The sequence below is a fragment of the Pseudomonas sp. CBS genome, assembly GCF_024734645.1.
In the GTDB taxonomy this organism is placed as follows: Bacteria; Pseudomonadota; Gammaproteobacteria; order Pseudomonadales; family Pseudomonadaceae; genus Aquipseudomonas.
Window position 1 is genome coordinate 6,278,903 of record NZ_CP102929.1, and the last position, 114,524, is coordinate 6,393,426.

At 59.3% G+C, this 114,524-nt stretch carries 103 protein-coding genes (2 of these 103 running past the window's edge); 63 read left to right on the plus strand and 40 right to left on the minus strand.

The window, feature by feature from the left end:
* From fadB to NVB75_RS28660, 6 genes are all read left to right on the plus strand, one after another.
* Positions 1-1,415 carry the 3' portion of a fatty acid oxidation complex subunit alpha FadB gene (gene fadB / locus NVB75_RS28635; RefSeq protein ID WP_258344403.1) on the plus strand. It extends 733 nt beyond the left edge of the window, so the window shows 1,415 of its 2,148 coding nt (coding positions 734-2,148); the start codon falls outside the window, past its left edge; it ends in the stop codon at positions 1,413-1,415.
* Positions 1,416-1,444: 29 nt separating this feature from the next.
* Positions 1,445-2,620: an acetyl-CoA C-acyltransferase FadA gene (gene fadA, locus NVB75_RS28640; protein WP_010176360.1), complete on the plus strand. Its 1,176-nt coding sequence runs from the start codon at positions 1,445-1,447 to the stop codon at positions 2,618-2,620.
* A 97-nt stretch (positions 2,621-2,717) separates the two neighbouring features.
* Positions 2,718-2,954 carry a DUF1653 domain-containing protein gene (locus NVB75_RS28645; protein ID WP_178964995.1) on the plus strand — a complete coding sequence of 79 codons (237 nt, stop codon included), beginning with the start codon at positions 2,718-2,720 and terminating at the stop codon, positions 2,952-2,954.
* Positions 2,955-3,068: 114 nt separating this feature from the next.
* A complete protein-coding gene (topA, locus tag NVB75_RS28650; RefSeq protein WP_017477200.1) occupies positions 3,069-5,690 on the plus strand; it encodes a type I DNA topoisomerase in 2,622 nt (873 codons plus the stop codon).
* 165 nt (positions 5,691-5,855) lie between these two features.
* Positions 5,856-6,377, plus strand: a complete 522-nt coding sequence (locus NVB75_RS28655; RefSeq protein WP_258344404.1) for a DUF6586 family protein — start codon at positions 5,856-5,858, stop codon at positions 6,375-6,377.
* Positions 6,378-6,485: 108 nt separating this feature from the next.
* The gene (locus tag NVB75_RS28660; protein ID WP_177084693.1) at positions 6,486-6,719 is read left to right on the plus strand and encodes a hypothetical protein; all 234 of its coding nucleotides are present in this window, start codon (positions 6,486-6,488) and stop codon (positions 6,717-6,719) included.
* Between the two features lie 111 nt (positions 6,720-6,830).
* Here the strand turns inward: NVB75_RS28660 and sulA are convergent, their stop codons facing one another.
* Positions 6,831-7,304, minus strand: a complete 474-nt coding sequence (gene sulA, locus NVB75_RS28665; protein WP_258344405.1) for an SOS-induced cell division inhibitor SulA — start codon at positions 7,302-7,304, stop codon at positions 6,831-6,833.
* Between the two features lie 10 nt (positions 7,305-7,314).
* Complete coding sequence (lexA, locus tag NVB75_RS28670; protein ID WP_003172575.1) at positions 7,315-7,923, minus strand: transcriptional repressor LexA; 609 nt, start codon at positions 7,921-7,923, stop codon at positions 7,315-7,317.
* Between the two features lie 262 nt (positions 7,924-8,185).
* Between lexA and psrA the strand changes: the two genes are divergently transcribed.
* Both psrA and nagZ read left to right on the plus strand, forming a co-directional pair.
* Positions 8,186-8,893: a transcriptional regulator PsrA gene (gene psrA / locus NVB75_RS28675; RefSeq protein ID WP_258344408.1), complete on the plus strand. Its 708-nt coding sequence runs from the start codon at positions 8,186-8,188 to the stop codon at positions 8,891-8,893.
* Between the two features lie 170 nt (positions 8,894-9,063).
* The gene (gene nagZ / locus NVB75_RS28680) at positions 9,064-10,074 is read left to right on the plus strand and encodes a beta-N-acetylhexosaminidase (protein ID WP_003218962.1); all 1,011 of its coding nucleotides are present in this window, start codon (positions 9,064-9,066) and stop codon (positions 10,072-10,074) included.
* A gap of 112 nt (positions 10,075-10,186) precedes the next feature.
* On the opposite strand, the gene NVB75_RS28685 is transcribed toward nagZ, so the two are convergent.
* From NVB75_RS28685 to mfd, 3 genes are read right to left on the minus strand one after another with little or no spacing between them, the layout of a single operon-like run.
* Positions 10,187-12,877, minus strand: a complete 2,691-nt coding sequence (locus tag NVB75_RS28685) for a DEAD/DEAH box helicase (protein ID WP_258344410.1) — start codon at positions 12,875-12,877, stop codon at positions 10,187-10,189.
* Positions 12,878-12,886: 9 nt separating this feature from the next.
* Positions 12,887-13,456, minus strand: a complete 570-nt coding sequence (locus NVB75_RS28690) for a peptidoglycan binding protein CsiV (RefSeq protein WP_258344412.1) — start codon at positions 13,454-13,456, stop codon at positions 12,887-12,889.
* Between the two features lie 11 nt (positions 13,457-13,467).
* Positions 13,468-16,917, minus strand: a complete 3,450-nt coding sequence (gene mfd / locus NVB75_RS28695) for a transcription-repair coupling factor (protein WP_017477206.1) — start codon at positions 16,915-16,917, stop codon at positions 13,468-13,470.
* 339 nt (positions 16,918-17,256) lie between these two features.
* On the opposite strand from mfd, the gene NVB75_RS28700 reads away from it, so the two are divergent.
* Positions 17,257-18,720, plus strand: a complete 1,464-nt coding sequence (locus tag NVB75_RS28700; protein WP_023659083.1) for a glyceraldehyde-3-phosphate dehydrogenase — start codon at positions 17,257-17,259, stop codon at positions 18,718-18,720.
* 188 nt (positions 18,721-18,908) lie between these two features.
* Here NVB75_RS28700 and NVB75_RS28705 read toward each other — a convergent pair whose 3' ends face one another.
* Positions 18,909-20,207: an MFS transporter gene (locus NVB75_RS28705; RefSeq protein WP_201122311.1), complete on the minus strand. Its 1,299-nt coding sequence runs from the start codon at positions 20,205-20,207 to the stop codon at positions 18,909-18,911.
* Positions 20,208-20,493: 286 nt separating this feature from the next.
* Complete coding sequence (locus NVB75_RS28710) at positions 20,494-21,036, minus strand: chalcone isomerase family protein (protein WP_258344415.1); 543 nt, start codon at positions 21,034-21,036, stop codon at positions 20,494-20,496.
* A gap of 235 nt (positions 21,037-21,271) precedes the next feature.
* Here NVB75_RS28710 and sthA point away from each other — a divergent pair, with 235 nt between their 5' ends.
* Positions 21,272-22,666: a Si-specific NAD(P)(+) transhydrogenase gene (sthA, locus tag NVB75_RS28715; protein ID WP_076017245.1), complete on the plus strand. Its 1,395-nt coding sequence runs from the start codon at positions 21,272-21,274 to the stop codon at positions 22,664-22,666.
* Positions 22,667-22,708: 42 nt separating this feature from the next.
* Here sthA and NVB75_RS28720 read toward each other — a convergent pair whose 3' ends face one another.
* Both NVB75_RS28720 and NVB75_RS28725 read right to left on the minus strand, forming a co-directional pair.
* Positions 22,709-23,431, minus strand: a complete 723-nt coding sequence (locus NVB75_RS28720) for a glycerophosphodiester phosphodiesterase family protein (protein WP_003218946.1) — start codon at positions 23,429-23,431, stop codon at positions 22,709-22,711.
* Positions 23,432-23,497: 66 nt separating this feature from the next.
* Complete coding sequence (locus NVB75_RS28725) at positions 23,498-24,082, minus strand: PilZ domain-containing protein (RefSeq protein ID WP_258344417.1); 585 nt, start codon at positions 24,080-24,082, stop codon at positions 23,498-23,500.
* A gap of 94 nt (positions 24,083-24,176) precedes the next feature.
* Here NVB75_RS28725 and NVB75_RS28730 point away from each other — a divergent pair, with 94 nt between their 5' ends.
* The 3 genes from NVB75_RS28730 to NVB75_RS28740 are packed head-to-tail and all read left to right on the plus strand — an operon-like array spanning position 24,177 to position 27,421.
* Complete coding sequence (locus NVB75_RS28730; protein ID WP_017477212.1) at positions 24,177-25,427, plus strand: lipoprotein-releasing ABC transporter permease subunit; 1,251 nt, start codon at positions 24,177-24,179, stop codon at positions 25,425-25,427.
* A 7-nt stretch (positions 25,428-25,434) separates the two neighbouring features.
* The gene (gene lolD, locus NVB75_RS28735) at positions 25,435-26,118 is read left to right on the plus strand and encodes a lipoprotein-releasing ABC transporter ATP-binding protein LolD (RefSeq protein ID WP_258344418.1); all 684 of its coding nucleotides are present in this window, start codon (positions 25,435-25,437) and stop codon (positions 26,116-26,118) included.
* A 58-nt stretch (positions 26,119-26,176) separates the two neighbouring features.
* The gene (locus NVB75_RS28740) at positions 26,177-27,421 is read left to right on the plus strand and encodes a lipoprotein-releasing ABC transporter permease subunit (protein WP_258344419.1); all 1,245 of its coding nucleotides are present in this window, start codon (positions 26,177-26,179) and stop codon (positions 27,419-27,421) included.
* Between the two features lie 118 nt (positions 27,422-27,539).
* Here the strand turns inward: NVB75_RS28740 and NVB75_RS28745 are convergent, their stop codons facing one another.
* Complete coding sequence (locus NVB75_RS28745) at positions 27,540-28,892, minus strand: heavy metal sensor histidine kinase (RefSeq protein WP_275709278.1); 1,353 nt, start codon at positions 28,890-28,892, stop codon at positions 27,540-27,542.
* Positions 28,892-29,572: a heavy metal response regulator transcription factor gene (locus NVB75_RS28750; protein WP_076017250.1), complete on the minus strand. Its 681-nt coding sequence runs from the start codon at positions 29,570-29,572 to the stop codon at positions 28,892-28,894. The genes NVB75_RS28745 and NVB75_RS28750 overlap by 1 nt, the downstream gene beginning before the upstream one ends.
* A gap of 156 nt (positions 29,573-29,728) precedes the next feature.
* Here NVB75_RS28750 and NVB75_RS28755 point away from each other — a divergent pair, with 156 nt between their 5' ends.
* Entirely contained in the window at positions 29,729-30,253 is a 525-nt protein-coding gene (locus tag NVB75_RS28755) for a cupredoxin family protein (RefSeq protein WP_258344421.1), read from the plus strand.
* A gap of 57 nt (positions 30,254-30,310) precedes the next feature.
* Positions 30,311-31,141, plus strand: a complete 831-nt coding sequence (queF, locus tag NVB75_RS28760) for an NADPH-dependent 7-cyano-7-deazaguanine reductase QueF (protein ID WP_258344422.1) — start codon at positions 30,311-30,313, stop codon at positions 31,139-31,141.
* A gap of 126 nt (positions 31,142-31,267) precedes the next feature.
* Here queF and NVB75_RS28765 read toward each other — a convergent pair whose 3' ends face one another.
* Complete coding sequence (locus tag NVB75_RS28765; protein WP_258344423.1) at positions 31,268-31,534, minus strand: DUF4404 family protein; 267 nt, start codon at positions 31,532-31,534, stop codon at positions 31,268-31,270.
* A 110-nt stretch (positions 31,535-31,644) separates the two neighbouring features.
* Positions 31,645-32,256, minus strand: a complete 612-nt coding sequence (locus NVB75_RS28770) for an HAD family phosphatase (protein WP_258344424.1) — start codon at positions 32,254-32,256, stop codon at positions 31,645-31,647.
* Between the two features lie 195 nt (positions 32,257-32,451).
* On the opposite strand from NVB75_RS28770, the gene NVB75_RS28775 reads away from it, so the two are divergent.
* The 3 genes from NVB75_RS28775 (at position 32,452) to rssC (ending at position 35,151) form a co-directional block, all read left to right on the plus strand.
* Positions 32,452-33,141, plus strand: a complete 690-nt coding sequence (locus NVB75_RS28775; protein ID WP_258344425.1) for a VacJ family lipoprotein — start codon at positions 32,452-32,454, stop codon at positions 33,139-33,141.
* A 346-nt stretch (positions 33,142-33,487) separates the two neighbouring features.
* Positions 33,488-34,669: a two-component system response regulator RssB gene (rssB, locus tag NVB75_RS28780; RefSeq protein ID WP_017477221.1), complete on the plus strand. Its 1,182-nt coding sequence runs from the start codon at positions 33,488-33,490 to the stop codon at positions 34,667-34,669.
* Positions 34,669-35,151 carry an anti-sigma factor antagonist RssC gene (gene rssC, locus NVB75_RS28785; protein ID WP_068587814.1) on the plus strand — a complete coding sequence of 161 codons (483 nt, stop codon included), beginning with the start codon at positions 34,669-34,671 and terminating at the stop codon, positions 35,149-35,151. The genes rssB and rssC overlap by 1 nt, the downstream gene beginning before the upstream one ends.
* A gap of 198 nt (positions 35,152-35,349) precedes the next feature.
* Here rssC and tal read toward each other — a convergent pair whose 3' ends face one another.
* From tal to NVB75_RS28800, 3 genes are all read right to left on the minus strand, one after another.
* A complete protein-coding gene (gene tal / locus NVB75_RS28790) occupies positions 35,350-36,276 on the minus strand; it encodes a transaldolase (protein ID WP_258344428.1) in 927 nt (308 codons plus the stop codon).
* Between the two features lie 315 nt (positions 36,277-36,591).
* Positions 36,592-37,593 (minus strand): tRNA dihydrouridine(20/20a) synthase DusA, encoded by a 1,002-nt coding sequence (gene dusA, locus NVB75_RS28795; RefSeq protein ID WP_258344430.1) that lies wholly within the window; start codon positions 37,591-37,593, stop codon positions 36,592-36,594.
* Positions 37,594-37,732: 139 nt separating this feature from the next.
* Positions 37,733-38,797: a carotenoid 1,2-hydratase gene (locus NVB75_RS28800; protein WP_258344432.1), complete on the minus strand. Its 1,065-nt coding sequence runs from the start codon at positions 38,795-38,797 to the stop codon at positions 37,733-37,735.
* Between the two features lie 555 nt (positions 38,798-39,352).
* On the opposite strand from NVB75_RS28800, the gene NVB75_RS28805 reads away from it, so the two are divergent.
* A complete protein-coding gene (locus NVB75_RS28805; protein ID WP_258344433.1) occupies positions 39,353-41,125 on the plus strand; it encodes a multicopper oxidase family protein in 1,773 nt (590 codons plus the stop codon).
* A 115-nt stretch (positions 41,126-41,240) separates the two neighbouring features.
* Here NVB75_RS28805 and NVB75_RS28810 read toward each other — a convergent pair whose 3' ends face one another.
* A complete protein-coding gene (locus NVB75_RS28810; protein ID WP_176438721.1) occupies positions 41,241-41,378 on the minus strand; it encodes a hypothetical protein in 138 nt (45 codons plus the stop codon).
* Positions 41,379-41,603: 225 nt separating this feature from the next.
* Between NVB75_RS28810 and NVB75_RS28815 the strand changes: the two genes are divergently transcribed.
* Complete coding sequence (locus NVB75_RS28815; protein WP_258344435.1) at positions 41,604-41,825, plus strand: hypothetical protein; 222 nt, start codon at positions 41,604-41,606, stop codon at positions 41,823-41,825.
* An 87-nt stretch (positions 41,826-41,912) separates the two neighbouring features.
* Here NVB75_RS28815 and NVB75_RS28820 read toward each other — a convergent pair whose 3' ends face one another.
* Positions 41,913-43,100 (minus strand): MFS transporter, encoded by a 1,188-nt coding sequence (locus NVB75_RS28820; protein ID WP_087693663.1) that lies wholly within the window; start codon positions 43,098-43,100, stop codon positions 41,913-41,915.
* Between the two features lie 170 nt (positions 43,101-43,270).
* Between NVB75_RS28820 and NVB75_RS28825 the strand changes: the two genes are divergently transcribed.
* From NVB75_RS28825 to NVB75_RS28840, 4 genes are all read left to right on the plus strand, one after another.
* Positions 43,271-46,078 (plus strand): ATP-binding protein, encoded by a 2,808-nt coding sequence (locus NVB75_RS28825; RefSeq protein ID WP_017477278.1) that lies wholly within the window; start codon positions 43,271-43,273, stop codon positions 46,076-46,078.
* Positions 46,075-47,274, plus strand: coding sequence for an EAL domain-containing protein (locus tag NVB75_RS28830; protein WP_258344436.1), 1,200 nt, complete (start codon positions 46,075-46,077; stop codon positions 47,272-47,274). Before NVB75_RS28825 ends, NVB75_RS28830 begins: the two co-directional genes overlap by 4 nt.
* A 124-nt stretch (positions 47,275-47,398) precedes the next feature.
* The gene (locus NVB75_RS28835; RefSeq protein WP_258344437.1) at positions 47,399-50,296 is read left to right on the plus strand and encodes an ATP-binding protein; all 2,898 of its coding nucleotides are present in this window, start codon (positions 47,399-47,401) and stop codon (positions 50,294-50,296) included.
* A gap of 28 nt (positions 50,297-50,324) precedes the next feature.
* Entirely contained in the window at positions 50,325-50,972 is a 648-nt protein-coding gene (locus NVB75_RS28840; protein ID WP_258344438.1) for a response regulator, read from the plus strand.
* On the opposite strand, the gene NVB75_RS28845 is transcribed toward NVB75_RS28840, so the two are convergent.
* The 6 genes from NVB75_RS28845 to NVB75_RS28870 all read right to left on the minus strand — a co-directional run bounded on the left by NVB75_RS28845 (position 50,973) and on the right by NVB75_RS28870 (position 56,813).
* Complete coding sequence (locus NVB75_RS28845; protein ID WP_258344439.1) at positions 50,973-51,467, minus strand: fimbrial protein; 495 nt, start codon at positions 51,465-51,467, stop codon at positions 50,973-50,975.
* Positions 51,464-51,931 carry a fimbrial protein gene (locus tag NVB75_RS28850; RefSeq protein WP_258344440.1) on the minus strand — a complete coding sequence of 156 codons (468 nt, stop codon included), beginning with the start codon at positions 51,929-51,931 and terminating at the stop codon, positions 51,464-51,466. The genes NVB75_RS28845 and NVB75_RS28850 overlap by 4 nt, the downstream gene beginning before the upstream one ends.
* A gap of 10 nt (positions 51,932-51,941) precedes the next feature.
* On the minus strand, positions 51,942-52,853 hold the full coding sequence (locus tag NVB75_RS28855; protein ID WP_258344441.1) for a fimbrial protein: 912 nt from the start codon (positions 52,851-52,853) through the stop codon (positions 51,942-51,944).
* Position 52,854: 1 nt separating this feature from the next.
* Complete coding sequence (locus NVB75_RS28860; RefSeq protein ID WP_258344442.1) at positions 52,855-55,431, minus strand: fimbria/pilus outer membrane usher protein; 2,577 nt, start codon at positions 55,429-55,431, stop codon at positions 52,855-52,857.
* Positions 55,432-55,472: 41 nt separating this feature from the next.
* Positions 55,473-56,168 (minus strand): molecular chaperone, encoded by a 696-nt coding sequence (locus NVB75_RS28865; protein WP_258344444.1) that lies wholly within the window; start codon positions 56,166-56,168, stop codon positions 55,473-55,475.
* 66 nt (positions 56,169-56,234) lie between these two features.
* On the minus strand, positions 56,235-56,813 hold the full coding sequence (locus tag NVB75_RS28870; RefSeq protein ID WP_003218890.1) for a fimbrial protein: 579 nt from the start codon (positions 56,811-56,813) through the stop codon (positions 56,235-56,237).
* A 436-nt stretch (positions 56,814-57,249) separates the two neighbouring features.
* Between NVB75_RS28870 and mqo the strand changes: the two genes are divergently transcribed.
* Positions 57,250-58,896 carry a malate dehydrogenase (quinone) gene (mqo, locus tag NVB75_RS28875; RefSeq protein ID WP_017477287.1) on the plus strand — a complete coding sequence of 549 codons (1,647 nt, stop codon included), beginning with the start codon at positions 57,250-57,252 and terminating at the stop codon, positions 58,894-58,896.
* An 86-nt stretch (positions 58,897-58,982) separates the two neighbouring features.
* Here the strand turns inward: mqo and NVB75_RS28880 are convergent, their stop codons facing one another.
* Complete coding sequence (locus NVB75_RS28880; RefSeq protein WP_017477288.1) at positions 58,983-59,636, minus strand: NADPH-dependent F420 reductase; 654 nt, start codon at positions 59,634-59,636, stop codon at positions 58,983-58,985.
* 97 nt (positions 59,637-59,733) lie between these two features.
* Here NVB75_RS28880 and NVB75_RS28885 point away from each other — a divergent pair, with 97 nt between their 5' ends.
* A complete protein-coding gene (locus NVB75_RS28885) occupies positions 59,734-60,630 on the plus strand; it encodes a LysR family transcriptional regulator (RefSeq protein ID WP_258344449.1) in 897 nt (298 codons plus the stop codon).
* Here the strand turns inward: NVB75_RS28885 and NVB75_RS28890 are convergent.
* Positions 60,627-61,475: a LysR family transcriptional regulator gene (locus NVB75_RS28890; protein ID WP_258344451.1), complete on the minus strand. Its 849-nt coding sequence runs from the start codon at positions 61,473-61,475 to the stop codon at positions 60,627-60,629. The genes NVB75_RS28885 and NVB75_RS28890 overlap by 4 nt on opposite strands.
* 97 nt (positions 61,476-61,572) lie before the next feature.
* Here NVB75_RS28890 and NVB75_RS28895 point away from each other — a divergent pair, with 97 nt between their 5' ends.
* Both NVB75_RS28895 and NVB75_RS28900 read left to right on the plus strand, forming a co-directional pair.
* Entirely contained in the window at positions 61,573-62,472 is a 900-nt protein-coding gene (locus NVB75_RS28895) for a DMT family transporter (protein ID WP_258344452.1), read from the plus strand.
* Positions 62,473-62,628: 156 nt separating this feature from the next.
* A complete protein-coding gene (locus tag NVB75_RS28900; RefSeq protein WP_219272469.1) occupies positions 62,629-62,958 on the plus strand; it encodes a YXWGXW repeat-containing protein in 330 nt (109 codons plus the stop codon).
* 14 nt (positions 62,959-62,972) lie between these two features.
* Here the strand turns inward: NVB75_RS28900 and NVB75_RS28905 are convergent, their stop codons facing one another.
* Entirely contained in the window at positions 62,973-63,314 is a 342-nt protein-coding gene (locus NVB75_RS28905) for a hypothetical protein (RefSeq protein ID WP_063034030.1), read from the minus strand.
* Between the two features lie 32 nt (positions 63,315-63,346).
* Positions 63,347-63,688, minus strand: coding sequence for a hypothetical protein (locus tag NVB75_RS28910; RefSeq protein WP_258344454.1), 342 nt, complete (start codon positions 63,686-63,688; stop codon positions 63,347-63,349).
* On the opposite strand from NVB75_RS28910, the gene NVB75_RS28915 reads away from it, so the two are divergent.
* The gene (locus tag NVB75_RS28915) at positions 63,689-64,081 is read left to right on the plus strand and encodes a RidA family protein (protein WP_258344456.1); all 393 of its coding nucleotides are present in this window, start codon (positions 63,689-63,691) and stop codon (positions 64,079-64,081) included.
* A 1-nt stretch (position 64,082) separates the two neighbouring features.
* On the opposite strand, the gene ppnN is transcribed toward NVB75_RS28915, so the two are convergent.
* Positions 64,083-65,456 carry a nucleotide 5'-monophosphate nucleosidase PpnN gene (gene ppnN, locus NVB75_RS28920; protein ID WP_003218868.1) on the minus strand — a complete coding sequence of 458 codons (1,374 nt, stop codon included), beginning with the start codon at positions 65,454-65,456 and terminating at the stop codon, positions 64,083-64,085.
* A gap of 147 nt (positions 65,457-65,603) precedes the next feature.
* On the minus strand, positions 65,604-66,428 hold the full coding sequence (locus NVB75_RS28925; RefSeq protein ID WP_258344457.1) for an aspartyl/asparaginyl beta-hydroxylase domain-containing protein: 825 nt from the start codon (positions 66,426-66,428) through the stop codon (positions 65,604-65,606).
* A gap of 385 nt (positions 66,429-66,813) precedes the next feature.
* On the opposite strand from NVB75_RS28925, the gene fabV reads away from it, so the two are divergent.
* Both fabV and NVB75_RS28935 read left to right on the plus strand, forming a co-directional pair.
* The gene (gene fabV, locus NVB75_RS28930; RefSeq protein ID WP_258344459.1) at positions 66,814-68,007 is read left to right on the plus strand and encodes an enoyl-ACP reductase FabV; all 1,194 of its coding nucleotides are present in this window, start codon (positions 66,814-66,816) and stop codon (positions 68,005-68,007) included.
* 100 nt (positions 68,008-68,107) lie between these two features.
* A complete protein-coding gene (locus NVB75_RS28935) occupies positions 68,108-68,731 on the plus strand; it encodes an HAD family phosphatase (protein WP_258344460.1) in 624 nt (207 codons plus the stop codon).
* On the opposite strand, the gene NVB75_RS28940 is transcribed toward NVB75_RS28935, so the two are convergent.
* Positions 68,728-69,633, minus strand: a complete 906-nt coding sequence (locus NVB75_RS28940) for a LysR family transcriptional regulator (RefSeq protein WP_258344462.1) — start codon at positions 69,631-69,633, stop codon at positions 68,728-68,730. The two genes, NVB75_RS28935 and NVB75_RS28940, sit on opposite strands and share 4 nt — an antisense overlap.
* 103 nt (positions 69,634-69,736) lie before the next feature.
* On the opposite strand from NVB75_RS28940, the gene NVB75_RS28945 reads away from it, so the two are divergent.
* Positions 69,737-70,906, plus strand: coding sequence for an aspartate aminotransferase family protein (locus tag NVB75_RS28945; protein WP_258344464.1), 1,170 nt, complete (start codon positions 69,737-69,739; stop codon positions 70,904-70,906).
* Positions 70,907-71,560: 654 nt separating this feature from the next.
* Here the strand turns inward: NVB75_RS28945 and punR are convergent.
* Positions 71,561-72,487 (minus strand): DNA-binding transcriptional activator PunR, encoded by a 927-nt coding sequence (punR, locus tag NVB75_RS28950; protein WP_258344465.1) that lies wholly within the window; start codon positions 72,485-72,487, stop codon positions 71,561-71,563.
* 122 nt (positions 72,488-72,609) lie between these two features.
* On the opposite strand from punR, the gene punC reads away from it, so the two are divergent.
* Entirely contained in the window at positions 72,610-73,803 is a 1,194-nt protein-coding gene (punC, locus tag NVB75_RS28955; protein ID WP_258344466.1) for a purine nucleoside transporter PunC, read from the plus strand.
* On the opposite strand, the gene NVB75_RS28960 is transcribed toward punC, so the two are convergent.
* Positions 73,800-74,633, minus strand: a complete 834-nt coding sequence (locus NVB75_RS28960) for a nucleoside-binding protein (protein ID WP_258344467.1) — start codon at positions 74,631-74,633, stop codon at positions 73,800-73,802. The two genes, punC and NVB75_RS28960, sit on opposite strands and share 4 nt — an antisense overlap.
* A gap of 144 nt (positions 74,634-74,777) precedes the next feature.
* A complete protein-coding gene (locus NVB75_RS28965; RefSeq protein ID WP_258344468.1) occupies positions 74,778-75,728 on the minus strand; it encodes a LysR family transcriptional regulator in 951 nt (316 codons plus the stop codon).
* Between the two features lie 172 nt (positions 75,729-75,900).
* Here NVB75_RS28965 and NVB75_RS28970 point away from each other — a divergent pair, with 172 nt between their 5' ends.
* A complete protein-coding gene (locus tag NVB75_RS28970; protein WP_258344469.1) occupies positions 75,901-77,412 on the plus strand; it encodes a nucleobase:cation symporter-2 family protein in 1,512 nt (503 codons plus the stop codon).
* A gap of 116 nt (positions 77,413-77,528) precedes the next feature.
* Here the strand turns inward: NVB75_RS28970 and NVB75_RS28975 are convergent, their stop codons facing one another.
* Together NVB75_RS28975 and NVB75_RS28980 are read right to left on the minus strand one after the other, a co-directional pair.
* Positions 77,529-78,461, minus strand: a complete 933-nt coding sequence (locus NVB75_RS28975) for a proline iminopeptidase-family hydrolase (protein ID WP_063032186.1) — start codon at positions 78,459-78,461, stop codon at positions 77,529-77,531.
* Between the two features lie 94 nt (positions 78,462-78,555).
* The gene (locus tag NVB75_RS28980) at positions 78,556-79,320 is read right to left on the minus strand and encodes a LuxR family transcriptional regulator (RefSeq protein WP_063032184.1); all 765 of its coding nucleotides are present in this window, start codon (positions 79,318-79,320) and stop codon (positions 78,556-78,558) included.
* A gap of 182 nt (positions 79,321-79,502) precedes the next feature.
* Between NVB75_RS28980 and NVB75_RS28985 the strand changes: the two genes are divergently transcribed.
* Genes NVB75_RS28985 through NVB75_RS29010 form a run of 6 tightly spaced genes read left to right on the plus strand, consistent with a single transcriptional unit; the run spans position 79,503 to position 85,682 of the window.
* On the plus strand, positions 79,503-80,390 hold the full coding sequence (locus NVB75_RS28985; RefSeq protein ID WP_017477306.1) for a proline iminopeptidase-family hydrolase: 888 nt from the start codon (positions 79,503-79,505) through the stop codon (positions 80,388-80,390).
* Between the two features lie 3 nt (positions 80,391-80,393).
* Positions 80,394-81,341 (plus strand): ABC transporter permease, encoded by a 948-nt coding sequence (locus NVB75_RS28990; RefSeq protein WP_076017283.1) that lies wholly within the window; start codon positions 80,394-80,396, stop codon positions 81,339-81,341.
* Entirely contained in the window at positions 81,338-82,195 is an 858-nt protein-coding gene (locus NVB75_RS28995) for an ABC transporter permease (protein ID WP_258344470.1), read from the plus strand. The genes NVB75_RS28990 and NVB75_RS28995 overlap by 4 nt, the downstream gene beginning before the upstream one ends.
* Positions 82,192-83,148 carry an ABC transporter ATP-binding protein gene (locus tag NVB75_RS29000; RefSeq protein WP_258344471.1) on the plus strand — a complete coding sequence of 319 codons (957 nt, stop codon included), beginning with the start codon at positions 82,192-82,194 and terminating at the stop codon, positions 83,146-83,148. The genes NVB75_RS28995 and NVB75_RS29000 overlap by 4 nt, the downstream gene beginning before the upstream one ends.
* Complete coding sequence (locus NVB75_RS29005) at positions 83,145-84,116, plus strand: ABC transporter ATP-binding protein (protein ID WP_258344473.1); 972 nt, start codon at positions 83,145-83,147, stop codon at positions 84,114-84,116. Before NVB75_RS29000 ends, NVB75_RS29005 begins: the two co-directional genes overlap by 4 nt.
* Before the next feature lie 51 nt (positions 84,117-84,167).
* Complete coding sequence (locus tag NVB75_RS29010) at positions 84,168-85,682, plus strand: ABC transporter substrate-binding protein (protein WP_219272480.1); 1,515 nt, start codon at positions 84,168-84,170, stop codon at positions 85,680-85,682.
* A 140-nt stretch (positions 85,683-85,822) separates the two neighbouring features.
* Here the strand turns inward: NVB75_RS29010 and NVB75_RS29015 are convergent, their stop codons facing one another.
* From NVB75_RS29015 to NVB75_RS29030, 4 genes are all read right to left on the minus strand, one after another.
* On the minus strand, positions 85,823-86,563 hold the full coding sequence (locus NVB75_RS29015) for a YciK family oxidoreductase (protein ID WP_003218829.1): 741 nt from the start codon (positions 86,561-86,563) through the stop codon (positions 85,823-85,825).
* Between the two features lie 188 nt (positions 86,564-86,751).
* Positions 86,752-87,423 (minus strand): N-acetylmuramic acid 6-phosphate phosphatase MupP, encoded by a 672-nt coding sequence (gene mupP, locus NVB75_RS29020; protein ID WP_063032175.1) that lies wholly within the window; start codon positions 87,421-87,423, stop codon positions 86,752-86,754.
* A 4-nt stretch (positions 87,424-87,427) separates the two neighbouring features.
* A complete protein-coding gene (gene ubiG / locus NVB75_RS29025; RefSeq protein ID WP_017477312.1) occupies positions 87,428-88,126 on the minus strand; it encodes a bifunctional 2-polyprenyl-6-hydroxyphenol methylase/3-demethylubiquinol 3-O-methyltransferase UbiG in 699 nt (232 codons plus the stop codon).
* A gap of 63 nt (positions 88,127-88,189) precedes the next feature.
* The gene (locus NVB75_RS29030) at positions 88,190-89,521 is read right to left on the minus strand and encodes a TRZ/ATZ family hydrolase (protein ID WP_258344475.1); all 1,332 of its coding nucleotides are present in this window, start codon (positions 89,519-89,521) and stop codon (positions 88,190-88,192) included.
* A gap of 108 nt (positions 89,522-89,629) precedes the next feature.
* On the opposite strand from NVB75_RS29030, the gene mtnA reads away from it, so the two are divergent.
* The 23 genes from mtnA to NVB75_RS29145 form a co-directional block, all read left to right on the plus strand.
* A complete protein-coding gene (mtnA, locus tag NVB75_RS29035) occupies positions 89,630-90,706 on the plus strand; it encodes an S-methyl-5-thioribose-1-phosphate isomerase (RefSeq protein WP_258344476.1) in 1,077 nt (358 codons plus the stop codon).
* A gap of 302 nt (positions 90,707-91,008) precedes the next feature.
* On the plus strand, positions 91,009-93,672 hold the full coding sequence (gene gyrA / locus NVB75_RS29040) for a DNA gyrase subunit A (RefSeq protein ID WP_017477315.1): 2,664 nt from the start codon (positions 91,009-91,011) through the stop codon (positions 93,670-93,672).
* Positions 93,673-93,783: 111 nt separating this feature from the next.
* The gene (serC, locus tag NVB75_RS29045) at positions 93,784-94,869 is read left to right on the plus strand and encodes a 3-phosphoserine/phosphohydroxythreonine transaminase (protein ID WP_093200255.1); all 1,086 of its coding nucleotides are present in this window, start codon (positions 93,784-93,786) and stop codon (positions 94,867-94,869) included.
* The gene (gene pheA, locus NVB75_RS29050) at positions 94,869-95,963 is read left to right on the plus strand and encodes a prephenate dehydratase (protein ID WP_017477317.1); all 1,095 of its coding nucleotides are present in this window, start codon (positions 94,869-94,871) and stop codon (positions 95,961-95,963) included. The genes serC and pheA overlap by 1 nt, the downstream gene beginning before the upstream one ends.
* 9 nt (positions 95,964-95,972) lie before the next feature.
* Entirely contained in the window at positions 95,973-97,085 is a 1,113-nt protein-coding gene (gene hisC / locus NVB75_RS29055) for a histidinol-phosphate transaminase (protein ID WP_258344479.1), read from the plus strand.
* 28 nt (positions 97,086-97,113) lie between these two features.
* Positions 97,114-99,318 (plus strand): bifunctional prephenate dehydrogenase/3-phosphoshikimate 1-carboxyvinyltransferase, encoded by a 2,205-nt coding sequence (locus NVB75_RS29060; protein ID WP_258348773.1) that lies wholly within the window; start codon positions 97,114-97,116, stop codon positions 99,316-99,318.
* A 2-nt stretch (positions 99,319-99,320) separates the two neighbouring features.
* Positions 99,321-100,010, plus strand: a complete 690-nt coding sequence (cmk, locus tag NVB75_RS29065; RefSeq protein ID WP_003172653.1) for a (d)CMP kinase — start codon at positions 99,321-99,323, stop codon at positions 100,008-100,010.
* 119 nt (positions 100,011-100,129) lie between these two features.
* A complete protein-coding gene (gene rpsA, locus NVB75_RS29070) occupies positions 100,130-101,824 on the plus strand; it encodes a 30S ribosomal protein S1 (RefSeq protein ID WP_003218806.1) in 1,695 nt (564 codons plus the stop codon).
* Positions 101,825-102,163: 339 nt separating this feature from the next.
* Positions 102,164-102,460: an integration host factor subunit beta gene (gene ihfB, locus NVB75_RS29075; protein WP_003218804.1), complete on the plus strand. Its 297-nt coding sequence runs from the start codon at positions 102,164-102,166 to the stop codon at positions 102,458-102,460.
* 24 nt (positions 102,461-102,484) lie between these two features.
* Positions 102,485-102,727: a LapA family protein gene (locus NVB75_RS29080; protein WP_258344480.1), complete on the plus strand. Its 243-nt coding sequence runs from the start codon at positions 102,485-102,487 to the stop codon at positions 102,725-102,727.
* A gap of 418 nt (positions 102,728-103,145) precedes the next feature.
* Positions 103,146-104,459: a Wzz/FepE/Etk N-terminal domain-containing protein gene (locus tag NVB75_RS29085; RefSeq protein WP_258344481.1), complete on the plus strand. Its 1,314-nt coding sequence runs from the start codon at positions 103,146-103,148 to the stop codon at positions 104,457-104,459.
* Positions 104,460-104,870: 411 nt separating this feature from the next.
* Positions 104,871-105,569: a hypothetical protein gene (locus NVB75_RS29090; RefSeq protein ID WP_258344482.1), complete on the plus strand. Its 699-nt coding sequence runs from the start codon at positions 104,871-104,873 to the stop codon at positions 105,567-105,569.
* 3 nt (positions 105,570-105,572) lie between these two features.
* Positions 105,573-106,625, plus strand: coding sequence for a hypothetical protein (locus tag NVB75_RS29095; protein ID WP_258344484.1), 1,053 nt, complete (start codon positions 105,573-105,575; stop codon positions 106,623-106,625).
* Positions 106,622-107,524 carry a glycosyltransferase gene (locus tag NVB75_RS29100; RefSeq protein WP_258344485.1) on the plus strand — a complete coding sequence of 301 codons (903 nt, stop codon included), beginning with the start codon at positions 106,622-106,624 and terminating at the stop codon, positions 107,522-107,524. Before NVB75_RS29095 ends, NVB75_RS29100 begins: the two co-directional genes overlap by 4 nt.
* Position 107,525: 1 nt before the next feature.
* Positions 107,526-108,146: a sugar transferase gene (locus NVB75_RS29105; protein WP_275712527.1), complete on the plus strand. Its 621-nt coding sequence runs from the start codon at positions 107,526-107,528 to the stop codon at positions 108,144-108,146.
* Positions 108,143-108,355: an acyl carrier protein gene (locus tag NVB75_RS29110; RefSeq protein ID WP_258344487.1), complete on the plus strand. Its 213-nt coding sequence runs from the start codon at positions 108,143-108,145 to the stop codon at positions 108,353-108,355. The genes NVB75_RS29105 and NVB75_RS29110 overlap by 4 nt, the downstream gene beginning before the upstream one ends.
* Positions 108,356-108,484: 129 nt before the next feature.
* Entirely contained in the window at positions 108,485-109,519 is a 1,035-nt protein-coding gene (locus NVB75_RS29115; protein ID WP_258344488.1) for a Rieske 2Fe-2S domain-containing protein, read from the plus strand.
* A 64-nt stretch (positions 109,520-109,583) separates the two neighbouring features.
* Positions 109,584-110,666: a 3-oxoacyl-ACP synthase III family protein gene (locus tag NVB75_RS29120; protein WP_201142719.1), complete on the plus strand. Its 1,083-nt coding sequence runs from the start codon at positions 109,584-109,586 to the stop codon at positions 110,664-110,666.
* A 2-nt stretch (positions 110,667-110,668) separates the two neighbouring features.
* The gene (locus tag NVB75_RS29125; RefSeq protein ID WP_258348774.1) at positions 110,669-111,424 is read left to right on the plus strand and encodes an SDR family NAD(P)-dependent oxidoreductase; all 756 of its coding nucleotides are present in this window, start codon (positions 110,669-110,671) and stop codon (positions 111,422-111,424) included.
* A complete protein-coding gene (locus NVB75_RS29130) occupies positions 111,421-112,071 on the plus strand; it encodes an acetyltransferase (RefSeq protein WP_258344489.1) in 651 nt (216 codons plus the stop codon). The genes NVB75_RS29125 and NVB75_RS29130 overlap by 4 nt, the downstream gene beginning before the upstream one ends.
* A 4-nt stretch (positions 112,072-112,075) precedes the next feature.
* On the plus strand, positions 112,076-113,089 hold the full coding sequence (locus NVB75_RS29135) for a ketoacyl-ACP synthase III (RefSeq protein ID WP_258344490.1): 1,014 nt from the start codon (positions 112,076-112,078) through the stop codon (positions 113,087-113,089).
* A 48-nt stretch (positions 113,090-113,137) separates the two neighbouring features.
* Positions 113,138-114,319 (plus strand): DegT/DnrJ/EryC1/StrS aminotransferase family protein, encoded by a 1,182-nt coding sequence (locus tag NVB75_RS29140; RefSeq protein ID WP_258344491.1) that lies wholly within the window; start codon positions 113,138-113,140, stop codon positions 114,317-114,319.
* A 73-nt stretch (positions 114,320-114,392) separates the two neighbouring features.
* Positions 114,393-114,524, plus strand: the beginning of a protein-coding gene (locus tag NVB75_RS29145; RefSeq protein WP_258344492.1) for a nucleoside-diphosphate sugar epimerase/dehydratase. The gene runs 1,863 nt beyond the window's last position; the window shows 132 of its 1,995 coding nt (coding positions 1-132); the start codon lies at positions 114,393-114,395; the stop codon falls past the right edge of the window.

The window sequence follows — 114,524 nt, forward strand, 5'->3', positions numbered from 1 at the left end:
CCGGCCCGAACTACCCGGCGCCGGTTGAAGCGATCAAGACCATCCAGAAGGCCGCGAACTTCGGTCGCGACAAGGCCCTGGAAATCGAAGCCGCTGGTTTCGTCAAACTGGCCAAGACTTCTGCGGCGCAGAGCTTGATCGGTCTGTTCCTGAACGACCAGGAACTGAAGAAAAAGGCCAAGGCCTACGACGAAATCGCCCGCGACGTGAAGCAGGCTGCCGTACTCGGCGCCGGTATCATGGGCGGCGGTATCGCCTATCAGTCGGCGTCCAAAGGCACGCCGATCCTGATGAAAGACATCAACGAGCACGGTATCGAGCAGGGTCTGGCAGAAGCCGCGAAACTGTTAGTTGGCCGCGTTGATAAAGGCCGCATGACGGCAGCGAAAATGGCTGAAGTGCTTAACGGCATTCGTCCTACGCTGTCCTACGGCGATTTCGGCCACGTCGACCTGGTGGTCGAAGCGGTTGTCGAGAACCCGAAGGTCAAGCAGGCGGTACTGGCTGAAGTTGAAGCCCAGGTTAAAGAAGACACCATCCTGGCTTCCAACACCTCGACCATTTCCATCACCTTGCTGGCCAAGGCCCTCAAGCGTCCGGAAAACTTCGTCGGCATGCACTTCTTCAACCCGGTGCACATGATGCCGCTGGTGGAAGTGATCCGTGGCGAGAAGTCCAGCGAACTGGCCGTTGCCACCACCGTTGCCTACGCCAAGAAAATGGGTAAGAACCCGATCGTCGTCAACGACTGCCCGGGCTTCCTGGTCAACCGCGTGCTGTTCCCGTACTTCGGCGGCTTCGCCAAGCTGGTCAGCGCCGGTGTGGACTTCGTGCGCATCGACAAAATCATGGAAAAATTCGGCTGGCCAATGGGCCCGGCGTACCTGATGGACGTGGTCGGCATCGACACCGGCCACCACGGTCGTGACGTGATGGCTGAAGGCTTCCCGGATCGTATGAAAGATGACCGCCGCTCGGCGATCGACGCGCTCTACGAAGCCAAGCGCCTGGGCCAGAAGAACGGCAAGGGTTTCTACGCTTACGAGACCGACAAGAAGGGCAAGCAGAAGAAAGTGGCCGACCCATCGGTTCACGAAGTACTCGCGCCGGTCATCTACGAACAGCGTGAAGTGTCCGACGAGGACATCGTCAACTGGATGATGATCGCCCTGTGCCTGGAAACCGTACGCTGCCTGGAAGACGGCATCGTTGAAACCGCAGCCGAGGCCGACATGGGCCTGGTCTACGGTATTGGTTTCCCTCCATTCCGTGGTGGTGCGCTGCGTTACATCGATTCCATCGGTGTGGCCGAGTTCGTTGCCCTGGCTGATCAATACGCTGATCTGGGCCCGCTGTACCACCCGACTGCGAAGCTGCGTGAGATGGCCAAGAACGGCCAGAGCTTCTTCGGTTAAGTGCCCAGACGACTAGAGCGAGAATATTTATGAGCTTGAATCCAAGAGACGTCGTGATTGTCGACTTCGGTCGTACGCCGATGGGCCGCTCCAAGGGCGGCATGCACCGCAACACCCGCGCTGAAGACATGTCGGCGCACCTGATCAGCAAATTGCTGGAACGCAACGTCAAGGTCGACCCCAACGAAGTCGAAGACGTGATCTGGGGCTGCGTCAACCAGACCCTGGAGCAGGGCTGGAACATCGCCCGCATGGCTTCCTTGATGACGCAGATCCCGCACACCGCTGCCGGCCAGACCGTCAGCCGCCTGTGTGGCTCGTCCATGAGCGCGCTGCACACCGCTGCCCAAGCGATCATGACCGGTAACGGTGATGTGTTCGTGGTCGGCGGCGTGGAGCACATGGGCCACGTCAGCATGATGCACGGTGTCGATCCGAACCCGCACATGTCCCTGTACGCGGCGAAAGCCTCGGGCATGATGGGCCTCACCGCTGAAATGCTCGGCAAAATGCACGGCATTACTCGCGAAGCCCAGGATGCATTCGGCCTGCGTTCCCACCAGTTGGCCCACAAGGCCACCCTGGAAGGCAAGTTCAAGGATGAAATCATCCCGATGAACGGCTACGACGAGAACGGTTTCCTGAAACTGTTCGACTACGACGAAACCATTCGTCCGGACACCACCCTGGAAAGCCTGGCGGCCTTGAAGCCGGCCTTCAATCCAAAGGGCGGCACCGTGACTGCCGGTACTTCGTCGCAGATCACTGACGGGGCTTCGTGCATGATCGTGATGTCGGCCCAGCGTGCCCAGGACCTGGGCATCCAGCCGATGGCCGTGATCCGTTCGATGGCAGTCGCAGGTGTGGACCCGGCAATCATGGGCTATGGTCCAGTACCGGCCACACAAAAAGCATTGAAGCGCGCAGGCCTGACTATCTCCGACATCGACTTCTTCGAGCTCAACGAAGCTTTCGCCGCACAGGCCCTGCCAGTGCTGAAAGATTTGAAAGTGCTCGACAAGATGAACGAGAAGGTTAACCTGCACGGCGGCGCGATTGCCTTGGGTCACCCGTTTGGGTGTTCCGGCGCTCGTATCTCCGGCACGTTGCTGAACGTGATGAAGCAAAATGGCGGCAACCTTGGCGTTGCGACCATGTGCATTGGCCTCGGCCAAGGCATCTCCACCGTCTTCGAACGTATCTAAACGTTTCGTTGACGGAAGCCGGGGCCCAGTGCCCCGGTTTTTGTTTTTTGGAATTTTTTATATTTTTTTTTAACAAATTTTGTAAGAGGGCCAGAGCATGAAAGTCGAACCAGGGCTCTACCAGCATTATAAAGGTCCGCAGTACCGCGTTTTTAATGTGGCGCGGCATTCCGAGACCGAAGAGGAAGTGGTGTTTTACCAAGCACTGTATGGCGATTACGGCTTTTGGGTGCGTCCCTTGAGCATGTTCCTGGAGACCGTCGAAGTTGACGGCGAACAGGTCCCGCGCTTTGCTTTGATCCAGGCCGAAGCCAGCCTTTTTTCCGCGCAATAAAGGCAGGCCGCGCAGAATGCTGCGCTTGACCTCACCTTGTTGCCACTATATATAGCGTTGCCGCGTCAGGCGCCAACCGCCTTTCACTTCTCGAATTCAGGAATTTTCCGATCCATGGGCAAATCGCTGGTCATTGTGGAATCCCCGGCTAAGGCCAAGACCATCAACAAGTACTTGGGTAACGAGTACGTGGTGAAGTCGAGTATCGGCCATATCCGAGACCTGCCCACCAGCGGTTCGGCTAGCGCCAGCAAGGAGCCTGCCGCCAAGCGCGGCAAGGCGGCTGCGGGCGAAGGTCCGGTGCTCACGCCTAAAGAGAAAGCGCGCAAGCAGCTGGTCTCGCGCATGGGTGTCGATCCCGATCATGGCTGGAAAGCCAAGTACGAGATCCTCCCAGGCAAGGAAAAGGTCATCGAAGAGCTGCGCCGGCTCGCCAAAGATGCTGACACCATCTATCTCGCAACCGACTTGGACCGCGAAGGGGAGGCTATTGCCTGGCACCTGCGGGAAGCCATCGGTGGTGACGACAGCCGCTACAAGCGCGTGGTGTTCAACGAAATTACCAAGAAGGCGATCCAGGAAGCCTTCTCCAAACCGGGCGAACTGGACATTGACCGCGTCAATGCCCAGCAGGCCCGTCGCTTCCTCGACCGCGTCGTGGGTTACATGGTCTCGCCGCTGCTGTGGGCGAAGATCGCCCGTGGCCTGTCCGCCGGCCGTGTGCAATCGGTTGCGGTAAAGCTGGTGGTGGAGCGTGAACGCGAGATTCGTGCGTTCAACCCCGAAGAATACTGGGAAGTGCACGCTGACCTGGGCACCGCCAAGGGCAACAACGTGCGCTTTGAGGTGGCCCGCGAGAAAGGCGAGGCCTTCAAGCCGCTCAACGAAGCCCAGGCCATGGCCGCGCTGGAGAAGCTCAAGGCTTCCAGCTACAGCATCGTCAAGCGTGAAGACAAGCCCACCAGCAGCAAGCCGTCGGCGCCGTTCATCACGTCCACCCTGCAACAGGCTGCGAGCAACCGCCTGGGCTTCGGGGTGAAGAAAACCATGATGATGGCCCAGCGTCTGTATGAAGCGGGCTACATCACATATATGCGTACCGACTCCACCAACCTGTCGCAAGACGCGGTGGCAATGGCGCGCACTTATATTGAAAGCGAGTTCGGCAAGAAGTACCTGCCGGAGAAGCCGAACGTCTATAGCAGCAAGGAAGGCGCACAAGAGGCTCACGAAGCGATTCGTCCCTCCGACGCCAACACCGAGCCAAGCAAGCTGAGCGGCATGGAGCGCGACGCTGAGCGCCTCTATGAGCTGATCTGGCGCCAGTTCCTGGCCTGCCAGATGCTGCCGGCGCAATACCTGTCGACGACTGTCAGCGTGGGTGCTGGTGACTTCGAGCTGCGTGCCAAGGGCCGTATCCTCAAGTTCGACGGTTACACCCGCGTGATGCCGCAAATCGCCAAGCCGGGCGACGACGACGTTCTGCCGGATATGGCTCAGGGCGATGTGTTGAAGCTGATCAAGCTCGACCCGTCCCAGCACTTCACCAAGCCGCCGGCGCGTTATTCGGAAGCCAGCCTGGTCAAGGAGATGGAAAAGCGCGGTATCGGTCGTCCTTCGACCTATGCGGCGATCATTTCCACCATCCAGGACCGCGGCTACGTCGCCTTGCACAACCGTCGTTTCTACTCGGAAAAGATGGGCGACATCGTCACCGAGCGCCTGTCCGAGAGCTTCTCCAACCTGATGGACTACGGCTTCACCGCCGGCATGGAAGAGAACCTCGATGACGTGGCCCAGGGCGAACGCGACTGGAAAAACGTGCTCGACGAGTTCTACGGCGACTTCAAGAAGAAACTCGAAGTGGCTGAAAGTGCCGAGAACGGCATGCGTGCCAACCAGCCGGTGATGACGGACATTCCGTGCCTCACCTGCGGTCGCCCGATGCAGATTCGTACGGCGTCCACCGGTGTGTTCCTCGGTTGCTCGGGTTACAGCCTGCCGCCGAAAGAGCGCTGCAAGGCCACCGTCAACCTGGTGCCAGGCGATGAAATCGCTGCCGATGACGAGGGTGAATCCGAGTCGCTGGTACTGCGTGGCAAGCACCGTTGCCCGATCTGCAGCACGGCGATGGACGCCTACCTGCTGGACGAGAAGCACAAGCTGCACATCTGCGGTAACAATCCGGATTGCAACGGCTATGAGATCGAAGAAGGCACTTACCGCATCAAGGGCTACGAAGGTCCGAGCCTGGAATGCGACAAGTGCGGCAGCGAGATGCAGCTCAAGACCGGCCGTTTCGGCAAGTTCTTCGGTTGCACCAACCCGACGTGCAAGAACACCCGCAAACTGCTGAAAAGCGGTGACGCGGCGCCGCCGAAGATGGACCCGGTGAAGATGCCTGAACTCAAGTGCGAGAAGGTCAACGACACCTACATCCTGCGTGATGGCGCTTCGGGGCTGTTCCTGGCTGCCAGCCAGTTCCCGAAAAACCGCGAAACCCGTGCTCCGCTGGTGATCGAGATCGTGCCCCACAAGGACGAGATCGATCCGAAGTACCACTTCCTCTGTGAAGCGCCGAAGAAGGACCCGGACGGTCGCCCGTCCGTAATCCGCTACAGCCGCAAGACCAAGGAGCAGTACGTGCAGACCGAAGTGGAAGGCAAGCCTACCGGCTGGAAAGCGTTCTACGACGGTGGCAAGTGGAAGGTCGAGGACAAGCGCCAGGGCGCTTGATTCGCCTGTGAAGGCTATGGCTCTATGTAGGAGCGAGCTCGCTCGCGATGGTCGTTAACGATAACGCGGGAAACCTGACACCCCACGGTGCTCTCAGGTTTTTCGCGAGCAAGCTCGCTCCTACACAGCCAGCATCACGCCTTATTCGTTGTGGAGACTGCCTTCATGGCCAACGAACTCTATACCCGTACCAACCAGAAAATTTACTTCGCGGGTTTGTCCCTGGAAGCCCTTGGCCGTGCCGAAGAAGGAAAGGAGATGAACGCTATCGCGCTGGTACAGGCCGGGCGTGAAGCGGCGCTGTTCCACCTGTATGGCGCCTTGCTTGGCTTGTGCCATGAGATCGCCGGGTTCTATCGCTTGCCTCAGGCCGGCTCACCGCGTGCAGAGATGATCATCAACCGTGACGTGCTGGAGACCATGGCCATCCCGGAGTTGGCCGAGTTGGTGGAGATGGCGCAGAGCCCGGACAGCTGGCTGGCCCGATTGCTGGTAGCACACGCCGATATGTTTCAGCCTCCACGGGTGAAACACACTCCCAAAGGCGATGTGACCCAGCCGCTGATCGTGGCCGTGAGCCTGGACGAAGAAGGGCCTGAGCCATTAAGCCGAGAGGAGCTGGAAAGCTGGAGGCAGGAGTTGAAGAAACTGGCCATTCGGTTTCGGGATGGATTGAACGAGTGCTGAGTTAAGCCGGGCACCATTCATCAAGCCGTAAAGAAAGCTGTCCAGATCCTGAGCGAGGCCGCGCTGATGACTGATATAATGCCGGCCTTTCGTGGAGAACAGACTTTTATGCCAACGTCCTTTCTGGAAATTGTTGAATTGCCCGACGGCCGAATCGAGCTGCGCCGGGCTGAGGACGAGGGTTCTCTGGTTATTTTGGATTTTTCCGAAGACGCAAAAGCGTTCCTGCAAGGCCAGCACGTGGAAGTGGCGAAAGCCATGTTGAGCGTCGGTGTGCAGATGGCAGGGCGCCTGGCTGAAGGCGAGCCGGAGAAAGAAGACGGTTCGCGGATTCTTCACTGAGTCCGTCTGTCGGCTTTTTGTAAGGTTCAATCGTGCAGATCGGCTTCTCAATCCTGAAGAAGCCTTGCGTCATGGCGGACACTGATAACCGTCAGTTATCCGCGCATCGTTTTATCCCAACCGAATGTTCAAGCTCTGTGCATCGCCCGTACGTGCGGCGCTGATCAGTTGTTGCCTGGCCGCTGTGGTCAGTGGGTTCAGCCAGCTGACCACCGTATGGCTACGGCCCAGGCGCAAGGCTTCGCAGGTCAGCTGCTGGGCACTTTGGGCTCCGCGGGGTTGCAGCAACAGAATGCGTTCGCGGTTCAGGCCTGCGTCCCGCAGCCAGGCCTGAGTCAGGCTGGACGGTGGGGCGATCAGCGTCAGCCAGCGTGCATCCTGTTCCTCGCTCAATTCGCGAAGGATCGGCGCCAGCAGGCTCAGGCAGCTCCCGGCAGCACCGCGCAACGACAGTTCACTGAACGCCTCGGGTTCGGCGCTCCAGGGCGCTTCGACCGTTTCCTTGAGGATGGGCGCAAGGGGCTGGGCCATAAAGGCCTCAAACAGCGACAGCTGAGTGTGTTGTGGGGTCTGTAGGAACTGCATGATGCCTCCGTTAGCGGCGAATAACGCCGACGCTCAAGCCTTCAATCACCAGGTCCTGATCCTTCAGGTTCACTTCAATCGGCGCAAACTCAGGGTTCTCGGCCAGTAGCCAGACCTTGCTGCCTTCGCGCTTGAAGCGTTTGACCGTCACTTCATCGCCAATACGGGCGACGACGATCTGGCCATTGCGGGCTTCACGTGTGGTATGGACGGCCAGCAGATCGCCGTCGAAAATACCCACGTCCTTCATGCTCATGCCGTGGACTCGCAACAGGTAGTCGGCACGGGGATGGAAGAACGTCGGGTTGATATTGCAGGATTCCTCGACGTGCTGTTGCGCCAGGATCGGCGCACCGGCTGCGACCCGCCCGATAATCGGCAGTGTCGACTCGTCGGCCTTGGCTTCGAAGCCAGGGATACGAATGCCCCGTGAGGCACCCGGGGTCATCTCGATCGCACCTTTGCGGGCGAGGGCCTTGAGGTGTTCTTCAGCGGCGTTGGGCGACTTGAATCCCAGTTCCAGCGCAATTTCCGCTCGGGTCGGCGGGTAGCCGTTGTCATCGAGGCAGCGCTTGATAAAAGCCAGAATCTCAGCTTGGCGTGGCGTCAGTTTTAGCATGTTGATCGCTCTGTCTTTTTATACAGTGACTGGGATTATATACAGTGGACTGCGCTTGGCAATCACCGTTTTCAGTCACTCCGCTGGACGGTCGTTTGTCATACGTCCTACAGGCTGAAAACAGCACTGCCTACAGACCTTGGCGAATGTGATTAAATGGCCATGAAATCGGTGACCGACCAGCCGCAAAGCGACCTGCAGGCTTGACAAGACACAGCTTGAAACGTATGTTTCAAACAAGTGTTTGTCAGGCGGAGTAGCCATGGCCCAGTCGGAAACCGTTGAACGCATTCTCGATGCTGCCGAGCAGTTGTTCGCGGAAAAAGGATTTGCTGAAACCTCATTGCGGCTGATCACCAGCAAGGCCGGGGTCAACCTGGCAGCAGTGAACTACCACTTCGGCTCCAAGAAGGCGCTGATCCAGGCCGTGTTCTCTCGGTTCCTGGGGCCTTTCTGTATCAGCCTCGACCGTGAGCTGGAGCGTCGCCAGGCCAAGCCTGAAAACAAGCCAAGCCTGGAAGACCTGCTGGAAATCCTCGTAGAACAAGCCTTGGTGGTCCAGCCTCGCAGCGGCAACGACCTGTCGATCTTCATGCGCCTGTTGGGCCTGGCATTCAGCCAGAGCCAGGGTCACCTGCGTCGCTACCTGGAAGACATGTACGGCAAGGTGTTCCGCCGCTATATGTTGCTGGTCAACGAAGCCGCACCGCGTATTCCGCCGATCGAGCTGTTCTGGCGCGTGCACTTCATGCTCGGTGCCGCGGCGTTCAGCATGTCCGGGATCAAGGCCCTGCGTGCGATTGCCGAGACCGACTTTGGCGTCAACACCTCCATCGAGCAGGTGATGCGCCTGATGGTGCCGTTTCTCGCTGCCGGCATGCGTGCCGAAACCGGCGTTACCGACCAGGCCATGGCCGCCGCCCAGTTGCGTCCCCGCAGCAAGTCGGTACCGGTACCGACCAAGGTTTAACCCCGTCCGGGTGTGCGCGGCCGCTTGCATCCGCTAAGCTAGCCGCCCATGCCGATTTCAGCTATTTACCCACAGCCCGTTGCTCCCGCTGAGCGTCCGTTTCCAGGTTCAATCCTGGCGATGCGATCTCGTGAGGGCTCCGGGCTGCGCGCGTTATTTAAGGAAGCTTTATGACCCAAGCCCTGCAAGGCTCTTTGATGGTGGACGTCGCCGGTACCTGGCTGACGGCTGAAGATCGCCACTTGTTGCGCCAGCCCGAGGTGGGCGGCCTGATCATTTTTGCGCGCAACATCGAGCACCCGCGCCAGGTGCGTGAGTTGAGCGCCGCGATTCGCGCCGTGCGCCCGGACCTGCTGCTGGCGGTCGATCAGGAAGGCGGCCGCGTTCAGCGCTTGCGCCAGGGCTTTGTCCGCCTGCCGGCGATGCGCGCCTTGGCCGACAACCCGAATGCCGAGCAACTGGCCGAGCAGTGCGGCTGGATCATGGCGACAGAAGTGCTGGCAGTCGGCCTGGACCTGAGCTTCGCGCCGGTGCTGGACCTCGATTACCAGCGCAGCGCAGTCGTGGGCACGCGCGCATTCGAAGGCGACCCCGAGCGCGCCGCCGTGCTTGCCGGTGCCTTCATCCGCGGGATGAACAGCGCCGGCATGGCGGCCACCGGCAAACACTTCCCCGGCCACGGCTGGGCTGAAGCCGATTCCCACGTCGCCATTCCCAATGACGAGCGCAGCCTGGAGCAGATTCGCGCCAATGACCTGGTGCCTTTCGCACGCCTGAGCAAGCAGTTGGCGGCCGTCATGCCGGCCCACGTGATTTATCCACAGGTCGACGCGCAACCAGCCGGCTTTTCCCGGCGCTGGCTGCAGGACATCCTGCGCGGTGAGTTGCAGTTCGACGGGGTGATCTTCAGTGACGACCTGTCGATGGCGGGTGCCCATGTGGTCGGTGATGCTGCGAGCCGTATCGAGGCTGCGTTGACTGCCGGTTGCGACATGGGGTTGGTGTGCAACGACCGCGCGGCCGCTGAATTGGCCCTGAGTGCTGCCCAGCGCATGAAGGTCACGCCATCGGCGCGTATCGCGCGGATGCGGGGCCAGGCGGTGGCTTCGACCGAGTACAAGCAGGATCCGCGTTGGCTGGCGGCGTTGGGTGCGCTGCGAGATGCTCAGTTAATCGACTGACAACTGTGGTGCGCCCTTCGCGAGCAAGCCCGCTCCCACATCCGACCGCATTCCTCCAGGGTATATGCGGTCAAGTGTGGGAGCGGGCTTGCTCGCGAAGGCGATCTAACAGTCAGCGCTTTTCCTGCTTGTGCGGCAACGGCGCAAACAACGCCTCGATATCCTCATTCCCCAGCTTCCAATCCCCCGTCGTCCGCCCATCCAGAACGCCCGCCGCCAGATCAGACTTTTCCTTCTGCAAATGCTGGATTTTCTCTTCCACGGTGCCCCGGGCAATCATCTTGTAGACGAACACCGGCTTCTCCTGGCCAATACGATACGCACGGTCGGTCGCCTGGTTTTCCGTGGCCGGGTTCCACCACGGGTCGTAGTGAATCACCGTGTCGGCTTCCGTCAGGTTAAGCCCGACGCCACCGGCCTTCAGGCTGATCAGAAAGATCTGCAGCTTGCCGCTCTGGAAATCCTTCACCGGCGTGCGTCGGTCCCGGGTCTGCCCGGTCAACAGCGCATAGGCAACGCCACGTTTTTTCAGCTCTGCTTCGATCAGGCTCAGCATCGAGGTGAACTGGGAAAACAGCAAAATCCTGCGGCCTTCGGCAAACAACTCTTCGAGCATCTCCATCAAGCTGTCGAGCTTGCCCGAGCTGCTGCCCTTCGCCGGCAACGTCGCATCATTGACCAGACGCAAATCACAGCACACCTGGCGCAACTTGAGCAGCGCTTCGAGGATGATGATCTGGCTGCGGGCCACGCCTTTGCGGGTAATCTCGTCGCGGACTTTCTTGTCCATCGCCAGGCGCATGGTCTCGTACACGTCGCGCTGGGCTTCGTTGAGGTCGACCCAATGAATGATCTCGGTCTTGGGCGGCAACTCCGTCGCCACCTGCTCCTTGGTACGGCGCAGCAGGAACGGCTTGATCCGACCATTAAGGTGCTGCAATCGCACATCGCTGCCGCGTTTTTCGATTGGCACGCGGTAATCGCGGTTGAAGCTCTTCACATCTCCCAACCAGCCTGGCAGCAGGAAGTGGAACAGCGACCACAGCTCGCCCAAGTGGTTTTCCAGCGGTGTACCGCTGAGGCACAGGCGCTGGCGGGCGTTCAGCTCGCGGGCAGCCTGGGCGGCCTTGCTGTTGGGGTTCTTGATGTACTGCGCTTCGTCGAGGATCAGCACGTGCAAGGGCAGGGCGGCCAGTTGCTCGATGTCCTTGGGCAGCAGGGCGTAGGTGGTCAGCAGCAGGTCGTAGTCCTGCAGCTGAGGGAAATGTTTCTTACGCCCGGCGCCATACAGCGCCAATACTTTGAGCTGCGGCGTGAAGTGCGCGGCTTCGTCGAGCCAGTTCGGGATCAGGCTGGTGGGCATCACCACCATGCACGGCCGGTCGAGGCGTCCGGCGATTTTCTCGCTGAGAATATGCGCCAGGGTTTGCAGGGTTTTGCCCAGGCCCATGTCGTCCGCAAGAATCCCGCCGACGTCGAGCTGGCGCAGCGACTGCATCCAGCTCAGGCCTTCCAGTTGGTAAGGGCGCAACGTCGCGTTCAAGCCTTCAGGCGCTTCGCAGCTGAAATCCTTGATGTCCCGCAATCGCTGGGCGAAGTTGCGGATCTTTTCGCCGCCTTCCCATTGCAGCGGCAAGTCTTCCAGCGGGTTCAGGCGAATGGCGTCGGCCTTGGCCAGGCGCAGTGCGGTGGTGCCGGGCTCTTGCAGATAGAACTCGCCCAGGGTCGCCAGCACCGGTTTCAGCCGGCCATAGGGCAGCGCCACCTGCAGCGGGCCGTGGCCGTTGGGCAGGCCGGGAATGTTCACCAGGATCAGTTCGTCATCGCGGCGCCGGGCGAGTTTTTCCGGGTTGAGGATCTCGGTGTGGGAGCGCATCAGGTTCAACAGGATCGGCAGCAGACTCAGGCGTTCGCCGTTGACGATGATCCCCAGCTCCAAGTCGAACCAGTCGCGCTCCGGCATCTCGTCGACGCTGGCGTACCAGTCGTCGACGGCGCTCAGGTCGAAGCCGAAATCTTCATCGATCTGTAGTTCCCAGCCCTGGGCGCGCAGGTTCGGCGAGGCATTCAGGGTGAAGTTCAGCCACGCGCTGTCGTTGACCATCTCGAACAGCTCGCCAGCACTTTCCGGCAGGGCCTTGCTCTGGCGGGTGGCGATCTTGAAGCCCAGCAGGCGTAGTTGTTCGCGGAACTGCTGCTCTACCTCGGGGTGGCGCTTGATCCGCAGGCTCTGCTGTTCCTGGCGCACGATAATATCGGCGTTCTTCTGGCCGCTGACGTAGTTGCCCAAATAGTTGAAGGACAACGCTGCGCGGTGCTGGATATAACGCTGCATCTTGCCGTTGCGCGGTTCGAAGGCGCTGAATTCGATACTCGCCAGCCATAGGCGCGGCACCGGTTGTACGTCTTCTATCACCACTTGCGGCAATACCACGCGGTTATCCAGCACCGCCTGGAGCTTCTCCAGCAACTCGGCATCCTGGGCCGCCGCCGGGTAGGCCAGGGTTTCCTGGACCTTGAGCAGCACCGCCGCGATGTGTTTGCAGTTGGTGTGCACGGGGCAGGTGCAGCGGCTGTCCACCAGGATCAACGTGCCCTTGGCGGATTCGCGCAGCGAAATGGTCTGGCGGTAGACGTTGCCGCCCGAGCCTTCGCAACTGGCAATGATGGTGCTGTCGCCGGACTCGACGATGCGCACACGGTTTTCCAGGGCGTAGCGTCGGCCACGCTCAAGGCTTTGCTCTTTAAAGCGATTGGCCCACGAAGGGGCCAGGGGTTTGGTCAACGACGACGTCAGGGGCATGGTGCTGGATCAGTCCTGGACGTCGGGCGGTGGTGCGCTGGGCGGCTTGGCGGTCAGCGAAGTGATCTTGATCAGCAGGGCGAGGTGGCCGCCGTCCAGGTAGTTGAGCTGGTTGTTCTTGGTGCGCACGTCTTGCTGGCTGAGGTGTTCGCTGGCAATGACACTGCCGTTGGCGTCGAACTGGTTGACCCAGATGTCGGCGTCGATATCGGTAAAGCGCCCGAGCTGCAGGCTCAGGGTACCTTCGATGGGGAACTGGCCGAACTGTTCCTGGCCGTCGCTGATGGCCAGCTTCACCGGTTGTTCACCGAGGTTCTGATCCCAGGCCCGGTGCAGCAACACGGTGTAGTTATTGTCGGCACTGAGCTTGTCGACGATATTGCCCAGCCGCGGCGGGCTCATTTTGTCGGCCGGCAGGCGAGGGGCGCCCGCGTCCCAGTCTTCCGGCGCCGCACGACTGTTGATCACCGGCTCGGCGTTCTGGCGCACCAGAATCATTTCCACCAGGTACGGGCTGTCGGCGAACGCCGAAGGCGCAACGACCACCAACAACAAGCTCAAAATGCGGAACAGGCGCATTGGGGCGTCCTTCAAGCAGATTTCGGGATGAGGCGCTCAAACAGCGCCTCCAGTGTATTAAAGCGTTCTTCGGCGCGTTCCATCGGCACCATGAACTTGAACAGCGTAGCCCCTTCGAACTTGTAGCGATTGGGCTGGCCCTGAATCAGCTTGATCAGCACCAGTGGGTCCACCGGCGTCTGCGCTTCGAACTCGATACGCCCGCCCTGCGGCCCGGCGTCGACCTTCTTGATACCCAGTTGCTCGGCCTGCAATTTGAGCAGGGTCAGGCGTACCAGGTTCTTGGTCGGTTCCGGCAGCAGGCCGAAGCGGTCGATCATCTCCACTTGCAGGTCCTTGAGACCGTCTTCGTCGGTGGCCGAGGCGATGCGCTTGTACAGGATCAGCCGCGCATGCACATCCGGCAGGTAGTCTTCGGGAATCAATGCCGGCAAGCGCAGGTTGATTTCCGGGCCGCCACCCAGCGGTTGGTCGAGGTTCGGTTGCTCGCCCTTGCGGATGGCTTTTACTGCCCGTTCGAGCATTTCCATATAAAGGGTGAAACCCACGGCCTGGATCTGGCCGCTCTGGCCATCGCCCAGCAGTTCGCCGGCACCACGGATTTCCAGGTCGTTGGTGGCCAGCACAAAGCCGGCGCCGAGGTCCTGGGTATTGGCGATCGCTTCCAGGCGCTTCTCGGCGTCGGAAGTGATCTGCTGGCGCGGCGGCGTCAGCAAATAGGCGTACGCCTGGTGGTGACTGCGCCCGACCCGGCCGCGCAGCTGGTGCAGCTGGGCCAGGCCGAACTTGTCGGCGCGCTCGATGATGATGGTGTTGGCGCTCGGCACGTCGATGCCGGTCTCGATGATGGTCGAGGCGATCAGCACGTTGAAGCGCTTGTGGTAGAAATCGCTCATCACCTGTTCGAGTTCGCGTTCGCGCATCTGCCCGTGGCCGATGGCGATCCGCGCTTCTGGTACCAGTTCGGCGAGGTCGGCGGCGCATTTCTCGATGGTTTTCACATCGTTGTGCAGGTAGTACACCTGGCCGCCACGCAGCAACTCACGCAGCAGGGCTTCCTTGACTGTGCTTTTGTTCTGCTCCATGACGAAGGTGCGCACCGACAACCGCCGCGCCGGCGGCGTGGCGATGATCGACAGGTCACGCATGCCCGACACCGCCATGTTCAGCGTGCGCGGGATCGGTGTGGCGGTGAGGGTCAGGATGTCGACTTCACTGCGCAGGGCCTTGAGCTGTTCCTTCTGACGGACACCGAAGCGGTGCTCTTCGTCGATGATCACCAGCCCGAGGTTTTTGATCTTCACGTCATCCGACAGCAGCTTGTGAGTGCCGATGACAATGTCGATCTTGCCTTCCGCCAGGTCAGCGATGGCTGCGTTCACTTCCTTGGCCGACTTGAAGCGGCTCATCACTTCCACGGTCACCGGCCAGTCGGCAAAGCGGTCGCGGAAGCTGTTGTAGTGCTGCTGCGCGAGCAGGGTGGTCGGCACGAGGATCGCCACTTGGCGGCCACCATGCACCGCGATAAAGGCCGCGCGCATCGCCACTTCGGTCTTGCCGAAGCCCACGTCGCCGCACACCAGGCGGTCCATCGGCTTGGGCGCCAGCATGTCGGCGCGCACGGCGTCGATGGTGGTTTGCTGGTCCGGGGTTTCTTCGAAGGCAAAGCCCGCGCTGAAGGTGGCGTAGTCGGCTTTCGGGTCGGCAAAGGCATAACCTTCACGGGCGGCGCGGCGGGCATAGATGTCGAGCAACTCGGCAGCCACGTCGCGTACCTGTTCGGCGGCCTTGCGCTTGGCTTTCTGCCAGGTCTCGGAGCCGAGGCGGTGCAACGGCGCGAGGGCGTCGTCGCTGCCGGTGTAGCGGGCGATCAGGTGCAGGTTGGCCACGGGCACGTAGAGCTTGGCGCCCTCGGCGTATTCCATGGTGAGGAATTCAGCCACCTGGTTATCGATCTCCAGGGTCTGCAGGCCCAGGTAACGGCCCACACCGTGGTCGATATGCACCACCGGCGCGCCTTCGCGCAGTTCGGTGAGGTTCTTGATCACCGCATCGTTGTTGGCGTCGGCGCGTTTTTCGCGGCGGCGGCGCTGCATCACCCGCTGACCGAACAGCGGGCTTTCGGCAATCAGTGCCAGGGCCGGGTCGTCCAGCAGCAAGCCTTCGTCCAGCGGTGCGATGGTGATCGCCAGGCGATCCTTGCTCGCGACAAAGTCCGGCCAGCTGTCGACGGTTTTCGGCCGCAGCTTCAGGCGTTCCAGCAACTCCAGCAGCACCTCGCGGCGCCCGGCGGACTCGGCGGTAAACAGCACGCGGCCGGGGAAGTCACCGAGGAAATTCGACAGCGCTTCCAGCGGCTGGTTGGCCTTGGCTTCAATCGCCAGGTTCGGCAGTGCTTGTGCCGGGAAGCGCTCGCGGCCGGCGCCGGCGTCCACGTCCTGTTGGCTGGCGACTACGCGCGGCCAGTTTTTCAGGCGGGCAAAGCAGTCTTCCACCGGCAGGAACAGCTCGGCCGGTGGCAATAAAGGACGGGACGGATCAACGCGGCGTTCTTCATAACGGTTGCGCACGTCATTCCAGAAGTTCTCCGCCGCCTGTTCGATGCCCGGCAGCGAGAACACTTGGGTGTCCTGGGGCAGGTAATCGAAGAGGGTCGAGGTTTCGTCGAAGAACAGCGGCAGGTAGTACTCGATACCGGCGGGGGTAATCCCGCTGCTCAAATCCTGGAAGATCGGGCAGCGGCGGAAGTCCACGTCAAAGCGCTCGCGGAAACGTGCCTTGAAGCGCGTGACCGCGTCTTTTTGCAGCGGAAACTCCCGGGCCGGCAGCAGCTTGACCGAGTCGACCTTGTCGATGGAACGCTGGTTTTCCGGATCGAAGGTACGCAGGGTTTCGATTTCGTCGTCGAACAGGTCGATCCGGTAAGGCAGTTTGCTGCCCATCGGGAACAGGTCGATCAGCGCGCCACGCACCGCGAACTCACCGTGCTCGTACACCGTGTCGACGCAGCGATAACCACTGGCCTCAAGCCGGGTGCGCATCTGTTCCACGTCGAGCTTCTGGCCGATATCCAGCACCAGGCTGCTGCCCAGCAGGAACTTGGTCGGCGCCAGGCGATGCAGGGCCGTGGTGATTGGCACCACCAACACGCCGTGGGCCAGTTCCGGCAAGCGGTACAGGCTGGCGATGCGCTGGGAAATAATGTCCTGGTGCGGCGAGAACAGATCGTAGGGCAGGGTTTCCCAGTCCGGAAAATGCAGCACCGGCAAATCGGGGGCGAAGAAACTCAGCTCCTGTTCCAGCCGCTCGGCACTTTGGCTGTCGGCGGTGAGCAGCAGGGTAAAGCGCTTGGCAGCGCTGGCAGCCTCGGCAATGGCCAGGCTGAGGGCGGCACCGGGCAGATTGCCCCAGTGCTGTTTACCTGCCGCGGCAGGGAGAAGCGGTAGACGCAGAACGGGCACGGAAGGTTGAGCTCCAAGCGTTGCGACAAAGTCGGTAATTGTAACGGCCCGGAGTGCCGCCTGTCAGTTGCTGACTGAGCCTATTACGGTTTGTAGGAAATGTAGTGGCTAAGACAAACAAAGGCGCCTTTTGACTCATTATGTAGTGCCGAAATCGGTGTATGTTTCGGAGGGTTACGGACACTTTGTCACAATGGCTCAGAAGGGGGTGCGCTGGAAGCCACGTATTTACTGGGCTCCAGCGGGGCGATATTTTTTTGCAAGGGGTTTTGTTGCGGGTCGCGCATTGCTCCGAGGGCAGTCGAGCGGCATAATGTAGCCCCTTTTTTCTGCCCCTACATGTGGAAGGTTCCCGTGACTCAGAAGCCCGACCAGTGTCTTGGTGAATGGATCGACCGTGAAGCACTCGCTGAAGCGATGATTCCGCTTATCGGTCAGCTCTACCGCAATAACAACGTGGTGAGCTCGATCTATGGCCGCAGCCTGATCAACCAATCAGTCATCGCGATTCTCAAGGCTCATCGCTTTGCTCGCCATCGTTCCGCCGACGACAGCGAACTCTCCGTCCACGAAACATTCCCCCTGCTTAAAGCCATGAGCGAGCTCAAGCTCGGCGCGGCCTCGGTAGACCTGGGCAAGCTGGCCTACAAATTCCGCAAAGAAGGCGCTGGCCGTACCGCCGAGCAGTTCGTGCGTGAAGAAATGGCCGACGTGGTTGGCCAGCAAAACGCTGCTGCCCGCAAAGGCACCGACGTTGTGCTGTACGGCTTCGGTCGTATCGGCCGCCTGCTGGCGCGCATCCTGATCGAAAAAACCGGTGGCGGCGACGGTCTGCGCCTGCGTGCCATCGTGGTGCGTAAAGGTGCAGAAAACGACCTGACCAAACGCGCCAGCCTGCTGCGTCGCGACTCGGTACACGGTCCGTTCAACGGCACCATCGTCATCGACGAAGAAAACAACACCATCACCGCCAACGGTAACCTGATCCAGGTGATCTACGCGAAGAACCCGTCTGAGGTGGATTACACCCAGTACGGCATCAAGGACGCACTGCTGGTGGACAACACCGGTGTATGGCGTGATGCCGAGGGCCTGGGCCAACACCTGGCGTGCCCGGGTATCGACCGCGTTGTCCTGACGGCGCCTGGCAAGGGCAAGCTGAAGAACATCGTGCACGGTATCAACCACGGTGAAATCACCGCTGACGACAAGATCGTGTCCGCCGCTTCCTGCACCACCAACGCCATCGTGCCGGTGCTGAAAGCTGTGAATGACAAGTTCGGCATCGTTAACGGTCACGTTGAAACGGTTCACTCGTACACCAACGACCAGAACCTGATCGACAACTTCCACAAGGGCGATCGCCGTGGCCGTAGCGCCGCGCTGAACATGGTAATCACCGAGACCGGTGCTGCCACCGCTGCTGCCAAGGCCCTGCCTGAGCTGGCCGGCAAGCTGACCGGTAACGCGATCCGTGTGCCGACGCCGAACGTGTCGATGGCCATTCTCAACCTGAACCTTGAGAAAGCCGCCACCCGTGAAGAGATGAACGAGTACCTGCGCTACATGGCGCTGCACTCCGATCTGCATAAGCAAATCGACTTCGTCAACTCGCAGGAAGTGGTGTCCACCGACTTCGTTGGCTCGCGCCACGCCGGTGTGGTGGACGCTGAAGCGACCATTACCCAGGATAACCGCGTTGTTCTGTACGTCTGGTACGACAACGAGTTCGGTTACAGCTGCCAGGTGGTTCGCGTGATGGAAGACATGGCCGGGGTTAACCCGCCAGCATTCCCGCGCTAAGCATCAGCGGTAAATGAAAAAGCCCCGACTGGTTCGGGGCTTTTTTATGTCTGTGGGTTTTGTAGTGGTTGGCTGGGCCTCTTCGCGAGCAAGTCGAATCGTCGCACCGCCGCTCCCACATTCGACCGCATCTCTTCAGGTGATACGCGGGTAAATGTGGGAGCGGGCTTGCTCGCGAAAGCGACCTATCAAGCGCCGCCGACTATCGAAGCCTGCGCGGTACGCAGTTCATGCCGATTGCCCTTGAACAGGATCAGCGTGGCGATCAAGCCCAGCACTGCCGCGCCGCTCAGCCAGATGCCCGGTGCCGCCTTGTTGTCCAGCACGTGGATCAGGTAGGTGCAGGCCGCCGGAGTAAAGCCGCCAAAGGTCGCCGTCGCCAGGCTGTAGGCCAGGGAGAAACCGGTGGTGCGCACTTCTACCGGCATGATTTCGGTCAGTGCTACAACCATCGCGCCGTTGTACGAGCCATACAGGAACGACAGCCAGAGCAGCACGATCAACAGATGGCTGAAGCTTGGATTGGCCACCAACCAGGACAGCGCCGGATACGCGGTGAGGATCGCCAGAATCGTCGCCCCCAGCAGCAGGGGTTTACGCCCGATCTTGTCGGACACCGCACCCATCACCGGCAGCCAGATGAAGTTGGAGATGCCGACGCACACGGTTACCAGCAACGCGTCGAAGTCCGACAGGTGCAATTCGGCCTTGCCGAAGGTCGGGGTGTAGGCGGTGATCAGGTAGAACGACACGGTGGTCATCACCACCAGCGCCATGCCGGCGATCACGATGCCGAAGTTCTGGCCGATCGAACGGACGATTTCCTGCAGGGTAGGGCGGTGTTTACGTGCCTGGAATTCCGGGGTTTCTTCCAGGGAGCGACGAATCACGAAGATCACCGGCACGATCAGGCAGCCGATCAGGAACGGCACGCGCCAGCCCCAGTCACCCATTTCTTCCGGGCTGAGCCAGTGGTTCAGGCCCACACCCAACAGACCGGCGAATACCACGGCGGCTTGCTGGCTGGCGGACTGCCAGCTGACGAAGAAGCCTTTGCGGCCTGGAGTGGCGATTTCCGCCAGGTACACCGATACGCCGCCCAGTTCGACACCGGCGGAGAAACCTTGCAACAAGCGGCCGAACAGCACCAGCAACGGCGCCGCGACGCCCAGGGTGGCGTACCCGGGAACGCAGGCAATCAGGATGGTGCCGGCGGCCATCAGCGCCAGGGTGATGACCAGGCCCTTTTTACGGCCGTGACGGTCAATGTAGGCGCCGAGGAAAATCGCGCCCAGCGGACGCATCAGGAAACCGGCACCAAAGGTCGCCAGGGACAGCATCAGGGACGCGAAAGCGCTGTCGGTGGGGAAAAATGTCTTGGCAATGGCCGTGGCGTAAAAGCCGTAGACCATGAAGTCGAACATCTCAAGGAAGTTACCGCTGACAACGCGAAAGATCGCCTTGCCCTTGCCCGTTGTAGTGGACATGTCATGCACTCATTTTGGCTATCTTGTTAGTAATCCCTGGTCGCAACCGTCCTTGCTGTTGAAGCTCTGGCACGAGGCTGGCGCTGAACAGTTTTGTAACGATATGTGTATAAGCCACCACAGGCAACAAAAAACCGATAGCAAGCTGGCAAATTGCCGCAGGCCTCCGGGTGATGAAAATCCAATCTGGGAGCGGGCTTGCTCGCGAAAACGGTGTGTCAGTCAGCTGATGAGCCACTGATACACCGCATTCGCGAGCAGGCCCGTTCCCACAGGGTTTTTGCGATCAGTTGAGGAGGGTGTTTCGCAGGCTGTCGGACAAGCCTTTTGGTGCCAGCCAGATTCCCAGGTAAGCCTTGGCCAATTCGTCATTGCGACTGCTGAATACCACGCTGCCGTTGATTTCCAGGTTCAGGCCGCGCTGAGGCTGGAAGTCCAGCGCATAACGGTCGCCGCTGCGGATGTCGCGAAAGCTTTTGTGCAATTGCTCCAGTTCAGGTTTCAGGCGGGCGAGAGCGGCGGGTGTTTGCTGGCGTTGCAGGGTGGCGGTGGCGGCCTTGATGACATCGTTGCGATCGATATCGCGAAAGTAATACAGCTCCAGGCGCAGGTCTTTTTGCCGGTCCAGGGCCTGTTTGGCGCTCAGGTCAGCTTGGGCGAAGAGTGCTGCTGCATACACATCTGCCCACAGATAGGTCAGGACGGCCTGGTTTTTCAGCACCAGTTGATGAGATTGCGCCGGAAAATCAGCTTGTTTGAGGCGCTCAGCTTCATTCGCCAGCACGGGGACCGAAAACATCAGCAATAAACAAACAATCACATGTCGCATAATGGCCCGTCCTGAAAGGTGCGTGCCTACAGGTTAATTCAATAACGAACGCTGTGTAGTAAAGGCAAAACTGGCCTACGACGCGACCAAGGGTTAATGTGCGCGGCGTTGAGCCTTCTATAGACTGTGCCCCGGCTCACACACTTGAGCCACATTGATCCTTCATGACCGCTGGCCGCGGCATGATTTAGCCAGGCGCCCAACCGTGCGCCCTGGCCTGTTCTGAGGAGTACGCATGGCTGTCTACAACTACGACGTAGTGGTACTGGGTTCCGGCCCAGCTGGAGAAGGTGCGGCGATGAACGCCGCCAAAGCAGGGCGCAAGGTGGCGATGGTCGATAGCCGTCGCCAGGTCGGCGGTAACTGCACCCACCTGGGTACCATCCCGTCCAAGGCCTTGCGTCACTCGGTGCGCCAGATCATGCAGTTCAACACCAACCCGATGTTCCGGGCCATTGGTGAGCCGCGCTGGTTCTCGTTCCCGGACGTGCTCAAGAGCGCTGAAAAAGTGATTTCCAAGCAGGTTGCATCGCGTACCGGCTTCTATGCCCGTAACCGCGTCGACCTGTTCTTCGGCACCGGCAGCTTCGCCGACGAGCAAACCGTCGAAGTGGTCTGCGCCAACGGCGTGGTCGAGAAGCTGGTAGCCAAGCACATCATCATTGCCACCGGCTCGCGTCCGTATCGCCCGGCGGATATCGATTTCCACCACCCGCGTATCTACGATAGCGACACCATCCTCAGCCTGGGCCACACCCCGCGCAAACTGATCATCTACGGCGCCGGCGTGATCGGCTGTGAATACGCCTCGATCTTCAGCGGCCTGGGTGTATTGGTCGAGCTGGTGGATAACCGCGACCAGTTGCTGAGCTTCCTCGACTCGGAAATTTCCCAGGCGTTGAGTTACCACTTCAGCAACAACAACATCACTGTGCGCCACAACGAAGAGTACGAGCGGGTCGAAGGCCTGGACAACGGTGTGATCCTGCACCTGAAATCCGGCAAGAAGATCAAGGCCGACGCCTTGCTGTGGTGCAACGGCCGTACCGGCAACACCGACAAGCTGGGCATGGAAAATATCGGTGTGAAGGTCAACAGCCGTGGCCAGATCGAGGTGGACGAGAACTACCGCACCTGCGTGACCAACATCTACGGTGCCGGTGACGTGATCGGCTGGCCAAGCCTGGCCAGTGCCGCCCACGATCAGGGCCGCTCCGCCGCTGGCAGCATCGTCGACAACGGCAGCTGGCGCTACGTCAACGACGTGCCGACCGGGATCTACACGATTCCCGAGATCAGCTCCATCGGCAAGAACGAGCACGAACTGACCAAGGCCAAGGTGCCTTATGAAGTCGGCAAGGCCTTCTTCAAGAGCATGGCGCGTGCGCAGATCGCCGGTGAGCCCCAGGGCATGCTGAAGATTCTGTTCCACCGCGAGACGCTGGAAGTGCTCGGCGTGCATTGCTTCGGCTATCAAGCGTCGGAGATCGTGCACATCGGCCAGGCGATCATGAACCAGCCGGGTGAGCAAAATACCCTCAAGTATTTCGTCAACACCACGTTCAACTACCCGACCATGGCTGAAGCCTATCGGGTAGCGGCCTACGACGGCCTCAACCGGCTTTTTTGAGCGGCTCCGGCCGGTGGCCTGAGCCGGCCGGGGAGACCGATTTCAGTAATTCCCGAGGGTGGCAGTGGCCAAACCGGGAAAGTCTGTAATCAGGCTATCTACGCCGAAGTCGGCGAGCCTGCGCATCAGCGCGGGTTCGTTGACCGTCCACACGGACACGTGCAAACCCTGGCGCTGGGCTTTTTCCAGACGTTCAGGGGTGCACAACGTCCAGTTCAACGCCAGAATCTCACAGCCATAGTTGGCCGCGACCTTCAACGGGTCGAGCCAGGCGTATTCGGCTACCAGTCCGCGGGACAGGTCCGGAGTGAGGTCCAGCGCTGCTTTCAGCACTTCCCGCGAGCTTGAGGTCACGGTGACCTTGTCCATCAGCCCGAAACGCTGAGCCATTTCCCGGATCGCCAGCACGGTGGTTGCCGCGCGGGTGCGCGATGCGCTTTTGACTTCCAGTTGCCAGTGATCGAAGTCGCACTGTTCGAACAGCTCTTCCAGGCGTGGGATCGGGCAGGGGTTGACCCAGCCCGGGCCGCCTTTGCGCGCGTCCATCTTCACCAGGTCGGCGGCCGAATACTCGACGACCTTGCCGCGCCGGTCGGTGGTGCGCTTGAGCGTCGGGTCGTGAATGACCATCAGCTCGCCGTCCATGGACAGGTGCAAATCCAGTTCGCAGCGGCGCACGCCGTGCTTGAGGCATTCCTGGAAGCTGGTCAGGGTGTTTTCCGGTGCTTCGCCTTTGGCACCGCGGTGGCCATAAATCAGGGTCACAGTTGCTCCTTTACGCCAGGATTGCTGGCTGGATGGATGACGCGACGCGCCATTCAGTGTTCGTATTCAGGTGTCGGATTCGTCGCTTTTTTCCCGCGCCAGACGCCGTTCCTGGGCCTGTTTCTGCAGGATATAGCGCGCCAGCAACTGGCGTTGGGCATCGGTCATGGCTTCGAATTCCGTGCCGATTTCAAAGCCGCCGGTCTTGGCGTCGCAATGGGTCACCTTGGCCCTCAGCAACAGGCCGAGGGCTTGTGGCATCAGCACTAGCTTGACCGCCAGGTGGCTGTCGGGCTGGATCGCCGTGTGGTTCAGGAACTCGATGCCGCCTTCGGAGATGACCACGGGTTGCGGCGTACCGATCTCGCCCAGCAGGCTTTGCGCCATGATCTGGCTGAGCAAATCCATGCGTTTGTTCTGCACTTTGAGGAAGGCGGCCAGGGTTCGGTCCCGTTCGCCGATCTGGCGCAGCAGGTGCTGGGATTCGAATTCACTCAGGTGCAACTCGCTGAGTAGATTGAACAGCGGCGAATCATCCAGCAACACTTCCTTGCTCAGCGCTTCCGGGCCCGACAGCGGGGTAATTTCCAGTGCGATCATGTCCTCGATACGGTAGTATTCGCGGCGATCTTCTTCATCTAATGTCGACATGGCGAACCCAAAGCAGCGGTGATGGTCTGAGTGTAAAGCTGCTTACCTGACCCCGCCACAAGGACGTCTTCTTTTCCTCCGAACAAGCCCCGACATGTTCAGACCTCTCTTCGTATTTATTGGCACGCGTTATACCCGTGCAAAACGTCGCAATCATTTTGTGTCGTTCATTTCCTTGACCTCGATGATCGGGCTCGCCCTTGGCGTTGTCGTGATGATCGTGGTGCTGTCGGTGATGAACGGCTTCGATCATGAGATGCGCACCCGCGTGCTGGGCATGGTGCCCCACGCGACCATCGAGTCGGGTGAGCCCATCAGCGACTGGCAAAGCCTGGCCGCCAAGGTCAAGCAGAACCCCAAAGTGCTGGCGGTTGCGCCCTTCACCCAGATGCAGGGCCTGTTGACCAACGACGGCAAGGTGCAGAAAGTCCTGCTCAATGCCATCGACCCGGCGCAGGAACGCAACGTCTCGATCATCGATAACTTCATGCAACAGGGCAAACTGGACGACTTGTCGCCCGGCAGCTTTGGCATTGCTATCGGCGACAAAGCCGCGGCCAAGCTCGGCGTGGGCATCGGCGACAAGCTGACCTTCGTCGCGCCGGAAGTCACCGTGACCCCGGCCGGCATGTTCCCGCGTATGAAGCGCTTTACCGTGGTCGGCATCTTCCATGTCGGCGCCGGTGAGATCGACGGCTACCTGGGCCTCACCAACCTGACCGACCTGGCCCGCCTGCATCGCTGGAAGCCGGATCAAGTACAGGGCCTGCGCCTCAAGTTCAACGACCTGTTCGACGCGCCGCGCACCTCGTGGGAAATCGCCCAGCACCTGGGTGAAAACCAGTACTACGCCCGCGACTGGACCCGCACCCACGGCAACCTGTACCAGGCCATCCGCATGGAAAAAGCCATGATCGGCCTGCTGTTGCTGCTGATCGTCGCCGTCGCCGCCTTCAACATCATTTCCACGCTGGTGATGGTGGTGAATGACAAGAAGGGCGATATCGCCATCCTGCGCACCCTTGGCGCCACGCCGGGGCAGATCATGGCGATCTTCATGGTCCAGGGCACGGTGATCGGCGTAGTCGGCACCTTGATCGGCACTGTGGTGGGGATTCTCGCCGCGCTGAACGTGAGTGCCGCCATCGCCGGGCTGGAAGTGTTGATCGGCCACAAATTTTTGAACTCCGACGTTTACTTCATCGACTACTTGCCGTCCCAGGTGCAGAGCCAGGACGTGTTGATGGTCGGCGCCGCTGCGTTGGTCCTGAGTTTCCTTGCCACCCTGTATCCAGCCTGGCGCGCGGCACGTACCCAGCCGGCGCAGGCTTTACGTTATGAGTGAATCGGGCATGATTGAAAAAGCAATCCTGAGCTGCCGCAACCTGGGCAAATCCTACGAGGAAGGCCCGGAATCCGTGGTGGTGCTGTCCAACCTGCAACTGGAACTGCACCCGGGCGAGCGCGTGGCGATCGTCGGCAGTTCCGGTTCCGGTAAAAGTACCTTGCTGAACCTGTTGGGCGGCCTTGATACGCCGTCCCAGGGCAGCGTCTGGCTGGCCGGCGAAGAACTGTCGGCCCTGGGCGAGAGGGCCCGTGGCCAGCTGCGCAACCGTTCGCTGGGTTTTGTGTACCAGTTCCACCACTTGCTGCCTGAGTTCACCGCCCTGGAAAACGTCTGCATGCCGCTGTTGATCGGCAAGACCGCGATTCCCGAGGCGCGCCAGCGTGCCAAGGCGTTGCTGGAGCGGGTCGGCCTGGGCCATCGCCTGGAGCACAAACCGGCTGAGTTGTCCGGCGGCGAGCGCCAGCGTGTGGCGATTGCCCGTGCCCTGGTCAACAACCCGGGCCTGGTGATGCTCGACGAGCCCACCGGCAACCTCGACTCCCACACCGCCCAGGGCATCAAGGACTTGATGTTGGAGCTGAGCACCCAGATGCGCACCGCGTTCCTGGTGGTGACCCATGACATGAGCATGGCCCGCCAGATGGACCGTGTGCTGCACCTGCAGGAAGGTCATCTGGTCGCCATCTGACCTGTTTCAAGCCCGGCGCCCGGCGCCGGGTTTTCTATTTTTTCAACGGTGCCCGCGAATGTTCAGACCGTTATCGATTTTCATCGGCACGCGCTATACCCGCGCCAAGCGCCGCAACCGTTTTGTTTCGTTTATCTCGATGACCTCGATGATCGGCCTCGCCCTGGGCGTGCTGGCGATGATCGTTGTGTTGTCGGTAATGAACGGTTTCCAGCGGGAAATGAGTTCACGCATCCTCGGCATGGTGCCCCACGCGACCATCGTTGGCGTGAAGCCGATCAGCGACTGGAAGCCGGTGGCGGATGCCGCGATGAAGAATCCTGAAGTCACGGCTGCGGTACCGTTCACGCAGATGGACGGCATGCTTTCCTACAAAGGCGCGATGCAGCCGATCGAGATCAGTGGTGTTGATCCAGCCCAGGAAGGCAAGGTGTCGATTGTGGCCCAGCATATCGTCCAGGGTCATCTTGAAGACCTTAAACCGGGCGAGTTCGGTGTGGTCATCGGTGAGATCACCGCCCGGCGTTTCCGCCTGAACGTCGGCGACAAGCTGACCCTGATCGTGCCGGAAATCAGCAGTGCGCCCGGTGGCATCACCCCGCGCATGCAGCGGTTGAACGTGGTCGGTGTGTTCAAGGTAGGCGCTGAGCTGGATGGCTCCATGGCCTTGATCCACATGGCCGACGCCGCCGAGATTCAGCATTGGGAGCCGAACCAGGTGCAAAGCGTGCGCCTGGCGGTGAAAGACTTGTATGCCGCGCCCAAGGTCTCGGCGGATATCGCCGCCAGCCTCGGCGCCGACTACAAGGCCGACGACTGGACCCACACCCAAGGCAGCCTGTTCAGCGCAATGAAGATGGAAAAAACCATGATCGGCCTGCTGTTGCTGATGATCGTCGCGGTGGCCGCGTTCAACATCATCGCGACCTTGATCATGGTGGTGAACGACAAGGGCGCCGACATTGCGATCCTGCGCACCATCGGCGCCACGCCACGGCAGATCATGGCGATCTTCATGGTGCAGGGCACGGTAATCGGGATCGTCGGTACCTTGATCGGCGGCATCCTGGGCGTGATTGCCGCGCTGAACGTCAGTGAACTGGTGGGGTGGCTGGAGCGGGTCACCGGGCAGCACATCTTCAGTTCGGACGTGTATTTTGTCAGCAACCTGCCTTCGGAATTGCAGGGCGGAGATGTGTTGCTGATTTGCTCGGCAGGGTTTGTGTTGAGCTTTTTGGCGACGATTTATCCGGCGTATCGGGCGGCGAAGATTGAGCCGGCGCATGCCCTCAGGTATTCGTAATTCTTAAGACCGCCTTCGCGAGCAAGCCCGCTCCCACATTTAGATCGCGTTCTTCCTGAATGCACTCGGTCAAAATGTGGGAGCGGGCTTGCTCGCGAAAGGGCCGGTACAGCTTGAATCAATACCCCCGCGGCAACTCCATCACAAACCGCGTCCACCCCGCCCCCGACTCACAGAAAATCCGCCCTCCATGGGCTCGCACAATCGATTGGGTAATCGCCAGCCCCAGCCCCGCATGCTCGCTGCTCCCTTCATGACGCGCCGGATCTGCCCGGTAAAACCGGTCAAACAACCTTGGCAACAACGCCTCTGGAATGCCTTCCCCGGTGTTTTCCACACTCAACGTTACGCCGTGCAAACCCTCGACAATCCGCACACTGACTTCGCCTCCCGGCGGGGTGAACCGCAACGCGTTGTCCAGCAGATTGGAAATCGCCCGGCGCAACATGCTGCGGTCACCTGAAGTGTTGGCGCCACCTTCCCGAATCAACCGCACCTGGACGTCCTCCGCCAGCGGCGCGAAAAATTCCAGCAATGCATCCACTTCGTTCGCCAGCACCAGGGTTTCGCGCTTGGGCGCCAGCAGTCCATGGTCCGCCTTGGCCAGGTACAACATGTCGTTGACCAACTGGGCCATCCACTGCAGTTCCTCGAGGTTGCTGTGCAGGGCCTCGCGGTAGTCCTCCAGCGCCCGGGGCTGCGTGAGGATGACCTGAGTCTGTGTCAGCAAATTCGACAGTGGCGTGCGCAGTTCATGGGCGATGTCGGCAGAAAATGCCGAGAGTCGCTGGAAGGCATCGTCCAGGCGCCCGAGCATCGCGTTGAAGGACTGGGCCAGTTCCGCCAGTTCGACGGGCATTTGTTCCTGCGGCAAGCGCTGGGTCAGGGAGTGAGCAGACACGCTGCCAGCCACTTCGCTCATGCGCCGCAGTGGCCGCAACCCGCTACGGGCGGCCCAGGCGCCGAGCAGGGCAGTGGCCAGGGCGGAAAGGCCGACGGTCAACCAGATCAGGTGCTGCATGCGTTGCAGGAAGTGTTGATGGTGGGTGATGTCGAGCATCAGCGTCAGTTGTGGAGAGTCCGCGTTGCCAGGCACCAGCGGCACGTTGTACACGCGGTAATCGGTGCCGGCGTTCTGCACGCTGTGCAGGCCAGGCGCCTGGGGCAGGGTGATGCCGGGAGCGCCGTCGAACCAGCGCTGATCGCCGGCGGTGATGCGCAGGGCCAGGTCGGGCTGGCGATTGAGTTCCTCTCGCAGCGTTGTTTCTCGTAAGGCAAATCGTTCGGGCGTGTCGGCACCTTGCAATGTGCTGCGCAGCGCTATCAGCTTGCCGTCGAGCAGTTGCTGGTCCAACTCGATAAAGTGCGCCTCGCTGGCATGGTTGAACAGCACGCCAGCCAGCAATGAAACCACGGCGGTACAGCCAGCAAACAGCAGTGCCAGGCGGCTGGCCAGGGAAATCCGTTTCATCAACTGAACCGCTCCTCAAGCACGTAGCCCATGCCGCGCACGGTATGGATCAACTTGTTGGGAAAGTTATCGTCGACCTTCAGGCGCAGGCGGCGGATCGCGACCTCGATGATGTTAGTGTCGCTGTCGAAGTTCATGTCCCACACCTGAGAGGCAATCAGCGACTTGGGCAGTACTTCGCCCTGGCGGCGCAGCAGCAGTTCCAGCAGGGAAAACTCCTTGGCCGTGAGGTCGATGCGTTGGCCGTCGCGTTCTACCCGGCGGCGGATCAGGTCCATGCGCAGGTCGGCCAGTTGCAGGCTGGTTTCCTGAGGCGGGCTGCTGCCACGGCGCAACAGGCTGCGCACCCGGGCCAGCAGTTCGGAGAAGGCGAAGGGCTTGACCAGGTAATCGTCGGCGCCCAGTTCCAGGCCATGGACCCGGTCTTCCACGGCATCTCGCGCGGTAAGGAACAGTACCGGCATGTCGAGCCCAGCGTTGCGTACGGCCTGGAGGATCTGCCAGCCATCGCGACCCGGCAGCATCACATCGAGGATCAACAGGTCGTAGTCACCGGTCAGCGCCAGGTGCTGGCCGGTGGTGCCGTCGGCCACCAGTTCGGTGTTGAACCCGGCCTCGGCCAGGCCCTGGCGCAGGTAGTGGCCGGTTTTCGGTTGGTCTTCGACGATCAGCAGTTTCATGGGCGGCTCATGGTTTTACGGGAACACAGACTTTATACAGCGCAGGTCCGGCGGCAGGCTCAAGCTGACAAAGTTGTAATCTGGCCGTCAGCTGGCTGGCAGCGGCGCGTTCGTAAAGTGTCCCACAGACTGATTCCGAACCTTTGGAGTGTGATCATGTTTTTGCGTAAATCCTGGCTGTTGGCTGGCTGCCTGATGGCGCTGAGTCTTCCGGTGCTGGCTTCCCCGGCTGAAACCTTCGCTTTCGGTGAGGCTGCACCGGCTGCCAAGGCCACGCGCACCGTAGAAGTGGTACTGCAGGACATTTCCTTTTCGCCCAAGGCTATTGATGTAAAAGCCGGTGAGACCGTGCGCTTTGTGCTGGTCAACAAAGGCCAGTTGCTCCACGAGTTCAATCTTGGCGACGCAGCGATGCACGCCGCGCATCAGCAAGAAATGCTCAAGATGCAGGCCAGCGGCATGCTGACGGCCACCGGCATGGGCAAAATGGACCACAGTGCGATGGGCCACGGCGACATGGGCGGCATGAAACACGACGACCCCAACAGCGTGCTGGTAGAGCCCGGCAAGACTGCCGAACTGACCTGGACCTTCACCCACGCCACCGGCCTGGAGTTTGCCTGCAACATCCCCGGCCACTATCAGGCGGGCATGGTCGGCAAGCTGACGGTCAGCCAGTAAGCAACTGGGGTGCAAAGGCGGGTAGAATAGTCGCGTTTATTTAGCCAGGTTTCCGCCATGCATCCCGCAGCCGAACATTCGCCGCTGGGCAAGTCCAGTGAATACATCTCCACCTACACCCCGTCGTTGCTGTTCCCGATCCCTCGCACCGCCAAGTGGGCCGAGCTGGGCCTGAGCGCCGAGACCCTGCCGTATAAAGGCGTGGATTTCTGGAACTGCTTCGAACTGTCCTGGCTGCTGCCCTCCGGCAAGCCCGTGGTGGCCATCGGTGAATTCAGTATCCCGGCCGACTCGCCGAACATCATCGAGTCGAAGTCGTTCAAGCTGTACCTCAATTCGCTGAACCAGACCGCGTTTGTCGATGTGCAAAGCCTTGAGGCCACCTTGCGTACCGACCTGAGTGCCGCAGCCGGCAAGGCGGTTGGCGTGCGTATCCGCAGCCTGGGCGAGGTTGAAGCCGAAGGCGTGGTCGCGTTGCCGGGTATGTGCATTGATGACCTGGACATTACCGTCAGCAACTATGAGCACCCGCGCCCTGAGCTGCTGCGCTGCGACGATTCGCGCGTGGTGGAGGAGAGCGTCCACAGCCATCTGCTCAAGTCCAACTGCCCGGTGACCAGTCAGCCTGACTGGGGCAGTGTGGCGGTGGAGTACCGCGGCGCGGCGCTGGATCATGCCAGCCTGCTGGAATACCTGGTGAGCTTCCGCCAGCACTCGGACTTCCATGAACAGTGCGTGGAGCGGATCTTTCTCGATCTGCAGCGCTTGCTCAAGCCGGAGAAACTGACGGTGTATGCGCGGTATGTGCGTCGCGGCGGGCTGGATATCAACCCGTATCGCAGTACTGAAGAGCAGCAGTTCCAGAACCTGCGCCTGGCTCGTCAGTAGCCTTCACACAAAACAAATGTGGGAGCGGGCTTGCTCGCGAAAGCGGTGTATCAGCCAGCTTATGTATCAGCTGACGGACCGCATTCGCGAGCAAGCCCGCTCCCACATTTGATAGGTGTCGGGCTATTAAATCCCGATGTTACCCAACGTCACCACAATATTGCGCAAGGTCCCGGCAATGCCCGGGTGCTCCAGTTCGAAGCGTTCTACGGCCAGGTTTACACCGTCGGCGATGCTTGGATCCTGAATGGCACCTTCCAGTGTCTCCTGAACTTCCAGTTCAGCAATCAAATCTCGCAGCTCTTCGCGCTGTTCGAGGGGCATTTCTGGATTCTGATCCAATTGCTCGCGCAAAATTTTGACCTGTTCTTGCAGTTGTTCGCGGGCAGGCATGGCGTTCTTCCTTTTATCGATAGGCACTGGCATAGACCGCGGCACGCCGGGAAAGGTCTATGGGCTGACCTGTAGATTAATCCACTGGCGCCTACTGTGCATGATCTCGATCAGGGCTTCTCGCCCTTGAGCTGGCGCAGACTGATGTCGGCCAGGCAGGTGTGCAGTTCACCAAGGTGGTCGACTACCGAATGCACGCCCAGGCCATAGAGCGCGACGGTGGCTTTGGCGCGCTTATGCTCGCGTTCCTTCTCGGTAAGTGCTTGCCATTGCTCCGGGGAAAGCCCGCACAGCGAGCCGCAGGACGCCAGGCCGATGGTCCACAGGCCGGCGTTGAGCCCCGATTGCAGCAGGCGCGGTTCGCCACTGACCAGGACGCAGCCTTCCAGGCGCTCGATATTTAGCTCCATCAGTGCCTGCCAGCAGGCGTGGGGCGCGGGCCAGCGGGTGGAGGAGGGCTTGGTGCCCTTGATCCAGCGAGGCAGCCCGGCAGCCAGAGGTGTGGAAACCGAAAGGGGTAGCTCGTCCAGCCATGCGCAAGGGACGCGCTGTTCTTCGAGGCTGCGCAGGATCTTCAGGGCGCCGACAGTGGCATGGGCATCGCTTGAAGGCGCGGAGTCGGCACGGACCTGGGAACCAAAATCCACCAGGCAGCCACTCAGCCCGAACAGTACGGCCGTCAAGGACGGGGCGCTGGCAGTAACAATTTCGGCGTGTGGCATTTCGACGTCCCTGAAATAGCAGTGACGCTATCGAACGCGGATGACAAGGAAGTTACACCCCCAGCAATTGTAGGAATTTTGTGCATTTGTTGAATGAGATTTCTGCAAGGCTGCCTAATCTGACACTTCCGTCATATACTGACGGCCTCATTCAGGGCATAGCGCCCATGACAGACCATTCAAGGAGTTCAAGCTATGCGCTGGAGCCAATGTCTAGCTCAGCTATCCGTATGTGCCAGTATTTTGCTGGTGCCTTTCGTGGCCCAGGCGGCCTCGGAAGACGATCCATGGGAAAGCATCAACCGCCCGATCTTCACCTTCAACGACACCGTTGACACCTATGCCCTCAAGCCTTTGGCTCAAGGCTATCAGTTCGTGACCCCGCAGTTCGTGCAGGACGGCGTGCACAACTTCTTCCGCAACATCGGCGACGTCGGCAACTTTGCCAACGACGTGCTGCAACTCAAGCCGCACGCGGCTGGTGTCGACACGGCCCGCCTGCTGATGAACACCACGTTCGGCGTGCTGGGTTTCATTGATGTCGGCACCAAAATGGGGCTGCAACGCAACGATGAAGACTTCGGCCAGACTCTCGGCCACTGGGGCGTCGACAGCGGTCCTTACGTGATGCTGCCACTGCTGGGCCCAAGCACCCTGCGTGACGCGCCGTCCAAATATGTGGACAGCTACACCCAGCCATACCGCTACATGAACGATATCGGCTGGCGCAACAGCACCTTCGGCCTGAATATCGTCGACACGCGTGCCAGCCTGCTGTCCTCCGAGAAGCTGATCAGCGGCGACAAATACACCTTCATCCGCAATGCTTACCTGCAGAACCGTGAGTTCAAGGTCAAGGATGGCAAGGTTGTAGACGATTTTTAAGCTTCTGGCTTAAATGAAGAAGGCGGCCCTCGGGTCGCCTTTTTTGTGGGCGGCATTCAAGGTTTATCCGTGGGTTACGTGCTTACTTTAAGTCGCGGTTTTATGTGTTCTTATAACTACCGGTGATTTGCGATGTAAAGACGCCCGGCGACCATCGCCGTGAGCTTGAAACCCCTGGCGGATGGGAGTACCGTCTGCGCCTTAGAAGGGCACCTCTGCTTTACCTTTGTGCATGGGCAATATCCCTGCACTTTGTAGGACAGAGAGGCTAGAAAGCGAATCCAGTAGTACGCCCGGCCATTGTCGAGCGGCCTACGCCAACCTAATTCTGGCGCCGTTTGCCCACATGCAGAAAACCAGTGCCACGCTGCTGATAATCGATGACGACGAAGTAGTGCGCGCGAGTCTCGCGGCCTATTTGGAAGACAGTGGCTTCAGCGTCCTGCAGGCCAGCAACGGCCTCCAGGGTCTCCAGGTATTCGAGCGCGACAAGCCCGACCTTGTGATCTGCGACCTGCGCATGCCGCAAGTGGGCGGCCTCGAGCTGATCCGCCAGGTGACTGACCTTTCCCCGCAGACGCCGGTGATTGTCGTGTCTGGTGCCGGTGTGATGAATGATGCCGTCGAGGCCTTGCGCCTGGGTGCCGCCGACTACCTGATCAAGCCCCTGGAAGATTTGGCCGTACTGGAGCACTCGGTACGCCGTGCCCTGGATCGTGCACGGTTGCTGCTGGAAAACCAGCGTTACCGTGAAAAGCTCGAAACCGCTAACCGCGAACTCGAAGCCAGTCTGAACCTGCTCCAGGAAGACCAGAACGCCGGTCGCCAGGTACAGATGAACATGCTGCCGGTGAGCCCGTGGAGCATCGACGAGTTCAAGTTTGCCCACCAGATCATCCCGTCGCTGTACCTGTCGGGTGATTTCGTCGACTACTTCCGCGTTGATGAGCGGCGTGTCGCGTTCTACCTGGCCGACGTTTCCGGCCACGGCGCCTCCTCGGCATTCGTGACCGTGTTGTTGAAGTTCATGACCACACGGCTGTTGTTCGAATCCAAGCGCAATGGCACCTTGCCGGAGTTCACCCCTTCGCAAGTGCTGGGCCACATCAACCGGGGCCTGATCAGCTGTAAGCTGGGCAAGCACGTGACGATGGTCGGCGGCGTGATTGATGAAGAAACAGGTCTTTTGACCTACAGCATTGGCGGACACCTGCCATTGCCGGTTTTATACACTCCAGACAGTGTGCGCTACCTGGAAGGGCGTGGTTTGCCGGTTGGCTTGTTCAATGAAGCCACCTACGAAGACCACATCCTGGAATTGCCGCCGACGTTCAGCCTGACGCTGATGTCCGACGGTATCCTGGACCTTTTGCCAGAGCCTACACTCAAAGAGAAAGAAGCCGCCTTACCCCAACGGGTCAGGTCGGCGGGCGGCAGCCTGGATGGCCTGCGGCAGGTTTTTGGATTGGCCACGCTAGGGGAGATGCCGGATGATATCGCCCTATTGGTGTTGAGCAGGAATCTTTGATGAGTACCGGAAGAATCCAATTCGCCGAGCAAGACGGGACGTTTGTCCTGAAGTTTGTCGGTGAAGTGCGCCTGACCTTGTGTTCGGCGCTGGATGCGACGATTGAGCGGATCTTCACAGCCTTGAATTTCTCGGCGATCGTGATCGATCTGACCGAAACCCGCAGCATCGATAGCACCACCCTTGGGCTGTTGGCCAAGTTGTCCATTCTGTCTCGGCAGAAGGTCGGACTGCTGCCGACCGTCGTCACCACCCACGAAGACATCACCCGTCTGCTGCAGTCCATGGGCTTTGATCAAGTGTTCAACATCGTTGACCGCCCGATCCCGTGCCCGGAATGCCTGACCGACCTGCCGTCCCAGGACCAGTCCGAGGAAGTGGTAAGGATCAAGGTGCTGGAAGCCCACAAGATCCTGATGGGCTTGAACGACTCCAACCGCGAGGCGTTCCACGACCTGGTGAATGCGCTGGAGCGGCACTAATTTCCAGATGAAACACTGTCAAAGTGTGGGAGGGGGCTTGCTCCCGAAAGCGGCGGGTCAGCAGTGAATGTAGCGACTGACGCCCTGTATTCGGGAGCAAGCCCCTCCCACATTTTTAACTGAGTTCGGCTCGAAATCGGCTAATACAAAAAAAGGGCGGCACCCTCACAGGTGCCGCCCTTTTTGTCGTCGCCGTTTTTAGAGCTTGGCGGCCAACAGCGCTTCGAGTTTTTCCTGGTCGCGGGCAAACTGACGAATGCCCTCGGCCAGCTTCTCGGTAGCCATCGCATCTTCGTTGGATTCCCAACGGAACTGCGCTTCGGTCAGGTGCACACGCGCCTCACCGGCATGGCCTGGCGCCAACTTGCGCTCCAGCTTGCCATTGTCGGCAGCCAGTTTTTCCAGCAAGTCCGGGCTGATGGTCAGGCGGTCGCAGCCGGCCAGCTCTTCGATCTGGCTCAGGTTACGGAAGCTCGCCCCCATTACCACAGTCTTGTAGCCATTGGCCTTGTAGTAGTTGTAGATGCGCGTCACCGACTGCACACCCGGATCCTCGGAACCGGTGTAGTCGTTGCCGTTGGCCTTCTTGTACCAGTCGTAGATACGGCCTACGAACGGCGAAATCAGGAACACGCCGGCTTCAGCGCAAGCCACGGCCTGAGCGAAAGAGAACAGCAGCGTCAGGTTGGTCTGGATGCCTTCCTTTTCCAGCTGCTCGGCGGCGCGGATGCCTTCCCAGGTGGAAGCGATCTTGATCAGCACGCGGTCGCGGCCAACGCCGGCCTTGTCGTACAGGTCGATCAGACGATGCGCGCGCTTGAGTACGGCGTCAGTGTCGAACGACAGACGGGCATCCACCTCGGTGGAAATACGGCCCGGCACCACTTTCAGGATTTCCTGGCCGACGGCTACCGCAAAACGGTCGCTCGCCAGGCCTACGTCGCCGTTGCAGTCGGCAACGCTCTCATCCAGCAGCTTGGCATAGCCTGGGATCGACGCGGCCTTGAGCAGCAGGGAAGGGTTAGTAGTGGCATCTTGCGGCTTGAGCTTGGCGAGGGTAGAAAAATCGCCGGTATCGGCTACTACAGTGGTGAATTGCTTGAGTTGTTCCAGCTTGGAAGTCATGGGCGTGCTCTGTCCTGTGGGTCTGATGACATTACCCGAGCGCTGACAGCCGCTCAAGGGCGCAAATGCATTCGATCGTTTGCGAGGGCAACAACCTGAAAACAGCCGTTTGAATCACCGGCCAATGCTGAATAGGAGGCCAAAACAGCCGGCAGGTTCAACCCAACTGCGCGATGACCACCCGATCAAACGGTGGGAGCTGCCTTGCCCCTGCAGCCACCCCCATCTTCCTGACATCCCCCCATCCAAATGTGGGAGCGGGCTTGCTCGCGAAGGCGTCGTGTCAGCCACCCAATAAACCCACTGACACCCAAATCACCGCCCCTCCAACAACTCCCCAGCCTTATCCAGCAATGCCAACGGATCACTGGCCTTATGAATATCCACCGACAACAACTGCCGAAACTTCCGAGCCCCCGGAAAACCCGTCCCCAGCCCCAGCACGTGGCGGGTGATGTGATGCATCGAGCCGCCTGTCGCCAGGTGTTCGGCTATATAAGGACGCAACTGCGCCAACGCCTCGGCGCGGGTGATCACAGGTGCAGTGCTGCCAAACAGCTGCTGATCCACCTCGGCCAACAGATACGGATTGTGATAAGCCTCGCGGCCCAGCATCACACCGTCGAACGTCTGTAGATGTGCCTGGCACTGTTCGAGGGTCTTGATGCCGCCGTTGAGAATGATCTCCAGCTGAGGGAAATCCTGCTTCAACTGCGCCGCCACGTCGTAGCGCAAGGGCGGGATATCCCGATTTTCCTTGGGTGATAGCCCTTCCAGAATGGCGATTCGCGCATGCACGGTGAAACTGGTGCAGCCCGCGTCCTTCACCTGGCCGACGAAATCGCACAGCTCGGCATAACTGTCCCGGCCGTTGATGCCGATGCGGTGCTTCACCGTCACCGGGATCGAGACCGCGTCCTGCATTGCCTTCACACAATCCGCCACTAACGCAGGGTGGGCCATCAGGATCGCGCCGATCATGTTGTTTTGCACCCGGTCGCTGGGGCAGCCGACGTTGAGGTTCACCTCGTCGTAACCGGCGTCCTGGGCCATGCGGGCGCAGGCGGCCAGGTCGGCAGGGACGCTACCGCCTAACTGCAGGGCGAGTGGGTGCTCCGCCTCGTTATGGCGCAGGAAGCGTTCGTGGTCGCCGTGGAGGATTGCGCCGGTGGTGACCATCTCGGTGTAGAGGAGGGCGTTTTGGGAGAGGAGGCGCAGGAAGAAGCGGCAGTGTCTGTCCGTCCAATCCATCATGGGGGCAACACTAAAGCGCCGAGAAGGCTCGGAGCGGGGAAGGGGGGCGTCGTTCAAAGGCATTAAAAGGTCTGTCGCTGTGGGCGCAGCCGGCGCTGGGCATTGGCTTGAATGCGGTGGAGTTTATCAGGAAATGGACCTGACTGGCGGGTGGGCGAGGCCTGGCCCCGATGTCTGGAACAAAGACATCGGGGCCGTCTCCCTATGACTGTTGTTCGCTCCAGGCCGTGCCGTGCACCTGCTCGCCCTTGAAGGTGCCGGCGGCCTTGGCCACGCCTTCATAGGTATCGCGCCCCGTGGGTTTATCACCGGGAGCCGTGGGGAAGGGGAAGTCCTGTGCGTCCATCAGGCTGACGACATGGAGCACCGCATCGAACGATGGAATCTCTACTTTGAACTCCATGAAGAACACCACGCCGGTTGGGCCGGTCCATGTCTTTCCGGTCGGAGTCATCGTGCAATCTGTCTGGTAGTAGGTGGTTCCGTCGGGAAACTCGATCGTAGCGTTGCTCTGCACCGGTACATCAAGTTGAGGCGCAGGAGAGCTCGTAGTGAATGTCTTGTAATGCGAGATGTGGACGCCGTTATCCAACTGCATGGTTTGCAGGAACCACAAGGCCGGGTTGGCAGCATCTCCGAAGTAGCCATACTCGTGGTCCATCCAAGTAAGGCCTTCTACGGCAAACACGTCGTTGCCGAGGGTCAGTGTCCCCTCCGTGTGTACCCGCGTCAGCGAGTAGTAATAGTTGTTTTGCTGCAGGCCACCCGGTTTTTCGGGATAGTCCAGCACGCCCCGGCCCCATACAAACAGCGGTTGCCCTTCCTGTGACATATTCAACGAAAACTTCACTACCGTTTGGGTGACTGTGTCCACCATGACGGCCTCCACCTGCATGTTTTTCGTCGGGTCAGCCTGGGGCGCGTTCATCGTCACATACGACACGTTATCGAGGCCTATCTGTTTCACCCACCAGTCCTTGCTCGGGTCGCTTTCCGCCCAATCGTTGATTTCCGGGATCATGGAAGTCAGTTGATAGTGTTTCTGGTTCTCTACATCCGTCAGCATCACCTGGAAGAAGCCCAGTGGATAGAACGCCGCGGCGTTGATCTCAAAGCCAAAGGTACGCCCGCCCGCCTTGAGTGTGCCGGTATGCCACCACCATTCGGTGGGTGCACCGACATGCAGATATTGGTCTTTTGGAAGGTGCAGGACCACCTCGGACGAGGGAACGGGAATAGGAGGATGCGTAAGCTGCGATGACTTCATGATGTCGCCTCTCTATGAAAACCAGGGTAGGGGTGTCGACCGCGCCTGTACCGTTGCACGGGTGTGCGCTTGTGCAGGTGAAAGAAATCTATTGTCAGCGACGGCCGGGGCAGTTCGGTTCGGCACGGGGAGGATTGTCAGGGCGAGGAGGAGGTGTTGCACACGCGAGGTGACACCTGGGCTGGCCATATCATTCTTCCGTGAAAAGAGAGGTCATTTTGGCCGGGTATCGGGGCTTGGGGGTCATGCGTCCTGGTCGAAGGCTAGCTGACAATCCTGAAGCTGCAATATCAATTTGATGTCATCGGGCGCGTTGCCTGGTAATGGGGTCAAGCGGAACCCGTTTCCTTGATTTTTCGGTACGGGCGAGCGCCGAAGTATCACCTTTGCTTAACATCTATCGTCGTGCTGGCTGATGTCGTTTTGCTATTGCCGTTATAACTTAACGGTCCTTCAACTCCCCTTGTCCCGGCTGTTGCTGAGCTAGTCTGTCGCTCAAGCCGCAGGATGAAGCGAAGTAGGCGCACTGGGGCGTACTCAATGATGAGGTGAATAATGAATGGACTTATAGCGATCAAGGCCTGTGCTGCATCGGTGTGCGTGGTACTCCTGTCGTCTTTGCTGTCGCCGGGAATGTCACTGGCGCAAACCACTACCCACGCCGCCTCCAAGGGCGCCTCCATCGCGCCGATCCCCGGGGGCTGCCCGCGCTTTGAGCAAGGCGCTCAAGTCGTCACGCCTCCCGCGCTTTACAGTCAGAACGGCACGCTGGCGGTGAGTTTTTCCTATCAACAAAGCGTGGATGCCAAGGGCCGTACGCTTTACTGCTTCATGACGCCTGACGGCATGCAGAACCCGACCCTGCACGTACTGCCCGGTGACAAGCTGACGGTGGTGGTCACCAACAATACGCCCGCAGGCGTAAACCCGATGACGCTTAACCCGCCTAACTGCGGCGCCAAGGTCATGAATAGCACCTCGGTCAACCTGCACTACCACGGCACCAACACCGCACCGGTGTGCGGTGGCGATGAGGTGATCAAGACCATCATCAATTCCGGTGAAACGTTCACCTACACACTGGATTTCCCCACGAATGAGCCACCGGGGATGTATTGGTATCACCCGCACGTGCACGGAATCTCCGATCCGGTGGTGATGGGTGGGGCGACGGGTGCGCTGATCGTGGACGGTATCGAACGGTTTTTTCCGGGGGTAGAGGGGTTGCCGCAGCAGGTCCTGGTGCTGCGTGATCAGCGTCAGCTCAACAACCTGACGGAGGGGCCGGGTAACTGCGGCGTCGGCGTGCCGTTCCATGACGTCACCGTGAACAACGTGCCAGTCAATTCCTACACTGATAAGAACAACGTATTTTTTATCCCGGCGACACTTCCAGTCTCACCGGGTGAGGCGCAGTTCTGGCGGATCGCCAATATCTCCGCGGATTCGATACTTGATCTAAGTCTCGTCTACGACAATGTTCCGCAGACGCTCAACCTGATTGCCATCGACGGCGTTCCGATCAACTCTCAAGACGGCACCGGTGGCTCGGGGCAAAGCGTTCCGGTCAACCACTTCCGTTTGCCGCCGGCCTCGCGTGTGGAATTTGTGGCAAATATGCCAGCGGCCAATGTGCAACAGGCACGGCTCATGACCGCCAACATCAATACTGGCGCCGATGGTGACTGCAATCCAACCCGCCCTTTAATCACGCTTAACCCTGCGACAAAAACGGACGCCAAACTTGCCGGTGTGCCTGCTCGGCCGATACCCGAAGCGGCGGGGCGCAGGTTTGCCGGGCTGGCGCAGGCGTCCGTTGTGGCGCAGCGCAACCTGTATTTCTCCGAAAACGCCGACCAATCCGAGTTCTACATGACGGTCGATGGACAGGTGCCACATGTGTTTAATCCGGATCAGCCGCCGAGCATTACCACCACCCAGGGAACGGTAGAGCAGTGGTCAGTCGAGAACCGCAGCACCGAAAACCATGTGTTCCACATCCATCAGATTCATTTCTATGTGCAAGGCCAGAACAACTTCGGCCAAGAGCCGCAGGCGCCCGGAATTGTCGGGCAGTATCTGGACACCATCGAAGTACCGGCCTGGTCGGGTAATGCGCAGGATGCCTACCCGAGTGTGTCCCTGCTGATGGATTTTCGTGGCGAAGTGGTCGGAGACTTTGTCTTTCACTGCCATCTGCTGGGGCACGAGGATCTGGGGATGATGAGCATCATTCGGGTCAACCCGGCCTCTGGCAAGGTGGCACAGGTTGCCTCGTCAGTCGTTACGGCCCCGAGTGCGGGTGAAGGCCATCATATGGAGCATTGATGGGAAAGTAGGTAGTGATTCGTTGAGTGAGAAATTCGATAAGTCAGCCCCTTTTTCTTTTTAACAGGATTGGGGGCTGTGCCAGAGGTACATCCACCCTGGCACGGTTTTCAGCTTATTTCTTCTTTTTGTCCGGCGCTTGAGTCAGCGCCGACGCGGCGACAGATTTTACATCCGGCGGAGTGCTTGGATCCGCCAGAAGCTTGGCTGCTTTTGAAGCGACGCTTTCACTGGTTTTTTCGTCTTTAGCCATTACTTGAGCTTTCCTCTACGTAGTTCCCAGGATCATCTGAATGGATGCCTGGTCGGCTTTAATATGTAGGGGCTAACGGTTGATATCGCCAATCAGAATATGTGCCGGGATAATTCGTCGCCAAAACGACATCAACCTGAACCGATCCTGTCCCACGGCAAAGTTTCATAATTCCCATCGGCATTGAGGCCTACGCTCAGCCCATAGCCCAAAGGGAACTGAAAAATGATCTCCAATCTCGTCAAAGTCGTGATGATCGCTGGCACGTTGCTGTTGGGCGCTTGTTCGACGGGTTCGTCGGACGCGAGTAGCGACCCGTGTTTTTCAGGAGGATGCCAAGCATTTGGCGACCACAGCCCCAGCAAAGCCGCCAAGATGAATTTTGGGGGCAACGCGCTCGGGAGCAGTTACGGGGAATATGGGTCGGGGTTGATGCATGATGACTGAGTGAGGGGGTGGGGCAGTCATTTACTCAGTGACTGACCCACCGCTTTCGCGGGCAAGCCCGCTCCCACATTGGATCGTGGGAGGGCTTTAGTGACCGCCTTTCATGCGGCGGGCGATCAGGTAGATGCCCAAGCCCACCAGTGCCGTGGCAGCGCCGATGTAACCCGTGCTGGTCCACCCATATCCCGCCGTAATCGCCATCCCGCCAAACCACGGCCCCAGCGCATTCGCCAGGTTAAACGCCGCGTGGTTGGACGCCGCTGCCAGGCTCGGTGCCTCATGCGCAATGTCCATCAAGCGGATTTGCAGCGGCGCGGCCATGGCGATCATGGTGCCGACCAGGCCGATGCCCAGCAGCACGCTCCACAGCGAACTCGCGGCGAAGGTGAAGAAGATCAGCACGGCCATCGACCACACCATAATCCAGCCCACTGCGCGAAATTGCAGGCGGTCAAACAGTTTGCCGCCGGCGATGTTGCCGATGATGCCGCCTACGCCAAACGCGGCCAGACCGAAGGGAATCCACTGCGGCGAGACTTTGGTCACTTCGAGCATGGTCGGCGCCAGGTAGCTGAATACGCAGAACATCCCGGCAAACCCAATAGCACCAATGGACAGCGCCATCCACACCTGTGGTTTGGTGAAAGCGCGCAGTTCTTTGCGTGGGTCGCTGCGGGGTTCGTCGTGGCGATCCGGTACGAATTGCCAGACCAGCGCGATGGTGCACAGGGCGATGGCGCTAACCAACGCGAACGCCGAGCGCCAGCCCAGGTGTTGACCGAGGAAGGTGGCGATGGGGTTGCCGAGCAGCATGGCCAGGGTCAGGCCCATCATCACCCGCGCGACCGCGCCGGCACGTTTGTCGTTGGGCACCATGCTGGAGGCGACCACGGCGGCGATGCCGAAGTAGGCGCCGTGGGGCAGGCCGCTGATAAAGCGGAAAGCCACCAGCGAGCCGAAAGTCGGGGTAAACGCCGTGGCCAGGTTGCCCAGGGCATAAAGCCCCATCAGCAGCAGGAGCATGTGTTTGCGCAGCAACTTGGCGCCGAGGATCGCCAGCAGCGGGGCGCCGACCATCACACCCAACGCGTAGGCGCTGATGGCGTGGCCCACTTGCGGCTCGCTGAGGTTGAGGTTGTGGGCGATGTCGGGCATCAGGCCCATGATGGCGAATTCGCCGGTGCCGATCGCAAAGGCGCCCACGGCCATAGCCGCTTCCATTTTGGCGGCGCTGCGCGCGGGCAGCACATGCCCGGGTGTTTGCTGGATAGTCATGGGTAACTCTGTTTGATGAAGTGCACGAAGGACTGCCGCCGATGCTACGCAAGCAGCGACGAAGGTGTCTAGAACAGCGTGTTGCGCGAGAGTTCCATCGGCGCAAGCAGTGCGGGGCTTTGAGATCCGTCTTATTCACCTACCCTCTCGCCCCGCTTACTCTTTTGGTGATGAAGCTCAAACATTTCCTGCAACCACTCGACTCTTCTTTTTCGACGCCCAAGGCCGCGCGCAAGTTGTTGCGGCTGTTCGCCCTGGCATTGGTGCTCGGCGTGTATGTGGGTGCCTATAGCTACTTGCGTGCGGCGTTGAACGAGGAAATTTCGCTACGGCGCAGTTATATGAATGAGGCGATTTCCGATGCGCAGAGTTTTTTTGTCAGCCGCCAGACGCTGCTCAAAAGCCTCGGCCTGTCGACGGTTCGCCATGTCACGCCACCCGTCGGCAACCTCAATAATGTGCCGGCCGAAGAGGTGCACATCACCTTGGGCGAGGCGGGCAATATGTGGAGCCTTTGGCTGACTAGGCGCCTGCTTGATTACCTGCAGGTCAACCAGGTCAACCTGATCTACGTCGCCCAGCGTGCCGAGCCGGTGGTGGAGCGCCTGTTTACCGTTGGGGCGGCCCCGGAGAATGTGCCCCAGCCGGTATTGCAGCGGTTGATGGCGGTGGACACCGGCAAGGTCTCGGTCAGCGATGAGTTGTGGCTGACTGAGCAGAGCCGCCTGGATTCACCGCTATACATCTTCACCCGCCTCGACGACCGTAGCCCCACGTCGGGTTGGCTCGGGCTGGAGGTGGACGGCCCGGACCTGATCAACGCCCTGCAGCATGAAAAAGCCGGGGACTTCATGTTGCTTGACGGTGCCGGGCAGCTGATTTTCAGCAGCACGCCTCATCAACCGTCGGCTGCGCAGGTGCTGCGCCAGTATCACGCCACGGCCAGCTTTGGTTGGGAAGGCAGCCGCTGGCTGCCGGATCGCTTGGCCATTCGCAAGCACCTGGGTTACTCCCAGTGGCAGATCGTCTACAGCCTGGAGCTGAGTTCACTGTTGCCCAGCCTGGCCATGCCGTTGCTGCTGTGCCTGCTGTTGTGCGCAGTGGCCAGCTTGTTGATGGTGCGGTTGGTGCGGCGCATCGATCAGCGTTTGATTATCCCGGCAGCCAATCGCATCGAAGCGCTGGTGGAGAGTGAGGCATTCAGCAGTGCGGTGATTCGCATCGCGCCAGTGGCCTTGTGCGTGCTGCGCCGCAGCGACGGCGAGGTAGTGCTGGAAAACCCCCTGTCCCGGCAATGGCTGGGCAACGGCCACGAGCGCCAGCAACTGTGCCACGGCTGGATTCGCCGCGCGTTCGATGAGTCGGAACAAAGCAGCACCGACGAGCTGCAAATGGCCGACGGTCGTCACCTGTACCTGAGTTTCGCGCCAACCCGTTACCAGCGTGAGGAGGTGCTGATCTGCGCCTTCAGCGACATCACCGAACGCAAGCAGGTGGAGTTGGCCTTGCAGCAGGCGCGCACGCTGGCGGACGCGGCGAATGAGGCCAAGACCCTGTTCCTGGCAACCATGAGCCATGAGATCCGCACGCCGTTGTATGGCGTGCTGGGCACACTGGAATTGCTTGCGCGCACCGACCTTAACAGCCAGCAGCGCGGCTACCTGAATGCCATCGAAGGCTCGTCGGCGAACTTGCTGCAAATGATCTGCGATGTGCTGGACGTGTCGAAAATCGAGGCGGGGCAACTGTCCCTTGAGTTCAGCACGTTCTCACCGATCGAGTTGGTGCAGGAAGTGATCCAGGGCTACGCAGGCGCCGCCCAAAGCAAGGGCCTGCAGTTGTTCGCCTGCCTCGACCCGCAGTTGCCCGACCGCGTGCGCGGGGATGTCACACGCATCCGCCAGATCCTGAATAACCTGCTGAACAACGCGCTGAAATTCACCGAAAGCGGCCGGATTGTCTTGCGTCTGCGCCTGGAAAGCCGTGAAGGCGAGCGCACGATGTTGCAGTGGCAGGTAGTCGACACCGGCAAGGGCATCGCCGAGGAAGACCAGCGGTACCTGTTCGAGCCGTTCTTCCAGGCCAGCGGCAATGCGAATGTGGTCGCCGGCAGTGGCCTTGGCCTGTCGATCTGCAAGCGCCTGATGCACTTGATGAACGGCACCTTGCGGGTGGTCAGCGAGCCAGGCCTGGGCAGCAGCTTTTCCTTCACCTTGCCGCTGGAGCAAGTCAACGACGACGACCGGGCTCCTTGGGCGCAACCGCTGCTCGGCGAGCGGGTGTATGTGGTGTCGCCGGTGCGTGAGCTGGCAGAAAGTGTCGGCGGCTGGTTGCGCCGCTGGGGCGCGCGGGCGCAGCTCGGTGCGCCGGAGTCTGCCGAGGCCGATCCCGGCGCGGTGCTGGTCGAGCTGTATCCGGGCCCGACCGAGCCCGACCAGTTGCTGCATTGGTCCGGGCCGCGGGTGATGGCCGCGGTCGACGAGCATGGCGCTTATCCCTGGCAGATCGGCCTGAACAACCTGCAGGCGCTCAACCGTGCGGTCAGCCGCGCCCAGGGCAGCGAAGAGTTGTTGTCGCCGAGGATCTGCGAGAAGCCCACTGAGTTCAGCCTCAACCTGCGCCTGCTGGTGGCCGAAGACAACCTGATCAACCAGTTGATCCTGCGCGACCAGTTGGAAGAGCTCGGCTGCAGCGTGGTGCTGGCCGGCGACGGCATTGAAGCGCTGTCACTGTGGGGCGATACCGCGTTCGACATGATTCTCACCGACGTCAACATGCCGCGCATGAACGGCTATGAACTCACCGAGCAACTGCGTCGCCTGGGTTGCTCACTGCCGATCATCGGGGCCACCGCCAACGCGATGCTCGACGAAGCCGAGCGCTGCCTGAACGCTGGCATGGATCATTGCCTGGTCAAGCCGTTCACCCTGCGCGCCCTCTACCAGTGCCTGCACCGCTATCAGAGGAGGGTGCTTTGAGCGCCTATCGCGTACTCATCGTGGAAGACCATCCCTTCCAGCATGAGTACTTGATCAACGTCTTCCAGGCCATCGGCGGGTTTGACGTCGATGTGGTCTGGGATGGCGCCGCCGCGCTGCAACGCCTGGCCCGCCAGCGCTACGATCTGCTGCTCAGCGACTTGATGATGCCGGGAATGGACGGCGTGCAACTCATCCAGCAACTGGCGCGGATGCACGCGCCGCCCGCGTTGGCGCTGATGAGCGTGGCCTCGCGGCGCATGCTGGTGGGCGCCGGGCAGGTGGCCGGGAACCTTGGCTTGACCGTCGCCGGGCTGATCTCCAAGCCGGTGCGCGAACGCGAGGTGCGCACCCTGCGCGATTGCCTCGACAAACTCGCCGAGCGGGCGCGTACGCCGTGTTGCCACCGGGGCGTCAGTCACGCTCGCGAGAACCTGGTGCGCGCCTTGGCCAACGGTGAGATCCAGGCCTGGTTCCAGCCGAAAAAATCCCTGCATGACGGGCGGATCGTCGGCGCCGAAGCCCTGGCGCGCTGGGTACACCCGGAGGAAGGATTATTGATGCCCGGCGTGTTTCTCGACGAAATCGAGCGCCTTGGCCTGGAAACCCGGCTGCTCACCTGCATCCTGGGCCAGGCTCTCAGCGCCCAGGCGCAGTGGGCGCAACTCGGTTACCGGCTGCCGGTGTCGATCAACCTGCCCACGCATTTGCTCGACCAGAGCGACCTGGTCGACCGCCTGCTTGCCCAGGTGCAAAGCCGCGACGCCGAACCCCGGCAAATTACCTTCGAATTGATGGAAAGCTCCACCACACGGCTGCCCAGTAACTACTACGCTGGAGCATGTCGCTTGCGCATGATGGGCTTTGGGTTGGCGCAGGATGACTTCGGCAAGGGGTTCAGTTCCTACTTCAACCTAGTGTCGACGCCGTTTAACGAGGTCAAGATCGACCGGTCACTGGTGCATGGCTGTGCCGAGAACGAAAGCCTGGCGTCGGCCTTGCAAAGCATTGTCGAGCTGGGCCGCAAACTCGGGCTGACCACCATCGCCGAGGGCGCCGAGACCCAGGCGGAGCTGGCGGTGTTGCGGCGTATCCGCTGCGATCAGGTGCAGGGTTTCCTGATCTCCCACGCCGTGGCGGCGGAAAAATTCAGCGCCCTGTTAATCGAGGATGGCCCTGCGCCAGCACTTATGTGAGTGGCCAGGGTCACACAGTCAAGAAGCCCGAAGGAAGGGTCGCCCGGTCAGCCGGGCGTTATTGGCCAATGCCGGGATCAAGCATAGGCCCAACGTCCTGATTCAGGCTTCTGCGGTACTGACGATGAAACATGCAAGTCTGCGCCTGGACAAGCTGGCGCAAAGCTCTCAACGCCTGAACAAAGCCCTGTTATTGCTCACGGGGCTCGCTTTGTTGCTGTCCAGCAGTTGCTATTGGGCGGTATCGCGGTTGCTCGACGCCGAGCAGGAAAAGGTCGAGTTCCACTTCGCCCGCGTGGTGGAGATTATCCATGAGCACGAGGCGTTCCTGCGCAACGTGGCCAGCGGCTACAACCGCAGCAACGCACCGCCGCTGCCGTCGGTGCTGTCGACCTCGGTGATGGAGTTGCAGCACGATGCCGGGCAAGTGGTAGTGCAGGCCAAGGGGTTTGCCTTGTCGCTGCCGTTTACCTTGTCCCACGCCGAGACGTTCTCTGCGGATGACACGCGCCGGGCGCTGGCATTTGGCGTGCAACTGACCGACTACTATGGCGGCTATTGGGCGAGCTCGTTTTACGCCTCGCCGCAAATGTTCGTGTTCACCCCCAATGATGTCGCTAGCCTGGCCGTGCCCGGTGTGGGCGGTCTGCGCCAGCATCAACCGTTGCTGCGCGAACAGTACCGCGACGTGGTGAGCCGCTTGCACCAACTGCAACAGAGTCAACGCCCGTTGCTGAACGACAGTCGCGTGCGCTGGATGCGTGCGCCACCGAAGCTGTATCAGAACAGTCGTAGTGTGGTCGCGATGATCGGCCTCGACGCGCCCGCGGCCGTGTTACCGGCCAATCAGCCCCAGGGCCTGCTGACCCTGGCGGTGGTGGTGGACACCTCGCAGGTCGATGAATTCGAGCGGGTGCTCAGGCTCTCGGTCTACAACCAGTTCACCCTGATCTCGCCCCAGGGCGATGTGTTGCTCGGCAGCCTCGGCGATGAACAGATGGCGCCGCTGGGCCTGAGCTTCAACAGCCAGGGCTTGCGTTTCAAGATGCTCAGCGAGGGCGGCGAGCACTGGACCGGCCTGTACGCCATCAGCTATCAGGACTTCCTGCGCTACGCCAAATGGCCGCTGCTGGGCCTTGGCCTGACGTTTCTGGCGGCCGTGCTGCTGGGCTGGTGGATCAACCATTGGTACAAGACCCGCATCGTCAGCCCGGCGCAACGCGCGCAGGAGCGGCTGTTCGAGAGCGAGGCATTCAACCGCATCATGCTGCACAACGCCCCGGTGGGATTGTGCGTAGTGCGCCGCAGCGACCACCAGTTACTCCTGGAAAACCAGCGCGCGCTGCAATTGCAGGGCACCGCACCGTTGCTCGACGTGCTCAAGGCCAACGATGGCCCGGACACCCCCGGCGAGATGTGCCTGGCGGTGGAGGGGCGGTACTTGCAGGTCGTGGTGGTGGCAGCGCGCTACGAAGGTGAGGACGTGTTCCTCTGCGGCTGCAACGACATCACCCGACATGTGGACGAAGCCCAGTTGCTGACTCAGGCGCGCCAGGAAGCCACCGAAGCCAACGAGGCCAAAACCGTGTTCCTGGCAACCATGAGCCATGAAATCCGCACCCCGCTGTACGGCGTGCTCGGCAACCTGGAACTGATGGCCCTGACCGACATGAGCGAGCGCCAGCGCCACTATCTGGAAATTATCCAGGGTTCGTCCACCGTGCTGTTCCAGTTGATCAGCAACGTACTGGATGTATCGAAAATCGAATCCGGGCAGATGGCCGTGGAAGCGGCGCCGTTCAGCCCGGGCCAGTTGGTGGCGGAATCGGTGTTGGCGTTCAGCGCGACCGCGCGCAATAAAGGCTTGCAGATCGATGCCGAGATCGACCCGCAACTACCGCCGCAACTGCTTGGCGATGCTGGCCGCATCCGGCAGGTCCTGCATAACCTGCTGGGCAACGCGATCAAGTTCACCGACTCCGGGCGCGTGCGTTTGCGCCTGACGGTGCAGCAACTACTGGACGATAAAGTGACCCTGCAATGGCAGGTCACTGACACCGGCGTGGGCATCCCGGAAAAGGCGCTGGACCAGTTGTTCAAGCCGTTTTATCAGGTAGCGGGCGGCCAGGACGGCAATGGTGCCGGCCTGGGCCTGTCTATCTGCTCGCGCTTGAGTGAGTTGATGGGCGGCAGCATGCGCGTGGTCAGCGAGCCAGGGTTGGGCAGCAGTTTTTCGCTGTTCATCACCTTGCCGGTGCTCCAGGAAACCCTGCCCTCTGCGGAACAACCGCCGATGCCGCCGTGCCTGGACGCGCCGTGTCTGAACGTGCGCGTGCTGGTCGCCGAAGACAACCCGGTCAGCCAGGCCGTGCTGCAAGAACAGCTCGAGGCCCTTGGCGCCCACCCCACCGTAGCGCGTGACGGCGAGCATGCGCTGCAAATCTGGGGGTCGCAGCCGTTCGATCTGGTGATCACCGACATCAATATGCCGCGCCTCAACGGCTACGACCTGGCCCGCGCGTTGCGTGAACAAGGCGTCCAGGTGCCGATCATCGGCGTCACCGCCAATGCCCTGCGCGAGGAGGGCGAGCGCTGCCTGGCGGTGGGCATGAACGCGTGGGTGGTCAAGCCGCTGAGCCTGAGCATGCTGCGCCAGGCGTTGATGGCGCACTGCCGGCGGGCCACGGCCTTGCCGGTGGTGCAGGTGGACCGGGATCGCGAAGGCTGGATCGAGCTGTCCGCGGCCATGCGCCAATTGATGGCCGATACGTTGCTCGTGGATGTGCAGCAGATCGAACGAGGCCTGTCGACCGGTGATGCCACCCTCGTGCGTGAGCGCCTGCACAGCCTTAACGGCGCGCTGGCCAGCGTGCGTGCCGGAGAACTGTCCAGCGCCTGCCAGGAATGGGAGAACGCGCTGTACGACGCGCCGCTGGATACCCACGCCACCACTCGGATCCGGGGCTTGTGCGCACGGTTGACGGCGGTGGCGCAGTGCTTGCTCGCAGAGTCGCAAACCTGATGAATGCCCACTACAAGGAAGATAAAAAATGCGAGAAATGAACGTTGTGATCGCCGATGACCACCCGATCGTGCTGGTGGGCGTACGCGAAATCGTACAGCGTGATTCGCGCTACAGCCTGGTGGGCGAGGCGGTCAGTTCCAGTCAACTGATCGAGCAGTTGCGCAAGCACCGGCCGCAAGTCCTGATCACCGATTTCAACATGCCGGGTGACGACACCTATGGCGATGGGTTAAAGCTGATCGAGTACATCCTGCGTCACTTTCCCGCGACCCAGGTGCTGGTGCTGACCATGATTTCCAACAGCCTGATTCTCACGCGTTTGCAGGAGCTGGGCGTGGCCGGGGTGATCCAGAAAAATCACCTGCACGGCGAGATCGAAAAAGCCCTCGGCGCGATCAGTGCCCAGCGCAGTTACCGCGCACCGGAGCCCGCCGCGACTTCGGTCTTGGCCAATGTGACCCAGGTGCAGGCGCGCTTCCAGAGTCTGTCGCCACGGGAGATGGAAGTGCTGCGTTTATTCGTGACGGGCATGAGCGTGAGCGATATCGCGCGGCAGTTGAGCCGCAGCAACAAGACCGTCAGCGCGCAGAAGATTTCGGCCATGCGCAAGCTGGACGTGGACAGTGACCAGGCGCTGCTGACCTATTGCATCGAAGCCCGGCAGTTTCAGTAATCAGCGGTACGTCATCTGCATCAACAGGGTGGCTTTGTAACTACCCGCTTCGGGCAGCTCGCCCAGGGACACGGGCTTGACGCGCAGGGTCAGCGCCAACGGTTCGTCTTCTACCGGCCAGGTGCCGGTTTGGCCCAGGCCGATCCCCGGCTTGTCGGTCTTGTCACGCAATTGCACCTGCAACCCCAGGGATGGGAGAGTGGTGAGCAACACCGGGTTGACGGTGATAGCCCGGGCCATGTTCGCCGACAAACTCAGCTCGACCTGGACGCCCGCCTTACAGTCGAAGACCAGCGGCACGTCGGTGGCGACGGCGCTGTCGTCGGCCAACTGGCTCAGGTTGGCCTTGCCCAGGTCCACCTGTTGCGTATTCGGAAACCTCGCGGTGCACGGCGGCGCGGTCAGCTTGCCGCTGATGTCGATCTGCGCTTCATCCGCCGCTTGCGCGAGGGCGGTGCCGGCCATGGCCAGCAGTATCCAGGCGAGCGCTTTCATAGGTAATTGAGGGTCATGACCATCGACGAGGTGAACGCGCCGGGCGCCAGCGTGCCGCGTTCGACCAGTTGCGCCTTGAGGCTGATATCCACGTCGCCGCTGAGGTTGGTGTATTTCTTGACGGTGCCATTGAGGTTTGCCGCCGTGTTGTCCGCCCACAGCAACGACACACCGAGGTTATCCGCCGTGGTCTTGGCCACGGTGGAGGTGTAGGTGCCGTTATTGGACGTGAAGCTGACGTTGAGCGAAGAACCCGACGAGCACTTCAAGCGTACCGGCACTTCCACAGTGCCGGTGGTCGCCACCTGGTCAGTACGCACGTCGCCAAATGCGGCGGTCAGGGTGGTGCCGGTACTCAGCACGCACGGTGGGCGGGTGAGGGTGCCGCTGACGGTGATATTCACCACGTCGGCAGCGTGAGCGGTGCTGCTGAGCAGCACCAGGGCGAGCAGCGGAGTTTTCATGGCAAGGCCCTCATTGATAGTCGATGTTCAGCGTGTATTGGCTCTGAAACGCACCCGTCGGCGATTGCCCGGCCGCCAGTTGTGGCTTGAAGCTCAGGTTTACGTCATTGCTGCCCACGCGTAACTGCATAAAGCGCGGGGTAGTGAAGTTCACCGGGTTCAGGGTGTCGGTCCACAGCGCCTGCATGTTCAAACCTGCCAGCGAGGTGCGTGTCACACCGGTAGTAGGGCTGACTACCGTCTGGTTTGGAAGCAGGTAGACGTTGGCTCGCATCTGAGCCGAGCATTTGATTGACACTGTGGTCGACTGCATCTGGTTATTGAGGTCGCTGTTGCTGATAGAGCCGAAGCGCAGGTTGACGCTGCCGGGTGAACTCAGGCTGCAGGCAGGCGGGACTACGGTGTATGAAAACCCTGTGTTAAGAAACCACTCGCCATAACCCAGCCAGTTTTCCGAGGTAACGCCCAGCAACACCCCTATCCAACGTGTGCCTGCAGTTTGGGGTGCTGTGCCCACCAGAATGTAGCGGTAAGGCACCACGGTATTAAGGGGTAGAGGCCGGCAGTAGCCGCCCAGGCAATTGCGGCTGTATTGGCCGATGTTCAGATCGTATAAATAGATGTTGTTATACGGGGCGGACCATCTCAACGGGGCTTGATTCGGGCCGCTCATGTAGTTGATTCGCGTATTTAAACCGGCTGAATAGGGGAATGCGCGGCGAACGGTGCACGTGCCCTCGAAGACGATCCTGATCGCCTGGCCCGGTGTAAACGTGTAGCCGCCGCTCGGAACGCCTGGCACTGTGCAGTTGAGATTCCCTTCGACCAACGCGTGCGCCTGTTGTGACAGGCAGCTCAATACTGCGCACAACAGCGCAAGCATCAGCCGTCCACGTACCTTATGTGTTGCTTTAACGATCATGTCAGGAATCCTTGGCACCCGACCCACCGGCCGCGCGCTCACATTGAATATTCATTTGGGTGATGCCGCCCTCGGCAGGCTTTGTGTCGTCCAGCTTCAATTCGCGGCTGCACCACGGCTGGCCGTCGACGCTGACCAACAACCGCGCCTCGGGCGGCACGCCGGTCAGGAACGCGCGGCCTTTGTCGGCTACCAGGGTGTTGCCCAAGGCACGGCCGTCCGGCGCGAACAGTTCGGCGCGGGCGGCAAAGGGCGCTGCTTCGCCCTGCGTGTCGCTGATGCGAAACAGGATGCGTTGGCCGCGCCGGGTGTCGAAGTCCGCCAGCACAAAGGCACCACGGTTTGGCGTGACTTCCTGCACCGGCTCGGCGATGTCGACGTCAGACGGCATTGACTGGGTGTCCAGCGACACGCGGTTTTTGCGATAGGGCAGGGCCTGTGGCACCACGGTGTAGCCATTGCTGTTGGTGCGCACACCGCGCTTGTTGCTGATGCCCACGTCGGCGGCGCCCGGTGTGGCGACGATCACATTGGTTTCGCCCAATGGCTGGCTGAACATCAGGTTGCTGTCATACGCCACCACCGAACCTTCGACGCCCATGTCCAGTTGGCGGCTGCCACTGGTCTCGTTATAGGCGCCGCGCACAATTGCGTTGGGCGCGTCGTATTGCGCGGCGAAGGTGCCGCCGGTCTGGCGTTGCGCGCCGCTGACTTGCTGCGACACGCCCGCGCTGTAGGCCAGCGTATCGTCCTCGAACGCGTTGCCGCTCAGGGTCGCGGTGCGTGATGCCGAGCCACGCGCGCTCTGGTTCATGTTGGCCGTAACGCGCTGGCTGCGCGTGCCGCCCAGGGGCATGCTGATGCTCAGAGACAGGCTGCGATCGTCGCTGTTGGCGCCTTTGTTCAGGCCCAGCCCAAGGGAGTAGGAAATGTCCCCGACGCTCGCGCTGTATCCCAGTTGGATCGAGGTGTCGGCCTTGCTCTTGTCCCAGTAGGCGGTTTTCGACACGTTGGCGTACACCCCGCCGTAGCCGCCCAATTGCTGCGACACGTTGGCGGTAAAGTTGCTTTTCATGTGACCGCTGCGGTACGTGTCCAGGCTTTGCTCGGTGCTGCGGCTGTTCAGCGCTTCGTTGAACGAGTAGTAGCCACTGGTGGAGTAGCGGTAGCCGATCAGGCTGAAGTTGGTGTCGGTGGCCGCCAGGGACTTGGAATAGCGAAAGCGAAACGACTGGCCGCTGGACGTGGTTTTCTCCCGGCCCATGGCGTCGCTGCGGGCGTGGGTCACGTCCACCGAGATCGCGCCAAAGCCGGCAAAGTCGTGGGCAAAACCCAGCAGGCCGGCGTTGTATTGGTCGCTGATCAGGCTGCCGCCAAACAGCGTGGTGCCACCGCTCAAGCCACGCCGCAGGGAGGCCTGGATAAAGGTGGGCCTGTCCTGCGCAAAAGACGATTGCGCCGGGCGGTACTGGCCGGCGAACACCGAATAGCTTTGCTGGCCTTCGCGCAGCATGTAGGGCACCGCCGAGAACGATTGGGTGTAGACCTGGCGCTGGCCATCCGGGCCTTCCACCGTGACTTCGATGTCGCCGTTGCTGGCGGTGGGGTACAGGTCGGTCAAGGCGAACGGCCCGGACGGCACCCATTGCTCATGAATCACATAACCGCGCTGGCGGATGATCACCCGCGAGCGGCCATTGGCAATACCGCGAATCACCGGGGCGAATTCGCGGGCCTGGTCGGGCAGCATGTCCATGTCCGAAGCGATGCCCAGCCCGCGATAGGGGATGGCGTCGAACAGATCGCCCTCGGTGGTGGCGTCGCCCAGTGTGGCGATCGCCATCAGGTTTCCCATGTCGCGCTGGGCATAGGTTTCCAGCGACTCCCAGCGCCCGGGCGTGGTGCTGCCTTTTTGCCAGGTGGAAAAGTTGCGCAGGCGCCAGGCCCCGGCATTCACGCCGCTGCGCAGGCTGCCGAACTGGTCCTGGCGGCGGCCGGTATCGGACTCCACGGTGCTGCCGGTGAAGGTGTAGTTGGTGAAGGCCACCTGTTCGCCGTTACTCCATTGCCGACGGCGCACTTCAAAAGGGATGCTGCCCAGGTAGGCCTGTGGGATTTCAATCGACAGGATCTGGCGGTTGAAGTCGTAGTCGTAGCTCACGCCGGCCAGGCCCTGATCGAACGCAATGCAGGTGGGGTCGGCGTCGGTGCGGTTTTGCAGGGCCGTGTCGGCCACGCCCTGGGCGCGGAAGAACTCGACATCCAGGCAGGGGAACAGGCCGGTGCTCGAGCGTTCCTGGGTGCCGGTGGCGCGGATGAAACGCACATCACGCTGTTCGATCGAGCGCTGGTTGAGCTGGATATCCACCCGGTAAATCCCCGGCAACTGGCCGTCGCTCATGGCGCTGACCTGTTGTTTCACAGCGGCCGAACTCTGCCCGCCGCCGATTTCGAGAAACGACGCATCGAACTCGTAGCCGGCGTGTGCGGGGGCCAAGTGCAAGGCGGCGGCGGCCACGAGCGGGCAGCCGAAAGCCTTCACGGCGCAACGGCGCATGAATGGGAATGAACGGAGCATGGTCGTTCCTGAAAAGGCGTTCCGGGGTTGTCGCGTGGGTATCAGTGAATGCGGATGACGGGGGCGGTCACGATGCTGCCGTAGTCATCGATGTAGCTCAGTTGCACTTCATCGCCGGCCTTTGCCTGGATCGGCAGCTCACGCGCTTCGCCTGGGCGCAGCACATCCGGCGCCTGGGTGATCGGCAGGCCGTTGAGCTTCATTTCGCTGACCACCACGTGCAGCTTGGAGGCGTTATTGACGGCCAATGCACCCGCTTGGGCCTTCCAGTTCACTTGCGCCACCGCGTCCTTGAGCGAACCTTTGAGGTCGGCCGGGCGGTAGAACAGTTTGATCGTGGTCTTGAGCGCGATCTGCAGGACGTTCTTGCCTTTTTGATCGTCGCTCATGGCCGGGATTGCCTTGACGTTCATCAGGAACAGGCTTTCGCGGTCCTGGGGCACCTCGGGGCCACCGGTAAAAATGATGCGCAGGATGTTTTCCTTGTCGGCATCCAGGCGGAACAGCGGCGGCGTGACGATAAAATTATCGACGCTTTCCTCGTTGCCACTGCCGAAGTGGCTGACCCAGGACTGCACGAGGTAAGGCGAGGTGTCGTCGCGGTTGCTGACGGTCAGGTTGGCTTCGTTGGAAGCGCCGTCGTAGATCAGCCGCGTGGCGCCGACGGTGACGGCGGCATTGGCGGCGCTGTGCCAGAGCGGCAGCAGGGCGAGCAGAAGATAGACTTTCAAATGCATGACAGGGGACCTCCGAAAGCCCGCGGGCCGGCGCGCAAACGCCAGGCCCACGGTGTTGACGAGCAATTACTTGTAGGTAACGTCGAAGCTGGCCAGCGCGTGCACCTGACCGGTGCTGATGCCGGAGGTGGTCACCGCGTCGTCGCCTTCACCGGTGGTGGTGTCGGCGACGGTGCGCACGTAGGCAGCGGTGAAGTCGAAGGTATTGGACTGTGCACGCAGGTCGTAATCGGCGGTCGGCGTGTTCAGTGGCAGCTTGTTGCCGTTACGGGAGTCGGTGATCTGGATCGCGATACCGCGCACCTGGTTTTCACCGGTCAGGCCCAGCAATGTCGGGTCGCTGGCGTCTTGCTGGCCGCTGAAGGTGATCGCGACGTTTTTACGGGTCGCGGTGCTGCAGTTATCCAGGCTGATGGAAAACGGCTTGGCTTTATCGGTGAGCACCGAACCCACGGTGGGCGCGAAGTCAGCGATGCGCACCGGGTCCAGGGTCACCGACTTGTTCACGTCGCCGGTGGTGATGGTGCAGGCGTTATCGGTGACGGAACCGGTGAATTCGATCTGCCCGTCCGCCGCTTGTGCGGTGCCGGCCAGCAACCAGCAAGCGCCGCAGGCGAGGGTGAGTTGGCTCAGTTTGTTCAGCATTGCAGTGCCTCTTTTAAGAGAAGGAAGGTTGTCTGCCTACCCGTCAGGTAAGCCAATCCATAGTGCAATGCTGTGATTTAGAGGCACATGAGACGGATCTTAAAAACTGGCGAACTGATGGCCGCCCGACCGGTGAGTCCATATAAGGCGCCGAGCATGATATTCTGCGCGCCATCTTGGTCTAGTCTCTATCGGGTACGTACATCCGTATACGTCCCGGCGGTTGCTGTCGCCCAGGTAGCTGAAGCCAATAATGATAAGAAGTCAGCGCAGAAGGGACATAAAAGTGAGGTCGATACGTCGGCCTTGTGTGCCCACCCTGCGGTCCCCGAATGAATGTGCAAACCCCGCGGTGCGTTGCCTGGCGCAGCGTGATTGAGGGTTGCCCATGATCAGGGGCGGTGGGGCGGATGGCGTTTTATCATAGGTGCTACTGATGTTTAAAAAAGTAAACACTGCCCTGCTGGGGCTGGCTTTGTCGATGGGGATCACTTCCGTTCACGCGGAAGAGGCAAAGAAAGTCGATGTGCTGCTGATCGGCGGCGGCATCATGAGTGCAACCCTGGGTGTGTGGCTCAATGAGCTGCAACCGGATTGGTCGATGGAGATGGTCGAGCGCCTTGATGGCGTGGCCGAAGAAAGCTCCAACGGCTGGAACAACGCCGGTACCGGTCACTCGGCTTTGGCTGAGCTGAACTACACCCCGGAAGACAAGAACGGCAACGTTGAAATCCCGAAAGCGGTCGAGATCAACGAAGCGTTCCAGATCTCCCGTCAGTTCTGGTCCTGGCAGGTTCAGCAGGGCGTCCTGAAGAACCCGCGTTCGTTCATCAACTCCACTCCGCACATGAGCTTCGTGTGGGGCGATGACAACATCAAGTTCCTGAAGAAGCGTTACGAAGCGCTGCAAGCGAGCCCGCTGTTCGCCGGCATGCAGTACTCCGAAGACCCGGTTCAGATCAAGAAGTGGGTCCCGCTGATGATGGAAGGGCGTGACCCGAACCAGAAAATCGCGGCCACCTGGACCCCGATCGGTACGGACGTGAACTTCGGCGAGATCACCCGCCAGTTCGTCGCTCACCTGCAAACCACACCGAAGTTCGACCTGAAACTGTCGAGCGAAGTGCAGGACATCACCAAGAACGCCGACGGTTCGTGGCGCGTCAGCTACAAGAACTTGAAAGACGGCACCAAGACTGAAACCGACGCCAAGTTCGTGTTCATCGGCGCGGGCGGCGGTGCACTGCACCTGCTGCAGAAGTCGGGCATTCCTGAAGCCAAGGAATACGCGGGCTTCCCTGTTGGCGGTTCGTTCCTGGTGACCGATAACGCAACGATTGCCGAGCAGCACCTGGCCAAGGCCTACGGTAAAGCTTCCGTTGGCGCACCGCCGATGTCGGTTCCGCACCTGGACACCCGCGTGCTGGATGGCAAGCGCGTGATTCTGTTTGGCCCATTCGCCACCTTCTCGACCAAGTTCCTGAAAGAAGGCTCGTACCTGGACCTGCTGACCAGCACCACCACCCACAACATCTGGCCAATGACCAAAGTCGGTATCCGCGAATACCCACTGGTCGAGTACCTCGCTGGCCAACTGATGCTGTCGGATGACGACCGCTTCAAGGCGCTGCAAGAGTACTTCCCGAACGCCAAGAAAGAAGACTGGCGCCTGTGGCAAGCCGGTCAGCGTGTGCAGATCATCAAGCGTGACGAAGAGCAGGGCGGCGTCCTGAAACTCGGTACCGAAGTGGTCAGCTCGGCTGACAACACCATTGCAGGCCTGTTGGGTGCATCGCCAGGCGCGTCCACCGCGGCTCCGATCATGCTGACCGTGCTGCAGAAAGTGTTCAAGGAACAGGTTGCTTCGCCGGCCTGGCAGGAAAAGCTGCACCAGATCGTGCCTAGCTACGGCACCAAGCTGAACGACAGCCCGGAAGCTGTGGCTAAAGAATGGGCCTACACCGCCAACATTCTGCAACTGACGCCTCCGCCAGCGATTCCGCAACTGACTGCTCCAAAAGCCACCGAGGCTGCCAAGCCTGCGGCTGAGCCGAGCAAGCCAGCTTCTGACATCGCGCTGTAAGACGTTGGCGAGGTCCTGATTCAGGATCAACCCGATGTAAAAAAAGCCCGCTGAACCGGTAACGGTCAGCGGGCTTTTTGCAGGTGTTACCAGCGCGCGGGCAATTCGACCTGGCGCTCTGCAGCTGCCAACGCTGCCTTCAGTCCCGCTTTATCCAGAGGTATGCAGTACGCCGGCTTGGCGCGTTCAAACCGCCAGCTCTCATCCAGCCCACCGGCATCTACGGCGTCGAAGCCGATCTCGTCCAGCAGGGCGATGACTTGCGCCTTGGCTGCAGGGTCATCCGCTGCGACCGGGAGCGCACGCCGGTCCGGCGCACCGCGGGTGCGGGCGTCCTGAGTCAGGTCCGGCGCCAGGATGGCATTGAACACTTTCACTACATTCGACTGCGACAGATGCTCGGCCACCAACCGGCTGGTGGTGGTTTCGAAACGGTCGAGCACGGGAATATGGCCGTCGCGATTCGGGTAGTAGTTGTTGGCATCCATCACGGTTTTGCCTTCCAGCCACTGCGCCGGCACGCTGCGGTAATGCTCGAACGGAATGGCCAGCAGCACTAATTCGCCAAATTGCGCCGCCTCTTGCGCGGTGCCCACTTGAACCCCGCGAATGCCACTCAGCACGCTGCTCATGGACTGCGGGCCGCGAGAGTTGCTCAACATCACTTCATGGCCGGCGGCCAACGCCAATTGCGCAACAGCGCGTCCGATAAAGCCTGCTCCGATGATGCCAATTTTCATGTCGGTGCTCCTTGGTTGAGAGAGCCGTTATGATGATTGGCTACTGGATGAGGATAAATGGCCGTTCTGGTCTGAGTGTTGTTACTGGGAGTGGTGAATGATGGATCGCCTTTCAAGCATGAGTGCCTTTGTGATGGCTGCCGAGCTGGGGTCCTACGCCCGGGCCGCCGAGCGCCTGGAAATGTCGCCACAGATGGTGGCCAAGCATGTGGCGGCCCTGGAGCAGCGCCTGGGCGCACGCTTGCTCAACCGCACCACGCGCCGGCAAAGCCTGACGGAGCTGGGAAGCGCGTACTACGAGCGTTGCAAACATATCCTGACGGAAGCAGAGGCGGCGGACTCCCTCGCGCAGATCATGAACGACACGCCACGGGGCAAGCTCAAGGTCAGCGCGCCCGTGACCTTTGGCTCTTACAGCCTGATGCCACTGGTGACCGAATTTTTACGGGACAACCCCGAGGTCGAAATCGACCTGCACCTGACCGACCGGTTTGTCGACCTGGTGGAGGAGGGCTACGAAGTGGCGTTTCGCATCGGCCCGCTGGCGAACAGCAGCCTCACCGCCAGGCCGCTGCAGCCTTACCGCCTGGTGGTCTGCGCGTCGCCGAAGTACCTGGCCGAGCGAGGCACGCCAGTGACGCCGGCAGACCTTGAACACCACGAGTGCCTGGGATACGCCTACTGGTCACGCCCGGCTGATCGCGAATGGTCGTTCTACCAAGGCGCTGTCTTGCACAAGGCCCAGGTCGCCAGCCGCCTGCATGTGAATGAAAGCCGGGCGTTGATGACTGCGGCGCTGGATGGTTTTGGGATTGTCCTGGGGCCAGAAGATTTTTTACGCTCGGCCCTGAAGCGTGGCGAACTGGTGCGCTTGCTGCCAGAGTTTGAAGCGCCAAGCCGGCAGATGCATTTGCTCTACACGGCGAACCGCCAGCGCACTGCCAAGCTGCGGCGATTTGTCGATGCGGTGCTGCTGCGTTTCGGCCCGCCCTAGACGCTGAAGCCGGCTTTGACCTGCTCATACAGGTGCAGTGCCAACAGGTTGCTGCTGTCGCCAAGCAGGTACAGGTGATGCAGCGGCAGCGGCGGCAGTTCAGCTCCAGTAATCTGGCGCGTCAATCCTTTACCCATCCGGCTCTCTTCCACCAACCCCACCGCCATGCCACTGCGGATGCACGCTTCAACCGCGGGCGAACTCGCGCTTTCCAGTAGCACCCGATAGTAAGTGCCGTGCTCTTTCAGGGCTCGAATCGCTGCGGCGCGATAGGGGCAACCCGAGAGTTGCACGGCAATCGGCAGGGGCGCCTGCGGTGAATAGCTGAAGTGTTCGGCGGCGACCCATAGCGGCTGGATTTCCCCCAGGCGCTCGCCTTGCTCCAAGGGCTGCGCGCTGACAATCAGGGCCAGATCCAGCTGCCTGCTGCTGAACAACGTCAGCAGTTCGCCACTCGAGCGCGCTTCTACCTCCAGCTCCAACAGTGGGTTGTCGGCGACCAGGCGGGGCAGAAAGTCCTGCATGAAGTCCGGGGCATATGAGTCAGGTAGACCCAGGCGGATTTTGCCCTGCATGCGTTGCGGCGTGAGCGAGGCCAGCAAGCGGTCGTGGCTCTTGAGAAACTCGGTGGTTTCGCCCAGAAGTTTCTTGCCGTACATGGTCAGCTCAACCCCTTGGTTGCTGCGGCTGAACAGGCGTTGGCCGACCTGATCTTCGAGCTTTTTGATTTGCGTGGTCACCGTCGAAGCACTGCGGTGCACGTGATTGGCCGCTTCGTTGAATCGCTGAAAGCGGGCAACGGCGTGGAAGGTACGCAATAGATCGATGTTCAGTTGTTTGCTCATGGTTCCACTTTTCAGGATTAGTGGTGCAGCTTATTCAAATATACAGAATCATGCGCGGCACTTAGCCTTTTGGTCAATCAAGCGAGCCGGAGGCTCAATGAAACGATCGACCTTAGGGCTGCTGCTGTTACAGATGGTGTTCGTCCTGTCTTGGAGCTCGGGCTTTATCGGCGCGAAGTTGGCGACCCAGAGTGACGGCATTTTCAATGTGCTGTTCTGGCGTTTTTTACTGGTGTCGTTGTGCCTGGCGCTGTTTTTGAACGTGCGGCTGCTGAAGGTTTCCTGGGCGCAGGTCCGCCATCACGTGGTGATTGGTTTCCTCTCGCAGTTTCTGTATTTGACCTGTGTCTACGTGGCGATCCAGAACGGCTTGCCGCCGGGGATTGCGGCGATCATCGCGGCATTGCAGCCGTTGATGACGGCAGCGCTGTCATCGGGCAGCGTGGCCGAGCGCAGTGGTAGCTGGCAATGGCTGGGGTTGATGATCGGTTTTACCGGCGTGTCGATTGTGATCGCGGGTCAGTACCGCAACAGCGGGGTCGAAGTCGGGTTGGTCATGTATTTACTGCCCCTGGTGTCGGCGCTCGGTCTGACCGTGGCCACCCTGTACGAACGCCGGTCGGCCCAGATTCAGTCCGGTGACCTCAGCCTGGCGCTGTTTATTCAGTCATTGCTGACCTTGATCGGATTTGCGGCGGCAGTGCTGTACACCGATACGCTGAGCATTCCCCGGGCTCCCGATGTGTGGGTCTCCATCATTTGGCTGACGGTGTTTTCAACCTTCGTGGCGTACCTGAGTTTGTGGATGTTGCTGCGGGTCATGACCGCCACCCATGTGGCGGCATTGGTGTACCTGGAACCACCGGTGACACTGGTGTGGGCTGCACTGATGTTTGGCGATGTGATTTATGCATCGACGTATATAGGAATCGCCGTGGTGGTGGCGGGGCTGATTTTGGTGCGTTTGAAGCAACCGGTCGCAGCGTGTACATCCTGAAAAGGTCAGTTTTTCTTTACCTGCCGTCCGCCCGTGGGTTCAGCAAGCTGACAGTTGGCACCTGTTAAAAAGTCTTATAGCCAAGCAGGAGCGCGGCTGGAACAAGGGGGCATTTTTTTGGTGTAAACGCTGGGCGGTGACGCCCGAGGATTCTGTATGTTGTTACGTTATGCGGCATTGGCGGCTCTGGTCGTCGCGGCTTCCGGGTGTGTAGAGGAGCGGGTCGTGCATGATCGACGACCGGTGCAGCGTGAATATGTAGAAGTCGTCGCGCCGCAACCGCCGCCGGTGCAGGTCATTGAGGTCGAGCCCGAAGGGCGGCCAGGTTATGTGTGGTCGCGTGGCTACTGGCGCTGGGAAGGTGGGCGCTATGTGGCGGTGCATGGTCACTGGGAGCCGGAGCGCCCGGGCTATCGCTATGTGCATCCGCACTGGGTACAGCGCAATGACGGCTATCACTGGCAAGGCGGCGGTTGGGTTCGCTGACCGATTCCAATGGCTTAAATCGGCTTCTTCGTACCCAGAAGCCGAACTTCCCTGAGCAGCGCCGCGCCCAACTGGCCGGTGCCAAGCTCCTTGTAACCTACCGCTTTAACATCGCCATTCTCTTCCGCCTGGATGAGGATCACTGGTGTCTCCTTGCCGGTGCCCTCGTCGACATGCATGGCGTACTGCGGGATATCCAGCTTGATCGGCGTGCCTGCCGCCTTGCCCTTTACATTGATCAGAAACGCCGCACAACCGGTGTCCACATCCTGGCTGGTAGCGGATCGGCCGCTGACGAAGCAGGTGTCGGGCAGGTCGGGCCAGGTGATGGCTTCGGCGAGGGCGAGGGAGGGCATCAGCGTCAGGAAAAGTAGCGGAAGTTTGCGCACTATGGTTCTTCCAGATTTGGGTCAGTCGTCATGCATATGACGTGGATAAGCCAAAGGTTACGCGAACCGTGAAAGAGAGTTCCAGCCAGCCAGGAGGATTTTGATGCCTGCTTGGCGCAGGCGTGTGTCATCTGATCAATGCTGATCGGTTTGTCGAGGCAACGAATCAGACCTTTCAGCGCTTGAACGCTGACTGTTGTGGGTTGAGGCTCAGGTTTGTTGTTCATTGACCAGGTGCCTTGGGCAAACTTTTGGATGCGCTGAGTAGCGCCAGGCGGTAAAAGATAGCCCAACCGCTTTCTTCCCGGCATCGAATACTGCTGCTCAAAGAGATACAACATATGACCGACCGCCACCTCATCATCCCCGCCTCCATGCACCCCATCGTCGAACGCGCCGGCTACGTCCCGGCCGTAAAAGTCGGCAAGACCCTGTACTGCGCAGGTCAGGTCGGCCGCACGGAAAACCTGGAAGTCATCACCGATCCCGAGGCGCAGTTCATCGCCGCCTGGGAGAGCCTGCGGCTGGTATTGGAGGAGGGCGGGTGTACCTTCGAAGACGTGGTCGACATGACCACCTACCACGTGAACCTGAGCGAACACATGGCGGTTTTCCGTGAAGTGAAAAACCGCCTGTTCCCGCGAGGGTTGTGCGCCTGGACGGTCATTGGTGTATCAGAACTGGCCAATCCAGGCTTGCTGCTGGAGATCAAGTGCGTAGCGGTTCAGCGCTGACTCACTGCACCACGCGGTAGCACGGTACATACGCCGCACCGCCCGGCAGTTTCATCCGGTGCTGTTCCACAAACGCCTTCAGCAACTCGTCCAGCGGCTTCATGATCGCCGGGTCGCCATGAATCTCATACGGCCCGTTCTGCTCGATCAGGCGGATGCCCTTGTCCTTGACGTTGCCCGCCACGATCCCGGAGAACGCCCGGCGCAGGTTGGCCGCCAGTTCGTGGGGCGGCAGGGCGTGGCTCAGTTGCAGGCTGGCCATGTTGGCGTGGGTGGGGTCGAACGGGCGCTGGAAGCCTTCGTCGATCTTCAGCAGCCAGTTGAAGTGGAACGCGTCGTTGCGCTCGCGGCGGAACTGTTTGACCGCTTTCAAGCCGACGGTCATCTGCCGTGCCACTTCAGCCGGGTCGTCGATGATGATCTGGTAGTGGGCCTGTGCCGCTTCGCCGAGGGTTGCGCCGACAAACGCGTGCAGTTGTTGCAGGTACGGCGCGGCGTGTTTCGGCCCGGTGAGGATCACCGGGAACGGCACGTCGCGGTTGTCCGGGTGCATCAGGATGCCCAGCAGGTACAGGAACTCTTCGGCAGTGCCGGCGCCGCCCGGGAAGATGATGATGCCGTGGCCGACGCGCACGAAGGCTTCCAGGCGCTTTTCGATGTCCGGCAAAATCACCAGCTCATTCACGATCGGGTTCGGCGCCTCGGCGGCAATGATCCCAGGCTCGGTCAGGCCCAGGTAGCGCCCGCCGGTAATGCGTTGCTTGGCGTGGGAAATGGTTGCGCCCTTCATCGGGCCTTTCATCACGCCGGGGCCGCAGCCGGTGCACACGTCGAGGCTGCGCAGGCCCAGCTCGTGGCCGACCTTCTTGGTGTATTTGTATTCTTCGGTATTGATCGAGTGCCCGCCCCAGCACACCACGATCTTCGGCTCGACGCCCGGGCGCAGGGTACGGGCGTTGCGCAGCAGGTGGAACACGTAGTCGGTGATGCCCTGGGAGCTGCTCAGGTCGATGCGTTGGCTGTCCAGTTCGTTTTCGGTGTAGACGATGTCGCGCAGGGCGCTGAACAGCATTTCCCGGGTGCTGGCGATCATTTCGCCATCGACGAAAGCGTCGGCCGGAGCGTTCAGCAGTTCCAGGCGCACGCCGCGGTCCTGCTGGTGAATACGGACTTCGAAGTCTTTATAGGCGTCGAGGATGGTCTTGGCGTTGTCGATGTGCGCGCCGGTGTTGAGGATGGCCAGGGCGCATTGACGGAAGAGGGTATAGATGCTGCCGGTACCGGCTTCGCTCAGTTGCTGGACTTCACGTTGCGACAGCGTTTCAAGGCTGCCTTTAGGGCTTACGGAGGCATTGATGACTTGTCTTTGGGGCATTCTGATTCCCTGAAAGCACGGCCACCGGACCTTGTATGGCCAGTGGCTTGAGGATAGTGCGCGCCGTGTTCGGTCGCATTGGACTGGCATTTTCCCCGGCACTGGAGCCGAGCGCAAACACCGTCGCGCACCATCATGCCGCAGAAGTTACTGAATCAGCTTCCAGTTTTTGTAGAAAAACCGCCGCAAGGTAAAGACGGCTCCGGCAAAAGCCGCGATCAGGCCGTTTAGCAAGGACGGCATCAGGGTTGGCCGCACGATATCGATGAACAGGCAGTAGCGCTTGGCGTCGTTCTTGTTGAAGGAAGCGTGCATCAGCGTGTCGTCGAAGATAAACAGCGGGTCATCGTGCCAGTAGTGTTTGTGCTTGCCGACCTGGATGTACACGCCGTCGTGATGGGGCGCCGGTGCCATGTTGTAGAGCACGCGGAACATCATGCGCAGCGGGCCGAAGTGAAACGAGGTGGAACGGTTTTCGTTGAACACCGACACGCCGATGGTTTTCACGTAGGGCAGTTTTTCCCGCAGTTGCGGGATATCCAGGGTGGTCTCGATCGGACGGCCGTACCATTGGAAAAACAGCATGCCGCGTTTTTTCTCGGCCATGCGCTCATCCAGGTACTGGATGATCTCGTCCTTGTTGGCCATGGCGTCGTCGATCACCTTTTGCAGGTCTTCGCGCCAGGCCGGCGGCAGGTCGTTCATTTTATAAACGTGACGATTACGCTGGCTCAACAAATCGAACAGCGTGTTGAACGGTGCCAGCAGCCAGGTATTGCGCCCGTTGCCGATGAAATACTTCTTGATGGTCTCACCGTCGTACAGGCCATTGCGCAGGAAGTCATACAGCCCACAGAACACCACCAGCAGCAGAAAAACCAGAGTGGTCTTCGGGAAGCAATAAATGAACAGCAATACGCCAAGGACCCAAGCGGCGGATACCAGGCGTTTGCGGATGACGCTCTTACTCATGAAACCGGGCTCCATCGGGCGGTTTTCGATTGCTTCAAAACCGTCCGCGATTGACTGGCAGGCCAGGCAAAGGAATCAGTCAACCCGTGGGGCATCATGCCCAGGCTGAAACATATCGAAATAATATGGTCATGATAGGGTGTTATCGCCCTCACGTGGCGTTTTAAATGCTGGAAATTTGTGAAGTCGCTGCACAGATTTTTACCGTTGTTCCCCTAAAATACCTCGGCGGATGGCCAGGTCGGCGGTGTTGCGGATAGCATTTTGTGAACAGAAGATTTGCGACTATCGTGACGCTTCGGTTTTCCGGGCGTCATAGACCGGTACGATTGACGCTGTAATGGCCACCATTGGCCTTCGGCACCTTGGAAGAGGCAGAAATTTTATGATCATCAAACCGCGGGTTCGTGGCTTTATCTGTGTGACCGCTCACCCGGTTGGCTGTGAAGCGAATGTCAAAGAGCAGATCGACTACGTGACCGAACACGGTGCCATTGAAGGCGGCCCGAAAAAGGTGCTGGTCCTCGGGGCTTCCACCGGCTACGGCCTGGCCGCGCGCATCAGCGCCGCTTTTGGCTGCGGCGCCGACACCCTGGGCGTGTTTTTTGAGAAAGAAGGCGAAGAAGGCAAGCTCAGCTCTGCCGGCTGGTACAACAGCGCCGCCTTCGAGAAGTTTGCGCTGGAAAAAGGCCTGTACGCCAAGAGCATCAATGGCGATGCGTTCTCCGACGAGATCAAGCGCCTGACCATCGAAACCATCAAGAAAGACCTGGGCAAGATCGACCTGGTGGTCTACAGCCTGGCCGCGCCACGCCGTACCGACCCGCAAGGCGTGGTGCACAACTCCACCCTGAAACCGATCGGCAAGGCTGTGACCCTGCGGGGCATCAACACCGACAAGGGCATCGTGGTCGACACCACCCTTGAGCCGGCTACCCAGGAAGAAATCGACGGCACCGTGAAGGTCATGGGCGGTGAAGACTGGCAGCTGTGGATCGACGCCCTGCGTGACGCCGACGTGCTGGCCGAAGGCGCCAAGACCACCGCGTTCACCTACCTCGGCGAGAAGCTGACCCAGGATATCTACTGGAACGGTTCCATCGGCGAAGCCAAGAAGGACCTCGACAAGAAAGTCCTGACCCTGCGCGAAAACCTGGCTGCACTGAAGGGCGACGCCCGTGTGTCGGTACTCAAGGCCGTGGTGACCCAGGCCAGTTCGGCGATTCCGATCATGCCGCTGTACCTGTCGCTGCTGTTTAAAGTGATGAAAGAGCAGGGCACCCACGAAGGGTGCATCGAGCAGGTCTACGGCCTGTTCAAGGACAGCCTGTATGGCAAAGAGCCCAAGCTCGACGCCGATGGCCGCCTGCGTGCCGACCTCGCGGAACTTGAGCCGAAGGTTCAGGACGCGGTAGCGGCCCTGTGGAATCAGGTCTCCGATGACAACGTCAACGAGATCAGCGATTTTGCCGGCTACAAGGCGGAATTCCTGCGCCTGTTCGGTTTCGAGATCGACGGCGTGGACTACGACGCTGACGTGAATCCGACCGTGAAGATCAAGGGCCTGGTTCAGGCTTAAGCGCTTCGGGTAATGAAAAAGCGGCCTCCAGGGGCCGCTTTTTTGTGCGCGTCATGCCAGACTGCGGCCGTTATCACACCCACGCTAACGGAGGATCTTCATGACGATTCGTGCAGTCGTTTTTGATTTCGGCGGTGTCCTGTTCGACTGGAACCCGCACCATCTCTACCGCCAGCTGATTGCCGACGACCATGAGCGCCAGCAGTTCCTGGACACGGTCTGCACCCAGGCCTGGAACACCGAGCAGGACGCCGGGCGCAGCCTGGCCGAGGCGACCCGCACGCTGATTGCCGAGCATCCGCAGCACGAACCCTTGATCCAGGCGTATTACGACCGCTGGCACGAGATGCTGCGGGGCGCATTGCCGGAGGGTGTGGCGATCCTCGAAGCCTTGCATGAGGCGAAGATGCCGCTGTTCGGCCTCACCAACTGGTCCGCCGAAACCTTTCCCTATGCCCGGGCCAACTACCCGTTCCTGCGGTATTTTCGCGACATCGTGGTGTCCGGCGAAATCAAACTGATCAAGCCCGATCCCGCGATCTACCACGCCAGCCTGGCTCAGGTGCGTGCCCATCTGCCGGATATCCAGCCGGGTGAAGTGGTGTTTATTGACGACGTAGCCGGCAATATCGAGGCGGCCACTGCGCTTGGTTGGCAGGGAATTCACCACGTATCTGCCGCGCAGACACGTGAGCGCTTGATCGAACTGGGGGTGAGCCTCTAGCGCGCCCACTTCTCCATGACGAAATCCACAAACGCACGCAGCTTGGGCAGGCGATAGCGGTCCTGGGCGTAGAGCAAGTGCATTGGCCGGCTGGGCAGTTGGTAGTCCGTCAGTAATGCCACCAGTTTCCCGGCCCGCAGGTCGGGCTCGACCAGGGCGTCAGGCAACATCACGATGCCCATGCCTTCCAGGGCAGCCTGGCGCAAGGCCTGCGAACTGTTGATGGTCAATGAGCCGGAAACCGGAATTTCCACTTCGCCCTCTGCACCGCGCATTCGCCACAACTTGTCGGCGTCGCGCCAATCGTCGGTCGCCGGGTAAGCGAACGCCAGGCAGTCATGGTGCTGCAGATCATCGGGGCGTTGAGGTGTGCCACGGCGCGCCAGGTACTCCGCAGAGGCGCAGAGGGTGATGGTGTAATCCTGCATGGGGCGCGCAATCAGGCTTGGAGCGTCCAGGTCGCCCAAGCGGATGGCCACGTCAAAGCCGCTGTCGACCATGTCCATCCGCTGATTGCTCAGCACCACGTACAGCTTGATCTGTGGATAGCGCTGGGAAAACTCGCTGAGTGCGGGTGCCAGGCGCTCGGTGCCAAAAGCCGGTGGTGCGGTGATCCGCAGCAGGCCCTTGGGCACATCGCTATTGGCTTGTTCGGCCATCTGCTCGGAGTCGGCCACCAGGCCCAGCACCTCCAGGCAACGCTGGTAATAAATCCCGCCAAACTCGGTCAGGCTTTGCTTGCGCGTGGTGCGCTTGAGCAGGCTGACGCCCAGGCGTTGTTCCAGCGCGCGCAGGTGATTGCCGACCATGGTGGTGGACATGCCGCACGCCTGCGCCGCCGCCGTCATGCTGCCGGCTTCCACCACTTTCACGTACACCGTCATCGCCTGGAACAGATCCATTATCAAGCCCTGATTTAAAGTGATCGCAGTGTTGCGCAGTTTATCCAGCTCGGGTGGCTAACGATACTAGCGCCATCACTACGATGCACTGGAGCCTGATGCCATGACCGCCGCCTGCCTGATGACCACTTATCAACCGTTGCCCCTGAGCTTTACCCGTGGCCTTGGCACGCGCCTGTGGGACCAGCAGGGTCGCGAATACCTGGACGCCGTGGCGGGTGTGGCGGTGACCAACGTCGGTCACTCCCACCCGCGCCTGGTGACGGCCATCAGTGAACAGGCGGGTTTGCTCCTGCACACCTCCAACCTCTACAGCATCGACTGGCAGCAGCGGCTGGCCCAACGACTGACCCAACTTTCCGGGCTGGACCAGGCGTTCTTCAACAACTCCGGTGCCGAAGCCAACGAGACGGCACTGAAGCTGGCCCGGCTGCATGGTTGGAAAAAGGGCATCGAACAGCCGCTGGTGGTGGTGATGGAGAATGCCTTTCACGGGCGCACCCTGGGCACCATGTCCGCCAGTGACGGGCCTTCCGTGCGGCTCGGGTTTCAACAGTTGCCGGGGGATTTTATCAAGGTCGGCTTTGGAGACTTGAAAGCGCTGGAAGCCGTGACCCAGAAGTTTGGTGCGCGAATTGTCGCGGTGCTACTGGAGCCGATCCAGGGTGAAAGCGGTGTGCAGGTCGCGCCGCCGGGTTATCTGAAAGCCTTGCGCGAGCACTGCACCCGGCAGGGCTGGTTGTTGATGCTTGATGAGATCCAGACGGGGATTGGCCGCACGGGTCGCTGGTTTGCTTTCCAGCATGAAGGCATCGTGCCCGACGTGATGACCCTGGCCAAAGGCCTGGGCAACGGCGTGCCGATTGGCGCGTGCCTGGCCCGTGCCTCCGTTGCCCAGTTGTTCACCCCCGGCAGCCACGGCAGCACCTTTGGCGGCAACCCGCTGGCCTGTCGCGTGGGTTGTACAGTGCTGGAAATCATCGAAGAACAAGGCCTGCTGGACAACGCGGCGCAACAGGGCGATCGGCTGCTGGCGCGCCTGCGGGTGGAATTGAGTGAGCATCCCCAGGTACTGGCGATTCGCGGGCAAGGGCTGATGATCGGCATCGAACTGGCAACGCCTCACCGCGACCTAGCCCAGCGCGCGGCACATGAGCATGGCCTGCTGATCAACGTCACGCGGGGCAAGATCATCCGCCTGCTGCCGCCGCTGACCCTCGATGCCAAGGAAGTAGAGATGATAGTGCGCGCACTTTCCCGGCTCCTGGACTAGATATCCCCATCCCCCGTAGCAGCTGTCGAGCCCCAGCGAGGCTGCGTGGGCCACGCCTCGGCCTCGGATCAACCTCGAAGACGGTGGTGCTGCCGACGCAGCCTCGCTAAAGCTCGACAGCTGCTACGCGAATCAGGGGAGTAGAAGGATCGTGCGAGTGCTTTCCCGGCTCCTGGACTAGATCTCCCCATCCCCCCCGTAGCAGCTGTCGAGCCCCAGCGAGGCTGCGTGGGCCCCACCTCGGTCTCGGATCAAACTCGATGACGGGGGTGCTGCCGACGCAGCCTCGCTAAAGCTCGACAGCTGCTACGCGAATCAGGGGAGTAGAGAGATTGTGCGCGCACTTTCCCGGCTCCTGGACTAGATCTCCCCATCCCCCCCCGTAGCAGCTGTCGAGCCCCAGCGAGGCTGCGTGGGCCCCACCTCGGTCTCGGATCAAACTCGATGACGGGGGTGCTGCCGACGCAGCCTCGCTAAAGCTCGACAGCTGCTACGCGAATCAGGGGAGTAGAGAGATTGTGCGCGCACTTTCCCGGCTCCTGGACTAGATCTCCCCATCCCCCGTAGCAGCTGTCGAGCCCCAGCGAGGCTGCGTCGGCCCCACCTCGGTCTCGGATCAAACTCGAAGACGGTGGTGCTGCCGACGCAGCCTCGCTAAAGCTCGACAGCTGCTACGGGGCCGTTCAGCCATTCCTGGTTGAGGGTCTCGGTGTCCCCCAGGTAATCCAGCAACCACGCCATGGCCGGCGACAGTTTGTTCTGCGCCCACGCCACGCACGACGGGCTGGCGGGGAAGGGCCGGGACAGTTGCAGGGCGCTCAGTTCGCCGCGGTCGATCCATGGCTGCACCAGGTGCGCCGGTGCCATGCCGACGCACAGGCCGTCCCGCAGGCAATCAATCGCCGAAGCCCAGTGCGGCACCACCAACCGGCGCTGGTTATCCAGGGTCCAGGTGTCGCGTTTGGGCAGGTTGCGTGAGGTGTCGGTCATGCACAGGGAGGCGAAGGGCCGTAGCTGGTCATCGCTGAGCAGGCCTTCTACGGACGCCAGCGGATGCCGGCTGCTGACCACGCACAGCCAGTTCAGCAGGCCCATGTCACGAAACGTGAAATGACTGGCCACCGGCACCGCGCTGGTGGCGCCGATCACGATGTCGGTGCGGTCGTCGGCCAGGGCATCCCACACGCCGTTGTACACCTCGTATTCCATCAGCAATTCCACCTCCGGGAACTGGCGATAGAAATCCAGCACCAGTTGCCGGCAGCGCTGCTGTTTGACGATGGAGTCCACCGCGACTTTCAACTGACCGCTCCAGCCATTGGCCACTTGCTGGCACAGTCGACGGGTGCCGAGCATTTTTTTCATCACGCCACGAGCTTCGTCGACGAACAATTTTCCGGCGGGTGTCAGCTCTACATCCCGATGACGTCGGACAAACAGCGGCACCGCCAGCCACTCTTCGATTTGCCGCACCGTGTAGCTGATGGCCGACGGCACGCGGTGCAGTTCCTGGGCGGCGGCGCTGAAGCTGCCGTGGCGGGCCACCGCATCCACCACATCCAGGGAATATTCAGACCACATGGGATTTGCCTTCAAAAATATTGATAAGAGTGTTCAATTATTATCGCTTCACAGGGAAATGCTCAGCTTCATAATAGGCGCCAGTCAGCAAATAGTTTGATGGCAGTTCATACAAGGCTTTAATGAAAAATTCTTTTGGATTCACCTGGTACCTGGCGGGGCTGAGCATGCTCGGCTATCTGGCCATGGATATGTATTTGCCGGCGTTTGGCGCCATGGGCGAGCAACTGCAGATTTCCCCCGGCGCGGTGGGCGCAAGCCTGAGTATTTTCCTCGCCGGCTTTGCCGTCGGGCAGTTGCTGTGGGGGCCGCTGTCCGATCGGCTCGGGCGCAAGCCGGTCCTGCTCACCGGTCTTTCCCTGTTTGTGCTCGGTTGCCTGGGCATGTTCTGGGTCGAGACCGCACCGCAGCTGTTGGCCTTGCGTTTTGTCCAGGCGATTGGCGTGTGTTCCGCCGCTGTCAGTTGGCAGGCGCTGGTGATCGACCGCTACCCGGCGGACAAGGCGCATCGGGTGTTCGCCGGCATCATGCCGCTGATGTCACTGTCGCCGGCCCTCGCGCCATTGCTGGGAGCGCTGATGTTGAATCACTGGGGCTGGCAGGCGATCTTCGGTGTGTTGTTGGTGGTCTCGCTGCTCCTGCTGCTGCCTACGTTGTTTCTCCGGCCGCTGCCGAAACGCCTGACAACTGATGCCGAACCTTCCCGGCTCGGCTATGGGCAACTGCTCAAGTCGCGGGTGTTCACCGGCAACGTGATGATCTTCGCCGCGTGCTCGGCCAGCTTCTTCGCCTGGCTCACCGCCTCGCCGTTCATCCTCGGCGGCATGGGCTACAGCCCCAATGACATCGGCTTGAGCTACGTGCTGCCGACGCTGTCGTTCCTGATTGGTGGCTACAGTTGCCGCAGCGCGTTGCAGCGGTTCCAGGGCAAGACCTTGTTGCCGTGGCTGCTGCTGGCGTACTGCGTCAGCATGGTCGCGTTGTACCTGGTCGCGACCTTGACGGTGCCGACGCTCGCCACCTTGCTGATTCCGTTCTGCCTGATGGCGCTGGTCAATGGCGCCAGCTACCCGATCGTGGTGGCGAATGCGCTGATGCCGTTTGCAGAAAATTCCGGCAAAGCGGCCGCCTTGCAGAACACCTTGCAGTTGGGCCTGTGCTTTCTCGGGAGCCTGATTGTGTCGTCGATGATCGACCAGCCGCTGTTGATCACCGCGATCGTGATGCTGGCGACCGCGCCATTGGCCGTGTTGGGCTACTGGCTGGCGCGGCCGAAGGTTGACGATGCGGATGTCGACCTGGTGCGCGCCCGCTAGAACGTCACTTCCATGTTCACCGTCGGCGTTGATGTGCGGCTGCCCCGGCCGCCGTCCACGCCGAACTTGTTATGCCAATACTCGTAACCCACCCCCAGGTACAGGTTCGGCTTGACGCTTTTTCCCGGCCGCACCGCCACCATCAGCGCGGTGCGCATCAGGGTTTCCGGCGCCGTATCGCGACCATGGAAGTCCTCGCCCTTTTCCCCGACGTGATTGATAAACCCCTGGAACTTCGCCCCGTGGTTGCCGATCTCGAAAGGCCGCATCCAGGTCAGGTTGAGCATGTAGGTATCGTCGAAGGTATGGTCGGGTTCTTTCGCACCGGGGATGCCGGAATGGTTCCTTTCCTTGTAGTACATCAGGCTCAGGTCCAGCACGCCGACGGCGTTGAATTTCAAGGTCGGGCCAATCACCAGCGCACGTTTTTTCGCCGAGGCCAGGTTGTTGTTACGGTTGGCATCAAAGCCGAAGGTCAGCGCGTAATCCTTGATCACCCCGGTGCCGAGCGGTACATCGAATACCCGTGAGGCGTACAGCTGGTGCCGGTACACGGCATACACTTCGCTGCCACCGTGGTCGGTGCCCTTGCGCGGGTCGCGGCTGTCGGACAGGAACACATCGAGGTTCAGGTAGTTGCTGCCGTATTGGTAGCCGCTGGCGTGGGTGAAACTGTAGATGCGCTTGCTGAATTCATCCGGGTTGTTCGGATTAGTGAACTGTTGCCCGTAGCGAAATCCTACGCTGTTGTTCATCCATTCCAGCGCGACAGCCTCCCCGCCGCCGAACAGGGTGAGTAATACGGTTGCGCCGTGCAGTGCCTTTTTCATTGTTTTAATTCCTTTGGCGTTTTGGCTCATGGCGACCGCGCAAGGGTCGCCGCGCGCAGTATCGGCACATCCATTGTGGGTTCCAAAGAACAGAATCTCGCCTGGGCCGATGCCGAAACGGCAGCACTGAAGCTGGCCTGAGAGTCAGGAAATACGTGGCGCCGAGGGCGTTTCCTGATGTTCGCGCAAGCTGATTTCTTCACCGAGCAGATGGGCCATGGCTTGCACCGCCATCGGCAAGTCCCGGTCTTTGCGGGCGTATAAGCCGAGGTCGCTGAAGATCCCGCCCTGGTCGCTGAGTGGGATGTGCAAGAGTTCGCCGCGGGCCAAATCAGCCTCCACGCCGATGCGCGTCTGGAACGCGATGCCCAGTTGCTGGCGCGCCAGTTGCCGGGCCAGTTCCATGGAGTTGCTTTGCAGCAGAGGCTTGTTCGCCGCCGCCGCACGCTTGTGCAGCGGCGCGATCAGGTGATGAACCGAGAGTTCGCTCTTGGCCTGGATCACCCCGTGCTCGCAACAACGTGCATAACTCACGCTGGCCTCGCCAGCCAATGGATGCCCCGGCGCCATCAGCGCACCCAGGCGGAAATGGCCGACACACACTTGGATGGTTTCGCTGCTGCGCGGTAAGGCAAAGGCCAGCCCCAGGTCAGCCTGGCCGTTGACCACCGCGCCGTGAATCGACTGCGAACCTTGCACCGTGACGCCAACGGTCACTTTCGGATAGCGCTCACGCATGCGCTTGAGGGCGGCGGGCAGCAGTTCCACGGTGGCGCCTTCCACCGTGGCGATTTCCACATGGCCGGTCTGCACGCCGTTCAAGCCATCCAGTTCGCCGCGCACGCGCTCCACATCCTGCAACAGAACACTCACGTGACGGGTCAGGATCTCGCCGGCCGCCGTCAGGCGCAGCCCGCCGGGCAGGCGCTCGAACAGCGCCGCGCCCACTTCGTCTTCCAGCTTGAGGATCTGCCGATTCACCGCCGAAGACGCCACATTCAGGCGGCGTGCGGCTTCGCGGATCGAGTGGCAACGGCGAACCATGTCGAAGTAGTAAATCGCCGGGGCGTGAATGCGCAGCTTGCGGTTGAGCATTTTTTTCAAGTCCTTGTGCGCAGCACTTCGAGCCACGGGGCAGGGCGGCTGAATGGATTTTTGTAACGCCGTTGATGGTCTCTTTGTGAAACTGATTGTATACAACTCTATGGACATCCAATCTTTCTATTGCATACAGTGAGTGCACAACAAAAACAGAGAACCCCTCACCATGACTATCCCGAAGGCGTCACCACAGCGGCCAGAAGACGAGAATCTCGGCGTCGCGGCCAACATGGCTTACGGCCTGCAGCATGTGCTCACCATGTACGGCGGCATCGTGGCCGTACCGTTGATCGTCGGCCAGGCGGCCGGGTTGTCCCCGGCCGATATCGGCCTGCTGATCGCCGCCTCGCTGTTTGCCGGAGGCCTGGCAACGCTGTTGCAAACCCTGGGTTTGCCGTTCTTCGGCTGCCAGTTGCCGCTGGTGCAAGGCGTGTCCTTTGCCGGGGTGGCGACCATGGTGGCGATCGTCGGCAGCGACGGTGCGGGCGGTATCCCGGCGATACTCGGGGCGGTGATGGCCGCGTCCTTGATCGGCTTGCTGATCACCCCGGTGTTCTCGCGAATAACCAAATTCTTCCCGCCGCTGGTCACCGGGATTGTGATCACCACCATCGGCCTGACCCTGATGCCCGTCGCCGCCCGCTGGGCCATGGGTGGCAACAGCCGCGCGGCGGATTTCGGCAGCATGCCGAACATCGGCCTGGCGGCGCTGACCCTGGTGCTGGTGTTGCTGCTGAGCAAGATCGGCAGCGCGACCATCTCGCGGCTGTCGATCCTGCTGGCGATGGTGATCGGTACGGTGATTGCGGTGTTCCTCGGCATGGCTGACTTTTCCAGCGTGACCCAAGGCCCGATGTTCGGCTTTCCCACGCCATTCCATTTCGGCATGCCAACCTTCCATCTGGCGGCGATCATTTCCATGTGCATCGTGGTCATGGTGACCCTGGTGGAAACCTCGGCGGACATTCTCGCGGTGGGTGAAATCATCGACACCAAGGTCGACTCCAAGCGCCTCGGCAATGGCCTGCGCGCGGATATGCTGTCGAGCATGTTTGCGCCGATCTTCGGCTCGTTTACCCAAAGTGCCTTTGCCCAGAACGTCGGGCTCGTGGCGGTGACCGGGGTCAAGAGCCGTTACGTGGTCGCCACCGGCGGGATATTCCTGGTGATCCTCGGCCTGCTGCCGTTTATGGGCCGGGTGATTGCGGCGGTACCGACTTCAGTGCTGGGCGGGGCCGGGATTGTGCTGTTCGGCACCGTGGCTGCCAGTGGTATTCGGACCTTGTCCAAGGTGGATTACCGCAACAACATGAATCTGATCATCGTCGCCACTTCCATCGGTTTTGGCATGATCCCGATTGCGGCACCGAGCTTCTACGATCACTTCCCGAGCTGGTTCGCGACCATTTTCCATTCGGGGATCAGCTCGTCGGCGATCATGGCGATCCTGTTGAACCTGGCGTTCAATCACTTCACTGCGGGCAACTCGGACCAGCAGTCGGTGTTTGTCGCCGGGACTGAGCGCAGCCTGTGCTTCCAGGATGTGGCGGCGTTGCGGGACGGGGATTACTTCAGCGGCGGCAAGTTGTTTGATGCTGAGGGCAAGGAGATTCCGTTGCTGGCAGACGTGCCGAAGAAAGCGGTGGTGCAGGGCAGGGCGCAGACCAGCGAGGTGTAACAGCCACAAAGAGTCCAATGTGGGAGCGGGCTTGCTCGCGAAGGCGGTGTGTCAGTCGCTAAATATGCTGACTGATCCACCGCCTTCGCGAGCAAGCCCGCTCCCACATTTTGATCTCAGCCAGTCTTGAGCGTTCTGTGGGGCACAGAGCACGCCTCATCCAGAAACTGCACCACCGTCCCCATGCACGCCTGCCGCTCTTCAACATGCGGCATGTGGCTGGAGTCTTCGAACAGTGCCCAGCGCACGTCGGCAATCTCATCCAGGAACGGCTTGACCACCAGCGGTGTGGCCTCGTCATGCCGACCGGAGATCACCAGGGTCGGCACATTGACCTTCGACAGCCGGCCGATCACGTTCCAGTCTTTCAAGCTGCCAATCACATGGAATTCTGTCGGGCCGCTCATGGCGTGGTACACCGTCGGGTCCGAATCCACCTGGGCGAAGGTGCGGGCGACTTCTTCCGGCCATGGATTGACCCGGCACACGTGCTGGTCATAGAAAATCCGCGAAGCCGCCAGGTACTCAGGGTCTTGATAGGTGCCGGCCTGTTCGTGCTTGAGCAGGGTCTCGTGCACGCCTTCTGGCAGCAGCTTGCGCAGGCGGTTGGCCTCGGCGACCCAGGTCCGCATGCAGGTTGGCGAGTTGGCCGGGATAAACGCGCGCAGGCCCTTGGGTTGCAGGATGGCGTGTTCGCTGCCGAGCATGCCGCCCCAGGATTGCCCCAGGATCGCGTAGTTGTTGCTGATCTGCAGGTGGTCCAGCAGGTTGTCCAGTTCCTCCAGGAACAGGCCGACGGTCCAGAATGAAGGGTCTTTGTCGGGCAGGTGCGTGGAGCGGCCATTGCCCAGTTGGTCGTAGTGAATGACCGCGTGGCCACTGGCAGCCACGTCCTTGTAGGCGTCGACATAATCATGGGTGCAGCCCGGGCCGCCATGGAGGATAACCAGTGGCGTTAGGCCGCTGTCCAGGTCGCCGGTGACCCGATACCAGGTCTGGTAGTCGCGAAAAGCCGCATAGCCTTCGCGGATGGTGTCGATGAATTCCATTTCGTGCCCTGCCCTGAGAAAAAGTGATCAGGCACACGATAGTCGGCACAGAAAGTTTAAGTAACTAGCAAAACAGCTAGGTTTTGCCTTCGGATCAGTCTTCCAGCAACCGGTAATGGGTGGCGCGCACGACCGCTTGTACCCGGTTCTTGGCCCCCAGCTTATGCATGGCCGACGCCAGGTGCAGGGTGACAACGGCCAGGGAGCGGCTCAATTGCGTGGCGATTTCGGCGGCGGTCAGGCCGTCGGCGGCCCATTTCAGGCATTCGCGCTCACGCTTGGTCAGGCGAATGTGGGGGTACGAGCGCAGTTCCTTGCTGAACAGCGGGTAGGCCGCTTCCTGCAATGCATGGGTAATCAGGTTGAAATCCGACAGGGTCTGGCGAGCATCCTCCAGCACCGTGCTGGCCTTGCCGGTGCGCAGGCCGGTCAGTGAGGCGAAGCCGCCACGGGGCAAATGGATCGGCACGCTGACGCCGCAGGTCATCTGCCGGTCGTGCAGGTAGCTGGAAACGGGGGCGTGGCAAGGGTCGATGATCTTTTGCAGCGCGGTGTCGGCCTTGGCCTCGTAGGACCAGACAAAGGGTGAAACCGTCGACAGCGCGAGGTGTTGCACTGGATCGATCTGATAAAAACCGGAGCTGCACCACAAGCTGTACCAGTCGGGTGGCGTATTGCGCAGTTGCAGCACAGACGGGGTGATCAGTGCACCATTATGGTCAATGGGCACGGGGGTGTAGTCGTAGACCAGCGCATCAAAACCCAGGTCCTGGGCCAATACGAGGGTGTTGTCCATCTGTTCATCCAGGCTCCTGCCGGGGATGAGACGGTCATTAAAGGCAGTTAACCTGGCCAGCATCCGTTCTGCTCCCGAATTCGTTTGAATCTCGTCTTGCTGCAAGTAGAATGCCACGCCCCGGCGAAGGACTGCCAGACCAAACCTATAAGAATTACCAGGTTATGGACGCGCGGCATCCTCGGTAGTGTTGGCCTTTAAACGGCCACTATCCCCAGGGCCGACACACAACAAGGAATGTATGCATGTGGCGTGAAATTGCCCCCGACCAGCAGTACAACGTGCAAGTCGATGGCCACAACCTCGTGGCCTACAGCTTTGGCGAAGGCGATGAAGTGTTGCTGTGCCTCAATGGCGGCCCGGGGCTGCCTTGCGACTACTTGCGCGACGCCCATGGCTGGCTCAAGGACAACGGCCTGCGAGTGGTTGCATTCGACCAGCTTGGCACCGGCGCATCAGCCAGACCGACCGATGTTTCGCTGTGGGAAATCAGCCGTTATGTCGAAGAAGTCGAGACCGTGCGCCAGGCCCTCGGCCTGGGTCGCGTGCACCTGCTGGGACATTCCTGGGGCGGATGGCTGGGCATCGAATACGCCATTCACTACCCTGACGCGCTGAAAAGCCTGATCCTGGAAAACACCGTCGGCGACATTCCACATCTGTCCCTTGAGCTGGAACGCCTGCGCGGCGCCCTCGGTAGCGAGACCGTGGCGATGATGCAACGCCATGAAGCCATGGGCACCCTCGACCATCCGCAGTACCAGGCCGCCATCACCTTGCTCAATTACCGCCACGTCTGCCGCCTGGACGAGTGGCCGGCGCCGGTCCAGCGCTCCCTCGGCGACTGGAACATGGGGCCCTACGAAACCATGCAGGGCCCCAACGAATTCCTCTACATCGGCAACCTCAAGGACTGGAACCGCATCCCCGAGATGGCCGAGTTCAAGATGCCGATACTGATCACCACCGGCCAGCACGACGAGCTGACCCCGGCCTGCGCCATGCGTATGAAAAGCGCGGCCAGGCACGCTGAATTGCACGTGTTCCCCAACAGCAGCCATATGCCGTTTTACGAAGAGCCCCAGGCTTACTTCCCGGTGCTGCTGGACTTCCTTGCTCGTCACCGAGGCTGACGGATGAACCTGGCGCGTTACCGTTTTGTGCTGTCCCGGCCGCTGCAATTGCTGCCGGTGCTGTTTGGCATCAGCCTGATCACCTTTGTGCTGGTGCGCTCGATTCCCGGCGACCCGGCGCGGGCGCTGCTGGGTTCGCGCAGCACCCCGGACGCCTTGCTGAAGATCCGCGCCCAGTACGGCCTCGACCAGCCACTGTGGCTGCAATATTTCTACTTCCTGAAAAACCTGCTCAAGGGCGACCTCGGCCAGTCCCTGCTGTACAAGGTCGACGCGCTGAAACTGATCGTCACCCGTATCGAGCCGACCCTGTTCCTGGTACTCGGCAGCGTGCTGCTGGCGCTGTTGATCGCCGTGCCGATGGCCACCGTGGCCGCACGTAATAAAGGCGGCTGGGCGGATAATCTGATCCGGCTGTTCACCACGGTCGGCCTGGGCATGCCGGCGTTCTGGCTGGGCTTGATGCTGATCCTGTTGCTCAGCGTGCAATGGGGCCTGTTCCCGGTCTCCGGTTATGGGCGTACCTGGCTGGACAAGGCACACCACATGGTTCTGCCGTGCCTGACCATCGCCCTGGCGCTGTCGGCGGTGCTGGTGCGCAATCTGCGGGCGAGCATGCTGATGGAGTTGCAGGCCGATCACGTGACTGCCGCCCGGGCGCGCGGTTTGTCGGAGGCGGCGGTGTTTCGTCGCCATGTGCTGCCCAATTCCCTGGTGCCGGCGGTCAACCTGCTGGCGGTGAACATTGGCTGGCTGATCAGCGGTACGGTGGTGATCGAAAGCCTGTTCGCGATTCCCGGTATCGGCCAGTTGCTGGTGCGCGGGATTTTCACCCGCGACTACATGGTGGTGCAGGGCGTGGCGATGGTGCTGGCCTGTGCCACCGTGCTGGTCAACTTTGTCGCCGATGTGGTGACGGTCGCGCTGGACCCGCGAGTGAAGATGCAATGAGCAGTCGCCCCTTGATTGCCCCGTGGCGCTTGCGCCTGCGCTTTGGTTTTCGCAATGGCCGGCTGACGGCGGCCTGGGGACTGTTGATTCTGCTGACATGGCTGGCGCTGGCGCTGTTCGCCCCGTGGGTCGCACCGTTCGATCCAATTGCGCAAAACACCGACATCAGTTTGCTGGGCCCCAGCCTCGCCCATCCATTTGGCACGGACAACTACGGTCGAGACATTCTTTCGAGGGTGATCTGGGGCGCGCGCATCGACCTGCAACTGGCGGTGGTCGGCGTGATCTTTCCCTTCCTGATCGGCACCTTTGTGGGTGCGGTGTCCGGTTATATCGGCGGGCGTTTTGACAGCTTCTGCATGCGGGTGATCGACGTCATCCTCGCCTTTCCGTTCCTGGTGCTGATGCTGGCGATCATGGCCATTCTCGGCCCGGGCTTGAAAAGCTTCTATATCGCCATGGCGCTGGTGGGCTGGGTGTCCTACGCGCGGCTGATCCGCTCACAGATCCTGGTGCTCAAGGAGAGCGACTTCGCCCTGGCCGCCAAAAGCCTGGGCTTTGGCCATGGGCGCATTCTGTTTCGACATTTGTTGCCTAACGCGATGTTCGGCTCGATTGTGTTCTCGATGTCTGACGCGGTACTGGTGCTGCTCAACGGTGCAGCCGTCAGCTACCTCGGCCTGGGCGTACAGCCGCCGACCGCCGAGTGGGGCACCATGGTTGCCGAAGGCCAGGCGTTTATCACCACCGCCTGGTGGATTTGCACCTTCCCGGGACTGGCCATCGTGACATTGGCCATGGGTTTCAGCCTGTTGGCCGATGGCGTGGCGCAAGTGCTGGGGGATCGCTCATGAGTCTTCTGCAAGTGCAGGACCTGAGTGTGATCGCCAACAACACCGGGCGCGATGTGACCCTGGTGGACCGGGTGTCCTTCGACTTGGCCGAAGGTGAAATTCTCGGTCTGGTGGGCGAAAGCGGTTCGGGCAAGACCATGGCCTGTCGCGGGCTGATGCGTTTGCTGCCGTCCCCGAGCCTGCGGGTGCAGGGCGGTTCGGTACGCCTGGCGGGCCAGGACCTTCTGACACTGGATGACGCGGGCATGCGTGCGGTTCGTGGCGGGCAATTGGGGATGATTTTCCAGAACCCCAGCAGCCACCTCGACCCGCTGATGCGCATTGGCGAGCAGATCGCCGAGGGCATCCGCCTGCACCAGGGCGCGTCGAAAAAAGACGCGCGCTTGCAGGCTATCGAGGTGCTGCGCCAGGTTGGTATTCCCGATCCCCAGGCGCGTATCGACAACTATCCTCACGAGTTTTCCGGCGGCATGCGCCAGCGGGCGATGATCGCCGTGGCCCTGGGCTGCAATCCAAAAGTGCTGATCGCCGACGAGCCGACCACTGCCCTCGACGTGACCGTACAGGCCCAGATTCTGCGCCTGCTGCTGGACCTGCGGGACCAGCGCGGCCTGTCGATCATCATGATCACTCACGACCTGGGCGTGGTGGCGCAAACCTGTGACTCCATCGCCGTGATGTACGCCGGCCGCTTGTGTGAGCACGGCAGCAAATACGAGCTGCTGGCGCACCCGCAACACCCGTACACCGCCGGCCTGATCGAATGCCAGCCCGCCACCAGCAGTGGGCACGCCTTGTTGCGCACCATCGCCGGGCAGCCGCCGCTGCTCGATGCCTTGCCCAAGGGCTGTCGGTTCAACCCGCGTTGCCCGCAAGTCGGGAGCTTGTGCACCGAGCTGTTGCCGGAAGGTGTGCGGGTTGCCTGCCACTACCCCTTGGGAGTTCGCCCATGACGTTATTACAGGTGAATGACCTTGAAGTGCGTTTTGCCGCCGCCGGCGGTGGCCTGTTTGGCCTGAATAAGCAGTGGGTGAGAGCGGTCAACGGCGTGTCCTTGACCCTGGCTGCAGGCGAAACCCTTGGGTTGGTGGGCGAGTCCGGCAGCGGTAAAAGCACCCTGGGGCGAGCGATCTTGCACCTCAACCCCATCAGCGCCGGGCAGGTGGTGTTCGACGGTATCGACATGGCCCACGCCGGGCCTGTCGACATCGCGCGTTTGCGGCACGAGACGGCGATGATCTTCCAGGATCCCTACGCGGCCCTGAACCCGCGTCTGACGGTCGGCGAAACCATCGCCGAAGTCCTGCGGGTGCAGCGCAAGGTGGCGCCAGAAAACATTCCACGCCGGGTCGACGAATTACTCGACCTCGTAGGCCTGCGCCCCGAACTCGCCAGCCGCAAGCCCGGCTCTCTCAGCGGCGGCCAGTGCCAGCGCGTCGGCATCGCCCGGGCGCTGGCAGTGGAGCCACGGCTGATCATCGCCGACGAATGCGTGGCCGCCCTGGATGTGTCGATTCAGGGCCAGATCATCAACCTGCTGCTGGAGCTGCAACAGCGCATGAACCTCGCGATCCTGTTTATCGCCCATGACCTGGCCATCGTCCGCCGCCTGTGCGACCGGGTGGCGGTGATGTACCTGGGGAAAATCGTTGAGGAAGGTCCGGTGGAGGCGGTGTTCACCACGCCGCGCCATCCCTACACAGCAGCGTTGATCCAGGCGATCCCGGAGATTGATCCGTACCGCCCGTTGCCCAGCGAACCGTTGCCGGGCGAGCCGCCGAGCCCGCTGAAGCTGCCTGATGGTTGCGCCTTTCACCCGCGTTGCCGACATGCACGAGCCGTGTGTGCCGAGGTATTGCCGCCGACGCACGTTGTGCAAACGCATCGGTACAGTTGCGTGCTTGAAGAACCTTTGCTTTGAACCCTTCCTGCCGATCATGAACAACCGCCGTTATAGACAAGGAGTTATGACATGCAATCCCGTCACTTGAAGTTGCTCGCCGCCGCCACACTCACCGCGTGGTCGCTGACCGCCGGTATCGCCCACGCGGCCGGCGTGCTCACCATCGGTTGCCGCGAAGACAGCACCACGTTTGACCCGATCAAAAGCGCGCAGAATCGCGACACCTGGGTATTCGCCAACGTCTACGACACCCTGGTGCGCGTGGACAACCTGGGCACCAAGATGGAACCAGGGCTGGCCGAAAGCTGGGACATTTCCAAGGACGGCCTGACGTATACCTTCAAACTGCGGGCCGCGAAGTTCTCGGATGGCTCGCCGATCACTGCTGACGATGCCGCCTTCAGCCTGTTGCGCATTCGCGACAACAAGGCCTCGCTGTGGAGTGACCCGTTCAGCCTGATCAACACCGCCAAGGCAGCTGATCCGCAGACGCTGGTCGTGACCTTGAAAACCCCGGCGGTCGCCTTCCTTTCGCAACTGGCTTCGCCGACGGTGTCGATCCTGTCGGAAAAAGCCATGACCAAGATGGGCGAAGATGCCTACTCGGAAAACCCGGTGACCTCCGGCGCGTTTACCGTGGACGAGTGGCGCAAGGGCGATCGGGTGATCCTGAAGAAGAACCCGAACTTCTGGCAGGCCAGTAACGTGAGCCTGGATGGCGTGGAGTGGGTGTCGGTCACCGACGACAACACGCGCATGCGCATGGTGCAGAACAACGAACTGGACACGGCGATCTTCGTCCCGTTTTCCCGGGTTGAAGAGCTGAAAAAAGACAAGAACGTGGTGGTCCACTCCGACCCGTCGACCCGTGAAGATCACCTGTTGATCAACCATGCCCACGGCCTGCTGGCCAAGCCGGAAGTGCGTCAGGCGCTGGACATGGCCATCGATAAACAATCGTTGGTGAAAACCGCCACTTTCGGCCAAGGCACCGTGGCCTATTCCTACATCCCCAAAGGCTCGCTGTACCACTACGCCAACAACCTGCAACGCCCGTATGACCCGACCGAAGCCAAGAAGCTGCTGGCTGCGGCCGGTGCCCAGGACTTGAAGCTCAACTATGTGGTCAACGCCGGCAACGAAGCCGACGAGCAGATTGCGGTGATGATCAAGGATCAGTTGGCCAAGGTCGGCGTGACAGCCAACCTGCAAAAGGTCGACCCGACCCAAAGCTGGCAGATGCTGGTGGACGGCGAATACGATATTTCGGTGATGTACTGGACCAACGACATCCTCGACCCGGACCAGAAGACCACCTTCGTGCTGGGCCACGACACCAACCAGAACTACATGACTCGCTACAAGAACGACAAGGTCAAGGACCTGGTGGCGGCCGCGCGGATCGAGGCGGATCCGGTCAAGCGTGAGCAGATGTATGTCGACCTGCAGAAAATGGCGAAACAGGATGTGAACTGGATCGACCTGTATTACAGCCCGTACATCAACATCTCACGCAAGAACGTGAGCAACTTCCTGCAAAACCCGCTGGGGCGCTTCACCCTTGAGGAAGTGGTGAAGAACTAAATTCTAGAGAGCACCGCAACACAAATGTGGGAGCGGGCTTGCTCGCGAAGGCGGAGTGTCAGTCAACAGAGATATTGACTGATCCACCGCCTTCGCGAGCAAGCCCGCTCCCACATTAGGTTCTGCTGTGTTCCCGATAGTTACTGCGCGTCAAACGCCTGCCCATTGATGCCCGTACTGTCCGGCCCCATCAGGTACAGGTACACCGGCATGATTTCTTCCGGTGTCGGGTTATCGGTCGGGTTCTCCCCTGGATACGCCTGGGCCCGCATGCTGGTGCGGGTGGCGCCCGGGTTGATGCTGTTGGCACGCACCGGTGCGACATTGTCCAGCTCGTCCGCCAGGGTTTGCATCAGGCCTTCGGTGGCAAACTTCGACACCCCGTATGCCCCCCAATAAGCCCGGCCCTTGCGGCCCACGCTGCTGGAAGTGAACACCACCGACGCATCCTGGGACAGCTTGAGCAGCGGCAACAGCGTGCTGGTCAGCATGAACATCGCGTTGACGTTCACGTGCATCACCCGCATGAAATTCTCACCGGACAACTGCTCGATGGGCGTACGCGGGCCGATGATCGAGGCGTTGTGCAGCAGGCCGTCGAGGTGGCCGAATTCCTTTTCGATCATCGCTGCCAGCTCATCGTATTGATGGGGCAGGGCGGTCTCCAGGTTGAACGGGATCACCACCGGCTGTGGCTGGCCGGCGGCTTCGATTTCGTCATACACCTGGGCCAGGTTGGCTTCGGTCTTGCCCAGCAACAGCACGGTGGCACCGTGGGCGGCATAGGTCTTTGCCGCTGCGGCACCGATTCCGCGACCGGCGCCGGTGACCAGGATGACCCGGCCCTTGAGCAGTTCTGGACGTGCGGAGTAATCAAACATAAACAACCTCGACAAAGTTCACAGAAAATCCATGTGATTGATTGCGGCTAAGGCTGGCTAAGGCTTCTGTGGCGAGGGAGCTTGCTCCCGTTCGACTGCGAAGCAGTCGCGAAAAGCGGGGCTGCTTCGCAACCCAACGGGAGCAAGCTCCCTCGCCACAACGTTGCATCAACCTCAGGCAGTCCCGATCAGCAGCTGCACAGCGCGCTGTCCAGCACTTTGCGCAATTCCAGCGGGTGATCCACCACCACGTCGGCACCCCAGTTGCGCGGGTTGTCGTCCGGGTGGATATAGCCGTAGGTGACCGCCGCGGTGCGGGTGCCGGCGTCGCGGCCCGATTCGATGTCCCGCAGATCATCACCCACGAACAGCACGCTCGCCGGGTCCAGGTCGAGCATCTTGCACGCCAGGATCAACGGCTCCGGATCCGGCTTGCTGTTCTTCACATGGTCCGGGCAGATCAGCAGCGCCGAGCGTTCCGCCAGGCCCAGTTGCTGCATGATCGGTTCGGCAAAGCGCAGTGGCTTGTTGGTGACCACGCCCCAGATCAGCTTGGATTTCTCGATATCCACCAGCAGCTCTTCCATGCCCTCGAACAGCTTGCTGTGAATCGCGCAGCCCTTGAGGTAACGCTCCAGGAATTCCTGACGCAGCTCTTCAAAGCCTGGGGACTCGGGGTCCATGGAAAAGGTCACGGCAACCATCGCCCGGGCGCCGCCGGAGATTTCATCGCGGATGTGCTGGTCGTTCATCGGCGCCAGGCCGCGGTCAGCCCGCATGGCCTGGCAGATGGCGATAAAGTCCGGCGCGGTGTCCAGCAGGGTACCGTCCATGTCGAAAAGAACCGCTCGCAACTTCACAGGCTTACTCCTCGCGCAGGGTCTGGATCATGTAGTTGACGTCAACGTCGCTGGCCAGCTTGTAGTGCTTGGTCAGCGGGTTGTAGGTCAGGCCGATGATGTCCTTGACGGTCAGCCCGGCCTGGCGGCTCCAGGCACCCAGCTCGGAAGGGCGGATGAATTTCTTGAAGTCATGGGTGCCGCGAGGCAGCAGCTTCATGATGTATTCGGCACCGATGATCGCGAACAGGTAGGCCTTCGGATTGCGGTTGATGGTGGAGAAGAACACCTGGCCACCGGGCTTGACCATGCGGAAACAGGCGCGGATCACCGAGGATGGGTCCGGAACGTGCTCGAGCATTTCCAGGCAGGTGACCACGTCGAACTGCCCGGGCATCTCTTCGGCCAGCTCTTCGGCGGTGATTTGGCGGTATTCAACGCTCACGCCGGATTCCAGCTGATGCAACTGGGCCACGGCCAATGGCGCTTCGCCCATGTCGATACCCATCACGGTGGCGCCGCGCTGGGCCATGGATTCGCTGAGAATCCCGCCGCCGCAACCCACATCCAGTACCTTCTTGCCGGCCAGGTTGACGCGTTCGTCAATCCAGTTGACCCGCAGCGGGTTGATGTCGTGCAGGGGTTTGAATTCGCTTTCGCGGTCCCACCAGCGATGGGCGAGGGCTTCGAATTTGGCGATTTCAGCGTGGTCGACGTTGCTCATGGGGAATCCTCTAAATCTGATAAAACGTTTTGCTGGCCCTGGCATGTGCTGCCAGGGCCGGCGTTATTCGCTGTGTCCGCTGATGCGCTGGCCCCAGGCGATGGCCGTGGCGCACAGCTGTTGTTCATCCAGGCGGGTCAGTTGCCGATCGTCGAGCAATTGCTTTCCGCCGACCCAAAGGTGTTTCACACAATCGCGTCCGGTGGCATATATAAGCTGTGAGACCGGATCGTAGATCGGTTGTTGCGCCAGGCCCGACAGGTCGAAGGCCACGATATCCGCGGCCTTGCCGATTTCCAGCGAGCCGATTTCACTTTCCAGGCCCATGGCCCGGGCGCCGTTGAGGGTGGCCATGCGCAAGGCGCGGTGGGCATCCAGGGCGGTGGCCGAGCCGGCGACGGCCTTGGCCAGCAACGCGGCGGTGCGGGTTTCGCCCAGCAGGTCGAGGTCATTGTTACTGGCGGCGCCGTCGGTGCCTACTGCCACATTGACGCCGGCTTGCCACAGGCGTTCCACCGGGCAGAAGCCGCTGGCCAGTTTCAGGTTGGATTCCGGGCAGTGGATCACGCTGGTGTTACTTTCTACCAGTAAAGCCAGGTCGTCATCGCTGATTTGGGTCATGTGAACGGCCTGGAAGCGCGGCCCCAGCAAGCCCAGGCGGCCCAGTCGTGCCAGCGGGCGTTCACCGCGCTGTTCAACGGACTGCTGCACTTCGAAGGCGGTTTCATGCACGTGCATGTGGATCGAGGCGTCCAGCTCCTCGGCGATCATGCGGATTTTTTCCAGGTTTTCATCGCAGACGGTGTACGGCGCGTGGGGGCCGAAGGTGATTTTGATTCGTGGGTGATGCTTGAGGTCGCCGAACAGCTCGACGCCCTGGCGAATCGCCTCGTCGGCGTCAGCGGCACCGGGAATCGGGAAATCCAGGATCGGGATGGCGATTTGCGCACGGATGCCTGCGTTGTGCACGCGTTCGCTGGCGACTTTCGGGAAGAAGTACATGTCCGAGAAACACGTGATGCCACCTTTTATCTGCTCGGCGATCGCCAGGTCGGTGCCGTCGCGCACGAAGGCTTCGTCGACCCACTTGGCCTCGGCGGGCCAGATGTGGTTTTCCAGCCAGGTCATCAGCGGCAGGTCGTCGGCCAGGCCGCGAAACAGCGTCATGGCGGCGTGGCCGTGGGCGTTGATCAGGCCGGGGCTGAGCAGCATGCCCGGCAGTTCGCGCACTTCAGTCGCTGCGAGCTTCAGGGCCGCGGCGCGTGGGCCGATAAACGCAATGCGTCCGTCACGAATGCCCAGGCCGTGCTCCTTGAGCACTACGCCGGCAGGCTCGACAGGTACCAGCCAGGTGGGCAGCAGCAATAAGTCGAGCGGGGCGGCAGTCGGTGTCATCGAGGGCAGTTTCCCAAGCATCTATAAAGAACGGCGAAGTATACCCGAGCGTCCTGGCTGGCGGATCGCTATAATCGGCGGCTTTTGTTCATGAGTGCGGGGTGAGGGATGCGCGATCGACTGTTGGCTGCGGAGAAAGTGAAGGCCATCGACTGGCGTGATGGCGCACTGTACCTGCTCGATCAGCGTATTTTGCCGTCTGCAGAAACCTGGGTCGCCTGCACCAGCGCTGCCGAGGTGGCCGAGGCCATTCGCACGATGGTGGTGCGCGGTGCGCCGGCCATTGGCATCAGTGCGGCGTATGGCCTGGTGCTGGCTGCCCGTGCTCACGTCGCCGAGGGCGATGACTGGCAGGCGGCCTGGGAAGAGGACTACGCGCTGCTGGCGGACTCCCGTCCGACGGCATCGAATCTTTTCTGGGCGATGAAGCGCATGCGCGACTGCCTCGACCGCCTCAAGAAACACGCCGACCCGCTGGCGGTACTGGAAGCCGAGGCGGTGGCGATTCACCAAAGTGATCGCGAGGCCAACCTGACCATGGCGCAGCTGGGTGTTGAGTTGATCCGCAAGCACCAGGGTAACGTCCAGGCGATCCTGACCCATGGCAACGCAGGGGCGCTGGCTACGGGCGGCGTGGGTACGGCCCTCGGCGTGATTCGCGGTGCGTTTCTGGAAGGTATGGTGGAGCGGGTCTACGCCAACGAAACCCGGCCCTGGCTGCAAGGCTCGCGGCTGACGGCCTGGGAGTTGGCCAATGAGGGCATTCCTGTCACCGTGAATGCGGATTCGGCGGGTGCGCATATCCTCAAGACCAAAGGCGTGACCTGGGTGATCGTCGGTGCCGACTGCATTGCGGCCAATGGCGATGTGGTCAGCAAGATCGGCACCTATCAGCTGGCGGTGTGCGCCATGCACCATGGCGTGCGCTTCATGGTGGTGGCAGCCAGTTCCACCATCGACCTGATGGCGGCCAGTGGTGATGACGTGCCGCTTGAAGAACGCGACGCCCGGGAGCTGCTGGAAGTCGGCGGCACCCGCTTCGCTGCCGATGTAGACGCCTTCAATCCGGTGTTTGATGTAACGCCGGCGGACCTGATTGATGTGATCGTCACGGAAAAAGGCATCGTCGAACGCCCGGACACGGCGAAGATGGCGCAATTGATGTGTCGTAAACGCCTGCATTAAGGCAATTCGCGCCCAAAAAACATCCTGGATTCAGTTCTAAGCCCCTCTCGTCGCCGTCAAGCCTGTCATCCGTCAACTTACTATGCTCCATGCGCATCAGGGGGATAGGTGCGTGGCGGCGATTGTGATAACATCCGGCGGTTTCCAGGGTCACCCCAAGGGGTAACCTTTAATGCGCAGATCCGTGTCATAACTCGTTGATTTGTCGTAAGTCGTTGCCAGGCATCATGCCAGCAGCGGCGAGCTTCGTTCGTCCCATAGGATGTGACGAGGTTTCACCCGAAAAAGGAATCAGGCTTCTCATGGGCGAACTGGCCAAAGAAATCCTCCCGGTCAATATCGAAGACGAGCTGAAACAGTCCTACCTCGACTACGCGATGAGCGTAATTGTCGGTCGGGCACTGCCTGATGCGCGCGATGGCTTGAAGCCCGTGCACAGGCGTGTGCTGTTCGCGATGAGCGAGCTGGGTAACGACTGGAACAAGCCGTACAAGAAATCTGCCCGTGTTGTCGGTGACGTGATCGGTAAGTATCACCCTCACGGCGACACTGCGGTGTACGACACCATCGTTCGGATGGCCCAGCCGTTTTCCCTGCGCTACCTGCTGGTAGACGGCCAGGGCAACTTCGGTTCGGTCGACGGCGACAACGCTGCGGCCATGCGATACACCGAAGTGCGCATGACCAAGCTGGCGCACGAGCTGCTGGCTGACCTGCACAAAGAAACCGTGGACTGGGTGCCGAACTACGACGGCACCGAAATGATCCCGGCGGTCATGCCGACCCGTATTCCCAACCTGTTGGTCAACGGCTCCAGCGGTATCGCCGTGGGCATGGCCACCAACATCCCGCCACACAACCTCGGTGAAGTGATCGACGGTTGCCTGGCCCTCATCGACAACCCCGAGCTGACCGTCGATGAGCTGATGCAGTACATCCCCGGCCCGGACTTCCCGACTGCCGCGATCATCAACGGTCGTGCCGGCATCATCGAAGCCTACCGTACCGGTCGTGGCCGCATTTACATGCGCGCCCGCTCGATCATCGAAGACATCGACAAGGTCGGTGGCCGTCAGCAGATCGTCATCACCGAACTGCCTTACCAGTTGAACAAGGCGCGTCTGATCGAGAAGATCGCCGAGCTGGTTAAAGAGAAGAAACTGGAAGGCATCACCGAACTGCGCGACGAGTCTGACAAAGACGGTATGCGCGTGGTGATCGAGCTGCGTCGTGGCGAAGTGCCTGAGGTGATCCTCAACAACCTCTACGCCCAGACCCAGCTGCAAAGCGTATTCGGTATCAACGTGGTAGCGCTGATCGACGGCCGCCCGCGCATCCTGAACCTCAAGGATCTGCTGGAAGCCTTCGTACGTCACCGCCGCGAAGTGGTGACCCGCCGTACCGTGTTCGAACTGCGCAAGGCCCGTGAGCGCGGCCACATCCTGGAAGGCCAGGCGGTTGCGTTGTCGAACATCGACCCGGTCATCGCCCTGATCAAGGCCTCGCCGACCCCGTCGGAAGCTAAAGAAGCCCTGATCAAGATGCCGTGGGAATCCAGCGCCGTAGTGGCGATGGTTGAGCGTGCCGGTGCCGATTCGTGCCGTCCGGAGACTCTGGACCCACAATACGGCCTGCGCGACGGCAAGTATTTTCTGTCCCCGGAACAGGCCCAGGCCATCCTGGAACTGCGTCTGCACCGTCTGACCGGCCTGGAACACGAGAAACTGCTGGCCGAGTACCAGGAGATTCTCAACCAGATCGGCGAGCTGATCCGCATCCTTAACAGCGCCGTGCGCCTGATGGAAGTGATCCGCGAAGAACTGGAAGTGATCCGCGCCGAATACGGCGACGTGCGCCGCACCGAGATTCTCGATGCCCGTCTCGACCTGACCCTGGGTGACATGATCCCGGAAGAAGATCGCGTCGTGACCATCTCCCACGGTGGCTATGCCAAGACCCAGCCGTTGGCTGCGTACCAGGCCCAGCGTCGTGGCGGTAAAGGCAAATCGGCTACCGGCGTCAAGGATGAGGACTACATCGCTCACCTGCTGGTCGCCAACAGCCACACCACGCTGCTGCTGTTCTCCAGCAAGGGCAAGGTGTACTGGCTGAAAACCTACGAAATCCCGGAAGCGTCCCGCGCCGCCCGTGGTCGTCCGTTGGTCAACCTGCTGCCGCTGGACAGTGATGAATACATCACCACCATGCTGCCGGTGGACGAGTACACCGAAGGTCACTTCATCTTCATGGCCACTGCGAAAGGCACCGTGAAGAAGACCCCGCTGGAATCCTTCAGCCGTCAACGCAGTGTGGGCCTGATCGCCCTCGAACTGGACGAAGGCGACGTGTTGATCAGCGCAGCCATCACCGACGGCGAGCGTGAAGTCATGCTGTTCTCTGACGGCGGCAAGGTCACGCGCTTCAAGGAATCCGACGTTCGCGCCATGGGCCGTACTGCCCGCGGTGTGCGCGGCATGCGTCTGCCGGAAGGGCAGAAGCTGATTTCGATGCTGATCCCGGAAGAAGGCAGCGAGATCCTCACTGCTTCCGAACGTGGTTATGGCAAGCGCACCGCTATCAGCGAGTTCCCGGAGTACAAACGTGGTGGCCAGGGCGTTATTGCCATGGTCAGCAACGACCGCAATGGCCGTCTGGTCGGCGCGGTCCAGGTGCTCGACGGCGAGGAAATCATGCTGATCTCCGACCAGGGCACCCTGGTGCGTACCCGGGTTGATGAAGTGTCGAGCCTGGGGCGTAACACCCAGGGCGTGACCTTGATCAAGCTGGCCAAGGACGAAAAACTGGTCGGCCTCGAACGTGTCCAGGAGCCATCGGAAGTGGAAGGCGAAGAGCTGGAAGGTGAAGAGGGGATTGCACTCGAGGGGCAAGTGATCGGCGATGCCGATGACGGCGTCGACGAGCCAACACTCGACGCTGCCGCAGACGAAGAAGAACCGCAGGAATAAGCGGACACACAGGGGGCGGATGAAGATTCGCCCCCTTGTTGTTTGTCCCTTTTGAAAATGTTGAAACCCCGAATTATTGCACCACCCCACCAGATCAGAGTGAGATTGGATGTGAGCAAGAGAGCCTATAACTTCTGTGCCGGTCCCGCGGCGCTTCCTGAAGCAGTCCTGCAGCGTGCGCAGGGTGAACTCCTCGACTGGCATGGAAAAGGCCTCTCCGTGATGGAAATGAGCCATCGCAGCGATGAGTTCGTGTCCATTGCCACCAAGGCCGAGCAGGATATGCGCGACTTGCTGGACATCCCGTCTGACTACAAAGTGTTGTTCCTGCAGGGTGGCGCGAGCCAGCAGTTTGCTCAGATCCCGCTGAACCTGCTGCCGGAAAGTGGCACTGCCGACTATATCGATACCGGTATCTGGGGGCAGAAGGCTATTGAAGAGGCGTCCCGTTACGGTCACGTCAATGTGGCGGGCACTGCCAAGCCTTACGACTACTTCGCCATTCCTGGTCAGAACGAATGGAAGCTGTCGAAGGATGCGGCCTACGTTCACTACGTAGCGAACGAAACCATTGGCGGCCTGGAATTCGACTGGGTGCCGGAAGTGGGTGATGTTCCGCTGGTATGCGACATGTCGTCGGACATCCTTTCGCGTCCTATCGATGTGTCCAAGTACGGCATGATCTACGCCGGTGCACAGAAGAACATCGGCCCGAGCGGCATCCTGGTCAACATCATCCGTGAAGACCTGCTGGGGCGTGCGCGCTCGCTGTGCCCGACCATGCTCAACTACAAGGTCGCGGCCGATAACGGCTCGATGTACAACACCCCACCGGCCTTCGCCTGGTACCTGTCGGGCCTGGTGTTCGAATGGCTGAAAGAGCAGGGCGGTGTGGCTGCCATGGGCAAGCTCAACGAAGAGAAGAAACGTACCTTGTACGACTTCATCGACAGTAGTGGCCTGTACAGCAACCCGATCAACCTGACCGATCGCTCGTGGATGAACGTGCCATTCCGTCTGGCTGACGACCGCCTGGACAAGCCATTCCTGGCCGGCGCCGACGAGCGCGGCCTGTTGAACCTCAAGGGCCACCGTTCGGTAGGTGGCATGCGCGCCTCCATCTATAACGCTGTCGATATCCACGCCGTCAAGGCGCTGGTGGCTTACATGGCAGAGTTCGAAAAGGAACACGGCTAATGTCTGAGCAAGAACTCAAGGCCCTGCGCGTACGCATTGATAGCCTGGACGAGAAAGTCCTGGAGCTGATCAGTGAGCGCGCACGGTGCGCCCAGGAAGTTGCACGGGTGAAAATGGCGTCCCTGGCTGAAGGCGAAGTGCCGGTGTTCTACCGGCCGGAGCGTGAAGCCCAGGTGCTCAAGCGCGTGATGGAACGCAACAAGGGCCCGTTGGGCAACGAAGAGATGGCGCGGTTGTTCCGTGAAATCATGTCTTCGTGCCTGGCGCTGGAACAGCCGCTGAAAGTGGCTTACCTGGGTCCTGAAGGCACCTTCACCCAGGCCGCGGCGATGAAGCACTTTGGCCACGCGGTGATCAGCAAGCCGATGGCTGCGATTGACGAAGTGTTCCGTGAAGTGGCCGCCGGGGCGGTGAATTTTGGCGTGGTGCCGGTGGAAAACTCCACCGAAGGTGCCGTCAACCACACCCTCGACAGTTTCCTTGAGCACGACATGGTGATCTGCGGCGAAGTTGAGCTGCGTATCCACCACCACCTGTTGGTGGGCGAAAGCACCAAGACCGACAGCATCAGCCGCATCTATTCCCACGCCCAGTCCCTGGCCCAGTGCCGCAAGTGGCTGGACGCGCACTACCCGAATGTGGAGCGCGTGGCGGTGTCCAGCAATGCCGAAGCGGCGAAGCGAGTCAAGGGTGAGTGGAACTCGGCGGCGATTGCCGGTGATATGGCCGCTGGCCTGTATGGCCTGACGCGCCTGGCCGAGAAAATCGAGGACCGCCCGGATAACTCCACGCGCTTCCTGATGATCGGCAGCCAGGAAGTGCCGCCGACCGGCGACGACAAGACGTCGATCATCGTCTCCATGAGCAACAAGCCTGGCGCGCTGCATGAGCTGCTGGTGCCGTTCCACGACAACGGGATTGACCTGACGCGAATCGAGACGCGTCCTTCGCGCAGCGGTAAATGGACTTATGTGTTCTTTATCGACTTCGTCGGCCATCACCGCGACCCACTGGTCAAGGGTGTGCTCGAGAAAATCAGTCAGGAAGCCGTGGCACTCAAGGTGCTGGGCTCTTACCCGAAAGCGGTTTTGTGAGGCTTTAACATGAGTGGCAACTTCCTCGCCCTGGCGCAGCCGGGCGTGCAACAACTGTCGCCTTACGTTCCGGGCAAGCCTGTGGACGAGCTGGCGCGTGAGTTGAACCTTGATCCGTCGAAGATCGTAAAGCTGGCCAGTAACGAAAACCCGATGGGCCCAAGCCCCAAGGTATTGGCTGCGATTCGTGACGCGCTGGCTGAGCTGACGCGTTATCCGGATGGGAATGGTTTTGAGCTCAAGTCCTTGTTGGCGGAAAAATGCCGCGTTGAGCTGAATCAGGTGACCTTGGGTAACGGCTCCAACGACATTCTGGAGCTGGTCGGGCGTGCCTATCTGGCGCCGGGCCTGAACGCCGTGTTCAGCGAGCATGCGTTTGCGGTCTATCCGATCGTGACCCAGGCCGTGGGCGCTGAAGCTCGCGTGATTCCGGCGAAGGATTGGGGGCATGACCTGCCGGCCATGCTGGCGGCCATCGACGAGCAGACCCGCGTCGTATTTATCGCCAACCCGAACAACCCGACCGGTACCTGGTTCAGCGCCGAGGTGCTGGACAACTTCCTGCAAGACGTGCCGGAGCACGTGCTGGTGGTGCTGGATGAGGCTTACATCGAGTACGCCGAAGGCAGCGACCTGCCGGACGGCCTTGATTTCCTCGCGGCGTATCCGAACCTGCTGGTCTCGCGTACGTTCTCCAAGGCTTACGGCCTGGCGTCGCTGCGGGTCGGCTATGGCCTGTCCACCCCGGTGGTGGCCGATGTGCTGAACCGCGTTCGCCAGCCATTCAACGTCAACAGCCTCGCGCTGGCGGCGGCTTGCGCCGCGGTGCAGGACGCTGAGTACCTGGAAGAAGGTCGTCGCCTCAACGAAAGCGGCATGCTGCAGTTGCAGGATGGCTTCCGTGAGCTGGGCCTGGGCTGGATTCCCTCCAAGGGCAACTTCATTTGTGTCGACCTGGGTCAAGTGGCCGCTCCCGTGTTCCAGGGCCTGTTGCGTGAAGGCGTGATCGTGCGTCCGGTGGCCAATTACGGCATGCCGAACCACCTGCGCATCACCATCGGTCTGCCTGCTGAAAACAGCCGCTTCCTCGAGGCGCTGGCCAAGGTTCTGGCTCGTGGTTGATGTCACTGCATTGCAACCTGCTGTGCCTATGATCGGTCGCCTGGTGGTGGTCGGTCTGGGATTGATCGGCGGCTCCTTCGCCAAGGGCCTGCGGGAAAGCGGCCTGTGTGGCGAAGTGGTCGGTGTGGACCTGGACCCGCAGTCGCGCAAGCTGGCGGTGGAGTTGGGCGTGGTGGATCGCTGTGAGGCGGACCTCGCCGTTGCCTGTCAGGGTGCGGATGTCATTCAGTTGGCGGTACCGATCCTGGCCATGGAGAAGTTGCTGGCGCTGTTGGCCGGCATGGATCTGGGTCAGGCGATCCTGACCGACGTCGGCAGTGCCAAGGGCAATGTGGTGCGTGCGGCGCGGTTGGCCTTTGGTGGCATGCCTGCGCGGTTTGTGCCTGGGCATCCGATTGCCGGGTCCGAGCAGAGCGGCGTTGAGGCGTCCAATGCGCAGCTGTTCCGTCGTCATAAAGTGATTCTGACGCCGCTGGATGAAACCGATCCTGCGGCATTGGCCGTGGTGGATCGGCTTTGGCGCGAGCTGGGGGCGGATGTCGAGCATATGCAGGTCGAGCGCCACGATGAAGTGTTGGCGGCGACCAGCCATCTGCCGCATTTGCTGGCGTTTGGCCTGGTGGACTCGTTGGCCAAGCGCAACGAGAACCTCGAGATTTTCCGTTACGCCGCCGGCGGTTTCCGTGATTTTACCCGGATCGCCGGTAGCGACCCGGTGATGTGGCACGACATCTTCCTCGCTAACCGCGATGCAGTACTGCGTACCCTGGATACCTTCCGCAGCGACCTCGACGCCTTGCGCGACGCAGTGGATGCGGGCGACGGGCATCAGTTGTTGGGCGTGTTCACCCGTGCGCGGGTGGCGCGGGAGCATTTCAGCAAGATTCTGGCGCGTCGGGCTTATATGGATGCGGCTGCAAGCGCGGATGACCTGGTGTTTCTCGCCAGTCCCGGTGGTCGCTTGAGCGGGCAGATTCGGATGCCTGGGGATAAATCGATCTCCCATCGCTCGATCATGCTCGGCTCTCTGGCGGACGGTGTCACCGAGGTAGAGGGTTTCCTGGAGGGGGAAGATGCCCTGGCGACCTTGCAGGCGTTTCGCGACATGGGGGTGGTGATTGAGGGGCCGCACCATGGGCGCGTCACCATTCACGGGGTTGGTCTGCATGGGTTGAAGTCGGCGCCGGGTCCGATCTATCTCGGCAACTCCGGCACCTCCATGCGGCTGTTGTCCGGTTTGCTGGCGGCTCAGAGCTTTGACAGTGTGTTGACGGGTGATGCCTCGCTGTCCAAGCGTCCGATGAATCGCGTGGCCAAGCCATTGCGCGAAATGGGCGCGGTGATCGAGACCGGGCCGGAAGGGCGCCCGCCGCTGACCATTCGCGGTGGCCAGGCACTTAAGGGGCTGACCTACGCATTGCCGATGGCCAGTGCTCAGGTTAAATCCTGCCTGTTGCTGGCTGGGTTGTACGCCGAAGGTAAAACCTCGATTACCGAACCGGCGCCGACCCGTGACCATACCGAGCGGATGTTGCGTGGGTTTGGTTATCCGGTGGAGGTGGCGGGCGCTACGGCTTCGGTCGAGTCCGGTCACGCGCTGACCGCAACCCATATCGAAGTGCCCGGGGATATTTCCTCTTCGGCGTTCTTCCTGGTGGCGGCGTCGATCGCCGAAGGCTCCGAGCTTTTGCTTGAGCATGTGGGCATTAATCCGACCCGTACCGGGGTGATCGATATCCTGCGGTTGATGGGCGCGGATATCACCCTGGAAAACCAGCGGGAAGTGGGTGGCGAGCCTGTTGCTGATTTGCGTGTTCGCGCGGCGCCGTTGAAGGGGATCGAGATTCCCGAGGCTTTGGTTCCGCTGGCTATCGATGAATTTCCGGTGCTGTTCGTGGCGGCGGCATGCGCCGAAGGCCGAACGGTATTGCGCGGGGCGCAGGAGTTGCGGGTCAAGGAGTCCGACCGGATCCAGGTCATGGCCGACGGTCTGCTCGCCCTGGGCGTGAAGTGTGAACCGACACCTGATGGGATTATCATCGACGGTGGCGTAATAGGCGGTGGTGAAGTGCATGCCCATGGCGATCACCGGATTGCCATGGCCTTCAGCGTGGCCTCCCTGCGAGCGACTGCGCCGATTCGTATCCATGACTGTGCCAACGTGGCTACGTCTTTTCCGAATTTTCTTACACTGTGTGCCCAAGTCGGCATTCGTGTTGCCCAAGAGGCTTAATTGTGAATATCAAAGCACCGGTGATTACCATCGACGGGCCAAGTGGCTCGGGCAAAGGCACGATCGCCGGCATCCTGGCCAAGCGCCTGGGCTGGTGCCTGCTGGACTCCGGGGCGCTGTACCGCTTGCTGGCCTTTGCCGCACGCAACCATGGCGTCGACCTGACCAACGAAGAATCGCTGAAGCTGCTGGCTGCGCACCTCGACGTGCAGTTCGTCGGGGCGACGGAAGGTCATCCTCAGCGCATCATCCTGGAAGGGGACGATGTGACCGATGACCTGCGTAACGAACAGGTCGGTTCCTGGGCTTCCCAGGTCGCCGCATTGCCGGCGGTGCGCGACGCTTTGCTGCAGCGTCAGCGGGCTTTTCAGGAGCCGCCGGGTCTGGTGGCCGATGGCCGCGACATGGGCACGGTGGTGTTTCCTGAAGCGCCGCTGAAGATTTTCCTGACTGCCAGTGCCGAGGAGCGGGCCCGCCGCCGTTACTTGCAGTTGAAGGGCAAAGTCGATGGTGTTAGTCTGTCGAGTCTGCTAGATGAGATCCGTGCACGCGACGAGCGTGATACCCAGCGTGCGGTAGCCCCGCTCAAGCCGGCGGCTGACGCCATACAGCTGGATTCCACGGAGTTGTCCATCGAGCAGGTGCTGGAACGCATCTTGAGTGAAATCGCCATTCGCGATATCGCCGGGTGACCAAGAAGGCCGCAGGGGACCAGTCATAGTCCTGTGGTGCTTCTTTTAATTGAAACTGACCCACACCGTCTGGGGTGTGGAGATGGGCGTATTCTTCGCCCTTATCAACAGGAATTAAAATGAGCGAAAGCTTTGCGGAACTCTTTGAAGAAAGCCTAAAAACCCTGAACCTTCAGGCAGGCTCCATCATCACCGGTGTTATCGTTGATATCGATTACCAAGCTCGCTGGGTAACCGTTCACGCTGGTCTGAAGTCTGAAGCTCTGATCCCGCTGGAACAGTTCTACAACGATGCTGGTGACCTGACTATCAATGTCGGTGACGAAGTTCACGTTGCTCTGGACTCGGTTGAAGACGGTTTCGGTGAAACCAAGCTGTCCCGTGAAAAAGCCAAGCGCGCTGAATGCTGGATTGTTCTCGAAGCAGCCTTCGCAGCTGAAGAAGTGGTCAAGGGCGTTATCAACGGTAAGGTTAAAGGCGGCTTCACTGTCGACGTTAACGGCATCCGTGCGTTCCTGCCAGGTTCTTTGGTCGACGTTCGTCCTGTGCGCGACACCACGCACCTGGAAGGCAAAGAACTCGAATTCAAGGTCATCAAGCTCGACCAGAAGCGCAACAACGTTGTCGTTTCCCGTCGCAGCGTCCTGGAAGCAGAGAACTCCGCCGAGCGTGAAGCTCTGCTGGAATCCCTGCAGGAAGGCCAACAAGTCAAAGGTATCGTCAAGAACCTCACCGATTACGGCGCATTCGTCGATCTGGGTGGCGTCGATGGCCTGCTGCACATTACCGACATGGCTTGGAAGCGTATCAAGCATCCATCGGAAATCGTCAACGTTGGCGACGAGATCGATGTCAAGGTTCTGAAGTACGATCGTGAGCGCAACCGTGTCTCCCTGGGCTTGAAGCAGCTGGGCGAAGATCCATGGGTCGCTATCAAGGCTCGTTACCCAGAAAGCACCCGCGTCACCGCGCGTGTTACCAACCTGACCGACTACGGCTGCTTTGCAGAGCTGGAAGAAGGCGTGGAAGGCCTGGTACACGTTTCCGAAATGGACTGGACCAACAAGAACATCCACCCTTCGAAAGTCGTACAAGTCGGCGACGAAGTGGAAGTTATGGTTCTGGACATCGACGAAGAGCGTCGTCGTATCTCCCTCGGCATCAAGCAGTGCAAATCTAACCCATGGGAAGATTTCTCTGGCCAGTTCAACAAGGGCGATAAAATCTCCGGCACCATCAAGTCGATCACCGATTTCGGTATCTTCATTGGTCTGGACGGCGGCATCGACGGCCTGGTTCACCTGTCCGACATCTCCTGGAACGAAGTTGGCGAAGAAGCTGTTCGTCGTTTCAAGAAGGGCGACGAGCTGGACACCGTTATCCTGTCGGTTGACCCAGAGCGCGAGCGCATCTCCCTGGGTATCAAGCAACTGGAAAGCGATCCGTTCTCCGAGTACGTTCAAGAGAACGACAAAGGTGCAATCGTTAAAGGCATCGTGAAGGAAGTTGACGCTAAAGGCGCCATCATCACTCTCGCCGACGATATCGAAGCGACTCTGAAAGCCTCCGAAATCAGCCGTGACCGCGTTGAAGACGCGCGCAACGTTCTGAAAGAAGGCGAAGAAGTAGAAGCCAAGATCATCAGCGTTGACCGCAAGAGCCGCGTAATCCAGCTCTCCATCAAGTCGAAAGACGATGCTGAAGAGAAAGAAGCCATCCAGAGCCTGCGCGACAAGCCAGCGACCTCTGAGCCTTCTGCTGGTCCTACCACTCTGGGCGACCTGCTGCGTGCACAAATGGAAAAACAGAACTAAGTTCTGTCAGACCATAGAAAAAGGGCGACTTCGGTCGCCCTTTTTTGTGCCTGGGATTTGGCGTCGTGCGAAACGTCGCCTTGGCGTTAAGCGGCTGAGGCGCTGTCGTCTCGCTGGCAGTCTATTCGACCTCGTAGGCTGTATCTGACAGTGAATGCGCTGAAGTGGCTCCAGCGAGGCTGAGCGAGAGCTGGCTGTCGTAGTGCGCAATGCCAACGCTCTTCGAGTTACACCCCAAGTCTTTGAATATAAGTCAATACATGGGCTGTTCAAATTCCTCCGGTCATGCTAAAACCTTCGAAGCGCTTTTCCTAGCTGCTTGAAAAAGAAGGGAAAAATATGACGAAGTCGGAGTTGATCGAACGAATTGTCACCCATCAAGGGCTGCTCTCATCCAAAGATGTCGAGCTGGCCATCAAGACCATGCTTGAACAGATGTCACAGTGCCTGGCTACCGGTGATCGAATTGAGATTCGTGGGTTTGGTAGCTTTTCGCTGCATTACCGGGCGCCGCGTGTGGGGCGTAACCCGAAGACTGGCCAATCCGTTAGCCTCGATGGCAAGTTCGTGCCTCACTTCAAGCCGGGCAAGGAATTGCGGGATCGGGTGAACGAAGACGAGGAAGAAGGCGTCTGAGTGTTTTTGGGGTAGGAGAAGGTTATGCGTGGGGTTAAGCGCGTTGCGGCAGTAGTGGTTGTATTGGTTGTTGCTTTGGTGGTTCTGGTTTTTGTGCTTGAGAACCAGCAGGGCACTTCGCTTTCGTTCTTTGGCTCGTCCACTGCGCAAATGCCGGTGTCGGTGTTTGTCGTGATTGCTCTATTTATTGGCATGTTGATAGGGCCGTTTTTGGGCGCTTTGACGCGTATTCGGCGTCCTAAGCCCGTTCCGGTGAGGCGGAGCTAGAAACCGTATCCATCGCCCGCGCCGGGATCGGTATGCGGGTGTAGTGACCGCCTGTCAGATAATTCTGCTTTCCGACTAACGTCTTGTTTTCTACAGGCGCGCGTCCTGGGCCGCCGTAAATGTTGCAGAGTTGTCGATATTGGTCTGTTTGCTCGAATTTTCTTTCTGTTCCCCCCTCCCGGATGGGCTTGATAAGGGTGATCCCTAGGCGTTAGGGAAACCTCCTACAGTCATGTCAAGACTTGTAATATGTCGGAGAGGTGACAGAATGCCATCTGTTCTCGATAACGGGCATTTTGTGAGCTAAAAATTTGGCAAAGACGCCGGGTTTTTGGCGGTCATCTAATTAGAATAAAAAAATACGCAATTTGGTCTGCATAACGAGCCCGCAGTTTCTCTTTGAAGGCAGGTTTTTGTTGTGAGTAGTAGCTTACGTTTTCCGCCGGTACCTCAGTCCGAAGAAATCGACATTGTCGAGCTCGTGCAATCCGTCTGGCAGCAGAAAAAGTTGATTTTGAGCCTCGCGCTCGGAGTAGGATTGCTTGCGACGGCCTATGCTTTTTTAGCGACTCCTGAATACTCGGTGAATAGTGTATTGCGGCCTTCTGCACTTAACGAGCTGGATGCACTTAACCGATCCGAAGTATATAAACTGCCTCCGGAGGCAGCGTTGATAGGGGTTGGTGCTTCACTTGAGTCCTATGAAACGCGTTTGAATTTTTTTAGAGAAAATCAAAAGCTGTTTGACGCATTCGTTCGTCCGGGGCGAACGCTGGAGCAGAGTTTTGAAGAGTTTAACCGTAATTCAATTGTTCTAACTCGATCAGACGCTCAAAAGTCTGGAGTTGTTGGTGCGGAGATTACCCTTCAGTTGAATTATCCGGCGGGCATCGATGGGGTTTCGATACTTAACGGCTTTGTTAACTATGCCATTGAAACCGAGCGAAGAAAAATTGCCTCGGATATGAGTGTTATCGTTCAGAATCGTCTGAATGAAATTAAAGGCAAGTTGAGTGCGGCAAGAGCTGGCTATGATAACGACAAGCAGGCCCGAATAGCTTCTTTGCTTGAAAATGATAATTTAAAACGTGCTCAATTAAAGGACGAGCTCAGGGCCCTGCGGGCTCAGCTGAAAGCGTTGCGTGCAGATAGAATCTCCCAACTCGATGAGGCAATCGCTATTGCGCGGTCGCTGGGTATTAATAAACCCACTACGCCGTCGTTGTTCGGGGAAGCGGAGCGTCCGAACGCGAATATGATGAAGACTGAGATAAATAATCAGCAGGTACCTCTGTATTTTATGGGGGCGCAGGCATTGCTTGCAGAACGGGCTGCTTTACAGCGTCGGACCAATGATGATTTCGCTGATGGTCGGATAGCTCAAATTTCGAAAGATCTTCAATTGCTGCGTTCAAACCGTGAAGTCGAGTTGTTGAATAGTCGTGCAAGCGAAGAACTGTTTGTCAATGGCGTTCAGCCGTTGCGCGCAGAAATGGCGCGGTTGCAGAATTTGAATATCGACTTGGATCGACTCAAGCTTGTAAGTGTCGATCGGCAGGCTTTGGAGCCCACAAGTCCAATTAAGCCCAAGCGGTTTTTGGTGATTGTGCTCGGTGTTTTCTGTGGGATGCTTTTAGGGGTCGGTTTTGCCGTCGCTTCCTATTTTTTAAGGCGCTCTCATCGCTCGAAACCCAATGATTCGCCGTCTTTAGAGCTGGATCATGTCCAGTAAGGGCATCGCATGTCCGGGTGGTGTGGCGAAATAGTGGCCTTTGTGAGCGTGGGGTGGTCTCAGTTGCGTTCCATCCCCTCGGTCGAAGTTAAGTGGCGCCAGGAATTGGGTAGCCTTGCACGGCAAGCATGAGGCGCTATGAATAGTTTTTCCATGCTTGCCTGATGGAAGACACATTGCGTGCTTGTTGAATTTATCCTTGTAGCTAAGGTCGTAAAGGAAGGAGGGATGCACGCTCCGGGCGGTATCGTGAGCTGAGCCTTTCAGGCATAATATCCATGCTTTTTGACACGGTACTGATGCAGAGTGTCAAGCATAAACAGGTATTCAACTCGCACCAACAACTGGCCTTGAGACGCCAGGGTGGTGATTCGATTTGGCCTGACGCTATAACAAGAGCTTGGAGTGTGGATGGACAGTAATCTAGTTAGTATTTTTGAATTTGTTGTGATTTTTACGTTGGTCGGGGCCCAAGTTTTTGATGTATATGCCGTCATGGTGCGGGCAAAAGTAAACGTAGATGGCACGACACAGGTCTTAGCTGTTTCTAACTGGATTCAGTACTTGGCAAGAATTATGAATATGGTTTCCGTGTTCAGTATATCTTTATTGCTTGAGAGTAAAATAAGCACCATTGGCGTGCCAGCGATGTTTGGCTATTCAATGTGTCTTGGGTTGGTGATGATTGGGCTTGTTTGCAAGTTCAGCTTTACGGGGCCAGTACTCAGAGTGCTCCAGCGGTTAGGCTTTGCTCAGGTGTTCGGTGAGCCTGGAAAAAAAGCTTATTGGTGGCATGTTGAGTTCGATTTTTTCTCAAGGCTTACTTGGTTTTCAGTTCTAGTTAGTTTGTTTATTAACCTGGCTATTATTATGCCGTTTATGTTGAGTGTCAGATATCCTGAAGTCAGGATGACGCTTGCATATACCGGGCAACTGCTTAATTTTTGTGCCTCAATTATTATGTTTACCTACGTTGATCGTGTTTTTTTCAAGGCGCTCGATGCAGGTCATGAATTTGCATGTGCGAATAAGATCATTACGGGCAAGATTATTGCCCAGCTTATATTAGTGTTCGGCGTATTTTGCTTTTATGTTGTACTGGGAGGGTGAGTTGTGAGTGCGGAAGCTAACGCCGTAGACAAACCTGATAGGGCAGGGCCGCGCTCACGTTTATTTTCAGACAGAGGGTATGTTTACTTAAACGTCTTTTTTGTATGTGTGCTTTTGGTCGTGTATTACCTTATGGGGGGCGGCGCTTTTCCGGACTACCCGAATTACGTAACCATCGTGAATAACGGTGGTTATTTGTTCAGTAAAGATGAGTACATGGCGGAGTGGGTCTCGCGATTTTTTCTAAGTCAAGGCCTGTTTTTTTTCGATAGCGCTGAGCATGTAGTCGATTTTTTTGCGTTGATCGTCCAGGTTTTTTATATTTTATTCGTCTTTTATTTTGGTGTGCTTAAAGGCGGGATCTCTCGGCGGGGATGGTTCTTTTTTACGGCAGTGCTGGGGCCTTTGTTGATTACGACCGCGCTTCGTGCTTCGCCTGCGTATATATTGATTGCTTATATAGCGGCAACGGGCGGTCGGCTTAATCTGAAGTTTTTACTGCTTTCTGTTTTGGCCGTTTCATTTCATGATTCGGCGCTCATACTGGTAGTTCTATATGCTGCCAGCTGTTTAATGGCGCGTATATTTAGAGTTGTGGGCCCGAAGTTTTATCAGATTTTAATGTGGTGTTCCCTTGTGCTGATATTGTTGTCGCAGCAAGTGGCACTTGCGTTGTTTTCGGTTGTCTCTAAGCTGGATATGGGTATTCGATCGGTTTACTTTCAAGAGCTGCCGGAGACGTCGATTGTAAAAAAAGTTTTTTTAATTGTGATATGGATCGTCGCGTATACAACGATTAAAAACGTAGCCGTGCATGCGCGGACGAAGATTTTTGTTTGTGGTTCCATGCTGCTCACTGCGCTTTCTTTCTCACTCAATGAAGTTGCCGGGATCCGATTTGCATTGTATGTGCTAGGGAGCTGCGTGCTGGCCAAAGGCGCCTTTATATTCAGTGGGCAGCACAATAGCCGGTACCGTCAGATAGATGTGGTGTTGGCGGTTGCATATTTTGGCTTGGTGTTTATGGATATTCTTCGAAATGCGAGAGGTGCATGATGGCTAAAATTGCAGTGCTATTGGCAGCTTACAATGGCGAGTCATTTATTGTTTCTCAAGTGAATTCGATCTTGTCGCAATTGGATGTGGATGTTGATCTTTATATTCGTGATGATGGGTCGACGGACAAGACGGCCAGCATTATTGATGAATTCTCAAATTTGCTTGGCGTAAGAGTCATCAAGGATGGGGAAAGTACTCGGTCTGCTGCTGGGAATTTTTTCAAGATTCTTTCGCAGATTAATGTCGCGGACTATGAGTATGTTGCTTTTGCTGATCAGGACGATATTTGGGATCCTGAGAAACTGAAGCGTGCCGTTTCAAAAATTGTCGAAGGCGGTCATCAAGGTTATAGCGCAGATCTGATCGCGTACTCAAACTTAAAAGGTCATGCTCAATACCTGAAGAAGTCTTATCCGGCTAAAGAGTTTGATTATCTGTTTCAAGGCGCGTCGGCGGGCTGCACGTATGTGATGACGTCAACGTTGGCTGCTCTTGTTGTTCGCTCTACGGTTGAACTTCGAAGTGAAGACTTTATGGGGCGTTCTCATGACTGGCTGGTTTATGCGATCGCCCGCGCTCATCAGATGAGCTGGTGCTATGACGCTTATGCTCCAATTTTCTATAGGCAGCATGCTAGCAATGTTTACGGTGCGATGACGACAGTGGGCAGCCTGCTGGAAAAAGTCAAACTCGTCCGTGGAGGTTGGTACAGGTCTAACGTGCTGTGGATAGCCGAGCATTGTGGCGCAGGCGAAAAAGAGAAAGATATTATTAAGTTGGTGAGAGGGAATAGTTTCTTTGATCGTCTGAGGTTGATGCGGCAGGTGGGGTCCTTCAGGCGCAAGGCATCTGAGAGTCGTGTATTGAGTGTGTTCTTATTATTCGGGCTTTTTTGATATTATGAAAAGATTAATGGATATTGTTGTTTCGGGGATAGGTTTGATTTTACTGTCTCCTGTCATAATCGTTGTCTATTTTTTGGTGCGATACTATTTGGGCGGGCCGGTATTCTTCCGACAGGTCCGGCCTGGTTTTGAAGGTAAGCCCTTCGAAATGCTAAAATTCAGGACAATGCTTGATGCTACCGACGCGACTGGGGCGCCTTTGCCTGATTCAGAGCGCCTGACCAAGTTTGGACGATTCCTCAGGGCCAGCAGCCTTGACGAGCTGCCCGGTTTGATAAATGTACTGAAAGGGGATATGAGCGTCGTAGGGCCGAGACCCTTGCTGATGGCCTATCTGCCCCTATACAGTGCAGAACAAAATCGCCGGCACCTGGTACGCCCGGGCGTGACAGGGCTTGCCCAGGTCAGTGGTCGAAATGCGCTCTCCTGGGAGGAAAAATTCAAGCTGGACGTCTGGTATGTGGATAACCAATCTTTGCTGCTGGACTTGAAAATTATTATTTTGACCTTCAAGAAAGTGTTCTTGCGAGAGGGCATCAATCAAGAGGGGCAAGCAACTATGGAAGCCTTCAGGGGTTCCGCCGACAATGCAACTGATGGGGAAAAGAAATGAGCAAAGAAATTCTGGATTTGATCGCTGAAGCCAAAGAAGCTGATGAAGGTTCCGTGAATCTGGGCGAACAGTTGGATTGGGATTCTATCGCTGTTGTAACCTTTATGGCTTTGCTTTCCGAGCGGGATATTAGCGTTTCTGCTGATGGTTTGAATAAGTGCGACACGGTAGATGACGTCGTGGCTCTGGTTGCTGCCAAAAGTGCTTGATAAGCATTAGGTTTGTTTGATCCATACTGCTCAGGTGTTTAACACGTGGGCAGTTTGGTTTTTTATTTAATGGTTTATCGATTTTGCTCGGTATAGCGTTGCACAAGAATTGATGAGGAATGGGTGCTTATGAATGATGAACTAGACTCAAAAAAAATCGAAAGGGATTTGGTTGAGTCATATTGGCATCCCTTGTGCTTCAATTCTGACTTGCCGAACGATAGAGATTTTTTACGTTTTGATGTCTTGGATTTTGAAGTGGTCATCTTTAACGATAAGGGCCGCTTGATAGCTTTCGATAATCGTTGTCCCCACCGCGGCAGTCGTTTTTTTACTGAGGATCATGGCAACCGCGGCGTTATCTGCAAGTACCACGGGTGGAGTTTTTCGGATGGGCGCCTGCGGATACCAAACGCAGCCTCGTTTGTGGGATGCGATATTGAAAACGCTTCGCTCAATCAGTTTAAGCTGGAGACCTGCGGCGATTTGGTTTTCTTTGGTGTTAACCCTGAGGTGTCTCTCCAGGAGCAAATCGGAAGTCACGTTTACAGCGTCGTTGAGCGTTTGAGCAGAGATGTGCAGGCTTGTAGCGATTTTAACCGTTACGAGTTCGAATGCAATTGGACTATCGCGCTGGAGAATGCGCTCGAGCCTTATCATATCCCTCTGATCCATCGTAATACGCTCGCCACGTTAAAGTTAGGTGTTGGAGAGAATGTATTTGAAGGTGAGAACTCTATCTGGTACTCGCCGGTAGAGGACGAGAGGGTGCAGCGTCGTCTCTCCGGGCTTAGTAAGTTTTTTGAGACGACGAATCCTTACCAAGGTTACATGAGTATTTTTCTTTTCCCTTTCGCGATGATCTCATCGACGTTCGGGTACTCATACTCCATGCAGAACTTTTTTCCTTCTCCCAAGGGGGATCGCGCATTTTTTACCAGTCGACTCTTTCCTGCCCGTACATCAGACTCGCGTTACAGTGAAATCACAGACCTTTTTTCGAAGTCGACGGCTGAACTGAATCGCAAGGTTTTTGAAGAAGATCATGAGATATGCAAGAGAGTCCCTAGTGACTCTTGGACTGTTTCCGCTCCAAAATACTTGAGTTCGTTAGAGCAGAAAATTGCTCATTTTCGTCAGTCCTGTGCAAAGTGGGATAAATAGCGGTGTTCTCTCACTGTTTTTATTGCGGTCTTTTATTCCTGTTTGTCGGTGAGGGTGAGTGATTATGTCAGCCAGTCAGTTTAAAGATGTAAGGGTTGTAAATAATGTCCGGGTTGAAGGCGTTGCATGTTCGATGCCGGAAAATATTTCTGAAGTCTCCGACCTTGCCGAAAAATTTGGCGAAGAGAATATTCAGAAGATTATGGCAAGTACGGGTGTCTTCCGCCGGCATGTAGTCGATAGCGAGTGTTCATCTGATCTTTGCGTCGCTGCGGCCGAGCGTTTGATTGCAGACCTAGCAGTGGATCGCGCTTCTATTGATACGTTGATTTTCGTGTCACAAACTCATGATCATACTTTGCCCGCCACAGCTTGTATCCTGCAGGAACGCTTGAAACTTTCCCTCGGTGTTGCAGCGTTCGATGTTGCTTTGGGCTGCTCAGGCTACGTTTACGGCCTATGGCTAGCTTCCTCCTTGATATCCGGGGGCGGCAGCCGACGTGTGTTGTTATTGGTAGGAGATACCATCAGTAAAATTGTTTCAGAGGAAGATCGTTCGGTTGCTGCCCTATTTGGTGATGCCGGCTCGGCGACGTTGCTTCAATATGACGAATCGGCGCAACCGATTTCCTTTGCGCTAGGGACCGATGGGCGCGGTGCGAACAATCTTATTGTTCCGGCGGGCGGCTTTCGTGATCGTACCGGCGCGTTCAGTGATAATAGCGAACCGGAAGTACGTGGCCCATTCGACTTGTTTATGAATGGGGCGGAAATTTTTGCCTTTACTTTGGCGCGCGTACCCGCGTTGGTGAGGGCACTTCACGAAAGTCGTCAGGATAGCGGGGAAGGCATTGATCATTATGTCTTTCACCAAGCCAACAAATTCATGCTGGAGCATTTGGCAAAACGCATGAAGTTGCCTCGAGAAAAAGTTTTGCTTGATTTGGAAAGTGTAGGGAATACGAGCTGTACTTCCATACCACTTGCGCTTTCATTAGCTGACCTTGAAAAAGATAACAGGGTAACGGGCTTGATGATGTTGGCTGGTTTTGGTGTGGGCTATTCTTGGGCGGGTTGTATTATAAACTTTGATAACGTATGGGTAAGCCCTATGACTTATACCCGTGATTTGAAGGAGCCGGTATGACTATGGCTAATCCGTTTTCCCTTCAGGGCAAGCATATTTTGGTGACTGGAGCCTCATCCGGAATTGGGCGGGAGGTTGCGGTATGGCTAAGTTCGCAGGGTGCGCGTATCACGTTGGTCGCCAGGGATACGCCTCGCCTGGAGGAAACGCTCCAGCGGCTGGAGGGCGATGGGCATGCCATCGCGGTAGTGGACTTTCTGACTGAGCCAGATGTGTCGGGCTGGATGAAGAAGATTGCTCGGGAAACGACAGCGTTTGACGGGTTGGTTCATGCGGCAGGTATTCAGGCCCCTATGCCCATTCGCGCGACTAGCCTGGCGCACTGGGAAAGAGTCATTTCGACAAACGTAACATCGTCGTTTTCTCTTATTAAGGCGTTCCGACAGAAAGGTGTATGTCAATCCGGCTCTAGTATCGTGCTTATTTCCTCGGTAATGGCTAAGGTCGGTGAACCAGCGCTTCTGGGATATTGCGCGAGCAAAGGTGCGGTGGAGTCAATGGTCAGGGCGGCAGCCATCGAGCTTTCTCGTGAGGGTATTCGGGTTAATTGTGTGGCGCCTGGCGTCGTGAAAACTGAAATGGCAGAGACGCTCAAAGACTTAGTCGGGGGAGAATCGATGGAGATTATCGAACAGAAGCACCCGTTAGGCTTCGGTTCTCCGGCAGACGTCGCTTATGCGGTCAACTATTTGCTTTCTCCTGCTGCTCGCTGGGTAACCGGTACTTCCCTGGTCGTCGATGGTGGGTACCTAGCATGAGTGCCAAAAAGTTTGTCATAGTTGGCGCGGGAGGCTTTGGGCGCGAGGTGTATGTCTGGTTGAAAGACTGGATTGAACTTAGCGCGAGTCCAGCGGAATACCAGATCATCGGATTTCTGGATGATGCACCCGCAGCCCTGGAGCGTTTTCCAGATATGCCACCGATTATTTGTTCCATTGATGTTTATGAGCATCAGGACGACGTAGTTCTGGTTTGTGCTATTGCTGATCCAAAGATCAAGAAGATCGTTTCGGATAAGTTGCTCGAAAAAGGAGCGCAGTTTTTCTCTCTTGTTCACCCGACGGCGATCGTAGGCACGCGCGTGGTTATCGGCGAAGGGGTAGTCATTTGCCCTAATACGATTCTATCCACCGATCTGGAAATTGGTAATTTCGTAACGATTAACTCCGCTACTACTATTGGACATGACACGTCTGTAGGGAGTTATAGCACCATTAGTGGGCACTGTGATGTGACCGGTGGTGTTCAATTGGCAGAGGGTGTTTTCATGGGCTCTCATGCGGTGGTTGTGCCCAAGGTGACCGTGGGTGCATATGCTGTCATTGGGGCGTCTTCGGTGGTTATACGCAAAGTTGCATCGGGCTCCACAGTATTTGGTGTTCCTGCTAAACGAATAGCTGGGTAAAAAGATGAAATTTGCAAAAATCGTTGCCATTGAATATGAACTGCCGAGCCACTCGTTAAGTAACGAAGACTTGGCGCGGGAATTTCCTGAATGGGATGTTCCCAAAATATTCGGAAAGACCGGGATTAATGATCGTCGAATAGTTGCTGCGGACGAGTGTGCGTCTGATTTAGCCTTTCGTGCTTGTGAAAAGATTTTTGATTCTGGCGTTATTGGCCGGTCAGACGTCGATTGCTTGATATTATGCACGCAAAGCCCGGACTATGTTTTACCCGCAACAGCCTGCATTCTGCAACATCGATTGAGCCTACCTACTTCATGTGCCGCTTTTGACTACAACCAAGGCTGTTCAGGCTTTATCTATGGTTTAGGTTTGGCGAAGGGGCTTATAGAGACGGGGCAGGTCAAGAATGTATTGCTGGTTACTGCTGAAACCTACAGTAAGTATATTCACCCAGGTGACAAGAGCGTGCGTACGCTTTTCGGCGATGCGGCGGCGGCAACGCTAATCCGTGCAGCCGATGAGACTGTGGCGCTTGACCGTTTTCGTTATGGAACGGACGGTTCTGGCGCGGAGAGCTTGATTGTTCCGGTGGGAGGCTCGAGATTTCCGGCAGCGTTGAATCTTGACTTGGAGGCACGTCAGGATGAAAGCGGTAACATCCGGACCGACGCGAATCTTTACATGAATGGTCCGGCAATTCTGGAGTTTTCCCTGAAGCGTGTTCCAGAGTTGTTCGAGTCCATATTTGATGAAGACTTCACAATGGACATGGTCGATCATTTTGTCTTTCATCAAGCCAATAAGTTTATGCTTGATGCGCTAAAACGAAGACTGAAGCTGCCTGAAGAGAGATTCGTCAGGGAGTTTGAGCATTGCGGTAATACGGTGTCCTCCACGATACCTATCGCGCTGAAGGAGTCCCTCAAGAAGGGCAATATTAAAGCAGGCGACAGGGTCGCTTGTGTCGGATTTGGCGTTGGCCTTTCCTGGGCGGCATGCACTGCCCGCCTTTGACTCTTGTGTGCTAGACGCGTTGCGATCTTAATTTTATAGGTATTGGTTATGCTGAATTCTCCATTCGCTCCTTGGCCGTCATTTACAATTGAAGAGGCTGATGCCGTTCGAGACGTGGTTCTCTCGAACAAGGTTAACTATTGGACAGGCCCAGAATGTCGAGAATTTGAAAAGGAATTCGCGGCTTTTACCGATACCCAATATGCCGTTGCGCTTGCAAACGGCACCGTGGCCTTGGATTTGGCATTGAAGGCATTGGGAATTGGAGCGGGTGATGAGGTCATCGTTACCTCCCGCACATTTCTTGCCTCTGTCTCAAGTATTGTCAATTCGGGTGCGACCCCGGTTTTTGCCGATGTTGACTTGAATTCACAGAATATCACTGCTGATACCATCAGTAAGGTCCTTACTCCTAAAACACGGGGTATTATTTGCGTCCATTTGGCAGGATGGTCCTGCGATATGGACGAAATAATGGAGTTGGCACGTATCCATGATTTGAAAGTCATCGAAGATTGTGCTCAAGCCCATGGCGCGCTTTACAAAGGGCGACCTGTTGGATCTATTGGGCATATTGGTGCTTGGTCATTCTGCCAGGACAAAATAATGACCACCGGCGGCGAGGGCGGTATGGTCACTACCAACGATCATGAGCTGTGGGCCCGCATGTGGGCTTACAAAGATCATGGGAAGAGTTGGGAAGCCGTTTATCAGCGTGAACATGCTCCTGGCTTTCGCTGGCTGCACGAGAGCTTTGGAACCAATTGGCGCATGCTGGAGATGCAAGCCGTCATCGGAAGAATTCAGCTGCGGAAAATGGACCAGTGGCAGGCTACTCGGCAGATGAACGCGGAGCGTATCTGGGCTTGTGCTGAAAAGTTGCCTGCGCTGAGGGTCCCGGCAGTTCCGGCTGAAAGTCGACACGCTGCCTATAAGTGCTATGTCTTCGTACGTCCGGAACTTCTCAATGAGGACTGGTCCCGTGATCGTATTCTGGCTGAGATGAACTCTCGTGGTGTGCCGGCTTTCTCGGGCTCTTGCTCTGAGGTGTACCTTGAAAAGGCATTTGATAATACAGGCTGGCGCCCGGAGACTCGTCTGCCCAACGCACAGGTTCTGGGTGAGACCAGTTTAATGTTTTTGGTGCACCCGACATTAACCGCAGAACAGATCGATTTGACTTGCCAAGTATTAGCCGACGTCCTCAGTGAGGCGACCGCTTCAGTATGAGCGCCCTGAGGAAAAATGGATTTGAGCAAGTGATGATTGACCGGTTTGGGAGCGACAGAGGTTGAAAGGGGTTATGGATAAGGTTCGTACATATTTGTTAAGCCTCTCGCGTCGTCAGAAACGCGTTCTGCAGGTTATCGCGGATATTACCCTCGTTTGGGTCGCGTTGTGGATGGCCTTTGTCGTGCGTCTGGGCATTGACGAA

Excerpts from the sequence above, each read along its gene's own strand:
- fadA (WP_010176360.1), top strand. The coding sequence starts at position 1,445 with ATGAGCTTGAATCCAAGAGACGTCGTGATTGTCGACTTCGGTCGTACG.
- NVB75_RS28645 (WP_178964995.1), top strand. The coding sequence starts at position 2,718 with ATGAAAGTCGAACCAGGGCTCTACCAGCATTATAAAGGTCCGCAGTAC.
- topA (WP_017477200.1), top strand. The coding sequence starts at position 3,069 with ATGGGCAAATCGCTGGTCATTGTGGAATCCCCGGCTAAGGCCAAGACC.
- NVB75_RS28655 (WP_258344404.1), top strand. The coding sequence starts at position 5,856 with ATGGCCAACGAACTCTATACCCGTACCAACCAGAAAATTTACTTCGCG.
- NVB75_RS28660 (WP_177084693.1), top strand. The coding sequence starts at position 6,486 with ATGCCAACGTCCTTTCTGGAAATTGTTGAATTGCCCGACGGCCGAATC.
- sulA (WP_258344405.1), bottom strand. The coding sequence starts at position 7,304 with ATGCAGTTCCTACAGACCCCACAACACACTCAGCTGTCGCTGTTTGAG.
- lexA (WP_003172575.1), bottom strand. The coding sequence starts at position 7,923 with ATGCTAAAACTGACGCCACGCCAAGCTGAGATTCTGGCTTTTATCAAG.
- psrA (WP_258344408.1), top strand. The coding sequence starts at position 8,186 with ATGGCCCAGTCGGAAACCGTTGAACGCATTCTCGATGCTGCCGAGCAG.
- nagZ (WP_003218962.1), top strand. The coding sequence starts at position 9,064 with ATGACCCAAGCCCTGCAAGGCTCTTTGATGGTGGACGTCGCCGGTACC.
- NVB75_RS28685 (WP_258344410.1), bottom strand. The coding sequence starts at position 12,877 with ATGCCCCTGACGTCGTCGTTGACCAAACCCCTGGCCCCTTCGTGGGCC.
- NVB75_RS28690 (WP_258344412.1), bottom strand. The coding sequence starts at position 13,456 with ATGCGCCTGTTCCGCATTTTGAGCTTGTTGTTGGTGGTCGTTGCGCCT.
- NVB75_RS28700 (WP_023659083.1), top strand. The coding sequence starts at position 17,257 with ATGTGGAAGGTTCCCGTGACTCAGAAGCCCGACCAGTGTCTTGGTGAA.
- NVB75_RS28705 (WP_201122311.1), bottom strand. The coding sequence starts at position 20,207 with ATGTCCACTACAACGGGCAAGGGCAAGGCGATCTTTCGCGTTGTCAGC.
- NVB75_RS28710 (WP_258344415.1), bottom strand. The coding sequence starts at position 21,036 with ATGCGACATGTGATTGTTTGTTTATTGCTGATGTTTTCGGTCCCCGTG.
- sthA (WP_076017245.1), top strand. The coding sequence starts at position 21,272 with ATGGCTGTCTACAACTACGACGTAGTGGTACTGGGTTCCGGCCCAGCT.
- NVB75_RS28725 (WP_258344417.1), bottom strand. The coding sequence starts at position 24,082 with ATGTCGACATTAGATGAAGAAGATCGCCGCGAATACTACCGTATCGAG.
- NVB75_RS28730 (WP_017477212.1), top strand. The coding sequence starts at position 24,177 with ATGTTCAGACCTCTCTTCGTATTTATTGGCACGCGTTATACCCGTGCA.
- lolD (WP_258344418.1), top strand. The coding sequence starts at position 25,435 with ATGATTGAAAAAGCAATCCTGAGCTGCCGCAACCTGGGCAAATCCTAC.
- NVB75_RS28740 (WP_258344419.1), top strand. The coding sequence starts at position 26,177 with ATGTTCAGACCGTTATCGATTTTCATCGGCACGCGCTATACCCGCGCC.
- NVB75_RS28745 (WP_275709278.1), bottom strand. The coding sequence starts at position 28,892 with ATGAAACGGATTTCCCTGGCCAGCCGCCTGGCACTGCTGTTTGCTGGC.
- NVB75_RS28750 (WP_076017250.1), bottom strand. The coding sequence starts at position 29,572 with ATGAAACTGCTGATCGTCGAAGACCAACCGAAAACCGGCCACTACCTG.
- NVB75_RS28755 (WP_258344421.1), top strand. The coding sequence starts at position 29,729 with ATGTTTTTGCGTAAATCCTGGCTGTTGGCTGGCTGCCTGATGGCGCTG.
- queF (WP_258344422.1), top strand. The coding sequence starts at position 30,311 with ATGCATCCCGCAGCCGAACATTCGCCGCTGGGCAAGTCCAGTGAATAC.
- NVB75_RS28765 (WP_258344423.1), bottom strand. The coding sequence starts at position 31,534 with ATGCCTGCCCGCGAACAACTGCAAGAACAGGTCAAAATTTTGCGCGAG.
- NVB75_RS28770 (WP_258344424.1), bottom strand. The coding sequence starts at position 32,256 with ATGCCACACGCCGAAATTGTTACTGCCAGCGCCCCGTCCTTGACGGCC.
- NVB75_RS28775 (WP_258344425.1), top strand. The coding sequence starts at position 32,452 with ATGCGCTGGAGCCAATGTCTAGCTCAGCTATCCGTATGTGCCAGTATT.
- rssB (WP_017477221.1), top strand. The coding sequence starts at position 33,488 with ATGCAGAAAACCAGTGCCACGCTGCTGATAATCGATGACGACGAAGTA.
- rssC (WP_068587814.1), top strand. The coding sequence starts at position 34,669 with ATGAGTACCGGAAGAATCCAATTCGCCGAGCAAGACGGGACGTTTGTC.
- tal (WP_258344428.1), bottom strand. The coding sequence starts at position 36,276 with ATGACTTCCAAGCTGGAACAACTCAAGCAATTCACCACTGTAGTAGCC.
- dusA (WP_258344430.1), bottom strand. The coding sequence starts at position 37,593 with ATGCCTTTGAACGACGCCCCCCTTCCCCGCTCCGAGCCTTCTCGGCGC.
- NVB75_RS28800 (WP_258344432.1), bottom strand. The coding sequence starts at position 38,797 with ATGAAGTCATCGCAGCTTACGCATCCTCCTATTCCCGTTCCCTCGTCC.
- NVB75_RS28805 (WP_258344433.1), top strand. The coding sequence starts at position 39,353 with ATGAATGGACTTATAGCGATCAAGGCCTGTGCTGCATCGGTGTGCGTG.
- NVB75_RS28810 (WP_176438721.1), bottom strand. The coding sequence starts at position 41,378 with ATGGCTAAAGACGAAAAAACCAGTGAAAGCGTCGCTTCAAAAGCAGCC.
- NVB75_RS28815 (WP_258344435.1), top strand. The coding sequence starts at position 41,604 with ATGATCTCCAATCTCGTCAAAGTCGTGATGATCGCTGGCACGTTGCTG.
- NVB75_RS28820 (WP_087693663.1), bottom strand. The coding sequence starts at position 43,100 with ATGACTATCCAGCAAACACCCGGGCATGTGCTGCCCGCGCGCAGCGCC.
- NVB75_RS28825 (WP_017477278.1), top strand. The coding sequence starts at position 43,271 with ATGAAGCTCAAACATTTCCTGCAACCACTCGACTCTTCTTTTTCGACG.
- NVB75_RS28835 (WP_258344437.1), top strand. The coding sequence starts at position 47,399 with ATGAAACATGCAAGTCTGCGCCTGGACAAGCTGGCGCAAAGCTCTCAA.
- NVB75_RS28840 (WP_258344438.1), top strand. The coding sequence starts at position 50,325 with ATGCGAGAAATGAACGTTGTGATCGCCGATGACCACCCGATCGTGCTG.
- NVB75_RS28845 (WP_258344439.1), bottom strand. The coding sequence starts at position 51,467 with ATGAAAGCGCTCGCCTGGATACTGCTGGCCATGGCCGGCACCGCCCTC.
- NVB75_RS28850 (WP_258344440.1), bottom strand. The coding sequence starts at position 51,931 with ATGAAAACTCCGCTGCTCGCCCTGGTGCTGCTCAGCAGCACCGCTCAC.
- NVB75_RS28855 (WP_258344441.1), bottom strand. The coding sequence starts at position 52,853 with ATGATCGTTAAAGCAACACATAAGGTACGTGGACGGCTGATGCTTGCG.
- NVB75_RS28860 (WP_258344442.1), bottom strand. The coding sequence starts at position 55,431 with ATGCTCCGTTCATTCCCATTCATGCGCCGTTGCGCCGTGAAGGCTTTC.
- NVB75_RS28865 (WP_258344444.1), bottom strand. The coding sequence starts at position 56,168 with ATGCATTTGAAAGTCTATCTTCTGCTCGCCCTGCTGCCGCTCTGGCAC.
- NVB75_RS28870 (WP_003218890.1), bottom strand. The coding sequence starts at position 56,813 with ATGCTGAACAAACTGAGCCAACTCACCCTCGCCTGCGGCGCTTGCTGG.
- mqo (WP_017477287.1), top strand. The coding sequence starts at position 57,250 with ATGTTTAAAAAAGTAAACACTGCCCTGCTGGGGCTGGCTTTGTCGATG.
- NVB75_RS28880 (WP_017477288.1), bottom strand. The coding sequence starts at position 59,636 with ATGAAAATTGGCATCATCGGAGCAGGCTTTATCGGACGCGCTGTTGCG.
- NVB75_RS28885 (WP_258344449.1), top strand. The coding sequence starts at position 59,734 with ATGATGGATCGCCTTTCAAGCATGAGTGCCTTTGTGATGGCTGCCGAG.
- NVB75_RS28890 (WP_258344451.1), bottom strand. The coding sequence starts at position 61,475 with ATGAGCAAACAACTGAACATCGATCTATTGCGTACCTTCCACGCCGTT.
- NVB75_RS28895 (WP_258344452.1), top strand. The coding sequence starts at position 61,573 with ATGAAACGATCGACCTTAGGGCTGCTGCTGTTACAGATGGTGTTCGTC.
- NVB75_RS28900 (WP_219272469.1), top strand. The coding sequence starts at position 62,629 with ATGTTGTTACGTTATGCGGCATTGGCGGCTCTGGTCGTCGCGGCTTCC.
- NVB75_RS28905 (WP_063034030.1), bottom strand. The coding sequence starts at position 63,314 with ATGCCCTCCCTCGCCCTCGCCGAAGCCATCACCTGGCCCGACCTGCCC.
- NVB75_RS28910 (WP_258344454.1), bottom strand. The coding sequence starts at position 63,688 with ATGTTGTATCTCTTTGAGCAGCAGTATTCGATGCCGGGAAGAAAGCGG.
- NVB75_RS28915 (WP_258344456.1), top strand. The coding sequence starts at position 63,689 with ATGACCGACCGCCACCTCATCATCCCCGCCTCCATGCACCCCATCGTC.
- ppnN (WP_003218868.1), bottom strand. The coding sequence starts at position 65,456 with ATGCCCCAAAGACAAGTCATCAATGCCTCCGTAAGCCCTAAAGGCAGC.
- NVB75_RS28925 (WP_258344457.1), bottom strand. The coding sequence starts at position 66,428 with ATGAGTAAGAGCGTCATCCGCAAACGCCTGGTATCCGCCGCTTGGGTC.
- fabV (WP_258344459.1), top strand. The coding sequence starts at position 66,814 with ATGATCATCAAACCGCGGGTTCGTGGCTTTATCTGTGTGACCGCTCAC.
- NVB75_RS28935 (WP_258344460.1), top strand. The coding sequence starts at position 68,108 with ATGACGATTCGTGCAGTCGTTTTTGATTTCGGCGGTGTCCTGTTCGAC.
- NVB75_RS28940 (WP_258344462.1), bottom strand. The coding sequence starts at position 69,633 with ATGGATCTGTTCCAGGCGATGACGGTGTACGTGAAAGTGGTGGAAGCC.
- NVB75_RS28945 (WP_258344464.1), top strand. The coding sequence starts at position 69,737 with ATGACCGCCGCCTGCCTGATGACCACTTATCAACCGTTGCCCCTGAGC.
- punR (WP_258344465.1), bottom strand. The coding sequence starts at position 72,487 with ATGTGGTCTGAATATTCCCTGGATGTGGTGGATGCGGTGGCCCGCCAC.
- punC (WP_258344466.1), top strand. The coding sequence starts at position 72,610 with ATGAAAAATTCTTTTGGATTCACCTGGTACCTGGCGGGGCTGAGCATG.
- NVB75_RS28960 (WP_258344467.1), bottom strand. The coding sequence starts at position 74,633 with ATGAAAAAGGCACTGCACGGCGCAACCGTATTACTCACCCTGTTCGGC.
- NVB75_RS28965 (WP_258344468.1), bottom strand. The coding sequence starts at position 75,728 with ATGCTCAACCGCAAGCTGCGCATTCACGCCCCGGCGATTTACTACTTC.
- NVB75_RS28970 (WP_258344469.1), top strand. The coding sequence starts at position 75,901 with ATGACTATCCCGAAGGCGTCACCACAGCGGCCAGAAGACGAGAATCTC.
- NVB75_RS28975 (WP_063032186.1), bottom strand. The coding sequence starts at position 78,461 with ATGGAATTCATCGACACCATCCGCGAAGGCTATGCGGCTTTTCGCGAC.
- NVB75_RS28980 (WP_063032184.1), bottom strand. The coding sequence starts at position 79,320 with ATGCTGGCCAGGTTAACTGCCTTTAATGACCGTCTCATCCCCGGCAGG.
- NVB75_RS28985 (WP_017477306.1), top strand. The coding sequence starts at position 79,503 with ATGTGGCGTGAAATTGCCCCCGACCAGCAGTACAACGTGCAAGTCGAT.
- NVB75_RS28990 (WP_076017283.1), top strand. The coding sequence starts at position 80,394 with ATGAACCTGGCGCGTTACCGTTTTGTGCTGTCCCGGCCGCTGCAATTG.
- NVB75_RS28995 (WP_258344470.1), top strand. The coding sequence starts at position 81,338 with ATGAGCAGTCGCCCCTTGATTGCCCCGTGGCGCTTGCGCCTGCGCTTT.
- NVB75_RS29000 (WP_258344471.1), top strand. The coding sequence starts at position 82,192 with ATGAGTCTTCTGCAAGTGCAGGACCTGAGTGTGATCGCCAACAACACC.
- NVB75_RS29005 (WP_258344473.1), top strand. The coding sequence starts at position 83,145 with ATGACGTTATTACAGGTGAATGACCTTGAAGTGCGTTTTGCCGCCGCC.
- NVB75_RS29010 (WP_219272480.1), top strand. The coding sequence starts at position 84,168 with ATGCAATCCCGTCACTTGAAGTTGCTCGCCGCCGCCACACTCACCGCG.
- NVB75_RS29015 (WP_003218829.1), bottom strand. The coding sequence starts at position 86,563 with ATGTTTGATTACTCCGCACGTCCAGAACTGCTCAAGGGCCGGGTCATC.
- ubiG (WP_017477312.1), bottom strand. The coding sequence starts at position 88,126 with ATGAGCAACGTCGACCACGCTGAAATCGCCAAATTCGAAGCCCTCGCC.
- NVB75_RS29030 (WP_258344475.1), bottom strand. The coding sequence starts at position 89,521 with ATGACACCGACTGCCGCCCCGCTCGACTTATTGCTGCTGCCCACCTGG.
- mtnA (WP_258344476.1), top strand. The coding sequence starts at position 89,630 with ATGCGCGATCGACTGTTGGCTGCGGAGAAAGTGAAGGCCATCGACTGG.
- gyrA (WP_017477315.1), top strand. The coding sequence starts at position 91,009 with ATGGGCGAACTGGCCAAAGAAATCCTCCCGGTCAATATCGAAGACGAG.
- pheA (WP_017477317.1), top strand. The coding sequence starts at position 94,869 with ATGTCTGAGCAAGAACTCAAGGCCCTGCGCGTACGCATTGATAGCCTG.
- hisC (WP_258344479.1), top strand. The coding sequence starts at position 95,973 with ATGAGTGGCAACTTCCTCGCCCTGGCGCAGCCGGGCGTGCAACAACTG.
- NVB75_RS29060 (WP_258348773.1), top strand. The coding sequence starts at position 97,114 with ATGATCGGTCGCCTGGTGGTGGTCGGTCTGGGATTGATCGGCGGCTCC.
- rpsA (WP_003218806.1), top strand. The coding sequence starts at position 100,130 with ATGAGCGAAAGCTTTGCGGAACTCTTTGAAGAAAGCCTAAAAACCCTG.
- ihfB (WP_003218804.1), top strand. The coding sequence starts at position 102,164 with ATGACGAAGTCGGAGTTGATCGAACGAATTGTCACCCATCAAGGGCTG.
- NVB75_RS29080 (WP_258344480.1), top strand. The coding sequence starts at position 102,485 with ATGCGTGGGGTTAAGCGCGTTGCGGCAGTAGTGGTTGTATTGGTTGTT.
- NVB75_RS29090 (WP_258344482.1), top strand. The coding sequence starts at position 104,871 with ATGGACAGTAATCTAGTTAGTATTTTTGAATTTGTTGTGATTTTTACG.
- NVB75_RS29100 (WP_258344485.1), top strand. The coding sequence starts at position 106,622 with ATGATGGCTAAAATTGCAGTGCTATTGGCAGCTTACAATGGCGAGTCA.
- NVB75_RS29110 (WP_258344487.1), top strand. The coding sequence starts at position 108,143 with ATGAGCAAAGAAATTCTGGATTTGATCGCTGAAGCCAAAGAAGCTGAT.
- NVB75_RS29115 (WP_258344488.1), top strand. The coding sequence starts at position 108,485 with ATGAATGATGAACTAGACTCAAAAAAAATCGAAAGGGATTTGGTTGAG.
- NVB75_RS29120 (WP_201142719.1), top strand. The coding sequence starts at position 109,584 with ATGTCAGCCAGTCAGTTTAAAGATGTAAGGGTTGTAAATAATGTCCGG.
- NVB75_RS29125 (WP_258348774.1), top strand. The coding sequence starts at position 110,669 with ATGGCTAATCCGTTTTCCCTTCAGGGCAAGCATATTTTGGTGACTGGA.
- NVB75_RS29130 (WP_258344489.1), top strand. The coding sequence starts at position 111,421 with ATGAGTGCCAAAAAGTTTGTCATAGTTGGCGCGGGAGGCTTTGGGCGC.
- NVB75_RS29135 (WP_258344490.1), top strand. The coding sequence starts at position 112,076 with ATGAAATTTGCAAAAATCGTTGCCATTGAATATGAACTGCCGAGCCAC.
- NVB75_RS29140 (WP_258344491.1), top strand. The coding sequence starts at position 113,138 with ATGCTGAATTCTCCATTCGCTCCTTGGCCGTCATTTACAATTGAAGAG.